Genomic DNA, 106,862 nt, shown 5'->3' on the forward strand with positions numbered 1-106,862 from the left:
ACCGGCTTCACCCTGTTCATCATTCCAGGCAAATACAGCAATACGCTGACCATGGAGACTGTATTCAAGGATGGCCAGGGCACTGTTCTGGGCCGTGTCGAGAAACACGAAACCATGACTACCTGGATGCAGCTGCTGCTGATCTTCGCTCTGCCCTTCAACGAGTCGGCAGACAATGTGCTGACACAGCTGACTCAGAGCAGCCTGGAGGACGCTGTAAAGCAGGGGCTACTCACAGGCAAATAAGCCTGAGCAACTCAGCTGACTGTTAGAAGGCCGCGCGCTCGCGGCTACCTAGGTGGGACCTACGCGGTTTCACCCAGGCCTGAGGCGCTCACGGCGACTGACGCCACCCGCCCTGCTTAGCTGGAGAGCCCCGCCGCCTTGGCCCGCGCGGCATGCAGCTTCTTGTAGCTCTCGACCAGGCGCAGATGCTTGTCGAGGCCTTCCAGCTGCATGCTGGTCGGGGTCAGGCCGTAGAAACGCACACTGCCGTCCACCGAGCCCAGCGCCGCGTCCAGCCGCTCGTTGCCGAACATACGGCGGAAGTTGGCCTCGTAATCGGCCATCTCCAGATCGTCGTCCAGCTGCACCTCCAGCACCACGTTGAGCGCCTGGTAGAACAGGCCGCGCTCGACGGTGTTGTCGTTGTACTGCAGGAAGGCCTCGACCAGCCCCTTGGCCTGCTCGAACTTCTTCAGCGCCACGTAGATCAGCAGCTTCAGTTCGAGAATGGTCAGCTGGCCCCACACGGTGTTGTCGTCGAACTCGATGCCGATCAGCGTGGTGATGTCGGTGTAATCGTCGACTTCGCAGTTCTCCAGGCTCTTGAGCAGGCTCTTGAGGCGCAGGTCGCTCAGGCTGTGCAGGTTGAGGATGTCGGAGCGGAAGATCAGCGCCTTGTTGGTGTTGTCCCAGATCAGGTCTTCCACCGGGTAGATTTCCGAGTAGCCCGGCACCAGGATGCGGCAGGCGTTGGCACCGAGGTCGTCGTACACGGCCATGTACACCTCCTTGCCCAGGTCCTCGAGGATGCCGAACAGGGTCGCGGCTTCCTGGGCATTCGAGTCTTCGCCCTCACCGGAGAAGTCCCACTCTACAAACTCGTAGTCGGCCTTGGCGCTGAAGAAGCGCCAGGACACCACGCCGCTGGAGTCGATGAAGTGCTCGACGAAGTTGTTCGGCTCGGTCAGCGCCTGGCTCTCGAAGGTCGGCTGCGGCAGGTCGTTGAGGCCCTCGAAGCTGCGGCCCTGGAGCAGCTCGGTGAGGCTGCGTTCCAGCGCCACCTCGAAGCTCGGGTGCGCGCCGAACGAGGCGAACACGCCGCCGGTGCGCGGGTTCATCAGGGTCACGCACATCACCGGGAATTCGCCGCCCAGCGAGGCGTCCTTGACCAGCACCGGGAAGCCCTGCTCCTCCAGGCCCTTGATGCCAGCAACGATGCCGGGGTACTTGGCCAGCACCTCCTGCGGCACGTCCGGCAGGGCCAGTTCCTCTTCGAGGATTTCGCGCTTGACCGCACGCTCGAAGATTTCCGACAGGCACTGCACCTGCGCTTCGGCCAGGGTGTTGCCGGCGCTCATGCCGTTGGAGAGATACAGGTTCTCGATCAGGTTGGACGGGAAGTACACCACCTCGCCGTCCGACTGGCGCACAAAGGGTAGTGAGCAGATGCCGCGCGCCTTGTTGCCGGAGTTGGTGTCGTACAGGTGCGAGCCGCGCAGCTCGCCGTCCGGGTTGTAGATCTCCAGGCAGTACTCGTCGAGGATCTCTTCCGGCAGTGCGTCCTTCGGGCCGGGCTTGAACCACTGCTCGTTGGGGTAATGGACGAAATCGGCATTGGCGATTTCCTCGCCCCAGAACTGGTCGTTGTAGAAGAAGTTGCAGTTCAGCCGCTCGATGAACTCGCCCAGGGCCGAGGCCAGCGCGCTCTCCTTGGTCGCGCCCTTGCCGTTGGTGAAGCACAGCGGCGACTGGGCGTCACGGATATGCAGCGACCAGACGTTGGGCACGATGTTGCGCCAGGAGGCGATCTCGATCTTCATGCCCAGGCCGGCGAGGATGGCCGACATGTTGGCGATGGTCTGCTCCAGCGGCAGGTCCTTGCCGAGGATGCGCGTACCCTCGCCCTCGGTCAGCGCCGGGATCAGCAGGGCCTGGGCGTCGGCGTCGAGGTTTTCCACCTCTTCGATGATGAAATCGGGGCCGGTCTGCACCACTTTCTTTACGGTGCAGCGGTCGATGGAACGCAGGATGCCGACGCGGTCCTTCTCGGAGATGTCCGCCGGCAGCTCGACCTGGATCTTGAAGATCTGCTTGTAGCGGTCTTCCGGGTCGACGATGTTGTTCTGCGACAGGCGGATATTTTCCGTGGGGATGTTGCGCGTCTGGCAGTACAGCTTGACGAAGTAGGCCGCGCACAACGCCGAGGACGCCAGGAAGTAGTCGAACGGCCCCGGCGCCGAGCCATCGCCCTTGTAGCGAATGGGCTGGTCGGCGATCACCGTGAAGTCATCGAACTTGGCTTCGAGACGGAGGTTGTCGAGAAAGTTGACCTTGATTTCCATGGGGTTACCAGACGCAGGCAAGACGAAATGGCCGCCATTATCCGGCTTTTGCGTGGGAAGTCTTGCCCCGGCGACGGCCTGCCGCGCCAAGGGCGCTACAATGCCGGGCCAACCCGCCGCAAAGCCGCCTGCCGATGTTCACCCTCAGCCACCTCAACACCCCGCCGCCTGAGTCCCTGAAAAGCCAGGTGCTGCAGATGGTGGTGGACTACTTCAGCGACCTCAGCCCGGCGCCGCTCACCCCAAGCAACCCGCTGTACCAGCTGTACCAGTATGTGATCGGCTTCGAGGTGCACCTGTACCTGCAGGCCATGGGCAGCGAGCCGGACAGCAGCGCGCGGCTGATCCTGGCGCTGGACGATGAAGACCCGTCCCAGGTGCTGGGCTTCGCCCTGTACCTGCCGAGCAAGGACGATCCCGAGGCCTGCACCCTGCTCTACACCGCCGTGCAGGCCAGCCACCGCCGCCAGGGCATCGCCCGCGCCATGCTGCAGCAGATGCAGCTACTCCACCCGCACGCCGCACTGGCCTGCGTCGCCAGCCGCGTGCCGACCTTCGCCGCCCTGGGCTTTCGCGTACTCGGCGCACGCGGCCCGCAGGTGCTGATGAACAGCCGCGACCACGCCTCGGACGGCCTGGTCGCCGTGCAGGACCTGACGCCGATCTTCCACTCCAAGGAGGTCGGGCAGATCCACACCTACCTGGTCAAACAACACGGCCAGAAGGCCATGCGCGATGCCGAGAAGCAGCGTGATCGTCTGCTCGATCAGTTGGCCTATCAGGCTGAAATCGTCGTGCGTGAGCGGCGGCTGCACTGAAGCCAACCCAGCCGCCCAGCGTGCTGACCCCGCCGACGGACGCCCGGAAGAACTGATTATTTTCTGAGCTACGCTTTCCCTCCTGATCGACCCCGAGGGAACGGCTATGAAAGAGTTCTTGGACTACCTGCAGTCGCTGGTCGCCGATGGCGGACCAGAGCCACATCAGTACGACGATCTGAATGACTGGTTTCATCGGGCAAGCAGCAGTGTAAGCAGCCTGACCAAGGCCGAGCTGACGCAGCTGTGGGACTCCTTCGGCCGGGTCTTTTCCATGGAAACCCTGCAGGGCTTCTCGGCTCGCAAGCCCTACGGCTATGCAGGCGACTTCGACATCATCGAGCGCATCTATATCCGGCACGCGTCCCCGGATCCGGAGCTGTATCGGTGGGACCAGTTCTTCCACTGGCAGGTGGCATGCAAGGCCGTGTGCAACCGCAAGACTTACTTCAAGGACGCCATGCAGCACCTGCAGTCAGTCAATCCGGATGCCCGAGTGCTGGATGTGGCCTGCGGCTCCTGTCGAGATATCTACGAATTCCTTCAAGCAAACCCACAGAGCCGCCTTTCGTTCGACTGCATCGACCTCGATGAAAAAGCCATCGCCTTCGCCCGCAAGCTAGTCACTGCTCAACAGGTCAATCTCTGGCAAGGCAATGCCTTTCACTACACCTTCCGCGCCAAACACTATGACATCGTCTGGTCCGCTGGACTATTCGACTATCTCGAAGACCGTCACTTCCGCGTTCTTCTGAAAAGACTGGCGCGCGCCGTGAAACCGGGCGGCGAGCTGATAATCGGCAACTTTACGGAACCGAACCAATCGCGCGCCTATATGGAATTCGGCGGCTGGATACTCATCCATCGAACCGCCAGCCAACTAATTGAGCTCGCCGCGCAGGCCGGCATGGCCCACAACGAGATCACCATTCGCCAGGAGCCCATCGGCCTCAATCTGTTCATGCATGTTCGCCTGCCCTGAGACAGCTCCCAGCAACGGACTAACGGCGGCAAGCGTCGCTTGCATTCCGGGCACCCGCCGGTAAGGTGTCGCACGCTGGCACATTGATAGCGTGCCAGGTCTTACCAACACTCAGGAACGAGTAATTCATGTCTAAGAAAATGATGGGTGCAGCGGCGCTCGGTATAGCACTGCTGTCGGGTTGTGCATCCGTACCGATGGAATCCTCCGAGAAGGATCAGGCGCTCAAGGCCTTCCCAACCCCGCCGCAGGACCAGGCTGGTCTGTATATCTTCCGCGACTCCTCACTCGGCCCGGCGCTGAAGAAGACCGTCACCGTCGATGGTGAGGTCATTGGCGAAACCGCGATCAACACCTACTTCTACCGCACCGTCACTCCGGGCCAACACGTACTGGCAACCGAGTCGGAGTTCAGCGACAACACCCTCACACTCAATGCCGAAGCCGGCAAAAACCACTACGTGCGCCAGTACATCAAGCTCGGCGTGTTCGTCGGTGGCGCCAACCTTGAGCAGGTTTCCGAAACCGAAGGCCGCAAGGCCGTGCTGGAAACCGAGCTGGCGCGCTAAGCGAGCCATACCAGAGGTGGGCGCCAGCCCACCTCTCCCACAGTCGCCCAATCAGCACCACGGGTGACGCAGCAGGCCGGTGCTTACCTGCACAATCGCGCATCCCTGCGCGCTATAGGCGAAACGCAGCCTGCCCCTAGCTCAGTTGATCGATCAGCACCGCATTGGTGTACACCAGGCTACCGTCGCTGGCGCGGTGGCCAACTAGGTGGAACTGGCCACGCCCTTCCTGGGCGCTCAGATAAACGCGGAAGCGGCAATCGCTCAGCGGGCCACAGTCATCCGGCGGCACCAACTGCAGGTCGGCGAGATCGGCGTCGATCATCATCTCCTGCTCGTGGCGCGCCTGCAGGCTCGCCTCGGCCTCCTCCAGGCGCAGGTGGTTGTCGCCACCAATGTAGAAATGGAATCCACCCAGCGGTGTGGAGCGCTGGGCGTTATCGGGCTTGCACCAGCCCTCGATGGTCAGGGAACTCATGACTCACCTCCTCGCGCAGGCGCGCGGCTACGGAGCTGCGACTGCACGTGGCGGCCGCCGTCACTTAGTAGAATCCACGAGCGCCCCGATCGTTCCGCTTAGATTTGTCAGGCTCACCGCCAGCTAGACTCCTCGGCAATCGCCGACAGGAACCCCGCACATGCGCACACTGATTCTCTCTGCCCTGCTGCTCACCCTCGCAGGCTGCGCCGGCAGCAGCCGTGACGAGCATGTACAGATGCGCCTGCAGGCCAGCCCGCGCAACGCCGGGCAGATCGCCCAGGCGACCCTGGTGCCGCGCGAGGCGCAGACCGACGTGACCGCCTTCGTCAGCGGCGTACCCATGGGAATGACCCTACCGGTGCGCCTATATGCGTTCATTTACTCCGGTCACTGCGGCCAGTTGGACGCCAAGCCCGCCTATGAGTTGAACAACACGGTGCGCACCTCGCACAAGGGCCCGCTCGACGGCTGGCACCTGTCGCGCAGCGCCAAGGTGCCACTGAGTACCCTGCAGGCCACGCCGCACGCTCTGGTACTACGCGCTCCCTCCTCCGATGGCGGCCAGGATCTGTTCTGCGGCGACATTCCCTGATTGCCCAGGTTTGCGAGCTCCGCCCGCAGCGAACGGGCGGGCCGAGGTAAGCTGCCTGCAGTTCCCCATCCGAAGAAAGGACTCCTCATGACCCGACGTCTTGCCACGCTGGCTATCAGCCTCAGCCTGGCCACCCTCAGCCACGCCGCCGCAGCGGACGAAACCCAGGCGCACTACCGCGGGGCGATCTCCTGCATCGACCGGCTGTTCTGGGATCACGGCTACGACGAGGGCGACAGCCAGCGGCTGAAGATGATCAACGAGTTCCTCGCCCACTATCGGCTCCCTGCCTATGACGAAGTCGTCTACAGCCACGGCAAGGCCATCGAAGGCGACGCCGCCATGCAGGCCTACATGGCCGGCTATGACCTGTGCTCGCAAGACACCGAGTATGTGATCGCCCTGGGCAAGCGCTACGGCCTGGAACTGCCCGAAGAGTGACAGGCGCTCTGCACCTCTATACCCAACTACGCTGAGTTCACGCCCCGCAGTAAAGGTCTTCTTTACGAGTTGTCTGGGGCGTCGAATTTCATCGAAAATCCAGGCCACCCCCATCGACAAGGACGTCCGATGCCATCGCGCCAACAGCTTGTAAAGATCGCCCTGGTCCTGCTTTTCAAGCTCGTCATTCTCTGGTTGGCTTTTCCTTACCTGATGATTTCACACGTGCTGTTCCTAGGCTCTACGCCTAGCATATTGGTATTCGAGTGGCAGCCGTTTCTCTACGCAAGTGCAGTCCTCATCGCCTGCTGCAGCGTGATTACATGGTGGAAGCATGACTGGGAGGCTGCCGCTCTCGGCACTCTGACGGCAGCTACCGCCGGAGTAATGTTTATGCATCAGCCAATGATCTTTGGTAGAGGTATCGAATGGTGGTTAGCCGCACTATCACTACCTGCCGCGATCAACTTCCTTCACCGCAACCGGCTCACTGAGTCGCTGCTAATACTCTCAGTCCTATATGTCCTCGCCTGCCTGTTCATCTTCCTGCTATATCCCCCCATATTTCTGCTCTGGGTTGACATCAAAACTGACTACTCGCTGAGCATCACTACCCTATGGAATGTATTCACCGGCAATCTGGTGCTACTTCTTGTCGTAATCCCAACCGGCCTCCTCTACTGGCTCGGCAAACACGGCTACGCCCCCTGGTTGAACAGGCTACAGACACTGCTCAAGCGCCGTTCGGCCTAGGCTCGCCCCACCTATCGCTCGACCGCTAGGCACCTCAGGGTGCCACCCTCCCCAGCCCCCGCTACAATGCGCGCCTTACCGTGCACCGCCTGATAAAGAAGAAACACCATGTCCCTGCCCAAGAACCATCTGGAACTGCTCAGCCCTGCCCGTGATGTAGCCATCGCGCGGGAGGCCATCCTGCATGGAGCCGATGCCATCTATATCGGCGGGCCGAGCTTCGGTGCGCGGCACAACGCCTGCAACGAGGTGAGCGATATCGCCGAGCTGGTGAAGTTCGCCCACCGCTACCACGCGCGGGTGTTCACCACCCTCAACACCATCTTCCACGACGACGAGCTGGAGCAGGTCCGCACGCTGATCCACCAGCTTTACGACGCCGGCGTCGATGCGCTGATCGTGCAGGACATGGGGGTGATGGAGCTGGATATTCCGCCCATCGAGCTGCATGCCAGTACCCAGACCGATATCCGCACCCTGGACCGGGCCAAGTTCCTCGACCAGGCCGGTTTCTCCCAGCTGGTACTGGCGCGCGAGCTGAACCTGCAGGAAATCCGCAGCATCGCCGATGCCACCGACGCCTCCATCGAGTTCTTCATCCACGGCGCGCTGTGCGTGGCCTTCTCCGGCCAGTGCAACATCTCCCACGCGCAGACCGGGCGCAGCGCCAACCGTGGCGACTGCTCGCAGGCCTGCCGCCTACCGTACACCCTGAAGGACGACCAGGGCCGCGTGGTGGCCTTCGAGAAGCACCTGCTGTCGATGAAGGACAACAACCAGAGCGCCAACCTGCGCGCGCTGGTCGAAGCCGGCGTGCGCTCGTTCAAGATCGAGGGGCGCTACAAGGACATGGGCTACGTGAAGAACATCACCGCCCACTACCGCAAGGAACTCGACGCCATCCTCGAAGATCGCCCGGACCTGGCCCGCGCCTCCAGCGGCCGCACCGCGCACTTCTTCCTGCCCGATCCGGACAAGACCTTCCACCGCGGCAGCACCGACTACTTCGTCACCGACCGCAAAGTCGACATCGGCGCGTTCGACTCGCCGACCTTCACCGGCCTGGCCGTGGGCAACGTGGAGAAAGTCAACAAGCGCGACCTGATCGCCGTCACCCATGAGCCGCTGTCCAACGGCGACGGCCTCAACGTGCTGGTCAAGCGCGAGGTGGTGGGCTTCCGCGCCAACATCGCCGAGCTGAAAAACGAGTTCGAGGAAGACGGCGAGAAGCGCTACCGCTACCGCGTCGAACCCAACGAGATGCCCGAGGGCCTGTTCCGCCTGCGCCCCAACCACCCGCTGTCGCGCAACCTGGATCACAACTGGCAGCAGGCGCTACTCAAGACCAGCGCCGAGCGCCGTATCGGCGTGAACTGGAAGGCCGAACTGCGCGAAGAACAGCTCAAGCTGACCGCCACCAGCGAAGAAGGCATCGCCGTGGAGGCCGCCCTGCCCGGCCCGTTCGGCGTGGCCAACAAGCCGGAACAGGCGCTCGATGGCCTGCGCGACCTGCTGACCCAGCTCGGCACCACCGAATACCACGCCCTCGACGTAGCCCTGGATGCCCCGCAGGCCTTCTTCGTGCCCAACTCGCAGCTCAAGGCGCTACGTCGCGAGGCCGTCGAGAAGCTGACCGAAGCGCGCATCGCCGCTCACCCGCGTGGCAGCCGCAAGGCCGAGACCACTCCGCCGCCGGTGTACCCGGAGTCGCACCTGTCGTTCCTCTACAACGTCTACAACCAGAAGGCCCGCGACTTCTACCATCGCCACGGCGTGCAGCTGATCGACGCGGCCTACGAGGCCCACGAGGAAGAAGGCGAAGTGCCGGTGATGATCACCAAGCACTGCCTGCGCTTCTCCTTCAACCTGTGCCCCAAGCAGGCCAAGGGCGTCACCGGCGTGCGCACCAAGGTACAGCCGATGCAGCTGATCCACGGCGACGAAGTGCTGACCCTGAAGTTCGACTGCAAGCCGTGCGAGATGCACATCATCGGCAAGATGAAGGGCCATATCCTCCACCAGCCGCAACCGGGTAGCGCGGCCCACAGCAAGATGGTCGCCAGCATCAGCCCGGAAGACCTGCTGAAGACCATCCGCAACAAGCCGACCGGCTACAGCCACTGACGGCCCAACACCGGCGCCTCACGGAGAACGGATTCGAGGTGATGCGATGAGAGAAATGGATATCGGCCGGGTCGCCCGTGACTCCGGCCTGCCGGCCTCGACCCTGCGCTACTACGAGGAAAAGGGCCTGATCCGCTCCATCGGCCGCAACGGCCTGCGCCGCGTGTTCGACGAGTCGGTGCTACAACGCCTGGCGCTGATCGCCCTGGGCCGTACCGCCGGCTTCTCCCTCGACGCCATCGGCGAGATGCTGGCCGCCGAGGGCGGCCCGGCCATCGACCGCGCACAGCTGGAGCACAAGGCCGACCAGCTGGACCAGACCATCAAGCGCCTCTCCGCCATTCGCGACGGCCTGCGCCACGCCGCGGTGTGCCCCGCCGAGAATCACCTGGCCTGCGCCAAGTTCCAGCGCCTGATGGGGCTCGCCGCCAAACAGGTAGCCAGGGACAAGCCAGAGAAGTTCTGAGCCCTCAGGCGCTGAGCATCTCGATCTCGCGGATCTCGAAGTCGCGACTCAGGTAGTCCATGCGCCGCTCGCTGAACTCGCGCATGTGCGGCAGGGCCGTGTGCTCGGCAAAAGCCTCCCGCGACGCCCAGACCTCGAAGAAGATGAACAGGCTCGGGTCCTGGGCATCGCGCAGCATGTGGTACTGCACGCAGCCGGCCTCGGCGCGGCTGGGCTCGACATAAGCGCGGAACAGCTGCTCGAAGGCCTCGGCCTGCTCGGGCTTGGTATAGGCGTGAAGGATAAAGCCGTACATGGTGTGCTCCGGGATGAGTGATGGGCACACCCTAGCGCAATAGCGCCCCCGGCATTCATGACTTGTCAGCAACAATCATTTGCTCGCCAGCGGCTGTTTCGGCCGGGCTTGCCTGCGTAACCTGCCGGCCATTCGATATGCCCGGAGGCTTCCATGAAAAAGATTCTGCTCCTCAACGGCGGCAAACAGTTCGCCCATTCCGACGGCCGCTACAACGCCACCCTGCATGACGCCGCCGTGGCCTTCCTCGACCGCGCCGGTTTCGACATCAAGACCACCTTCATCGACGGCGGCTACGACATCGAGGAAGAAGTGCAGAAATTCCTCTGGGCCGACGTGGTGATCTACCAGATGCCGGGCTGGTGGATGGGCGCACCCTGGACCGTGAAGAAGTACCTGGACGAGGTGTTCACCGCCGGCCACGGCAACCTCTACGCCAACGACGGCCGCACCCGCTCCGACGCCTCGCAGAAATACGGCAGCGGCGGCCTGATCCAAGGCAAGCAGTACATGCTTTCGCTGACCTGGAACGCCCCGCAGCAGGCCTTCGACGACCCCACCGACTTCTTCGAGGCCAAAGGCGTGGACGCGGTGTACTTCCCCTTCCACAAGGCCAACCAGTTCCTCGGCATGAGCGGCCTGCCGACCTTCCTCTGCACCGACGTGATGAAGGTGCCGAACATCGAGCGCGACGTGGAGCGCTACGAGCAGCACCTGACCGAGGTGTTCAAGACCGCTTGAGTCAGTATGAGCAGCGCCCATTCAGGGCGCTGCTCCGCTTCACGCCCCGTACCGCCTTGCGATAGCCTTGCCGCCACCTACCAGCAAGGACGCTCTCATGTCGCAGGAACTGCAGCCCCATCCTCTCGCCAAGCCTATTCGTCGCCTGACTATCGCAGTATGGGTCGTAGGCCTCGCTCTGGCCGCGCAGTTGCTAATGACCCTTCTCCCCTTCCTCTTCCCGCATTTCTACGCTGGCCGAGTGACTCAGATCGCACAATCCGCCAACGCAACCCTGGCCGAACATAGCGAGACCCGCACCCAGGCAAGTACGCCGCCTGGAGCAAAGCACAGCCCATCTCCAGCTATTGATTTTTATGAGTTGCCGCTGCAGCAGAAGATTGAAAAGGCCAGTGCCATTGCACTGATTCGCAACGATATAGCCAGCGACGGCACGCTACGCCCCATCATCCAGGAGTTCCTGAAAAAGGCCCCGGATGCATCAATCACCTATGCCGTGGGTGATGAATTCGAAAAACCTTTTCTCAGGAATCAGACCAGCTATGGCGATGGCGCCATTGTCTTCTTCCTTGGCTCACCGGCCAAAATCACTCACCTAATTCAATTCAGTGGCGACCGTGTTCTTCAACTGGAAGACATTTCCCTTACCCAGTTGCGCGAGAAGTGCAAAGCCGCTCAGGGCGCGCCGAACAGCGCCGTCCAGTAGATGCCGGCGTCGCTCTTCGGGTCCACCGCGTAGGCGGCGCCCACTTCGCTGAACTGCGGGTTCATCAGGTTGGCACAGTGGCCGGGGCTGGCCAGCCAGCCGGCAACCACTTTCTGTGCGTTATCCAGGCCGGCGGCGATGTTCTCGCCGATCTGCTGGCCCGCGTAGCCGGCCAGTTCGGCGCGGTCGCCGGGGGTGCGGCCGTCGCGGTCACGATGATCGAAGTAGTTGTTGTTGGCCATGCTGCGGCTGTGGCCCTCGGCCACGCCACCCAAAGTGGCATTCCAGGCCAGCGGCGCGGCGACGGCGAACGACTGCTCGCCACATTGGCGCGCCTGGCCACGGGCCACGTTGATCTCCGCCAGCAGCTTCTGTCCTTCCGCCTGCCAGTCACCCAGGCGTCCACCGAGCAGTGGGCGCGCCAGCACGATGCGCCAATCGCGGTCTGCGCGGCTCACACCGACATCGACGAACTGCGGGTCGAGCACCACGCGGCAGAAACTCTCCTGCAGCGCCTGCATGGCCGAGGCCGCATCGCGCGGCCCGGACAGGGTGATGGCCTGCACGTTGACCATGGGGTAGCCGGCGCGCGCCAGGGCATCCGCCAGATCGGCGCTGCCGGTGGCCGGCAGCACCAGGCGAATATCGGCGGTCAGCGGCGGCAACTCGGGCGAGGCCTGGTCCGCACAGCGCTGCACCTGGCTGCGATAGACGTTGATCGATTCGATCAGCTGAGCCTCGTCGGCGGCCTGCACGGCCGTGGTCGACAGGCCGAGCGCCAGAAGAGTGAAGCGCAGTACGGACGACATCGAATGCATTGGAATCCCCCAGTTTCTTATGGCCCCATCATGCCGCGTCTGGCGGCGGCAGGAAATGCCGGGCTTGCCGGGTGAAGACCAGCAGACTACCGTCGCGTTCCCAAGCAATGGAGTGCTGCCATGGACAAGTCCTTCACTATCAACCGCGCCAACTGGGATGAGCGTGCCGACCTGCACGCCGCCTCGCCGGATTACCAGGCAGAAATCTTCGCCAGCGATCCGGCCCACCTCTCTGGCGTGGTGCGCTTCGATCTGCCGCGCCTGGGCAATATCGCCGGGCTGCGCGCCGTGCACCTGCAATGCCATATCGGCACCGACACCCTGTCGCTGGCACGCCTCGGCGCGCAGATGAGCGGCCTGGACTTCTCCCCTGCCTCGCTGGCCCAGGCAAGCCGCCTGGCACAGCGCTGCGGCGCCGCCATCGAGTATGTCGAGGCCTCGGTGTATGACGCCGCCACGGCGTTGCCGCCGGCCAGCTTCGACCTGGTCTACACCAGCATCGGTGCGCTCAACTGGTTGCCGCGCATCGACGACTGGGCGCGCAATGTCGCCGCCCTGCTCAAGCCGGGCGGACGGCTGTTCCTGCGCGAGGGGCATCCGCTGCTGTTCGCCCTGGACGAGGAGCGCAGCAACGAACTGGTGCTCCGCCATCCCTATTTCGAGCACGCGGAGCCGACGGTATGGGACGACGACAGCACCTATGTGCAGACCGAACGGACGCTGACGGCCAGCGTTACCCATGAGTGGAACCACGGGCTCGGCGAGATCGTCAGCGCCCTGCTGCACCATGGCCTGGAGATCAGCGGCCTGGAGGAACACGACTGCATCCCCTGGGAGGCGCTGCCAGGGCAGATGGTGCTGGGAGACGACGAGGAATGGCGCCTGCGCAGCGGCCGCGAGCGCGTGCCGCTGAGCTATACGCTGCAGGCGATTCGAACCCGTTAAGGGTCTTCTGAATTAGAGCCAGACAAGGCCTAGGCGGCCCCACAAAAGCGGCTGAGGAAGCGCAGTTTACAGTTGGTAAATGAGCATGACTCGCTTCGCTCGCCCCTGCGGGGCCGCACTGAAGTGCGTTAGCCGCAAGCGGCTTGCCGAAGCCGCCTTTAACGCCGTATGGCCGACAGTCAGGAGAGCCTTATGGGTTCTCAGACGTAGATGCTGATGCCGCCCTTTTCCTGCAACCAGTCGCGGTAGGTGGTCAGCGAGTTGGTCTGCTGACCGTCCTTGGCGCCGACGAAGCTGGTGCTGTCGCCGAGGCCGGCGTCGATCAGCTTGTTGACCTGTTCCAGCAGCTTGGCCGCATCGTCGCGCTCCATGTCGGCGACATCAGGCAACTGGATCTTGCCGCTGCTGCCGGTGCTGGTCTGGCTGCCAGTCGTGGCGGTGCTGGCCGTGGACTGCAGGCTGCCGCCGCCATTGAGCGCGCGCAGCAGGCCGCCCTCGCTGCGCGCCACCATCAGGTTGGCCATGCGGCGCAGTTCGGCGATTGGGTCGCTGGAGCCTTCGCTGGCCTTTTCCTGGGTGCCGGCGGAGGTGGCGGTGGTCTTGCTGGCACTGGCGAGGTAGCTGGCCAGTGGCGAGGAGCTGTTGATGGTGGTCATGGCGGGTCCCTGCAGAAGTCCGTTGCCCTTCGTCTGCAGAATGCGGGCCATATCGCCAGAAGCCTCATGCTTGCTGGGTTTCGACCTGATTCAGCGCCTCCGTAACAGGAACGCCCTTGCCGAGCGTGGCAAGGGCTTGCCGCCTCAGCCCGGGTGGCCGTCGACCCGGGCGCTCCAGTACATCGCCGCGTAATGGCGCAGGAAGATGGCGAAGGCCAGGCACCAGCCGGCCGCCGCCAGCCACAGGCCGTAGACGCTAACCCCGGCCAGCAACACGCGGCACAGCGTGGCGCCGTGCAACAGGGCGAAGGCCCAGCCCACCGCGCGCGGCGGGGTCAGCGGCCGCCCGGTATGACCGAGACTGACGCGCGCCAGCATGGCCAGGATCAAACCGCCCATGGCGCCGACCGCCAGGGCATGGCTGGCCAGGCTCGGCTGGCGCAGCACGCCCAGGTGCCACAGGGCCATGCCCAGCGCCGCCACGGCCATCCAGGCGTAAGCCAGGTGCAGCGACCAGAGCAGCGGCACGCGCCAGATACCAGGGTGGTACCACAGGCGCAGGCGCCAGCCATGCAGGCCACTCACCAGCAGGAACAGCGGCGCCAGCACAGGCGTGGCCTGCAGGTTGAGGCCGGCGGCGGTCAGCGCAGCGATGCTCAACGAGCAGCCGAGCAGGCTCCACATCAGCCAGGGCTTCGGCGATGCCTGGCTCGGTAAACCCAGGCCGCGCTGGGTGAAGAACGGAATCACCCGCCCGCCGATGATGCCCATCAGCGCCGCCACCAGCCACAGTGCGGCCAGGGCGCCACGGCGTTGCAGGTCATCATCACCGAGGGCCAGGCCATACAGGGTCAGCCCCTGGCAGGCACCAATCAGCGCCAGCACCACGACGATCGGCGCGTTGTTCTTCTGCCGCGCTTTGACTACCAGGCGGCCGAAGGCCAGCAACAGGGCCAGGGCGAAGGCCATCTCGATCACGACCAGAGCAGGTATTGGCAGCGGCAGGAACCAAGCAAGGCGCCCCACCAGCCACAGGCCGAACAGTGCGACCAGAGGCCGCCCGGAGAGGCTGGGCAGGCCGGTCCAGGTCTGCACCGCGGTGAGCAGGAAGCCGGCGATGATCGCCAGGCCAAAGCCGAACAGCATCTCGTGGCGGTGCCAGGCCAGCAGGCCGCCAAGCGGCTGCAGGCTGGCGTGGCCGGCCAGGGCCGCGCCCCACAGCGCGACCGCGAGCAGAGCGAACAGCGCCCCGCCAAGGAAGAACGGGCGAAAGCCCAGGCGCCAGAGCGGCGCCACACTCAGGGCCGCATTGCGATCAAGCAGTTGCACAGCTGGCCTCGCCTTCCTGTTTACGCAGGTAGTGCTGGGCGATCAGGCGCATCACGTAGCCGATCTTCAGCAGGGTCGGACCGACCACCACGCCCGAGTGGGCAACGACCAGGGCGGGGATGCTCAGCATGCCCTCCATGCCGTAGCCGGCGACGATACCCGCCAGCAGCAGGAGCATGCCGACGATCAGCAGTTGAGTGGATACTTTCAGGACATTCTGCGGGCGGCTCAGGTACTCGATCATGGCGGCATCTCCCTTGAGAGTCGGGGCGAAAGGCCCCTTTGCCATTCCTGTATCAGAACTCGTGCCAAGAAAAATAATCATGTAAATCATGATCTTATAAACACGGAGTCGAAATGACACAGGCACCACGCAGAGTCATATCGACACTCCATGGTCAAAACGACCACAACGCTGGCATAACCCACGCCCCTGCTGGCAGCATGCAGCGACACGGACAGACCAACGGAACCGCAGGATGCCCAGCCTTCCCACTCTCACCACCGCGCGCCTGACCCTACGCCCGCTGCAGCTGGACGACGCGCCGGCCATCCAGGCGCTGTTCCCGCAGTGGGAGATCGTCCGCTACCTGGCCGACCGCGTGCCTTGGCCCTACCCTGCCGACGGCGCGCTGAGCTTCATGCGCGACGTGTCGCTGCCGGCCATGCGCGAGGGCCGCGAGTGGCACTGGAGCATCCGCCTGACGGCGCAGCCGCAAGTGCTGATCGGCGTGATCAGCCTCAGCAACGAGCCGGACAACAACCGCGGCTTCTGGCTCGACCCACGCCACCAGCGCCAGGGCCTGATGCAGGAAGCCTGCGCGGCGGCCACCGCCTACTGGTTCGAGGTGCTGCAACGCCCTGTGCTGCGCGCGCCCAAGGCAGTGCCCAACATCGCCTCCAGCCGTATCTCCGAACGCGGCGGCATGCGTTTATTGGGGGTAGTCGAGAAGGACTACGTCAGCGGGCGCCTGCCCTCCGAGCTGTGGGAAATAACCCGCGAGGAATGGCTGAGGCTGAACGCCACGGGGAACCCGGAGAACGAATCCGCACCCTAATTCGAGGTAGCCATTCGAGAGGCCCGAGCATGGCCGACGACGAAACTCCGAACAGCGACAACGACGACACCGAGCAGGAGCTGCCGGAAGAGGTGCTGGAGAACCTCGAAGAGGTCGCGCCCCTGCCCGCCCCGGTGCCCGAACCAGGCCCGCTACTACCCCGCTAACCACTGCGTAACCCGCATGGCAGCTGGGTTGCCGCTGCGCTAGGTCGACCAGCGGTAGCCCCGTTCGTCCCTCCTCCCCTGAATCGAACGGCCCTGGTGCCGATAATCCGCTCGCGTGCCGAATCGCTGATTGCTGTCAGCGGCCCCTCGCGAGCGGAGACTCGATGCCGCCTGGATTCGCCCCTTTGCGTGGGCGCTGTTTGACGAATTCCGGGACCACCATGACCAAGCCTTTCCTCGTTCGCCATCGGCGCCCGCTGGGTGTCGCTTCCTTGCTTCTCGTCCTGCTGCTCGGCGCCGCAGGCTACTGGTGGGCACAACGCCCGCAGCCCGCGCCGGCCGGCGATGTCGCCAGCCGCATGCTGGCCGAGCTACAACATGACGCCAGCCCCTGGACCGCACAGCGCGCCGACCTCTCGACCCTGGTCGGCGACATGCGTGGCGCACGCATCGCCAGCGCCGCGCTGAGCGACGAGGCGGTCTACGTCAGCACCCTGGATGGCCGCCGCTACTGGCTGGCCGACCAGTCCGGGCGCGTCGGCGAGATGATCCTGCGCGACTACGGCAATGGCGCCGCGCTGTTCCCGGTCGGCCTGTTCGACACCGACGGCGAGGCGCCCTGGTACCGCGATGCGCTGGCGCAATGGCCGCTGCTGTTGCTGATCTTGCTCGGCATCGGCCTGGCCGCCTGGAAGCTGCGCCCGCAGACCCGACTCAAGCACAAGACCGGCGTCAGCTTCGCCGATGTGGTCGGCGCCGCCGAGGCCAAGCAGGCCCTGCGCGACGTGACCCGCTACCTGCGTGACCCGGCCGCCTTCGCCACCCTCGGCGCGCGGCCGCCACGTGGCGTGCTGCTCACCGGCGAGCCCGGCACCGGCAAGACCCAGCTGGCCCGAGCTCTGGCCGGTGAATGCAACGCGCACTTCATCCAGGTCACCGGCAGCGACTTCTCCTCGATGTACTTCGGCGTCGGCATCCACAAGGTCAAGGCGCTGTTCCGCACCGCGCGCCAGCATGCGCCGTGCATCATCTTCATCGACGAGATCGACGGCATCGGCCGGCGCGCCGAGCAGAGCCGCGCCAGCGACGCGGAGAGCAACCGCATCATCAACCAGTTCCTCACCGAGATGGACGGCTTCGCTGCCGACAGCGGCGTGCTGGTGCTCGGCGCCACCAACTTCCCCAACTCGCTGGACCCGGCGCTGCTGCGCGAGGGGCGCTTCGACCGCAGCATCGTCGTCGGCCTGCCGAGCCTAGCCGAGCGCGAGGAGCTGCTGCGCCTGTACGCCGGCAAGGTGCGCGCCGGCGCCGACCTCGACTTCGCCCAGCTGGCGCGCAACAGCGTCGGCCTGACCCCGGCGGCCATCGCCAGCATCGTCAACCAGGCCGCCCTGCTCGCCGCCCGCGACGCCAGCGCCGAAGTGGCCATGCATCATTTCGTCGACGCCCTGGAAACCTGCCGCATCGGCGAGCAGCCGGCCGGTGTCAGCCCGCTCTCGGAGGCCGAACGCACACGCATCGCCGTACACGAGGCCGGGCATGCGCTGGTCGCCGCGGCACTGGGCTGCGGCCGGGTGGAGAAGGTCACCATCCTGCCGCGCGGCCAGGCGCTGGGCGTGACCCTGGTCACCCCTACCGAGGACAAGCGCCTGCACCTGGAATCCGAGCTGCGCGCGCGCATCCAGATGCTGCTGGGCGGCCGGGTGGCCGAGCAGCTGCATTTCCGCGAGGTCTCCTCCGGTGCCGGCCAGGACCTGCACGAGGCTAGCAAGCTGGCGCTGTCGATGGTCGGCTCGCTGGGCATGGGGCCGAAGGGCTCGCTGCTCAGCCTGCAGGCGGTGCGCGAGGCGCATCTGGACAGCGACCCGCGCGAGGCGCTGGAGGCGGCGGACCAACTGCTGCATGAGCTGAACCTGCAGTGCATCGAGCTGCTGCGCCACCTGCGCCCGGCGCTGGAGCGCATCACCCGCGCCCTGCTCGAGCGCGAGACGGTGCCCGGCGAGGAAGTGCTGAAGGCCATCGCCCCGCTGCTCGACGCCGTGCCGCAGAAGCCGCACAGCGGCAGCGTCCCGCACCTGGAACGGGTCGCCGCCAGCGATTACAAGGGCTTCGACCCGATGTACGACCTGGCCCAGACCGACGACGAGGAACCGGACAGCGGGCCGTGCATGGCCTGAGCGGCGCGGCAGATGAGCCAGTTTCGCCGCAGAAACTGGCTTCGCCGCGGTCGCCTCGCAGCGCCAACGGACCTAGAATGAGCGCCTTTACTCAAGGAGATACCACCATGCCCCGCGCATCCGCCCGCCACATCCTGGTTGCCAGCGAAGCCAAGTGCAACGAACTGAAAGCCGCCATCGAAGGTGGCGCCGATTTCGCCCAGGTCGCCAAGGAAAACTCCACCTGCCCGTCCAGCCGTGACGGCGGCAACCTCGGCTCCTTCGGCCCTGGCCAGATGGTCCGCGAGTTCGACCAGGTGGTGTTCAGCGCCCCGGTCGGCGTGGTTCAGGGCCCGGTGAAGACCCAGTTCGGCTACCACCTGGTGGAAGTCACCGAGCGCAAGGACTGATCCCTGCCGCCCGGCCTTCTGCCAGGCCGGGCAAATTGTGGGAGCGTTCTGCCACCGCCGGCGGTCTTCAACTTATGAAGCCGCCGCGGAGGATGCTCCCATGCCAGCCCGTTCCCCCCTCCTGCTCGCTCTGCTGATTGCCGCGAGCGCCCATGCTGCCGAACCCCTCGACAGCGCCGGGCAGATCACCGATGACCGTTACCACGCCGTGTTCGCCGGCGACTGGCGCTCGGCCGAGAATCGCCTGCGCGACCCTGGCCGGCGGCCGCAGGAGACCCTGCGCTTCTTCGATCTCTCCGCCAGCCAGACGGTGATCGAGATCAGCCCAGGCGACGGCTGGTACAGCGAGCTACTCGCACCCCTGCTGCGCGACAAGGGCGAGTACCGCGTGGCCCTGGCCAGCGGCGGCGACGCACCGCTGCGCGACAAGCTGGCCAAGGGTGGCCAACCCTATGACCGGGTGAAGATCATCGACTTCGACAGCAAGACCCCGGTGCTGGGCGAGAAGCAGTCGGTCGACCTGGTATTGAGCTTCGACGATGCCCAGGACTGGGCCAGCACCGGCAACGAGATCGCCATGTACGAGGCCGCCTACCAGGTGCTCAAGCCTGGCGGCAAATTCGGCGTGGTGGCCTACCGCGCGGAAAGCGGCGCCAAGCCCGAGGCCGCCGAGCAGACCGGCTACCTGCCCACCGACCATGTGGTGCAGAAGGCCAAGGACGCCGGCTTCGTGCTCGCCACCCTGGAGCAGATGCACAGCAACCCGCGTGACGACCGCGATCGCCCGGCGCAACAGCCCGGCCAGGAGAAGGCCAGCTACCAGGAAGTCGGCGAGCCGGACCGCATGACCCTGCTGTTCGTCAAACCGAGCGGGCCGCGCCCCTGAGGCTTGCTTTTCCGCACGGGGTGGGGACACTGCGCAGCTGACTTATTCAGGAAGCCCCGCATGGACCGCGTCGCAGCCCCACCCCGCTCGAAACTCCGTATCGTCCTCGCCATCCTTTTCCTCCTTGCCGCCGCCGGCCTGGCCTATGGTGGCTGGCTCGTTCTACCGGGCTTCCGTCCGCTGTTCGACAGCTTCGGCGATGACATTCCCTGGCTCAGCCGCTGGGCGGTCGAGCACCCGCAGGGCGTGTGGAACTCGCTACGCGGCCTGCTGTTCCTGTACCTCATCGCGCTCTGCGCCTGGTTGTTCATCCGCCGGCGCTGGGCCGCGACGGCGCTGAGCCTGGCCACCACCTGCACCTGGCTGGCCCTGATGCTGCTATTGGTCGCGCTCTACCTGCCGACGCTGACCATCGCCGTCTGAAAGCTAAGTCGTTAGAATCACCTCCCTCAGTTCGCCCCGCCATGCGGGGCTCCGTCAGACGTAACCCGCGAGAACTCCGTCATGGGCGCACAGTGGAAAGCCAAACCTAAAGAAGCCGCAGCCAACGCCAGGGGCAAAATTTTCGGTCGCCTGGTCAAGGAGATCATGGTCGCCGCCCGTAACGGCGCCGATCCGGATACCAACGCCAAACTGCGCGTCGCCGTCCACGCGGCCAAGAAAGCCTCGATGCCCAAGGACACCCTGGAGCGCGCAATCAAGAAAGGCGCCGGCCTGCTGGGCGAGACAGTCAACTTCGAACGCACCACCTACGAAGGCTTCGCCCCGCACCAGGTGCCGGTGATCGTCGAGTGCCTGACCGACAACCTGAACCGCACCGTAGCGGAAATCCGCGTGCTGTTCCGCAAGGGCCAGATGGGCGCTTCCGGTTCGGTGACCTGGGACTTCAGCCACGTCGGCATGATCGAAGCCTCCACCGACAGCGGCGCCGACCCTGAGCTGGCCGCCATCGAAGCCGGTGCCCAAGACTTCGAGCCGGCTGAAGAAGGCGACACCCTGTTCATCACCGAGATGACCGACCTCGACGCCGTGTGCAAGGCTCTGCCGGAGCAGGGTTTCACCGTCAACTCGGCGAAGATCGGCTACATCCCGAAGAACCCGGTGAGCGGCCTGAGCGACGCGCAGATGGAAGAAGTCGAAGCCTTCCTCGAAGCCCTCGACAACCACGACGACGTGCAGAACGTCTACGTCGGCCTCGCTGGCTAATCGCCGCGCGTGAGCCGCAGCCAGTTCCACCAGCAACATGCCGCACGCGCCGAGGCCGAAGCCCGGCGCCTGCTGGATGAGCGCGCCAGCCTCGGCGCGCGCTGGCTGGACTGGGTGGCCGCCGAGCTGTACCGCCTCTCCCCGCCCGAATACGCGGCCATGGTGCGCCGCGAACTGCAACGCCTGAACGACCAATGAAACTACTGCGCATCGCCGCCGTCTGCCTGATCGACGACGCCGGCCGCCTGCTGCTGGTGCGCAAGCGCGCCACCCGCGCCTTCATGCTCCCCGGTGGCAAGATCGAGGCAGAAGAAACGCCCCTCGCCGCCCTGCGCCGCGAACTGCAGGAAGAACTGCAGCTGAGCCTCGACGAGGCCGCACTCACCCCGCTCGGCCGCTTCCGCGCGCCGGCCGCCAACGAGGCCGATACCGAGATCGACGCCCAGGTCTATCGCGCCCGCCTGCCCCACCCCGTCAGCCCCGCCGCCGAGCTGGAAGAGCTGCGCTGGCACCCGCTGGATGCCGCTGCCAGCGCCGACCTGGCGCCGCTGCTGCAGCTGCACGTGCTACCTGCCCTGCGCCACCCGACGCCTGCCTGAGCCGCCGACGCCGTTCGCGGCTATGCTCAAAGCATCACAGCATGCAGGCTGGCTCAGCCTGGGAGGTGGAGATGACCGTCGACCCTATCCGTTCGCACTGAGTCTCCCATTACCGAGGATTTCGCCATGAGCAAAGGTCTGGATAGACACAAGGAGGCGAAGAAGAAGCCTCTGAAGAGCGCCCAGGAAAAACGCCTGGCCAAGCGCACCAAGAAGTCCGGTTCCACCCTGCTGGGTAGCCACGCTCCCTCCAGTTAACAACACCCGTTGACCCCTCCCGCACCCGGCTCATGCCGGGTGCTTCGTTTCTGCCCGTCGCAGAACATGGTCTGGCCAGGCGCCAGTACCCATTCGTCCATAACCGAGCGCAGCGCTGAACTTCCCGAGACAGACGGGTCGGAACCCCGACCGCTTCGTTTGCCGCAAGGAGGACCCGATGCTCGACCTGACCACCTGGAACCTGACCATCCCCACCACCGAATCCGCCACGCTGATCACCACCCAGCGCCTGAACAAGGGCTATAGCAGCCAGTACTTCCGCCCGCAAAACGACCGCAGCGTGCGCTTCTGGGTGCCGGTCAACGGCTCGCACACGGCCAACTCGAGCTACCCGCGCAGCGAGCTGCGCGAGACCTGGCCCAACGGCGAGCTGCGCAACTGGTACCACGGCGATGCCGACAACCTGCTCAGCGCGGTGCTGACGGTCAATCAGGTGCCGAGCAAGAACAAGCTGGTGATCGGCCAGATCCACAGCATCAACCGCCCCGGAGACGTCGGCGAGCCGCTGGTCAAGCTGCAGTACCACTACCGCCCCGAGCTCAACAGCGGGCGCATCGAGGCTCTGGTGCGCAAGCATCCGGACGATGCCAAGGTGCAGAACATCGCCCTGGTCGACGACGTCACGCTGAACGAGCGCTTCGCCTACCGCCTGCGCCTGACCGCCAGCGGCCGCCTGGGCATCACCGTGTACAGCGACGACGACAACGGCGCCTTCTACCGCCAGGTCGCCTCCAGCTGGAGCCGCCAGCCGCTCTACTTCAAGGCCGGCGCCTACGCCCAGGACAACTACGGCAGCAGCGCCGAGGGCGGCCGCGCGACCTTCTATCACCTCAATACCGAGCATCGGCGGCCCTGAGCCGACGTTGATCCAGAGCAACACGGCCCGTGCCAGCCATCGCCTAGGATGGCCGGCGACACCTTGGGCCGGCTGTGCAGGCCCGCTATCCAGACAGGAGGTTTGCATGAGCATCACTTCGTCCACCATCTGCTCCGCCGCCGACGCCCTGCAGGGCCTGGTCGGACTCAACAGCAAGAACGGCCTGCACATCGTGCGCTTCAGCGAGGACTCCTTCGGCCTGGACGTGCCCGAGGAGACCATCCAGCCCTGCGCCGAATTCGTCTGGCAGCCGCTCAAGGGCGCGCTGATGACCCTCAGCCGCGAACGCCTGGGGTTGCTGCTGGAGCAGCGCATCGACGACCGCCTGAACATCACCGAGCCGCTGCGCGTCTACCTGCACCGCTGCGACCTGCCGGAAATCATCGCCGAACGGCGCAAGACTTGACCGAAACGACCTGAGCTTCAGCGTTTTTGTCCGATATGGACGGGCGTGCCATTTCCTATGCTTGAGGCCACAACAAGAAAGGAGTGGCACGCATGTTCGATGTGGCGATCACCAACGGCCTGTTCTTCGACGGCAGCGGCGCACCCGGCGCCATTCGCCACCTGGGCATTCGCGGCGGCAAGCTGGTCGCCATCAGCAGCGAGCCGCTGGAAGAAGGCGCGCAGCAGACCATCGACGCCCACGGCCAGTGGGTGATGCCCGGTTTCATCGACATGCACACCCACTACGACGCCGAGCTGGTGGCCGCGCCGGCCCTGCGCGAGTCGGTGCGCCACGGGGTGACCACGGTGATGATCGGCAGCTGCTCGATCAGCATGGTGCTGTCCGGCGCCGAGGACTGCTCGGACATGTTCACCCGCGTCGAGTCGGTGCCGCGCGAGCACGTGCTGCCGCTGCTGCAGGCACGCAAGCACTGGAACACGCCAGCCGACTACGCCACCTTTCTCGACAGCCACCCGCTCGGCCCCAACATCTGCTCCTTCCTCGGCCACTCCGACCTGCGCGTCGCCGTGCTCGGCCTGGAACGTGCGGTGGACGCCAGCGTGCGCCCCAGCGATGCCGAGCTGCGACAGATGGAACAACTGCTGGAGCAGGCCCTGGACGCAGGCCTGCTCGGCCTCTCCAGCATGACCAACCCCTGGGACAAGCTCGACGGCGAGCGCCAGCGCTCCAAGTCGCTGCCCTCGGTGTACGCGCCGTGGCGCGAATACGTGCGCCTCAACCGCGTGCTGCGCAAGCGCGGGCGCATCCATCAGGGCGCGCCGAACCTGGTGACCAAGCTCAACGTGTTCGCCTTCCTGTGGGAGAGCATGGGTCTGCTGCGCAAGCCGCTGAAGACCACGCTGATCACCCTGATGGACGTCAAGGCCGACCCTTGGCTGGCGCCCATTCTCGGCCCGCTGACCCGCACCCTGAGCCGCCTGACCCGCGCCGACTTCCGCTGGCAGACCCTGCCGGTGCCCTTCGTCACTTACGCCGACGGCATGGAGTTCGTGGTCTTCGAGGAATTTCCCAGTGGCGAGGCGGCGCTGCACCTGGCCAGCCAGGACCTGCGCAGCGAGCTGTTCCGCGACCCGGACTACCGACGGCGCTTTCGTGAGGACGTCGACAAGCGCTTCGGTCCGCGCGTCTGGCATCGCGACTTCGACGATGCCTGGATCGTCGACTGCCCGGACCAGGCGCTGGCCGGGCACAGCGTCGGCGAACTGGCCCGCGCCCGCGGCATGCACCCTGGCGACCTGTTCCTCGACCTGCTGGTGGAGCACGGTCCGCGCCTACGCTGGCGCACCATGATCGCCAACCATCGGCCCAAGGTGGTGGAAAAACTGGTGGCCGAACCGGCCACACTGATCGGCTTCGCCGACTCCGGCGCGCATATCCGCAACATGGCCTTCTACAACTTCGCCGTGCGCCTGCTCAAGCTGGTGCGCGACGGCGAGGCACGCGGCCAGCCGGCCATGCCACTGGAGCAGGCGATCTGGCGCCTGACCGGCGAGCTGGGCGAATGGTTCGGCGTCGATGCCGGCAGGCTGGCGCTGGATCGCCGCGCCGACCTGGTGATTGTCGACCCGCAGCATCTGGACGCCGGCCTGGAGGCCTACCACGAGGATGAGATGGAAGGCTTCGACGGCCTGCGGCGCATGGTCAACCGTGGCGAAGCGGTGCGCGCCACGCTGATCAACGGCCGCATCGCCTATCGCGACGGAGAATTCGCCGCCGACCTCGGCCAGGTCCGCGGCTACGGCCAGTTCCTGCGCGCCGGTTAGGGCTGCACAGGCTCCACCGCGCGCAGGGCATTGCGGCTGTGCGCGCCGAAGTGGCGGAACAGCTCGACCAGCAGCTTCTCCAGAGCCGGATCGGGCTGCACCTGCTGTAGCCGGTTACCCTCGCTGAAGCCCTGCGCCGCATTGCCGCGCGCCATCCACTCGCCGATCAGGGCGTCGAACTCGTCGGCACGAGCATGCGACTCGGCCGCCACCACTTGCGCTGCGTAGTCGACGTCGAACGGCGGGTAGTCGCCATCGCCCGCGCGGTCGGCATAGGCGGTCAGCAGCGGCGCCTGCAGCTGGCCTTCGCCGAGCAGCGCCTGCATGCGGTCGAACTGGTACTGCTCGATGGCGGTATGCCGGTCGGCCACACGCTTGATCGCCGCCTCGCGGTCTTCCGGGTAGCCGGCCTCGGCCTTGGCCGCGATCAGCACCATGCCGCTGGTGCTCACTCCCGGCAGTACGCTGGCGTGGTAGGGCTGGGTGAGGTCCTGCAGGTAGTGCATGGCCCAGCCGAGGAAACGGTAGCCCCAGTACGGATGGCCGCTGCTGAAGGCCAGGCGCGCCAGGCCGCTGTACTGATACACGCGCCAGTGCGGCAGGGTCTGCGCCAGGTACGGCGCGGCGGTGAAGATCAGCGATGACTCGTGGTAGTAGCCGATATGGAACGGCGCCTGCGAGGAATATTCGAAGCGCGCGTCGCCGAACGGCTGCGGACCGAAGTTGTAGCGCTGGCCCACGGCACCGGGGTTGTCGCTGAACAGGTTGATGTCGTGGCCGTAGTCCGGCTCGTCCGCCGCGCTGGCCAGCACCTGCAGCGCGCTGACCTGCTCGCCGTCCTTGAGCGCCAGGTAGCGCCAGTTGGTCCAGGGGCCGACCTTGTGGAACACCAGCACGTCCTCGCCACCGAGCAGCGGCCGGCCGCCGGCATCCTGCCCCGGTAGCTGCTGGATAAAGCTGGCCAGCTTGATCTCCGGATTGACCCGCAGGGCCTGGAGGAAGGCCACGCGCCGATCACCGCTGCCAGCCGCCTGCCAGCGCAGCTCGTCCGGGCGCGCCGGGTAATAGGAAAAGTGCTCGCGGGCGAAGCTTTCCTGCTCGTCCAGCAGCTTCTCGATGGCCGGCGCCTGGTCGGCCAGGAAGGCCTCCAGCGGCTCGACCTTGACCTCCTGGCGCAGCTCGGGCTGATCCTGCAGCGACAGCAGGCTGCCCAGCGAATGGTTGGACCAGGCCAGGGCGTGGCCGGACAGGCCGGCCAGCAGACCGGCGCAGGACAGGACGACGAGTGACTTCACGGCGGCTCCGATGCGTGAGGCGAAGCGGTCAAGGCTAACCCCGGCCACGCCGGCGGGCACTGTCAGACCGCGCCAGCAGCACTCACCGATCAGGCATCAGAGTAGAACGGCAGCAGCCACGCCACCCAGCACCAACAGCGCCACGACGACCAGGCCGATTCCCAGACCCGGGCTTGCGGAAGCGGCGGCAGCCGGAGCGGCCTGAGCCTGAGCCGCGGCATGCAGCGGATTGACCGTTGCCGCGCCCGCGCTGGCCGGCCGTGGCTTGGCCTGCGGCTTGGGCAAATCGACGGCGCGCACGAACACGGTGGCGTCCTCGTTCTCCTCTTCCGCCACCTGGACCTCGACCTTGGGCCCGATCACCAGCAGCGTCACCGAACCCATGCGCACCTGGTCGCCGGGCTTGAGCACCGCGGCCTCGGTCTTCTCGCCGTTGACCAGCAGGCCGTTGGCCGAAGCCAGGTCCTTGACCTCCAGCACCTCATCGCGCAGGAAGAACTCGCAGTGACGACGCGACAGCTGGGCATCACTGAAGCACAGCTCGCACTTGACCGAGCGGCCGAAGGTCATCGAACCGCTGACGTGGAACTTCTTGCCCTCGTGCTCGCCCTGAATCACCTGCAGGAACCAGCGCTGGCCAGCCTCGGCGCGCGGCTTGGCCTTGCCCGGATCGGTCAGCAACAGCTCGACCTCGCCCAGGCGCACACAGTCGTCGGCGCGCAGCTGGTAACGGCTGACGATGCGCTCGTCATTGACGAAGGTGCCCAGCTCGCTGTCGCAGTCGCTGAGGTAGTAGTGACCGTTGTCCTGGCGGATCTCGGCGTGGAAGGCGCCGATCCCGGCGTCGTCCAGGACCAGGTTGTTACGCCGATCCTGGCCCAGGGTGAAACGCTCCTCGACCAGCCAGATGGGGGCCTGCCGGCCATCCTTGAAATGCAGCTTGAGCATGGGTATGGGTCCTACTGACCGAAGATGTTGTTCCAGGCACGCTTGATCGGGTTGTTGTTGCGCTCGCGCTCCTCGCGGGCAGCCCGGTCGGCGGCGGCGCGGGCATTGGCAGCGCGGGCGTCGGCCAGCAGCTGCTGGTGTTCGCCCTGCATCTGCAGCAGCTCGGGGTTCTGCGGCTCGGCCTGCAGGCCACGCTCGATCATGGCCAGGGCGCCGGGGAAGTCGCCGCGCCGGTAGGCCGCGCGGGCCAGGTCGCGGTACAGCAGTGCCACTCGGTTGAGGCCGGCCAGGGCATCGGCGTTGTCCGGCGCCCAGCCTAGGATCTGCTGGTAGTAGTACACCGCGCTGTCTTCCGCGGGCAGCAGCAGGCGCTTGTCGGCGATGCTCTGCTCGGCCAGCTCCAGATAGCGAGCGATGCGCGCCTGCAGCACCTTCTGCAGCCCGGCGAGCACGCCTGCGTGCTGCGGGTCGATGGCCAGGGCCTGGCGGTAGTAGTAGTCGGCGCTGTCCTCGGCCGGTTCGCTCAGCAGGCCATCGGCGAGGCGTTGCTCGGCGAGGTCGGTGAACACCTTGATGCGCGCCTCGCGGATGCGCTGCAGGCCGGCCAGGGCCTCGGCGTTGTCATCGTCGAGGGCCAGCGCCTGATTGAAGTACTGCTCGGCGCTGTCCTGCGCCGGCTCGATCAGCTGGCCGGCGGCGAAGCGCTGCTCGGCCTGCTCCAGCAGTGCTGCGATCTGCCGCTGCTGCTTGATGTACAGGCCGGCGAACGTCAGGGTGCCGATCAGTACCAGTACGCTTAGTGCCACCAGCAGCGGCATGCTTGAACGGCGCTTGCGCGGCGCGGCGGCCGGCAGCGGCGCAGGCGTTTCGGGCAGCACCAGCGCCGGGCGAATCTGGGTTTCGTCCAGGTCGCTCAGCTCCACCTCGTCCAGCGCGGCGAGCAGCACACGGCAATCGGCGAAACGCTCGTCGGGAGCCTTGGCCAGCATGCGCGCCAGCAGGCCGCGGAAGGCGCCCAGGCTGTCCGGCAGGGGCGGCGGCTCCATCTGCACGTGGTTGACCACGGTCTGGGTGTAGTTGCCGCCCCGGTAGGGATTGCTGCCGGTGAGCATCTCCAGAAGGATCACGCCCAGGCTGTAGATGTCGCTGCGCGCATCCAGCACCTGGCACTGGGCCTGCTCCGGGCTGCTGTAGGCCGGGCTGCCGACGGCGACGCCGAACTGGGTCAGCTCGCTGTCGATGTCCAGGTCCTTGGCCACGCCGAAGTCGGTGAGCACGGCGGTACCGTCGCCACGGAACAGCACGTTGGCTGGTTTCACGTCGCGGTGCACCAAGCCCTTGTCGTGGACCACGGCCAGGCCGCTGGCGATCTGCCGCACGATCTGCAGGGCACGCTCGGGGGCGAACACCTCGCCCTTGTGCCGCGCCAGATCGCCACCGGGCAGGAACTCCATGGCCAGGTAGTAGCGGCCATCGTCCAGGCGGTCGATGTCGTAGATGGTGATGATCGAGGGATGATTGAGCGAGGCGACGATGTGCGCCTCCCGGACGAAGCGCTGGCTGAAGGCCTCGTCCTCGGCGCTGTGCAGCACCTTGATCGCCACCTTGCGGCTCAGCGATTCCTGGGTGGCCAGGAACACCTCGGCCATGCCGCCCTTGCCCAATTGGCCGTGAACCCGGTAGCCGGGGATTTCAAGCAGTGTGGTGCTCATGAAATGCGTCGATCAGTGCTTGCGGGGTTTGAGCCAGCGGCTGAGGAAATTGCGAGGCTTGGCGTCGATCTTCGTCGATTGGTCCAGGCTGCGCGCCAATACTATGCAGCTGATATTGTCCTTGCCGCCCAGCTGATTGGCCAGCCCTATCAGCTCTTCGACCAGCACATCGAGGGTGGCCGCCCCGGCGCAGACCTGCTGGATCTGCTCATCGCTCAGCTCACCGGTCAGGCCGTCACTGCACAACAGCAGCAATTCACCAGGCTCCAGGCTGCCCTGCACGCGGCCGACCTCGAGCACCTGTTCGCCCTGCCCCAGGCACTGGGTGACGATGTTGCGCCGCGGATGCACCCGCGCCTCCTCGGCGCTCAGCTCGCCGGCATCGATCATCGCCTGCACCCAGCTATGGTCACGGGTCAGGCGGGCGATACCGTCCAGGCTGATGCGATAGGCGCGGCTGTCGCCGATCCAGGCCACCTCGAAATCGGCGCCGGAGAAATGCACGGCCACCACGGTACTGCCCATGGGCCGACCGGCCTCTTGCTGGGTGGCGCCGAGGATCGCCTGATGGGCACTGTGGATGGCGTTGTCCAGACCACTGCCAGTGGCGACGGACTGACCCAGAGCCTCCAGAGCCAGGGCGCTGGCGACCTCGCCACACTGGTGCCCGCCCATGCCATCGGCCACGGCCCAGAGGCCGAGCTCGGGCCGGCACAGTACGGCGTCCTCGTTATGCCCGCGAACCCGGCCCGCGACGCTCTGCGCCGCGAACCCCAGGGACTGCATCGACATGGCTGTTGCTTACCTTCCCAATCTGCACTGGCGTGCATGATGCTGCGCCGTGCCGAGGCTGTCAGCCCGAAGCGCCTGAACTGTTAAGCAGTCGTCAGCGGTTGCGCTGCAACTCATAGTCACTCTGCCCCGGATAACGCTGCACCTCGATGCCACCGGGGTACTCGATGCTCTGCCGAATACCGCCGCTCTGGCGCACGCTGGAGCCGCCCTGGATCTGTATCTCGCGGCTATAACCCTGGCTGGGCACGGCGTGACCACCGTAGACGTCATAGCTCTGGCTGCGACTGGACGAACTGACGCTGCCGGAGGCGCCCGGGCTGACGTATTCGATAGGAATGGGTTGGCGCACCGGCTCGCCGGCCAGCGCCAGGCTGCTGAGCAGAAGGCTCAGCGGCAGGATCAGGCTACGCATGGCGACTCTCCTCTGTTTCGCATACCGATGATGCTACGCCCCATACCTGCCACGCAGTAGCCCTGGCCAGCTGCCATGATTGGCAGCACGGATCACGCCGCTATCATGCAGCGCTTTTTCCGGGATGCCGTACTCATGCCCTTGCGCTGTGCCCTGTTGTTGCTCTGCTGCTTCGCCCTGCCCGCCCTCGCCGCACCACCACGCACCTTCGCCGAAGCCAAGAAAGTCGCCTGGCAGCTGTATGCCCAACAATCGGTGGAGTTCTATTGCGGCTGCCGCTACAGCGGCAATCGGGTCGACCTGAAGAGCTGCGGCTACCAACCGCGCAAGAACCCCCAGCGCGCCGCACGCATCGAGTGGGAGCACCTGGTGCCGGCCTGGGTCATCGGCCATCAACGGCGCTGCTGGCAAGAAGGCGGGCGCAAACACTGCGCGCGCAGCGACGAGACCTTCCGCCGCGCCGAGGCCGACCTGTTCAACCTGGTGCCGAGCATCGGCGAGGTCAACGGCGATCGCAGCAACCTGCCCTTCGCCTGGCTGCCACAGCAACCCAGCCAGTACGGTGCCTGCCCGATGGTGGTGGACTTCAAGGCCGGCAAGGCGATGCCACGGCCCAAGGTGCGCGGCATGATCGCGCGCACCTACTTCTACATGAGCCAGCGCTATGGGCTGCGCCTGTCGAAACAGGAACGCCAGCTGTTCGAGGCCTGGAGCCGGCACTACCCGGTCGAACCCTGGGAGCGCCAGCGCAACCAGCGTGTGGCCTGCGTGATGGGCTGGGGCAATCCCTTCGTCGGCAACGTCGACCTGCGCAATTGCCCGAGACCACTTACCGGAAAACGCAGAAATGATTAGGTAAATTTGCAGTTTGCCTGTACGGTGTCCGCACTGTGCTGCATGTGTCACCGCAAATCGACCGGTTTAGATCTCGGTCCAACCTACCTCGGTTTCTTTACTCTTTGCACTCAGTCATGGCCTGGCCTTTCCAGCGCTGTGTTCACTTTGTTCAAGGAGATATTCCATGTCCGCACGTCAAACTGGCACCGTCAAGTGGTTCAACGATGAGAAAGGCTTCGGCTTCATCACCCCGGAAAGCGGCGCCGACCTGTTCGTTCACTACCGTTCGATCCAGAGCGCTGGCTTCAAAAGCCTGAAAGAAGGCCAGAAGGTTTCCTTCATCGCCGTTCAGGGTCAGAAAGGCATGCAAGCCGACGAAGTTCAGGTCATCTAACGACCTGCTCTTCGCCGCAAAGAACCGGCCTCAGGGCCGGTTTTTTTATCCCCGCAATATTTGTCAGCCGCCAGAGGAATTCCATGAGCACCAAGAAATCCATCCAGCAGCCCAAACCGCAAGCGGCAGTAGCCACCAGCGAGTCCCTGGACGCCCAGATAGCCGCCTTCCTCAAGTCCGGTGGCGAGATCCAGCAGATCGCCAAAGGCGTCAGCGGCCAGTCCTGGAGCACTCCAAGCCGCCACATCGTCATCAGCAAGAAGTAAGCGACCCTCTCCATCGCATACTGGCACTTTGCCTAACAGTTCCTTGCCGATCTGAACAAAGCCCTGCATCCTTGGCTCATAACAACGATAAAGAGCCATGAGCCGGGGAGCCGCGCTGATGTTCAAGCGACTGCGCAACGACTTTCAGCTGTCCATCATTACCCTGATGGGCATCATCGGGGTGCTCGGCATCACGCCCTATGCAGCCTACCGCCTGAGCCACGGCAACTTGCTGGTAGGCATGGCCGACAGCGTGATCGTGCTGTCCACCCTCTCCGCAGTGATCTATGCCTGGCGTACCGGTGACACGGTAAAACCTGGCCTGTACCTGGCAGGCGTATTCACCATCAGCGCCACGCTGATCGCCATAAACCTGGGCGTCAACGGCCTGTTCTGGATCTACCCGCTGATCCTCTTCAACTTCTTCATGGTCACCCCCGGCAAAGCCATCATCGCCACCCTGCTGGTGCTGATCGGTCTGGTCGGCCACGCGCTGTGGGTGCCCGGCAGCGTGTTCGAGAGCCACTACCAGATGGTCTCCTTCCTGGTGACCAACGCCATGGCCGGTGTGCTGACTTTCATCTTCGCCTACCGCACCCGCACACAGCGCGACCAATTGCAGGCGCTGGCCATCCAGGACCCGCTGACCGGCGCCGGCAATCGCCGGGCGATGAACGAAGAGCTGAAGATCGCCGTGTCCAGCCGGCGCCGTCATGGCCGCAGCTACGGCGTGCTGGCGATGGACCTCGACCATTTCAAGCTGATCAACGACCAGCATGGCCATCAGGCCGGCGACCAGGTGCTGATCGACTACGTGAGGCTGATCAAGAGCTCCTCGCGCCAGGAGGATCGTCTGTTCCGCTTCGGCGGCGAAGAATTCCTCCTGCTGTTGCCAGACACCGACCCGCAGGGCCTGGAAGCCGCCGCTCAGCACCTGCTGCAGACGGTGCGAGACAACCTGCGCGGGCCTGGCGGGCCGGTAACCATGTCCATCGGCGGCGCCATGCTGCGCTCTGAGGAGCCTTGGAGCCACTGGCTGCAACGCGCCGACCAGTGCCTGTACCAGGCCAAGAGCGCCGGACGTGACCGCACCATCATCGACCGTCCGGCGGTCAACGACCTGACTCCCAGCCACTGACTAAAATGTAATCAGGCCAATGTCGGCCTGAGCCGCCGCTCGGCCAGGGGGACCGGCGCGCAGAGATGGGAGGTGTGCCATGAACCGGCATTACTACATCAGCGACAACCTGGACGATCTGGAACAGCTGGAAGGCGAGCTGGAAGCCCGCGGCATCAACAACGAGCAGATCCATGTGCTCAGCGAACGCGACGCCGAAGTCGCGCACCACCAGCACCTGCATGAGGTGCCGTCGATCCTCAAGCAGGACGTGGTCCACTCTGGCTCGATCGGCAGCCTGATCGGCATCGCCCTGGCGGCGCTGGTCCTATTGCTGGCCTGGCTCAATGACTGGGCCGCCACAGCGGCAGGCTGGATACCCTTCGTATTCCTCGCCGCAGTGCTGCTCGGCTTCAGCATCTGGGAGGGCAGCCTGTTCGGCATGCAGCATCCCAACAGCGCCTTCCGCTCGTTCGCCGATCGCCTGCACGAGGGCAAGCACCTGTTCTTCGTCGACGTCAGCCCGGCGCAGGAGCCGATTCTCCATCAAGTGGTGGCCTATCATCCCGAGCTCGAACTGGCCGGAACCGGACAGGCCAGCCCGGATTGGGCGGTGGCCTTGCAGCATCGCTGGCATCAGTTCCGCCGCATGATGTGAGTTGTCGGGTGTACAGGACTAGAATGCACGACCGGCCACCCAGGCCGTCCACCGTACGCCAAGGCATTCCTGCGCACCCATGATGACTCGCCTGCTTCTGCCCCTGGCCGCCAGCCTGTTGTTCGCTGGCCTGGCTGACGCTGCCCAGATCAGGCTGGTGACGGGCGACGGCTACGCCCCCTTCACCGGGCAAGGACTGCCTGAAGGCGGCATGCTGACTGAGCTCGTACAGCGCACACTGCAGCAGGCAGGGTATCAGACGAGCCTGGCCTGGCTGCCCTGGAAACGCGGCTACTTGGCCGCGCTCAAGGGCCAGTTCGACGCCACCTACCCTTATCTCGCGAGCAGCCAACGCGAGGCGGATTACCTGTTCTCGGCGCCGCTGTACGTCACCACCCGCCACCTGTTCAGTCGCGCCGGGGATGCGCTGGAGCCCGATGACAGCGCACGCCTGATCGGCAAGCGCATGTGTCTGCCGCTGGGCTGGCAGCTCTCACCACCGCTGGCACGGATGCTGGAAGCAGGACAACTGCATCTGCACGAACCTCAGGATCTCACGACCTGCGCCAGATTGGTCGAAATGGGCCGCGACGACTTCTTCGTCGCCGACAGCCTGCTCGGTGAGCGCGCTATCCGCCAGTCAGGTACCGCCAGCACAGTCTTCAACACCTCGCGCGGCATCGTCGGCAGCAGCAGCCTGCACCTGTTGGTGCCACGCAATCGCAACAACGCCCAGCAGCTGATCGATCAGTTCGATAGCGCCCTGCGTCAGCTGCGGGAAAGTGGCGAGTACCAGCGCATTATCGACGCCCACCGCAAGCACGCACTGGGCGAGCAGTAAGGCTGGACAGCCCGCCCCTTTTGCAGAGACGAGCTATAGACGGGACAACCGTCAGCCGCGATTGGCGGCGTCGACGATCAGTTGCTTCATCTCGGCCACCGCGCCCTTGAAGCCGACGAACAGGGCGTGGGCGACGATGGCATGACCGATATTCAGCTCATGCACGCCAGCAATCGCCGCTACCGGCTCGACGTTGTGGTAGTGCAGGCCATGGCCGGCATTGACGATCAGGCCGTGGGCCAGGCCGCACGCCACGCCATCACGGATACGCGCCAGTTCGCGGGCGGCCTCCTCCGGGGTATGTGCGTCGGCATAGCGGCCGGTATGTAGTTCGATGGCCGGCGCACCGATGCGCCGAGCCGCCTTGATCTGCCGCTCCTCGGCATCGATGAACAGCGACACCTCACAGCCCAGCTTGGCCAGGCGTTGCACCGCGGCTTTGATGCGCTCCTCCTGCCCTGCCACGTCCAGGCCACCTTCGGTGGTCAGCTCCTGACGCGTTTCTGGCACCAGGCAGATGTGTTCGGGGCGGATCTGCTCGGCGAAGTCGAGCATGAAGTCGGTGACACCCATCTCGAAGTTCATGCGCGTCTGCAGCACTTCCTTGAGTATGCGTACGTCGCGCTCCTGGATATGCCGGCGATCCTCGCGCAGGTGCACGGTGATGCCGTCGGCGCCAGCTTCCTCGGCATCCAGCGCCGCCTTGACCGGGTCCGGATAACGGGTGCCACGGGCCTGGCGCAGGGTGGCGACGTGGTCGATGTTGACGCCGAGGAGGATGCGGTTGGCTTCAGTCACGGGCAGGTTCCTTGAGAGTCATGAAAAGTTCGCGGCTGACCAGCGGTCGGCCGCCCAGATGAGGGGCCAGGGCTTGGCGCATCAGGCGCTTGGCGGCCGCCAAAGCACCGGGAGAAGACCAGTCCGCCTCAGCCATGGCCAATAGGTCAGAGCCTTGGAATAGACCGGGCTGCAGCTGCCCCACCGGTTCCAGCCCGGCATCCGGCTGCAGACGATACAGGCCATTGGCGGCGATCGGCGCGCCGGCGATATCGATATTCAGGGCGAAACCATAGCCCAGCTCATCGAGCAGACGCCATTCGAAGGCGCGCAGCAACGGCTCCAGCGGCGGGTTGGCAGCCAGTGCCTGCAGGGTCAAGGCGTAGTGCTCGAACAGTGCGGGATGGGCGTCTTCGGCGGGCAGCAGGCGCAGTAGCAACTCATTGAGGTAGAGACCGCTGTACAGCGTCTGTCCCTGCAACCAAGTGGCGAGGCCCGCGGCCTCCAGACGGCCGACATTCTTCAGCTCACCGCGCCCGCGCAGCTCCAGCTCCAACGGAGCGAACGGCCGCGCCAGACTGCCGGCTTTGCCGCGCGCACCACGCAGCACCGCACGTATGCGCCCTTCGGGAGTGAGGAAATCGACCAGCGCGCTGGTTTCCTTGTAGGGCCGGCTATGCAGGACGAAAGCCGGAAGCGCGCCGGTGAGCATGGGATCAGAAGTCGGTGTAGCCCAGCGAACGCAGCGCCCGCTCGTCGTCAGACCAGCCGCCCTTCACCTTGACCCAGAGATTGAGCATCACCTTGGAGTCGAACATGGTCTCCATGTCCTTGCGGGCGTCCTGGCCGATGCGTTTGATGCGCTCGCCCTTGTCGCCGATGATGATTTTCTTCTGCCCGTCGCGCTCCACCAGGATTAGGCCGTGGATATGCAGAATGCGGCCTTCCTGCTTGAACTCCTCGATTTCCACAGTGATCTGGTACGGCAGCTCGGCGCCGAGCTGGCGCATGATCTTCTCGCGGATCAGCTCGGCAGCGAGGAAGCGGCTGGAGCGGTCGGTGATCTGGTCTTCCGGGTAGAAATGCTCGGACTCCGGCAAACGCTCGCCAACCAGGCGCTCCAGAGTGTCGAGGTTCTGCCCATGCAGCGCCGAGATCGGCACCACTTCGGCCTGCGGCAGCTGGGTGGCCAGCCACTCCAGATGAGGCAGCAACTCGCTCTTGTCTTCCAGGCGATCCGCCTTGTTCACTGCCAACAGGATCGGGCACTGCACATGCTGGACCTTCTCCAGCACCATCTGGTCCTCGTCGGTCCAGCGAGTGCGGTCGACCACGAACACCACTACGTCGACGTCCTTGAGCGCAGTCGATGCGCTACGGTTCATGTAGCGGTTGAGCGCCTTGTCGTTATGCTTGTGCAGGCCGGGCGTATCGACATAGACGGCCTGCACCTCACCCTCGGTCTTGATGCCGAGCATGTTGTGACGGGTGGTCTGCGGCTTGCGCGAAGTGATCGCCAGCTTCTGCCCGAGAATATGGTTGAGCAGGGTCGATTTGCCCACGTTGGGGCGGCCGACGATGGCGACATAGCCACAGCGAGTTGGGGTATCAGTCATGGCTGTTCTCCACGCCCAGGGCTACCAGCGCGGCAGCTGCGGCCACCTGCTCGGCAATGCGCCGGCTGGCGCCGTGCCCCTGGGTCTTGTCGGTAAGCAGAGCAACCTCGCACTGCACAAAGAAGGTCCGGCAATGCGGCTCGCCCTGGATATCCACCACCTCATAGCGCGGCAGTTCAGCGGCACGCGACTGGAGGAACTCCTGCAGGCGGGTCTTGGGATCCTTGTTGGTGTCGACCAGGGTCAGACTTTCCAGTTCGTTGGTCAGCCAGTCCAGCACGCGCTGACGCGCGACATCCATACCAGCGTCCAGATAGATGGCACCGATCAGCGCCTCAAGGGCGTCGGCCAGAATGGACTCACGGCGAAAACCACCGCTCTTCAGCTCTCCCGAGCCCAGCCGCAGGTACTCACCCAGCTCGAAACCACGCGCCAGAATGGCCAAAGTCTCGCCCTTTACTAGTCGCGCGCGCAGGCGCGAGAGTTGCCCCTCACGAGCCTGTGGGAAACGCTCGAACAGCGCCTCGCCGGCAACGAAGTTGAGAATGGCATCGCCGAGGAACTCCAGGCGCTCATTGTTGCGCCCGGCAAAACTGCGGTGGGTCAGCGCCAGGAGCATCAGCTCCTGGTTCTGGAAGGTATGGCCGAGCTTGCGCTCAAGGCGGGAAAGAGATTGGCTCACTGGGGACGGATTCGGAATTCTTTGTCGAAGGTAGCGACGAGGTCGAGATTTTCGATCAGATGCTCGCGCTTCTCATATTTGAGATGAAGAAGGAACAGGTCATTTTCCTGCTTGATCTCCAGCACCTCTTTTAGATTCAGTCGAATACTATTAACGTCCATCCCTTTTTGAATGTGATCGTAGAAGTCTCGGGCTGATCGGATCTGAGCAGGCTCAGCCTCAGTCTTGGTAATAATTGTCTGCAATGCATAGTAATCCATGTAATGCGGGAACAATTTGAAAGCAGTGCTGGCAAGAAAAGCCAAAATAGAGAGCGTTACGATCCAGCCCAGCAACGACATACCCTTCTGCGAGCGCGCAAATACCATGATCGACCCCATTTATCAGAGTTGTTGTGAAGCCCGTGACTATATATAAGCAGGCGCTGCTCGGTTGAACAGCGCCTCGCAAATTCGGCAACTCAGCGAATCAGACCGACGCGGGAGAAATTCGGCAGGCTGCGCAGCTTGGGATCGGGCCAACTCATCCATACGGCGAAGGCTTTGCCGACAATATTGCGGTCCGGCACCATGCCCCACTCGTCCTGGGGAATGTTAGCGTCCTGCCAATAGCGGCTGTCGTTGGAGTCATCGCGATTGTCGCCCATCATGAAGTAGTGCCCTTGCGGCACAACCCATTCGTCACCTGGGCGTACATTGCGATGCAGCTGCTTGCGAATGAGGTGCTCAGTCTCACCGAGCTTTTCCCGGTACACCAGCGTACGCCCCAGCGAGCCTGGCTCTTCGCCGAGGAACTCCTCGGCAATCGACTTGCCATTTACCAGCAGGCGCTTATCCGCGCTGTAGCTGATCTTGTCTCCCGGCAGGCCGACCACACGTTTGATGTAGTTGATGCTCGGATTGCTCGGGTAGCGGAACACCATGACATCGCCACGCTGCGGATCACCTACCTCGATGACCTTGGTATCGATCACCGGCAGACGAATGCCGTAGGCGAACTTGTTGACCAGGATGAAATCACCCACTTCCAGCGTCGGTTTCATCGAACCGGAAGGAATCTGGAATGGCTCCAGCAGGAACGAGCGCAGCACCAGAACGATAGCCAGTACCGGGAAGAACGACTTGCCGTACTCGACCAGCAGCGGCTCCTTGTTCAAACGCTGCAACACCTGCTCGTCGGGCTCGCTGACCTGACCTTCGTAGGCGGCGATCGCCACTCGACGGCGCGGTGCCAACAGCAGCAGGTCGATCAGAGCCAGGACGCCGCAGACTGCGACGGCAATAACCAGAATCAGCGGGAAATTGAACGACATAAGGATCAGCTATCCACCTTGAGTACGGCAAGGAAGGCTTCCTGCGGGATTTCCACGCTGCCTACCTGTTTCATCCGCTTCTTACCGGCCTTCTGCTTCTCCAGCAGTTTCTTCTTACGGCTGACGTCGCCGCCGTAGCACTTGGCCAATACGTTCTTGCGCAGCGCCTTGACCGTGGTCCGGGCGATGATCTGGCCACCGATGGCCGCCTGAATCGCCACGTCGAACATCTGCCGCGGGATCAGCTCTTTCATCTTCTCGGTCAGTACCCGGCCCTTCTGGTGGGCCCGATCACGATGCACGATGAGTGCCAGGGCATCGACCTTCTCGCCGTTGATCATCACGTCCAAACGCACCAGGTTGGCCGACTGAAAGCGATCGAAACTGTAGTCCAGCGAGGCATAACCGCGGCTCACCGACTTCAGGCGGTCGAAGAAGTCGAGCACCACCTCGTTCATCGGCAGATCATAGGAAACCTGTACCTGGCTGCCGAGGAACTGCAGGTCGCGCTGCACGCCACGCTTCTCGATGCACAGGGTAATGACGTTGCCCAGATGCTCCTGCGGCACCAGGATATTGGCCCGCACGATCGGCTCGCGCATATCGAGGATGCCGGCCGGGTCTGGCAGCTTGGACGGGTTGTCGACAGACAGCGTCTCGCCATTCTTCATCTCGACTTCGAAGATTACCGTCGGCGCAGTAGTGATCAGGTCCAGGTCGTACTCGCGCTCCAGGCGTTCCTGAATGATCTCCATGTGCAGCATGCCGAGGAAGCCGATGCGGAAGCCGAAGCCCAAGGCGTCGGAACTCTCCGGTTCGTACTGCAGCGCGGCATCGTTCAGGGTCAGCTTCTGCAGGGCTTCGCGGAAGTCCTCGAAGTCGTCGGAGCTGACCGGGAACAGACCGGCGTAGACCTGCGGCTTGATGCGCTTGAAGCCCGGTAGCACATCCACATCCGGGGTGTTGGACAGGGTCAGGGTATCGCCCACCGGAGCGCCGTGGATGTCCTTGATACCGGCGATCACGAAGCCCACTTCGCCGGCCTTGAGGTCGGCAGTCTCGGTGTGCTTCGGAGTGAACACGCCGACGCTGTCGATCTGGTGCGTTTTGCCGGTGGACTTGACCAGGATCTTGTCGCCCTTCTTCATCCGGCCATTCTTGACCCGCACCAGGGAGACAATACCCAGGTAGTTGTCGAACCAGGAATCGATGATCAGAGCCTGCAGCGGCGCCTCGATGTCACCTTCCGGCGGCGGAATAACCTGAACCAGGCGCTCCAGCACATCGATCACCCCCATGCCGCTCTTGGCACTGCACGGCACCGCGTCGGTGGCATCGATGCCGATGATGTGTTCGATCTCGTCCTTGACCCGTTCCGGCTCGGCCTGGGGCAGGTCCATCTTGTTCAGCACCGGCATGACCTCGAGGCCCTGCTCAATGGCGGTGTAGCAGTTGGCAACGGACTGGGCCTCGACGCCCTGACCGGCATCCACCACCAGGATGGCACCCTCGCAGGCAGCCAGCGATCGGCTCACCTCGTAGGTGAAGTCGACGTGCCCTGGGGTATCGATGAAATTCAGCTGGTAGGTCTTACCGTCCTGCGCCGGGTAGTGCAGGGTCACGCTGTGCGCCTTGATGGTGATGCCACGCTCACGCTCAAGGTCCATGGAGTCGAGGACCTGGGCCTCCATCTCGCGATCGGACAAGCCGCCACAGATCTGGATGAAGCGGTCGGCCAGGGTCGACTTGCCATGATCGATGTGGGCGATGATGGAGAAATTGCGGATATGACTCAGGTCACTCACGGATCAACACTCGAAAAAGCCGCAGGCAGGCTGCCCGCCGAAAAATAGCCGGGGATTCTACCCGATCGGCGACCGGGCCGTCACGAACAGGTACGAAAAGGGCGGCCGCAGCCGCCCTTTTCCCCAACAGACCGGCTTATTCGGCCAGTTTGAAGGTAATGAAGCTGGCGCGCCCCTGGCGCAGCACCCGCATAGACACGGAACGATTGACCGGCAGGGACTTGGCCACCTTGGCGAAGGTCGCCGCCGAGTCGATGGCCTGGTTGTTCAGATGCGTCACCACATCCCCCGGACGCAGGCCGATCAACGCCGCCGGACCGCTTTGCACTTCACGGATCACCACGCCGCCACGCAGATCGAAGGCTTTCTTCTGCTCCGCGGTCAGCTCAGTCACCGAGACGCCCAGGCGGTTACTGCTGCGCTCCACACCAGACGCATCGCCCGCCGCAACAGCCTCATCGCCATCTTCCGGTAAGGCGCCAATGGCCAGCTTGAGCGTCTTGCGATCACCCTCGCGCACCACTTCCAGTGAGGCCTGATCGCCCGGCTTGAGCGCACCGACCAGGTGCGGCAGATCGGCAGACATGATGATCGGCTGGCCGTTAAGGCTGAGGATCACATCACCGACCTGCAGGCCACCCTTGGCCGCCGGACCATCTTCCAGCACCTGAGCCACCAGAGCCCCGGCCGGCTTGTCCAGACCGAAGGATTCGGCCAGGTCCTTGTTCACTTCCTGAATCACCACGCCCAGCCAGCCGCGGCTGACCTTGCCGCCCTCCTTCAGCTGATTAGCCACATCCATGGCCACATCGATCGGGATGGCGAAGGACAGCCCCATGAAGCCACCGGAACGGGTAAAGATCTGCGAGTTGATACCGACCACTTCGCCATCCAGGTTGAACAGCGGGCCGCCGGAGTTACCCGGGTTGATCGCCACATCGGTCTGGATAAACGGCACATAGCTCTCGTTCGGCAGGCTGCGCCCCTTGGCCGAGACGATACCGGCCGTCACCGAATGATCGAAGCCGAACGGCGAACCGATGGCCAAAACCCACTCCCCGACCTTCAGCTTCTCCGATTTGCCCAGCTTCACGGTGGGCAGGTTCTTGCCCTCGACCTTGAGCAGCGCCACATCGGTACGCGGGTCGGCGCCAATCAGCTTGGCCTCCAGCTCGCTGCGATCGGACAAGCGCACGATGATCTCGTCAGCATCCGCCACCACGTGATTGTTAGTCAGCACGTAGCCGTCATCCGAGATGATGAAGCCGGAGCCCAGCGACTGCGCCTCACGCTGGCGACCGCCACCCGGGCTGCGCGGCATCTGCGGGATGTTGCGCTCAAAGAACTCCCGGAACATCGGCGGCAGCCCTTCGAGATCGGGCACCTGGCCCTGGGCGGCGACATCGCGCTGCGACAGGTTCTGTCGCGTACTGATGTTGACCACGGCCGGCGAGGCCTCCTCCACCAGTTCGGTGAACTCGGGCAGCTCGGCACGCGCCAGGGACATCTGCCCCAGCAGCAACAATGCGAAAAGACCGGACAACGAGGATTTCAGGCTAAGCATCGACTTCAGCTCCATCCACTCAGAAGACCAAAAAGATTTGCAGCAGATACATCAAGGCCGGCTCGAGACGATACAACCGCCTTGAGCCGGCCCATACGAAACTTCACTCACTGCGCCGCGCTCTCGACGGTTGCAGCTGTCTGCATCGAGAGGGCAACGCGCTCCGCGGTACCCAAAGGAATTTCACCCACCACCGTGACCATCATGTCGCCGTCGGCAGTGCTCATGCGCCGGGAAACCACTGCAGTCGGCCCCAACTGGCTACGCGCATCCTCGGCACGAGCACCGTGCAACGGCTCAAGGAACACTGTGAAACGGGCCAGGCCGTCACCATAGAGCAAGCAGGCCACCGGATCGGAAGAAGCCGGGCTACTACGCTGCAGCGCCTGGCTGAGTTCGAAGCCCGGCGGCACCCAGCCGGCCTTCCAGGCCTCCGGCAGCGCGGCTACCTGGCTGAAGCTGACCGGCTTGCACTCATCTCCCGGGCTCAATGCGGCCTCATCGAACTTATCGACCAGATTCAGGCTGACGAACTGGAAACGCTCCAGCAACTGCCCCTTCTCGCTGATCAGCAGCGACTTGAGGGGCAACGCGGTCTCATCATCCAGATGCAATTCGAACGCGTAGCGATGCTGATCGCGCGGAATCAGCGCCAGCACAGTGGCGGCACGTCCAGCCACACGCGAATGCCCCAGCACACGCAGGTCGTAGCGCTGTTCCAGCTGAGCGGCATTCAGATCACGCGCCGGCCACTGCACATCGACTGCCTGCTCGGCCAGCGCCCCGCTCATGCACTGCGGCTTGCCATTGACCCTCAGCACTTCCTGCTGCGGGCCATCGAGCTGCAGTAGGCGCTCAGTCACGCCATCTGCCCCACCACGATGCCAGATGCCATGCGTGGAGAAGCTGCCATTGCGTTCGTAGACGAAAGTACCCTGAAAGCTTTGCCGATCAGCCTGGGCCAATCGCTGCAACCAAGTCTCGGCGGCCTGTACTGGCAGAGCCAGACAGCCACCGAGCAGTGCGATTAAGGGGATGACGCGCATGTACCCTCTCAGCGATTTTCCAGGCTAGCGGCTCGGGCGTATGGCAGAGCGGAGTCGGCACCCGCGGCAGCGCCCTGCTGCGCATGCTGACGCAGGTAGGACGGCAAACGCTGCTCTTGCCAGCCGGAACTGGCGCGTTCGGCATTCTGCTGCAGCGGCGTCGGCGAGGACTCAGTGTAGCCCGCTAGTACTGCCGGACCTTGAACCTGCGGCAGGGTCAGGCTTGGCTGTACCTGCTGCGCCATTTGCGCGCCGGTCAGCTCATCCTGATTGTAGAAGCGCACACCCGCCAGCACCGCCAGGGTTACGGAAGCGGCTACCGCCACGCGCCCGACCATGCGCCACGGCCCCCTGCTGGCAGCCGGAGTGGGTAGAGCCTCATCGGCCAGCGCAGCAGAGACGGCGGCGGCGATGTCCAGGCGCGGCTCCAGCAGCTCCTTGTGCATCACGGCGCGAGCGACCTGGTAGCGCGACCAGGTGCCTCGCAATTCGGCGTCGTCGCCGGCAGCCGCCAGCACTCGACGCAACTCCAGTTCGTCCGCTTCGTTATCCATCACCGCGGACAGCGATTCCTGCAGGGCTTCACGACTCATGGTGTTTCCTCTCTTGGCTGTCGCCGCTGTCTCACATTCAGGCTTCCTGCAGCAGCGGCTGCAGGGCTTTGTCTATGGCCTCACGGGCCCGGAATATCCGCGAGCGCACAGTGCCGACCGGGCACTGCATGACGCTGGCAATATCCTCGTAACTCAGACCGTCGAACTCACGCAGGGTCAACGCCGTGCGCAGGTCCTCGGGTAGCTGCTGGATGGTCCGATGCACCGTGGACTCGATCTCATCCCGCAGCATGGAGCGTTCCGGTGACTCAATGTCCTTGAGCGCATGATCACCATCGTAGAACTCCGCATCCTCGGCGCTGACATCACTGTCCGGCGGCCTCCGGCCGCGCGACACCAGGTAATTCTTCGCCGTGTTGATGGCGATGCGGTACAGCCAGGTATAGAAAGCACTGTCACCGCGGAAATTACCCAGCGCACGATAAGCCTTGATGAACGCTTCCTGCGCCACATCCTGGGCCTCATGGCTGTCATGCACGAAACGCACTACCAGGCCGAGAATCTTGTGCTGGTACTTGAGTACCAGCAGGTCGAATGCACGCTTGTCGCCGCGCTGCACCCGCTCGACCAACTGCTGATCGTCTTCCTGGGCTAGCATGAATACTCCTCGTCCGTTCTGGAGGGGATCTGCGCCGACCAGTCTGTCGATCTGCCAAGATAGACTCGGGCGTTGTGCAAAAGTTCTCCCCTCCGAATAAGCATTGCGCAGGCCTCATGGGCTCTCGCAAACATTGCAGCGTCCCGACGGGACACTGCTCGAATAATCCGATCAGATACCACTGCCGCACTCATACGACCGGCAGTTCCGGCAACTGTCGTTGGAACTTGATCGACTAAGAAAGTTCCAGACCTCGCCAGTACGTCATAAGCCTAGCTATTGTGCCGGCCACCCCCTCTATATACTAGGCGGCGCCATTTCGACTCCCCCGCGGAACCTGCAGTAGATGAGCCAACACTATCAGCACGACGTCCTGGTTATCGGTAGCGGTGCTGCCGGCCTGACCCTGGCCCTGACCCTGCCGGAGCACCTGCGCATCGCCGTGTTGAGCAAGGGTGACCTGGCCAATGGCTCCACCTACTGGGCCCAGGGCGGTGTGGCGGCAGTGCTGGACGATGCCGACACCGTGGAGTCACACGTGGCCGATACGCTCAACGCCGGCGGCGGCCTATGCCGCGAAGATGCCGTGCGCTTCACCGTAGAGCACAGCCGCGAGGCCATCCAGTGGTTGATCGAACAGGGCGTGCCCTTCACCCGCGACGAAGAGCAGGACCGCGAGGACGGCGGCTTCGAGTTCCACCTCACCCGCGAGGGCGGCCATAGCCACCGGCGCATCATTCACGCCGCCGATGCCACTGGCGCTGCCATCTTCAACACCCTGCTGGAACAGACGCGCAAACGCGCCAACATCGAGCTGCAGGAGCAGCGCGTGGCGGTCGACCTGATCACCGAGCGCAAGCTGGGCCTGCCGGGCGAGCGCTGTGTCGGCGCCTACGTGCTCAACCGCAACAGCGGCGAAGTCGACACCTACCACGCGCGCTTCGTGATTCTCGCCACCGGCGGCGCGGCCAAGGTCTACCTCTATACCAGCAACCCGGACGGGGCCAGCGGCGACGGCATCGCCATGGCCTGGCGCGCCGGCTGCCGGGTCGGCAACCTGGAGTTCAACCAGTTCCACCCGACCTGCCTGTACCACCCGCAGGCCAAGAGCTTCCTGGTCACCGAAGCCCTGCGCGGCGAAGGCGCCCACCTCAAGCTGCCCAATGGCGAGCGCTTCATGGCGCGTTTCGACGCGCGTGAGGAACTGGCCCCGCGCGATATCGTCGCCCGCGCCATCGACCACGAGATGAAGCGCCTGGGCGTGGACTGCGTGTATCTGGACATCAGCCATAAGCCGGCCGAGTTCGTGAAGTCGCACTTCCCTACCGTCTACGAGCGCTGCCTGCGCTTCGGCATCGACATCACCCGCCAGCCCATCCCGGTGGTGCCGGCCGCGCACTACACCTGCGGCGGCGTGGTCGTCGACCGCCATGGCCACACCGACGTACCGGGCCTTTACGCCATCGGCGAGACCAGCTTCACCGGCCTGCACGGCGCCAACCGCATGGCCAGCAACTCGCTGCTGGAATGCTTCGTCTACGCCCGCTCGGCGGTCGAAGATATCGTCGCACAGCTGGACCATGTACCGATGCCCGCCGGGCTACCGGCCTGGGACGCCAGCCAGGTCACCGATTCCGACGAGGACGTGATCATCGCCCACAACTGGGACGAGCTACGGCGTTTCATGTGGGACTACGTCGGCATCGTGCGCACCAACAAGCGTCTGCAGCGCGCCCAGCACCGCGTGCGCCTGCTGCTGGACGAGATCGACGAGTTCTATAGCAACTACAAGGTCAGCCGCGACCTGATTGAGCTGCGCAACCTGGCCCAGGTCGCCGAGCTGATGATCGAGTCCGCCATGCTGCGCCGCGAGAGCCGCGGCCTGCACTACACCCTGGATTACCCGGACATGCTGCCCGAGGCCCAGGACACTATTCTGGCGCCGCCCACCTACGCCGGCTGAACCTCAGACGCACTCGCAGGCGCCGATGCAGATCGCGCGACAGGGCGTCGCGCGGCACGCAGAGGCTGCGCACCCGCCACTCGCCGACTTGGCGAAAGCGCAGGACCACGACCAGTGGCAACGCCAGGCTGTCCGGGCGCAGCTGCACGGCCTGCCAACCATCACGCTGGTTGAATAGCTGCCAGCCACTCTCATCGCGACGCAAGCCGGTGAAGGCCGAGGGGTGGCTGAGCAGCACTCGCCGCGGCAAAGCCCAGGCGGCATGCAGCAGGCAGGCGCAGGCACCGATCAGGGCAACCCAGAGCGGCAGTTCGATGAGAAACAGAGTGATCAGCGCCAGGCACAGCGCCGACAGGTAGATCGCCAGCAGCAGGCGCGAGGCCTGCCAGTGGCATTCGAAGGCATCACTTGGGCTGGACACGGTCCAGGATCATGCGAACGATATGGCGCAGATCGGCATCTTCCGGCTCGCCGCGCTGCATGAACCAGCCGAACATGTCCTGATCCTCGCACTCCAGCAGCTTGCGGTAGCGCGCCTGATCCTCGGCATCCAGGCTGGGGTAGACCTCCTTGACGAAGGGTACCAGCAACACGTCCAGCTCCAGCATGCCGCGGCGGCTGTGCCAGAAGAGTCGGTTCAGTTCGGTAGCGTCGGCCATACAGCGGGCTCCTGTGCAAAGGGGCGCAGTATAACGGCGCGCCGCGCACTCGGCACCCGCTGACAAGGCGCCGGGCGGCCTCTATGATGACGCCCTGACTTTTTGACCTGCGATCGCCCATGGCCGACTCCGCCTTCTTCACCCTCCTGAACCACGAATCCCTGCTCGCCGTGCGCGGCCTGGATGCTGCCAAGTTCCTGCAGGGCCAGCTCACCTGCAACCTCAATTATCTCGACGAACGGACATCCAGCCTCGGCGCGCGCTGCACGCCCAAGGGCCGCATGATCTCCAGCTTCCGCATCCTGCAGGACGGCGATGGCTACCTGCTGGCCTTGGCCCGCGAACTGCTGGAGGCGCAGCTGGCGGACCTGAAAAAGTACGCGGTGTTCTCCAAATCCACCCTCGCCGACGAATCCGCCAGCTGGGTGCGCTTCGGACTGTCCGGCGCCGACGAGGCCCTGCTCGCCCTGGGCCTGGATCTGCCGCAGGAGGCCGATGCCGTGGCCCGCGCCGACGGGCTGATCGCCATTCGCCTGCCCGGCGGCCGTGCTGAACTCTGGGCCCCGGCGGATCAGGCCGAGAGCCTGCGCAGCCGTCTGGCCGCGCAACTGCGCGAGGCCCCGCTCAACGACTGGCTGCTCGGCCAGGTCCGCGCCGGCGTCGGCCAGGTGTTCGGCGCCACCCGCGAGCTGTTCATCCCGCAGATGATCAACCTGCAGGCCGTTGGCGGCGTCAGCTTCAAGAAAGGCTGCTACACCGGCCAGGAAATCGTTGCGCGCATGCAGTACCTCGGCAAACTCAAGCGCCGCCTGCAGCGTCTGAGCCTGGCCCAGAGCGAGCTGCCCGCAGCCGGTACCGAGCTGTTTTCGCCGGTGCACGGCTCCAGCGTTGGCGAAGTGGTACTGGCGGCCACCTCGGAACAAGGCAGCGAGCTGCTGGCGGTACTCCAGGAGGACGCCAAGAATGACGGCCGTATCCACCTGGGCAGCGCCGACGGCCCGGCCCTGAACCTGCTTGAACTGCCCTACCAGCTGGACGCAGATCGCGAAATCCAGCGCTGAACGAAAAAGCTGATGCATGCCCACGGGCAAACGCGGTAAAACCCGAGCATCCCTGACCGATGGCCGCCGCAGTACCTAAACTGAAGCGGTCGAGCGACCCGAGAACCGAAATGAGCAAGCTTGCCGAGAAAGTCCAGGAAGAACTGATCCACGCCATCGAGAACGACGAGCTGGTGCTGCCGACCCTGCCGGAGGTGGCGCTCAAGGTTCGCGAGGCGGCAGAAGACCCGAACATCAGCATTCCTGCGCTGAGCAAGGTGATCGGCAACGATGCGGCGCTGACCGCGCGCATCATCAAGGTGGTGAACAGCCCGCTGCTGCGCACCAGCAAGGAAATCACCGACCTGCAGATGGCCGTCGGCCGCCTCGGCATCAACTACACCTGCAACCTGGCCACCGGCCTGGCCATGGAACAGATGTTCCAGGCCACTAGCGACGTGGTCGACCGCAAGATGCGCGAAGTGTGGAATAAAAGCACCGAAATCGCCGGCATCTGCCACGTACTGTGCCGCCACTACACCCGCCTGCTGCCGGACCAGGCTACCCTCGCCGGCCTGGTACACCAGATCGGCGTGCTGCCGATCCTGACCTACGCCGAAGAGAACAACGCCCTGCTGGCCGACTCGATCAGCCTTAACCACGTGATCGAGAAGATCCACCCGATCATCGGCGACAAGATTCTGCGCGCCTGGGATTTCCCCGAGCCGATCGCCATGGTCCCTGGCCAGCACCTGAACTTCAGCCGCGACTCGGCCAAGGTCGACTACGTAGACATCGTCCAGGTCGCCACCCTGCAGAGCTACCTGGGCAGCGAGCATCCCTACACCCAGCTGGACTGGAGCCAGGTTCCAGCCTTCGCCAAGCTCGGCCTCGACCCGAACGTCGACATGCAGGCCGACGAAGACCTCTCCGCCGCCATGGAGGCCGCCGCCAGCATGCTGCAATAAAGGCGCAGCATGGCGAGCCCATCCTGACTAGACTTCCAGCAAGCCTGCTACCCACGCGGTAGCGGGCGGCGATAGAAGTAGTACGCCACGGCGCCGATGGAATCGGTTCCGTACCGCTCAGTTCAGGGGAAGGAAACGTGCCATGCGTCTGTTGTCGCTGCTGTTCACTCTGCTCCTCCCGCTTGCCGCCACTGCCGACGAAGTTCGCCTGACCAACGGCGAGTGGAGTCCCTACCTCGGCCAGGACCTGCCGCACCACGGCGTCGCCTCGCGCATCGTCGAAGAGGCCTTCGCCCTCGAAGGCGTGCAGGTGTCCTGGGAGTTCTACCCCTGGGCCCGCGCCCTGCACAACGCCGAACACGGCAAGAGCGACGGCAGCGCCGTGTGGCTGCGCAGCCCCGAGCGCGAGCAGGCCTTCTATGTCAGCGATCCGGTGGTGGAAAGCAGCTATCACCTGTTCCACCGCAAGGACCACCCCCTCGAATGGAGTACCGCGAAGGACCTCGCCGGCGTGCGCATAGGCGGCGCCATCAACTACGACTACGGTCAGGACTTCCAGGGTGCCGAGCGCGATGGTCTGATCAAGGTGAAGCGCCTGGGCAACGAGGAACAGGCCCTGCGCATGCTGCTGGCCGGACGCATCGACGTGCTGCCGATGGACAAGGTGGTGGCCTTCGACATGCTGCACAGCAAGTTCAGCCGCGCCGAGCGCGCGCAACTGTCCTTCCACCCGCTGCCACTGCGCAGTGACAGCCTGCACCTGATGCTCTCCAAGCAGGTGCCGGGCAATGCCGAGCGCATGGCCCAGTTCAACCGTGGCCTCAAGGCCCTGCAGGACAGTGGCAAGGTCAGTCAGTACCTGCTGGAAGTACAGCAGCCGCTGAGCCTGGCCTACTGAGCCGGCGGAAAACTCACCCGCACCAGCAGGCCGCCCAGAACGCCCTGCCCCAGTTCGATCTCGGCGCGATGGGCGCGGCAGATCTCGCCGACGATCGCCAGGCCCAGCCCGGCGCCATTGCCCTGGGCATTGCTGCGGTAGAAGCGCTCGAACACCCGCTCGCGCTCGTCCGCCGGGATGCCCGGACCGTCGTCCTCCACCTCCAGCAGCGACGGCGCCAGCACCCGTACCACCACGTTGCCGCCCGGCGTGTGCACCAGTGCGTTGTCGACCAGGTTATAGATCAGCTCGTGCAGCAGCATCGGCTCGCCGCGCAGCCACACCTCGGCCTCCGCCTCCAGCGCCAGAGTGACGCCACGCTGGTGCGCCAGCGGCGCCAGCGCCATGCCCAGCTCGCGGGCCAGCGCAGTCAAGTCCAGGCGTTCCGCACCACCCTCGGCGACGGCGCGTGCAGCGCGCTCGATACGCGCCAGCGACAGCAGCTGATTGGACAGATGAGTCAGACGGTCGGTGCTCTGCGCCGCCTTCTCCAGAGTGCTGTACCAGCGCTCCGGCTCGCGCTCGCGCAGGCCCAGTTCGATGCGCGCCTTGAGCGCCGCCAGCGGCGTGCGCAGCTCGTGGGAAGCATCGGCGATGAACTGTGCCTGGCGCTCGAACTGCTGGCGCAGGCGTTCGGTGAAGTGGTTGAGCGACGATGCCAGCGGCAACAGCTCGTCCTGCACCTGCACCAGCGGCAAGGGGCTGAGGTCGTCCGGCTGGCGCTCCTCCACCGCCGAACGCAGGCGTTCCAGCGGGCGCAGCGCCGCGCTCACCGCCAGCCACACCAGGGCCAGGGTGATCAGCGCCAGCAGGCCCATGCGCCACAGGGTATCGAGCAACAGCCCCCGGGCCATGCGCACCCGCGCGATGTCGGTCTCGGCCACGCGGATCTCGGCGATACCGTTCATCCCCGGCTCGGACACCGGCTGCAGCAGGCTGACCACCCTCACGCCGACGCCATCGAACTCGCCATCGTAGAAACGCGCCAGCGCCGGATATTCGTCGGTGCGCGGCGTACCGGTCGGCGGATCGGGCAGGCCTTCGTAACCCGACACCAGATGCCCGTCGAGGTCGCTGACCTCGTAGAAGATGCGCCCCTCCAGGTCATAGGCGAAAGGATCCAGCGCCACGTAGGGCACGTCGGCGCGCAGCTTGCCTTCCTCGGTGTAGAGGCCATCGGCGATGGCGCGAGCCGAGGCCAGCAAGGTGCGGTCGTAGGCGGCGTCGGCGGCGTGACGGCCGTTCCAGTAGGCGCTCAGGCTGCCAATCAGCAGCGGAATCGCCAGCAGCGCCGCCAGGCGCCGCAGCAGCCGGCCGCGCAGGCTGCCGGCCGCGACCTCACTCACTGACGGCTTCCAGCAGATAACCCAGGCCACGGAAGGTGACGATGCGCACCGCCGCGCCTTCCAGCTTCTTGCGCAGGCGGTGGATGTAGATCTCGATGGCGTCGGCGCTGGCCTCTTCGTCCAGGCCGAACACCTGGTCGGCCAGCTGCTCCTTGCTCATCACCCGGCCGGGCCGGGCGATCAGCGCCTGCAGCACGGCCTGCTCGCGGGAGGTCAGGGTCAGCGGCTGCTCACCCAGGGTGAAGCGCTGCGTGCCGAGGTCGTAGACCAGCTCGCCGCAGCGCTGCTGCTGTTCGCCGCCGAGCACGCTGCGCCGCAGCAGGGCCTTGACCCGCGCCTCCAGCTCGGTCAGTTCGAAGGGCTTGGCCAGGTAGTCGTCGGCGCCGAGGTTGAGGCCGTGGACGCGATCCTTGACCTCGCCGCGCGCAGTGAGCATCAGCACCGGTAGGGTCTTGCCACGGCTGCGCAGGTGGGCGAGCACCTCGAAACCGTCACGCCGCGGCAGGCCCACGTCGAGCACCGCCAGGGCGTAATCCTCGCTGGCCAGGGCGTGCTCGGCGGCCACTCCGTCATGCAGCACATCGACGGTCAGGCCCGCGCCACGCAGGGCCTGGGCCACGCTTTCAGCCAGGGGCAGATGGTCCTCGACCAGCAGGATTCGCACGGCAGCACACTCCACGACCTTGTAGTTATGCAGCCGAGTTTAACCAGCGAGCGGGCGCTGTGAAGGCCGCGGCGACTTTCTTTCACGCTGAAAGCCTGGCGAAAGCTTCGCTACCTAGGATCGCGGCCAGGGTGGCAAGAACCACCCATCAGAGTGCCGGGTGCGTGGTTGCTCCGGCGCGACAAGAACAACAATCGGAGACCACCTGCATGCGCATCGCACTGCCTGCGAACCGCCTCGCCCTGGCTATTCTCGCCAGTTCTGCTGCCACGACCAGCCAAGCCGCTTTCGTCGAAGACAGCAGCGCCACCCTCACCACGACCAACATCTACCTCAATCGCGACTTCCGTGAAGGCACCGGCCAGAACAAGCGCGAGGAATGGGGCCAGGGCTTCCTCCTCGACATCCAGTCCGGCTACACCGAAGGCACCGTCGGCTTCGGTCTGGACGCCCTCGGCATGCTCGGCGTCAAGCTCGACTCCGGTGGCGGCCGCACCGGCACCGACCTGCTGCCAGTACAGGACGACGGCGGCACCCCGGACGAATTCGGCCGCCTGGGCCTGACCGGCAAGGTCAAGATTTCCAAGACCGAACTGCGCTACGGCTCGCACATCCCCGAGCTGCCGGTGGTCAAGGCCAGCGACAGCCGCCTGCTGCCGCAGGTGTTCGAGGGCGGCCTACTGAGCTCCAGCGAGATCGACAACCTGAGCCTGCTCGGCGGGCGCTTCGACAAGGTGATCGACCGCGCCTCGACCAACTCCGAAGACATCATCCTCAACAGCAAGAACGGCCGCTTCGCCGGCGGCGTGACCGCCGAGCACATGGACCTGGCCGGCATCGACTGGACCTTCGCCAAGGGCATGACGGCGCGCTACTACTACGCCGACGTCGAAGACATCTACCGCCAGCACTTCCTCGGCCTGCTCGCCAGCCAGCCGCTGGGCGGCGGCACCCTGAGCGCCGACCTGCGCGTCTCGATCAGCGACGACAGCGGCTCGGCCGAGGCCGGCAAGGTCGACAACAACGCCTGGAACGGCCTGGTCTCCTACGCCTACAGCGGGCACAAGGTCGGCCTCGGTTACCAGCACCTGACTGGCGACACCGGTTTCGCCTACGTCGATGGCAGCGACCCGTTCCTGGTCAACTTCGTGCAGATCAACGACTTCGCCAATGCCGAGGAACGTTCCTGGCAGGCACGCTACGACTTCGACTTCGCCACCCTCGGCGTACCCGGCCTGAGCTTCATGACCCGCTACATCAAGGGCGACAACGCCCAGGTGACCGGCAGCGACGAAGAAGGCCGCGAGTGGGAACGCAACACCGAGGTCAAGTACGTGGTACAGAGCGGCCCGCTCAAGGACCTCTACGTGCGCCTGCGTAACGCCAGCTTCCGCTCCAGCTTCGCCCGCGACGCGGACGAGAACCGTGTGATCGTCGGCTACTCCCTGCCGATCTGGTAAGCCACAATAAAACTCCACAGGAGAAGATGATGAATACTGCCCTGTCGCGTATCGCCCTGGCATTCGGCGCCCTGGCGCTGTCCAGCCAGCTGCTGGCCGAACCCAAGCGCCCCGAATGCATCGCCCCGGCCAAGCCCGGCGGCGGTTTCGACCTGACCTGCAAGCTGGCCCAGAGCGGCCTGAAAGACAACGGCCTGCTCGAGGCCCCGATGCGCGTGACCTACATGCCCGGCGGCGTCGGCGCCGTGGCCTACAACGCGGTGGTCGCCCAGCGACCGAAGGACGCCGGCACCATCACCGCGTTCTCCTCCGGCTCCCTGCTCAACCTGGCCCAGGGCAAGTTCGGTCGCTACGACGAGAACGCCGTGCGCTGGCTGGCCGGCATCGGCACCGACTACGGCGCCATCAGTGTGCGCGCCGACTCGCCGTACAAGACCCTCGACGACCTGGTCCAGGCCCTCAAGCAGAACCCAGGCGGCATCGTCTTCGGCGCCGGCGCCACCATCGGCGGCCAGGACTGGATGCAGACCGCGCTGATCGCCCGCGCCGCCGGCATCGATCCCAAAGAACTGCGCTACGTGGCCTTCGAGGGCGGCGGCGAGACCCTCACCGCCATGCTCGGCGGCCATGTGCAGGTCACCTCCAGTGGCCTCGGCGAAGTTACCCCGCAACTGGCGGCGAACAAGATCCGCATCCTCGCCGTGCTCTCCGACCAGCGCCTGCCGGGCAAGCTGGAAGGCCTGCCGACTGCCAAGGAACAGGGCTACGACATCGTCTGGCCGGTGATCCGCGGCTTCTACATGGGCCCGGAGGTCAGCGACGCCGACTTCGCCTGGTGGAAGGCCCAGTTCGACACTCTGCTGGCCAGCCCGGAGTTCGCCAAGCTGCGTGAACAGCGCGACCTGTTCCCGCTGAACATGACCGGCGACGAGCTGAAGGCCTATGTGTTCAAGCAGGTGCAGGACTACAAGGCCCTGGCCAGCGAGTTCGGCCTGGTCCAGTAGGGAAGCTGCTGCGCTAGGAAAGGCTGTGTTGGAAGGCGGCTCGGTTCGGTCATTGGGTTAACCCAACTCCCTCCCCTCGCCACCTTCCACCTTGCCTTTCCGTCGCTCGCGACGCTTCCCGCCGCTCCCTATCACGAGGAACTCCTCATGTACGTCCGCCTGTTCGCCGCGGTGTGGCTGCTCGTCTGCGCCTTTCTCGCCGTGGTCGCCTGGGGCTTCCAGGCCCCCTTCTCGTATGACCCGGTTGGCCCCCGCGCCTACCCGCTGTTGCTGCTGATCCTGATGGCCGCCTCGGCAATGTGGCTGCTGTGCAAGCCCAGCGACGAGCCGACCCTGCCGATTTCCTGGGCCCTGGCACGCAAGGTAGCCCTGTGCATCGGCGCCCTGCTCGCCTACGCCCTGCTGTTCGAGCCGCTGGGTTTCATCCTCAGCACAGCCCTGATCGGCTTCGGCCTCGGTTTGCTGTTCGGTGGCCGCGTGCTGCTCAGCGCCGTCAGCGGCGTGCTGATGGGCGTACTGCTCTATGGCCTGTTCGACTATCTGCTGGACGTGCCGCTACCGCTCGGCCTGTTCGCTGCTTTCCTGGAGAGCTGAGATGGAAACGCTGAATTTCTTGATGCAGGGCTTCGATGTCGCCACCCGCCCGACCAACCTGCTGGTGGCGCTGTTCGGCGCCTTCGTCGGCACCATTGTCGGCCTGCTGCCGGGCCTCGGCCCGATCAATGGCGTGGCCATCCTGCTGCCGCTGGCCTACGCCCTCGGCCTGCCGCCGGAGACCGCGCTGATCCTGCTCGCCGCCGTGTACCTGGGCTGCGAGTATGGCGGGCGCATCTCGGCCATCCTGCTCAACGTGCCGGGCGACGCCGCGGCGATCATGACCACCCTCGACGGCTACCCGCTGGCGCGCCAGGGCAAGGCGGGCATCGCCCTGTCGCTGTCGGCCATGAGCTCGTTCATCGGCAGCACTATCGCCACCATAGGCGTCGTATTGTTCGCGCCGATCCTGGCCAACTGGGCGGTGGCCTTCGGCCCGGCCGAGTACTTCGTGCTGATGGTGTTCGCCATCGCCTGCCTGGGCGGCATGGTCGGCGACAAGCCGGTCAAGACCCTGCTCGCCGCGCTGATCGGCCTGGGCCTGGCCACGGTCGGGGTGGACGCCACCACCGGCGTGTACCGCTTCACTTTCGACAGCGTCGGCCTGTCCGACGGCATCCAGTTCGTCATCGTGGTCATCGGCCTGTTCAGCGTCAGCGAGATCCTGCTGATGCTCGAACACACCAGCACCGGCCAGCAGGCGGTCAAGGCCAGCGGGCGCATGCTGTTCAACGCCAAGGAGTTCGCCTTCACCTGGTGGAGCAGCGTGCGCAGTTCGCTGGCCGGCTTCGTCATCGGCGTGCTGCCGGGGGCCGGGGCGACCATCGCCAGCGCCATCACCTACATGAGCGAGAAGCGCATGGCCGGTGCCAGCAGCCGCTTCGGCGAGGGCGACCTGCGTGGTGTGGCGGCGCCGGAGGCGGCCAACAATGCCTCGGCCTGCGGCTCGCTGATCCCCATGCTGACCCTCGGCGTGCCCGGCTCGGGCACCACCGCGGTGATGATCGGCGCCCTGACCCTGTACAACATCACCCCCGGTCCGCTGCTGTTCGAGCAGCAGCCGGACGTGGTGTGGGGCCTGATCGCCTCGCTGTTCATCGGCAACGTCATCCTGCTGGTGATGAACATCCCGCTGGTCGGCCTGTTCGCCCGCATGCTCAGCGTGCCGACCTGGATCCTGGTGCCGGCCATCACCATCATCTCGGTGGTGGGCGTGTACGCCGTGCACAGCACCACCTTCGACCTGGTGCTGATGGCCGCGCTCGGTCTGTTCGGCTACCTGCTGCGCAAGATGGACTTCCCGCTGTCGGCGCTGATCCTCGGCTTCGTCCTCGGCGAGATGATGGAATCCAACCTGCGCCGCGCCCTGTCGATCAGCAACGGCGACCTGGCGATCCTCTGGTCCAGCCCGATCACAGTCGGCCTCTGGACCCTGGCTGCGCTGATGCTGGCCCTGCCAGGCCTGCGCTGGTGGCGCAACCGGCGCAAGCTGCAGGCGGCCCATGCCTAACTGGCTACTCACCCCTGTCGCCGGCGCCGCCGGCGGCTACCTGGCCAGCCTGATCGGCTGGCCTTTGCCGTGGATGGTCGGCTCCTTGCTGGCGCTGATGCTGCTGCGCTGCTTAGGCGGCTTCGACCTCGGCGAGGTGCCTGGCGCGCGCAAGCTCGGCCAGTGGCTGGTCGGCACCGGCATCGGCCTGCACTTCAGCCCGGAGGTGCTGGAACAGGTGCTCGCCCATGGCGACGTGCTGCTGGTCGGCGCTCTGGTCACCAGCCTGACCTGCCTGATCGGCATCGCCCTGCTGCGCCGCGCCGGCGTCGACCGGGCCACGGCGTTCTTCGCCAGCATGCCCGGCGGCGCCAGCGAGATGGTCAACCTCGGCCAACGCAACGGCGCCAAGACAGGCGAGGTGGCAGCCGGGCAAAGTGTGCGCCTGCTGCTGGTGGTGCTCTGCGTGCCTGCGCTGTTCCAGTGGTGGCTGGGAGCCGCACCGGTATTGGCGCATAGCGGCGGCGCGAGCGACCTGCCGACCCTGGCGGCGCTGCTGGCCGGCGGCGCGCTGTTCGCCCTGCTCTGGCAGCGCCTGCGCCAGCCCAACCCCTGGCTGCTCGGACCGATCCTGTTCTGCGCCATTGGCGCGGTCTGGCTGGATCGCCCGCTGAGCCTGCCGGGCGGCACCAGCGAGGTCGGCCAGTGGCTGATCGGTAGCGCCCTGGGCTGCCACTTCAGCCGCGAGTTCTTCCGCCGCGCGCCGCGCTTCATCGGCCTGGTGCTGGTCGCCACCCTGCTGGCCATGCTCGCCGCCGCCCTGGTGGCCGAGGCCCTGAGCTGGCTGGGCGCGCTGGATCACCGCTCGCTGATGCTGGGCATGATGCCCGGCGGCATCGCCGAGCTGAGCCTGACCGCCGAGGCGCTGGCCCTGTCGGTACCGCTGATCACCGGGCTGCAGGTGCTGCGACTGATGTGCGTGCTGTTCTTCGCTGAGCCGGCCTTCCGCCTGTGGCAACGACGACGCTAGACCCACGTTTAGGCCCGCCGCGTGCGGGCCTCTTTTTTTCAGGCAAAAAAATGGGCGACCGAAGTCGCCCTAAATGCCTTGCGTGCACTGTTTCGGAGGGATTACTCGGCCTTGACCGCTGCCTTGGCCGGCTTGTGAGAATCCTTCCAGATGAAGTAACCGACGCCGCCGAAGAAGGCGACCATCAGCGCGACTGTACCGATACCGGCGATAACCACTGTGTCGAGGAACATGGCTGCCTCCTGTGCTGAGCCTTGTCTTGATGGCTTCAGGTTAGAGGAGCTGTGGCGGCGGGAATTGACGCGGATCAATGTCCGCGAGGGTGGGCACCGCGACAGGGCGCCGCAGGTGGGTGGAGCTCAGGCGCTGAAGGGCTCAGCGCTTCTTCTTCGGCTTGCTCTTGGGCTTCTTGCCCTTGGGCAGCGGCAGCGCCTGCTCGAAGGCCTGGCGCATATCATCCAGCTTCTTGTCGTGCAGGTCGTGGATGCGCTTGCCGCGCTCGGCGGCGAAGTCGATCAGCTTGTCGTCGCTCATGGTCGGGACCGGATCAGGCGAAAAGTGAGGTTGATGCGTGGCGCCACCGGCTTGCGGGTCTTCGCCACCTGATGCTGCCAATGATGCTGCGTTGCGCCGGCCATGACCAGCAGCGAACCGCTATCGAGTTGCAACGAGTGCTCGATACGCCCGCTGCCCTTGCGCCGCAGGTCGAAACGCCGCGGCCCGCCGAGGTTGAGCGAGGCGACCAACGGATTGGGCCCCAGCTCGGCCTCGTCGTCGCTGTGCCAGCCCATGGAGTCGTTGCCATCGCGGTAGAAGTTGAGCAGCACGCCGTTGAGCGGCTGGCCGGCTACATCCTCCACGCGGCGGCGAATCTCGCTCAGCAGCGGCGTCCAGGGCAGCGGCTGATGCAGCAGGCCGGAGTAGCGGTAGCTGGCCTCGGGGTCGCCGTACCAAGCCAGCAGGCGTGGCACAGGAAAGGACTGGCCGTGAATCTGCAGCTGCGGCTGCTCCCAGGGCGTTTCGGCGGCCAGTTGCTGGAACCAGATGTCGGCGGTGACGGGGTCGAGCCAGTGCGGCTGGTAATCCAGCTCGGCGCCCGGCAGCTGCAGCGGTTGCGAATCGAACAGGTCCACGCCGATCAGACTTCCACGTCCACCCATAGGCCCTGGCGCGGGATTTCTTCCAGCAGCTTCTCTTCCTCGGGGCTGTTGGCCTCCAGCTCGGCCAGCTCCTCGGCGGTGTAGCCACGCCGCTGGCGACGGCGCTGCTCCTCGCGCAGCAGCTCCTCGGCCTCCTGCGGATGCCGCTTGTCCAGGCCCACCGCGCTCTCGTTGGCGCTCTCGTTGGTCGGCGTCACGGGCGGGATGTCAGGGCGCGGCTTGACCACGTCCTGCTGGGCGGTGACGGGGACCAGACTGTGAGGAATGGGCGGTAGCATCCGGGTGCCTCCTGTTAACCCTACTGTCGGCCGGTCGGTTCGCGACTTGAACGACCGCTACACTTTCGACTCAGGACGCACGCATTGATTCAGCGACGGGCGTCGCCCTCGGCGCGGCGTTCCGCTAACATACGCGGCTTTTTTCGCAGCTGGGGCATTTCATGGCAAGTAGTGGCATTGTGCAGTATCAACCGGGACAACGCTGGATCAGCGACAGCGAGGCGGAACTCGGACTCGGCACCATCCTCACTTCCGACGGGCGCCTGCTCACCGTGCTCTACCCGGCTACCGGCGAGACCCGCCAGTATTCCCTGCGCAACGCCCCGCTGACCCGCGTGCGCTTCGCTCCGGGGGACGAGATCACCCACTATGAAGGCTGGAAGCTGACCGTCCAGGAAGTCGAGGACGTCGACGGCCTGCTGGTCTACCACGGCTTCGACGCCCAGCACGAACCCTACAGCCTGCCCGAGACCCAGCTGTCCAACTTCATCCAGTTCCGCCTGTCCAGCGACCGCCTGTTCGCCGGGCAGATCGACCCGCTGAACTGGTTCGCCCTGCGCTACCACACCCTGGAGCACCAGAGCCGCCTGCTGCAGTCCAGCCTGTGGGGCCTGGGCGGCGCTCGCGCCCAGCCGATCGCGCACCAGCTGCATATCGCCCGTGAAGTGGCCGACCGCATGGCCCCGCGCGTACTGCTGGCCGACGAAGTGGGCCTGGGCAAGACCATCGAGGCCGGCCTGGTGATCCACCGCCAGCTGCTCTCCGGCCGCGCCAGCCGCGTGCTGATCCTGGTTCCGGAGAACCTGCAGCACCAGTGGCTGGTGGAGATGCGCCGCCGCTTCAACCTGCAGGTCGCGCTGTTCGACGCCGAGCGCTTCGCCGAGAGCGATGCCGACAACCCGTTCGAGGACACCCAGCTGGCGCTGGTTGCCCTGGAATGGCTGAAGGACAGCGAGAAGGCCCAGAACGCTGCCTTCGCCGCCGGCTGGGACCTGCTGGTGGTCGACGAAGCCCACCACCTGGTCTGGCACCCGGAAAAGGCCAGCGACGAATATCGCCTGGTCGAGCAACTGGCCGAGGTCATCCCCGGCGTGCTGCTGCTCACCGCCACCCCGGAACAGCTGGGCCTGGAAAGCCACTTCGCCCGCCTGCGCCTGCTTGATCCGAACCGTTTCCATGATCTCGCCGCGTTCCGCGCCGAGAGCGCCAACTACAAGCCGATCGCCGAAGCGGTGCAGGAGCTGCTCGACGAGGGCCGCCTGTCCGACAAGGCCCACGCCACCATCAGCGGCTTCCTCGGCAACGAGGGCGAGGCCCTGCTGGCCGCGGTCACCGATGGCGACAGCGGCGCCGCGGCGCGGCTGATCCGCGAGTTGCTCGACCGCCACGGCACCGGCCGTCTGCTGTTCCGTAACACCCGCGCCGCCGTGCAGGGCTTCCCGCAGCGCGAGCTGCACCCCTACCCGCTGGCCAACCCGGTGGAGTACATGGAGCTGCCGGTTGGCGAGCATGCCGACCTCTACCCGGAAGTCAGCTACCAGGCGCAGGACAGCAGCGAAGAGACTCGCTGGTGGAAGTTCGACCCGCGCGTCGACTGGCTGATCGACACCCTGAAGATGCTCAAGCGCGTGAAGGTCCTGGTGATCTGCGCCCACGCCGAAACCGCGATGGACCTGGAAGACGCCCTGCGCGTGCGTTCCGGCATCCCGGCCACCGTGTTCCACGAGGGCATGAGCATCCTCGAGCGCGACCGCGCCGCCGCCTACTTCGCCGACGAGGAATTCGGCGCCCAGGTGCTGATCTGCTCCGAGATCGGCTCCGAAGGCCGCAACTTCCAGTTCAGCCACCACCTGGTGCTGTTCGACCTGCCGGCCCACCCGGACCTGCTCGAGCAGCGCATCGGCCGCCTCGACCGTATCGGCCAGAAGCACATCATCCAGCTGCATGTGCCGTACCTGGAGAACAGCCCGCAGGAGCGCCTGTTCCAGTGGTACCACCAGGCGCTGAATGCCTTCCTCAATACCTGCCCGACCGGCAACGCCCTGCAGCACCAGTTCGGCCCGCGCCTGCTGCCGCTGCTGGAAGACAGCGACGACAGCACCTGGCAGCCCCTGCTCGACGAAGCCCGCGCCGAGCGCGAACGCCTCGAAGGCGAGCTGCACAGCGGCCGCGACCGCCTGCTGGAGCTGAACTCCGGTGGCGCCGGCGAAGGTGAACGCCTGGTCGAGGAAATCCATGAGCAGGATGACCAGTACGCCCTGCCGATCTATATGGAAGAGCTGTTCGACGCCTTCGGCATCGACAGCGAGGACCACTCCGAGAACGCCCTGGTGCTGCGCCCCAGCGAGAAGATGCTGGATGCCAGCTTCCCGCTCGGTGACGACGAGGCGGTGACCGTCACCTACGACCGCAACCAGGCCCTGGCCCGCGAAGACATGCAGTTCCTCACCTGGGAACACCCCATGGTGCAGGGCGGCATGGACCTGGTGCTGTCCGGCTCGATGGGCAACACCGCGGTGGCGCTGATCAAGAACAAGGCGCTCAAGCCTGGCACCGTGCTGCTCGAATTGCTGCACGTCAGCGAAGTGGTGGCGCCCAAGGCCCTGCAACTGGGCCGCTACCTGCCGCCGGTGGCGCTGCGCAGCCTGCTCGACCCGAACGGCAACGACCTGGCCAGCAAGGTCGCCTTCGACACCCTCAACGACCAGCTGGAACCAGTGCCGCGCGCCAGCGCCAACAAGTTCGTGCAGGCCCAGCGTGATGTACTGGCCAAGCAGATCAATGCCGCCGAGGCGAAGATCGCGCCGCGCCACAACGATCGCGTGAGCGAGGCGCGCCAGCGCTTCACCGACACGCTGGACGAAGAGATCGCGCGCATGACCGCGCTGCAGGCGGTCAACCCGACGGTACGCCCGGCCGAGATCGAAGCCCTGCGCAAGCAGCGCGAGAGCGGCCTGAGCTTCCTCGACAAAGCAGCGCTGCGCCTGGAGGCGATCCGTATCCTGGTCGCCGGCTAACAGCCAGCAGCAGAAATGAAAAAGGGCAGCCGAGGCTGCCCTTTTTCTTACCCGCGAGAATTAGGCCGTGCCCATCTTGGCGCGCATCTTCTCGCACATCTTGGTCATCTCGTCGTAGATGATCTGCGGGTTCTGCCGCTTGATCGCCCAGGCCATGCGCCCCTGCTCGTGCGGCAGGATCATGAACTCGCCCTTGGCCACTTCGTCGTAGATGTAGGCGGCGATGTCCGCAGCGCTGATCGGGCTGCCTTCCAGCAGCTTGCCGACCTGCTGCTTCATCTCCGGGGTCGGACCACGGAAGGAGTCCAGCAGGTTGGTCTGGAAGAACGACGGGCAGACCACATGTACACCGACTTCTTCAGGCTTGAGCTCGATCAGCAGGCTCTCCGAGAGCGCCACTACACCGGCCTTGGCCACGTTGTAGTTGCTCATCGCCGGGCCTTGCATCAGCGCCGCCATGGAGGCGATGTTGATGACCTTGCCCTTGCTTGCGCGCAGCAGCGGCAGGAAGGCCTTGCAGCCCTTGATCACGCCCATCAGGTTGATCGACAGCTGCCAGTCCCAGTCTTCCAGGCTGAGGTCGGCGAACATGCCGCCTGCCGCAACACCGGCGTTGTTGACCAGTACATCCAGGCCGCCGAAGCGTTCCTCGCAGGCCTGCGCCACCGCGGTCAGCTGGCTGTAATCGCGCACGTCGCAGCGCAGGGTGAAGCCGTCGCCGCCGGCATCGCGGACCAGCTTCAGAGTCTCGGCCAGGCCGCTCTCGTTGACGTCGCACAGCGCCAGGCGCCAGCCTTCGCGCGCCCAGCGCAGGGCGATCTCGCGTCCCAGACCGGAACCGGCGCCGGTGATCATCATGCGGTTTTGCATAGTGTTGTTGCCTTGTTCTGTGGTGAGGTTGCGGCGAGTGTAGCCAAGGCAATACGCCGCGCGGCGCAGCATCAGGCGGCTGAATGACGGGCCAGAAGACGGCCCGGTGAGCCGCTCAGCGCCGCCGGCACAGGCGCCACAACAGCCAGCCATACACCGGCAGATTGACCACCAGCACCAAAGCCCCGAGCCAGAGCTGAATCTGCGGGGTCAACCCGGCCGGGTAGATCAGCGGGATCAGGTAATGCTCGACGAAGCCGCCGGCATAACCGACCTCCCCTGCCGCCCGGCGCAACTGGTTCTCCAGCGGCGTTAGCGGGCAATACAGGTGCAGCAACTCTACCGCCACGCCCCAGGCCGCTGCGGGCAGGTGCAACAGGGCCAGACGCGGCCAGCGCAGCACCAGTAGCCCACCGCCCAGCACGAACAGAATGAATAGCAAGTGCAGTAACACCACCGCATCGGCGGCCACTCTCAGCAACATGTCGAAAATTTCTCCATGCGAGCCAAAATCATTAGCCGCGACTCATTGAAAGCGCGGCTTATATTTATCGAAATATATCAATGATTTAGCGACTTAACGCGGAAGCTAAACATTCTTATTTATATTAATTTTTATATATAATTCAACAACTTATATTTGACCAACTACAACTTGCGGCGCAAACTTCCAGCCTATCAACCACCAAATTCGGGCGAGGCTCATCATGAAAGGCGACAAGAAGGTCATTCAGCATCTGAACAAGATCCTCGGCAATGAATTGGTGGCCATCAACCAGTACTTCCTGCATGCGCGCATGTATGAAGACTGGGGCCTGGAAAAGCTCGGCAAGCACGAATACAAAGAATCCATCGACGAGATGAAGCATGCCGACAAGCTGATCAAGCGCATCCTCTTCCTCGAAGGCCTGCCCAACCTGCAGGACCTGGGCAAGCTGATGATCGGCGAGAACACCAAGGAAATGCTCGGCTGCGACCTCAAGCTGGAGCAATCCGCCGTACCGGACCTGAAAGCCGCCATCGCCTACTGCGAAAGCGTCGGCGACTACGGCACCCGCGAACTGCTGGAAGACATCCTTGAGTCCGAGGAAGAACACATCGACTGGCTGGAAACCCAGCTGGGCCTGATCGACAAGGTCGGCCTGGAAAACTACCTGCAGTCGCAGATGGAAGAGTGATCTTCCCCCAATAAAAAAGCCCCGCCAGCGCGGGGCTTTTTTATTAGCTGAGCGTTCAGGGGCAGATCATGCGCCCGCCACTCTCGCACTGGTCGTCGTCCACTGCCGCGCTCTGCATACGCACCGTCGCCTCTGCGGAGACCACGTAGCCACGCCGACTGCGACAAACATCACCATAGTTGGCGCTGGTGTTCCGCGAAACCTCGCGGAAACTAGCCGGATCCTTGTTGGCATTGTTGCGATCGACGAATTTCGAGGTCGAGCTCAGCAGATAGTCGACCATCGGCACGATCAGCTTCATGCAGTACTGCACCCGGATCTTCAGCAGATTGGCGTCCTGAATCGACACAGGGCTTTGCTGCATGGGGCGGTACATCAGATTGTCGTTGGGAATCGCATCATAAGCCTCACCGTCACCCAGAGGGTCCTCCTGCTCTTCTGCCCAGGCATTGAAGGCTGCGCTGTCAGGGTTAATCCGCGTGATCAGGACGTAGTTGTCGACTTCCTCGGCGGTATGCTCCAGACGCTCGTCCTCATCCTGGTACTGGGAGAACATCGGATACATGCCACGCAGCAGGCCACGCCGCATGTCGGCGTACTGCGCGTTATTCATGGCCCCGATACGGGCAGCCTGGAAGGTGGCGTAGTTCAGGCCGGTCTTGGCTGAATAGATGAAGGCTGCCTGCACCGCTCCGAAGATCAGCAGGATCAGCACCGGGATGATGATGAGGAATTCCGTCATCGCCTGTGCCTGCTGGGTGCGCAGCCTCATCTCAGGGTTCCTGCCCAGTAGCCTGGCCATGATTTTCCATCACATCGAGCAGGCGCTCACCCAGCCCCAGCGCCCGGTCGGCCTGAGGCTGCTGAGGACTCAGGGTCTTCTGCATCTCGCCGGCGGTGAACAGTGCCTCGCGTAGTTGCACCTGCAACAGGTTGTGCCAGGCACGTGCATGCTGGGGATCGCGCAACAGTGCTTCACGGTAGCTTTCGATGGCGGCCTGTACATCACCTTGGCGGGCCAGGCTGTTGCCGAGCTGGTAACGCACACCGGCATCGTTGGGCATGGCCTTGGCCAAGCGACGGTACTGATCGGCTGCACGCTCAAAGTCACCGGCGGCGTAATCGCGGTTGGCCGAGTTCTGCAACTCGACCAGGTTGGATGCCGGCATCAGGCCCGCACAGCCCGATAGCAACAGACTGGCCAGGGCGAGACTCAGGATTCGCATTTGAGGCTATCTCCAGATTCTATGTTCAGACGCCGGCATTCACCGGCAGCCAGTTCGATCACACTGTGAGCGCGCCAGCAGGCGCTGAAGCGCCAGGGCTTCAGATTGTGCCGTATCTGCACGATGCGCCGCTCGGCGTCCAGGTAGAGCACGTCGATGGCAAAGCGCATGAAGCAGCAGTGCACCGAATTACACGGGCTGATCCACAACCCTTGTGCAGCCGCCAAGCCGCTGCGCCCGAGCAAGCCACGCAGACGCGTCCAGGGCGTGGCAGCCCGCTCCAGCAGTAGCGGCGTGGGTTCGCGCCCCGCGCCTTGATGGATGATCTGAGCGTTCATGACTGGCCCATGAACTTGACCACAATGGGGAACAGCAGAATCACGAAGGTCAGTGGGAAGATGAACATGATCAGCGGGATGATCAGCTTCACCGGCGCCTGCATGGCAGTCTTCTCGGCACGCTGGAAACGCTCCTCGAGGCGCTGCTCCGCCTGGATCTTCAGGGTATTGCGCAGGCTGCTACCCATCTTCTCGGCCTGGATCACCGAGCGCACGAAAGTGGTCAGGTCCTTGAGATTGACCCGTTCCTCCATGCGCTGCAGTGCTTCCGAGCGCGGCAGGCCGGAACGAATGTCACGCAGAACGATGCGGAATTCGTTCTTCATCGCCCCGTTCGGCCCCTTGTCCACCGCCTGCTGCAAGGCGCCGAGGAAGTTCAGGCCGGCATCCACGCACATGGTCAGGTATTCGAGGAATACCGGCAGGTTACGCACAATGTCACGGTCACGGCGCTTGTGCGTATCGCTGATCCACATCACCGGCAGGACCGCGCCCATGAGCATCATCACCAGCAGGACCGACCAGATGATGCCACTCTTGCCGGTCGCCATCGGCAACGCGGCCGCCAGCGGGAAGAGCACGGCCAGCGTGATGCACAGGGCGAGGAAGTCTTCGGCTGTCAGCACGTAGAGCGCGCCGGTCTTCTGCAGCTTCTGGTCGAGCCGATCCATGTGTTGCGGTGCAATGTTGCTACACACGAAATGGCTGACCATGCGCACCAGCGGCCAGATCGGCCTGACCCAGCCAGGCACGGGGTCCATGTAGGCGCGGTTCTCGTCCGGCAGCAGGGACAGCAGCCAGACGAAGATCAGCAACGTGCTGGTGACAGCGATGCCCAAGCCGGCGCTGCTGAGAAGGGCAAGTAGTTCAGTCATGCATCGATCCGGGTAATTCGCTTGATGGACATGAAGCCGAGCACTTCCATCACCACCATCACCGTAAGCACCATCAGGCCGTTGCGGGTGGTGTAGAGCTGGCTCATGGCCTCAGGTTCGATGGCGCTGAGAATGCCGGCGAGAAACACTGGCAGCAGCGCCATGAACGTACCCTGGGCGCGGCCCTGGGCAGTCAGGCTATCGATCTTGCCCTCCATCACGCGCTTGCGTCGCAGCATGGCGGCCATACCGTTGATGGTTTCGACCAGGTTGCCACCGACCTCCCGGCTGATGCGGATGGCCGAGCTGGCCATGATGAAAGATGGCAGTGGAATGCGCTTCTCCAGCTTGAGCAGGGCATCCTCCAGGGTCACGCCGAGGCGGATGTTCTTGATCAGCAGACCGAACTCCTGGGACAACGGCGCAGGCGACTGCTGCACCACGTTCTCCAGCGCCATGCTCAGGCTGGCCCCGGACTGCAGGCTGCCGGATAGCAGCATGAAGGCGTCGGGGAGCTGCTCCTCGAACTTCAGCAGGCGCTTCTTGTTCATCTGCTTGAGCACCATGCGCGGCACGAACAGCGCGACTATCGCCCCCACGATCGTCACCACGAGGATCTGGAACAGCGCATGCAGCAGCAACGGCACCAAGATCATGATCATCAGGTTGAGCACGAACACCTTGCGCCCGTTGGCGAAGATGAACATGTCGGCCATTTCGAGCTCTGCGTTGCGCGAAAACTGCCGCTTGTAGAAGACGAAGAAATCCGAGACCCGGTCGGCCAGCAGCACAGCGGCAATGCCGACTGCTGCGCCAAGCGCGGCGATGCATCCGAGCAGCAGGAGCTCACTCATAGCTCCGCACTCGCCTGGAAGATACCCAGGTTCACCGGAATGCCGCGCTTAGCCAGGGCCTCATAGAACTCCGGAACCTGCCCGGTTGCCTGGAAGTGCCCTTTGACCCGGCCGTTCTCGTCGAAGCCGGTCTGCTGGAAGCGGAAGATCTCGTTGAGCTGGATGGTGCTCTGCTCCATCCCGGTGATCTCGCTGATGCTGGTAATGCGCCGCGAACCATCGCCGAAGCGCGTCTGCTGCACGATCAATTGCACCGCCGAGGCGATCTGTTCACGAATGGCCTGAACCGGCAGGTCCATACCGGCCATCAGCACCATGACCTCGAGACGCCGCAGCATGTCGCGCGGGCTGTTGGCGTGGCCGGTGGTCAGAGAGCCATCGTGACCGGTGTTCATCGCCTGGAGCATATCCAGCGCCTCACCGCCCCGGCACTCGCCGACCACGATGCGGTCCGGGCGCATACGCAGGCAGTTACGCACCAGATCACGAATGGTCACCTGGCCCTTGCCCTCCATGTTGGCCGGGCGCGCCTCCAGCGATACCACGTGCGGCTGCACCAGCTTCAGCTCGGCGGCATCCTCCACCGTGACCACGCGCTCGGCCACCGGAATGAAGTTGGAGAGGATATTGAGCAGAGTGGTCTTGCCCGAGCCAGTACCACCAGACACCACGATGTTCAGACGCTGCTCCACGGCGGTACGAAGGAACTCGACCATCTGTGGATTGATGGTGCCGAAGCCCAGCAGGTCATCGGTGGTCAGCTTCTTGTCGGAGAACTTACGAATGGTCAGGCATGGCCCGCGCAGCGCCAGCGGTGGAATGATGGCATTGACGCGCGAGCCATCCTTCAGGCGCGCATCGACCATCGGCGAACTCTCGTCGATACGCCGACCGAGAGGCGAGATGATCCGCTCGATGGTCGACAACACAGCGGCATTGCAGCTGAAGTTGATTGGCGTCTTCTCCAGGCGACCGGAGCGCTCTACGTAAATATCGTCATGGGCGTTGACCATGATCTCGCTGACCGTTCTGTCGGCGATCAGGTCTTCCAGCGGGCCGAGGCCAATGGCCTCGTCCAGCACGATCTTGCGCAGCGTCTCGGTATTCAGCGTTGGCAGGCGGCCACCGACCTGCTGGAGGATCTCGTCGATCAGCCCGGACAGCGTGGTGCGGACCTGATCGTGATCCATGCTGTCGAGGTTCATCCGCCGCAGGTCGAGCGCGCGGAACAGCTCGCCCTGGATGAACTGTGCCCACTCCATGTAGGCATGGTTGAGATCAGGCTCTTCCTGCAACTCGACGCAGTCTTCCGCGCCTACCGGAGCGAGGCTTTCCGGCTCGTCACTGGTCTGCGGATGCAGGGCACGCACTCGCACCAGGTAGCCACCAATGGCGATGGCATCCTCCGGCGTCAGCGGGCCATGCCGCGAGACCGCGCGATCATTGACGTAGACCTCGTAGCCACGACTGACGTCTTCGACGAACAGCCCGGCCAGCGAATGCTCGATACGCGCATGCACCGGCGCGACTTTCCAACCGCGCAGGCGAATCAGACCAGAGCGGGCCCGCCCTAGCTCGCAGTAGGCGCTGGCGCAGGTCAGCTTCTCTAGCGGCTTGCCATCGCGATAGGTGACTTCGATCTCGAACATGGCGGCCTCAGTCGATCAGCTCGATGGCCCCGGCACTCTGCCGATAGCGCTCGATCATTTTGTCCTGGCGCTTGAGCTCCTGGGCGCTCACCGAGTCCGGTGCCTCAGTTAGCAGACGCGGAGTGATGAAGATCACCAGTTCGGTACGATTGCCCTTGAAGCTCTTGTTGTGGAACAGGGTTCCGATCACAGGTAGATCCTTCAACCAGACCAGACCTTCGCGGGAAGTCTGGCTGTCTTCGGTGACTAGGCCAGAGAGCACCAGGGTCTCGCCAACGCGCAGTTGCACGTCGTTTTCCGTGCGGCGGGTCTTGAACGCCGGGTACTCGCCGACCTGGTTGGCCTTGTCGAGCTGGCTGATCTCAGCCTGCACCTTGGTCGCGACCTGGTCGCTGCCGTACAGCTTGGGCTCGATGTTGAGCAGGATGCCGAAGTCCTTGTACTCCACCGACGGGCCGCTGATGCTGCTGGTCACCACCGGCACCTCGCCACCGACAGTCAGTTGCGCCTTGCCACCACTGCGCGCAGACAGGCGCGGCGAAGCCAAAGTCAGCGCCGAGCCGTTCTTCTCCAGCAGGTTGATACGCGAAGTCAGCTCACTGGCGATACCCCAATAGCCTTGCCAGCCGTCGATAGTCTGGACACTGCCACCATCGGCACCAAAGCCTACATATGGACCGTCAATACTGGTGCTCCAGTTGACACCCAGCTCCTCGACATCATCTTTGGCGAACTCGGTGATGCGCACGTCGAAATACACCATCGGCGCATCGTATTCGGAGGTCAGCTGAGCCAGCACTAGCACGTCCGGATAGCTTTTCTGCACCAGTTCGATGCGATTGATGTCGACCTGATCGAGGCTGCCGTCGATGACGATCTGCCGCCCTACGGCCTTGATGCTGATGCCGGGAATCTTGCCGAGCATGGCCTGCACTTCGCTCAGCACTTCGCTAGCGTCTGACTTGGCTGCCGCTCCAGTCTGCTCCTCGGCCAGCACGATGACGTTGTCACCGTAGGGTTTGACCGCATCCTTGATCTGCACCAGTTGCTCGGCACTGACGCGACCATCGATCACCACCTGACGACCCACGGTCCGGATGCGTGCTCCAGGAATGCCGGACAGCATGGCGCGCAGCTCCGGCATCTGGCGATAGCCATTGCCTTTGGCGACAACCACGCTCATCTGCTCACGACTGCCATCCTCGAACCAGACGTGCACGGTGGTCTCGCCATCCTGCTGGGCGGTAAGCACGACCTCTTCGTTCTTCAGCATGGTCGCGCTGATCAGGTCGACATTACCGACCGCCACACGCTCGACACCCGGCGCCTTGAGAACACGCACATCGCCGTCGTACAACACCAGCGAGGTGGGAAGTACGGTGGCCTGCGCCGAAAGGCTCAGGCACAGGATTGCCAGCATTCCTACTAGAGATCGCATCTTGTTTTGCCCTGGTTTGGTCTTGCTCATTCTTTATTTATTGTTCGCCAGTCAAGGAGCGGCCCCTGTCCGCTCCTGTCGCCCCCTAGCGAGGTTCAGTCATCGCTGCAGGAGCCCTGCCCTACTCCAGGCGTAGCGTCTGTATCGGCAGAACCCCCTGTTTGCCGGTACCGCCCGGGATAAACTGAATGGTGCGAGTGCTTTCGCGGCGAGCAGTGGTAGACGGCACATCGCGCGGGGTTTCCACCCCGACGCTGACGCCGCGAGCGAGCACGTTGCCGTTGCCATCCACCACCTTGCCGTCGACCACCTTGCCGATGGCCTTGCCGTCGGTGCCATACAGGGTGTCGCCACGCACGTTGCCGAGCACCTTGCCCGATGCATCACGCACGACCTGCTGGACATCCTTGCGCAGGCCGACCTCGGCATTGGCGTTGAGATTGCCGGCCATGTCGTAGACCTTGCCGTCACGCACGGTGCCGACCTTGCGCCCCTGGCTGTCGATCACGTCGTTGCCGACCACAGTGCCGATGGCGTTGCCGTTGGCATCGCGCACCACCAGCACTGCATCAGCCATCGGCTTGCCATCGCTACCAAGCACGGCCTGCTCGACCTTGCCCAGCACCTTGCCGTCACTGCCGACGGCCACGCCATCCTTGATGGTGCCGAGCACCTTGCCATCGGCGCCGATCACTTTGCCGTCCACCACTCGGCCAAGTACCTTGCCGCTGGCATCGCGGACGATCTCGCCCCGCGTACCGATCACATTGCCCTGGGCATCGACCAGCTTGCCGTTGACCAGCTTGCCGCTGATATCGGCTCCGGCCCCCTGCACCTGCGAAGCACTCATGTCGATCACCCGGCCACTGGAGTCGAGCGCGGCATTCTTCTCCACCCGCCCCAGCTCCTTGCCGTCCAGGCCTACGGCCTTGCCGTCCTGATAGGAGCCGATGACATTGCCCTTGGCATCGACCACCTTGCCATCGACCACCTTGCCGATCACATTGCCCTCGGCGTCACGCACCACGGTGGCGCGGTCACGCATGCGCAGCAGCGGATCGTCGGCTGACAGACCGCGCACGATGCGGCCCATGACCTTGCCGTCGAGACCGACGGCCTGGCCGTCGACGATATGGCCGATGATGCGGCCATTCATGTCCACCACGTTGTCACCAACGATGCGCCCTAGCACTTTGCCGTCAGCATCGAGCACGACATCGACCGTTTCCGCAGGCAGTGGGTCCAACAGGCTGGACACAGTGACCTGCCCCAACTCAGCAGCGCTGCTGTCCTTGGGGTGGCGCAATACGGCAACCAGCTCGCCGGCCTTCTCGGCCAGCTCCACGCGTGCTACCTGTGCCGGCGTGAGCATCAGCGACAGGGTCGAGAAGTTCATGTTGAAGCCGTCAGGCGTGCTGCGGTCGTAGAAGTTCTCGTACTTGCGGCCCTTGGCATCCTCGCGACCGGCAGCGAGCACCTCGACGTCCTGCAGCACGTTGATGACCACCTCGTCCGAGTAGTTGAGCTGCTCCTGCAGGCCGATGTCGGTAGAGGAGAAGGTACCGAGCAGGTCGATGCGGTCGCCAGGGCGCAACATGCCATCGAACGAATTGATCTTGCTGACCTTCACCGTCTTCACGCGCTTGCCCAGCTCGACGTTCTCCGAGAAGCGCGACACGCCGTCCTGCTCCACCGACTCCCAGGTAATCGGCCGGCCCTTCTGCAGGGCCTGAACGGTCATGCGGTTCTCCAGCTTCGGCCAGTCATCGGACATAACCACGTTCGAGGGCAGGTAGTCACTCGGCACATCCATCACCGCGACGTTCTCTGGCGTCAGCGACTGAGCCTTGTCGATATCGACCTTGGGCACGATCACCGAGACCATCACCTGGGCGGCCGGCTGGTACGCCGCCCGGTACTGGGACTCCTTGGCCTTCAGATACAGCCAACCGAGCAGCGCAGCGAGCACCCCGCAAGCGATGGCAATGATCAGTAGTTTTTTCCCCGAAACAGCTGACATGTTGTTCCCCAATTACTCCGTTGGCCCGACAGGCGCCGCGCCGAATTTTTCTTGTTAAAGCCCTGTTCCCTTCTCTCGCCCTGGCAGCTGGAGTGGGTTATTTGGTCAACGTCCAGTAGCTCAAAGCCGGATCGTAGGTGTACGTCACCGTGCTACCGCCTCCGCAATTGCCACTGGTGGCGCCATTGATGAAGCCGCCCACGCCATCACTGGTAAGGCGGATGGATGGGTCGTTGAATTTGTCCACAAGGCTCTTGTTCACTACTGGATCGAGCACTGCACCGCTGGCGATGTTGCTGTTCCAACCGCCAGGCATCACCAGACACGGCGAGTAGCCGGTCCAGTTGCTGTTCGGGGCGTTGACGAACTTCACCGTCACCAGCTCCGTACCCTCGCTGCCCACTGCGGTGCCGATTGGGGAGGAAAGCGTGCTCTTCAGCGAGTAGAGACTGCCACCCAGCTCGTAGCCGGCGGTCTGTGGTGCACCCTTGCCGTCGAGTTCCACCACTCTGCGCATCGGCAGGGCGGTATATCCGGTTGGCTGCGGATCGAGCAGCTTGCGCTGGTCTGCCGAGTAGTATTTGTTCTTGTACAGATAGGCAAAGCCGCGAACCTGACCACCCGAGGTCAGCGCCATCAACGGCAGCTCGTTACCGTTCTCGTCGACCCACTGGCGCGTGCTCGACGCACCGCCATAAATGATGTTGCCGTTCTCGTCGACAAACACGCAGTCGCCAGACTGGGTACGCTGGCACCAGGCGAGAATGTTGCCGGCGCCATCCATCAGCATGTCGCCATCCATTCGACCCAACTGATTGCCGTCCGCGTCGTAGACCCACTCGATAGACGGCAGCTGAGAGGCGGCATCGGGTAGCGGCGTATTATCTGTCGGTGGCGTGTCACCATCGTCGTAGTCGTCTTCCTCGCTATCGTTCTCGTTGAAGCGCACCTTGGTGTTGTTGTAGAGCTGCACCTTGTTCATTTCGCTGGACTGGGTGCGGTAGCCACGCTGCACGTTGTCGAACAACTTGGTGACATCGGTGGTGGAAGCCAGCAGCGCCGCGCCGGTGACACCGAGCACCACCATGTACTCGGTCATCGACTGGCCCAACTGACGAATGCGGTTCATCAGCGGTCCATCCTGTTGACCAGAATCTGCGTGCGACCATCAGCACGGATCAAGCCGACGGTCATCAACTCGCGGCCCTTGGCATAACTGAGAACGAAAGCGTTGCCCTGGTTACTGCGCCCCTCGGCCACCCAGCCCTGGCGGACCAGCTCGGCTTCGTACCAGGCACGAGTGGCCTCCAGATCATCCTCGCCCAGCAGGAGCACCATGCGCCCTTCACGAATATCGTCGTCACTGCGCATATCGCTGATGACCTGCGCGCCTGGCGGCACCGGCATGCCCAGGCCCAGTGGCTGATCACCAGCGCCGTTGGCTGGCGGGTTGGTCAGCAGCATGCGGCCGTAGCTGAAACGCTCGTTCTGTGCCTTGACCTGAACCATCATCATGCAGCGACTGTTGATGTGCAGAATCTGGTCCCAACCATCGAACTGGGTGAAGTCCACAGCCTCCTGCCATTCGTCCGCGTAGAACGCCTTGACCTGCTCCAGAGTGGCAGCAACGCGAAAACCACGCCCGTTCATGGCCGCATGGTTCCACTGCACGTTGTCGCCTAGCGAACTGACCAGCATGCCGTCCATGCGCGGAAAATCGTCGTAGTCGCAGTCGGCCTGGGCACTGAAGCAGGCCAGGAGCAATGCGGCGGGTAGGAGTCGGGAAGGTATGTTCATTTGAAGTAGCAGAAGCCGGTGGTTACGTTGCAGTTCACATCGCCGTCCGGCATCGGTTCGGTATTGATCGGGGCGAAGTTCACATCCTTGAACGACGGTTCAAAGATTCCGATAAGGCTCTTGACCACCCCCCAGATCGGGTTGTCCTCGACCAGCGTGCCGAGCACGAAATCGTCGGACTTCTCGCGGAAGTGCTCCTCGCTTTGCGCTACCCAGCCGTCGGCCAGCACTGCGGAGTTGGCTCGCACATCGAGCTGGCCGATGTACGTGTCACCAAACAGCGGCTTGCCACCGAGCTGCCCCTTGCTCAAGGGCACGGGAATGTCGACGGACGATCTGTAGAAGTTCTGGGTCGGGTGGGCAATCTGCAGCAGGTCGTCATCGCCGTGGCCGAAGCTGAAGATGCTGACCGCCTTGGCCACTCCACCCATGAATCCGTTGTAGGTATCGAGAATCGAGTAAGACAGCGACGGCGTAGCCGAGCTGGCCAGACTGGAGCCGTTCGCTGTACTACCGGCACTGGTCATTGCCTGGCCACTGTGGGTCCAGCGCCATAGTTTGTTGGTGGCCGTCGGTGTGTCGATGTCAGTGGCGGCGAAGCTGCGGGTCGTCTTCTCGAAAGGCAGCAGGCGCTGTTCGGCACTGTTGCGAATGGCGGCGTCGGAGCGAGTCGCCAGATAGCCATCTTTGGTATCGATCTGACTGGGTAGATCTTCCTTTTCCTTGCCATAGGGGCTGTACCAGACCGTACGCTCCCAGGCGGTATAACGCGCCAGCTCTTGGGACTTGTAAGCCATGTCGGACAGCTTGGCCACCACCGGCACCAGCACGAACAGCAACAACAGGCAGCCGGCCGTCATCACCACGAACTCGGCCATCGCCTGGCCCCGGCATTGCTGGCCCATGCTCATTCCAGTGCTCCGCTGACGCCTGCCTTGGCCTGGTCCAGCACTTCGTCGGTGATTTTTTCCAATACCGGCTTGGCCGCTGGTTTGATCAGTGGGGGCAGTTTGTCCAGCAGGCGGTCACGACCCGGTTCAATGACGAACTGCCGGGCCAGGTCGAACAGGTAACCCGCCACATTCGCCGGAGTGACGTTGAGAATCTGGGTCAGATCGATCTTGCCCGAGGCCATGAACTGCACGATCTGGCTGGGCTCACGCAGGCGAGCATCCCAGAACGGGCTGTACTGGTTGGGCGACTCCTCGCGCCCGGGCGGCGGGGCGAAGTAGGTCTCAGCCGAGGAAATGGTCATCATCCGCTCGCCATCGCCCCATAGGAACACCAGGGGGTTGTCATCCACACCCTCGGTCTGCAGCGCGAAACGCCCCTTGCGATTGAGCACATTGGAGCTGTCCGCGACCGGCCTAAGGTTCAGGCTGTCCGGGTTGTCACTGGTGCGAATGGCCGTCAACGGTTTGGAGACGGCGACGGTGAACTCCTTGCTGCGCCCGGTCTCGGCATGGTCGTCGCCGAGCACGAAGAACGATGGTGAGCCGCTGTAGCCGGTATTGACGTCCTCGGCCAGGTTGGTGCCGTAGATCATCAACGGGAAGATGCCCCAGCCGTAGGTCACCGCATGCACAGGGTGCAATGCCTCGCCATAGGGGCGGAACTTGCTCGAAAGTATCCCCTGAGCCGGTGAACCCCACTGCGGGCCGAACAGATACTGGTCACCAACGTTGGTGACCAGTTGCTGAGTCGCCCCACCCAACGGCAGGCCGAGCCCGAAATTGATGCCATCGTCGAAGATGGTGATGCAACCCAGTCCCGGCAGGCACAGCTCAATTGCCAGATTCACATCAAGCTTGAAGCCCATCGAGCTGAAGTCCAACGAACTCCAGCCAAACACCGGAATGGCCTTGCCAGCGGACGAGGTGCTCAACGGGTTGTATACGTAGGCAGTACCACCGTTGTTGAAGACCCCAACCTCGAAACCGAAGCTGAATTTGATGTTGATGAAGCCCAGCGGAAGGCTGATCTCCGGCGTGGAGAAGCCAACCGCCGCATCGAAGGTACGGTCCGACAGCCAGGCATTGCGCTGCTCGTTGATGGTCGCAGCGAAATAGCGCGAGGCTTCACCGGTGGTGGTCATGTCCTTGGATTTGCTGGTGCCCGTCTTGTTGTGCATCTCCGGGGCCAGGTTGACCAGCATCGAACCAGGCGTGACACCACCCAAGAAATCGGCCAGCAGATCGTCGTCACTCGGCGCCGGATCGGTCGTAGAGCCGCCACTGGTGCCACCGGCTGCTCCACCGCCAGCCGCGCCCCCTGCCCCACTATTAGCTCCTCTGACCTGCTCCAGCAGCGCATCGATGGGCAGGTAGTCGGCGAAATAGGTAAGGATGAAGTTCTGCACAAGCAGCATGGTGGATAGCGGCGCCACCTCCAGCTTGTCGCCGGGCTTGTTCAACTGGTGTTGCTTGACGATCTCGCCGGGAATGCGCGCCTGCGCCTCGAAAGTGGCGATGGCAAAGGCCTTCTGGAAGAAGCCCATGATCATGTTGAAGCTCGACACCACATCCGGGTAGATCTTCATCACCGGTGTGGCGGCGGCTCGTACACCGTAGCCCAGTATCTGGTAAGGCAAAGTGACGGCATTGAGCACGTCGGCAATCGACGGCTTGGGCGGGATCAGCAGTATCGGCACCTGGTAGGCCGGAAAGCTGTTGACCCAGCGCGGAATGTTGGCGTAGCGCTTGGACCACGACATCAGCGCCACAACCTGGCCGATCGACAGCTCGTTGGCGACGATGGCGCGGTTGGTATAGGCGATCAGGTTCTGGTGGCGGGCAAATAACTTGGCCTGGGAATAGGCGGCGGCATCGGCGGCGTTCTCCACCTGCACGCGGTCACGGGTCAGGATGCCCTGATTGAACAGCAGAATCAGAGCTATCACGGCAATACCCATGAAGAGCAGCCCAAACACCATGGACTGCCCGCGCTGCCGCGCTCGACGCACCTTCGCCGCCTCCCTCTCGGGTCAGGCTTACTTACGCTCTTCCTGCTTGAAGTTGCTCAGGTTGGACTTGTTCGCTGCAGCGGCTTTCGCATCATTACCTGTGGTCGCAGCAGCCGTGCTGGCTTCGCCACCACCCAGTTCAGCAGCCATATCACCGACCTGCTCACGCACGGTGCTACCGAACAGGTTGTAAACCACGATGGCCGAAATGGCGATCAGCGCCACGATGATGATGTACTCGGTCATGCCTTGGCCGAGCTGACGAACGCGAGATTTGATGGACATGCGGGTACTCCTGGGAAGCGCTGCGTTGTTATTGGCTGAAAACGACTGCCGAGAGGATTGCGCGAGCACCACCCACCCCAAGTACAAAAAAGTTCCGTACCACTCGTCGTTTTTTGAACGATATCCCAGTTATGAAAATGGATTCCCCGTTTGTTCGGATAGGTTCTGACCTGAAAATTGCTGCCTGGTCTGGCACTTAGCCGGTTCCAGACGCTTCGTCAGTGTTTTGACTAATCCTCTGCCGCTCGACCAGAACGGCTGCGTGCGTCAAAAAAATTCTGTTATGGTCCGCGCTTTGCAGGAGGGCCGGCGGTCATTTGCCGGGCAATGTTCGACCCACATAAAGACAAGAATGGCCGGTGCGCCCGGCCGCAAGAGGCGACACATCGATGTTTGCAAAAGCTATGGAGGACGGCACGCCGCGGCGTCTGCTGACAGTGCTGCTCTGCGCCTGGCTGAGCCTGATGGGCTCCAGTGCCATGGCGGAAGAACTCTTCTCCCCGATGCTGACACTGCGCATGGGCAACAAGGTGATCGAGTTGGAGCGTGAGCAGGTACTCGCACTCTCCCAGGCACGCTTGACCACCAGCACCACGCTCTCGCCCACCCCTACAGTCTGGGAAGGGCCCCTGATGCGCGATGTACTGGCCCTGCTGGGTGTGCCCGCAGACAAGGTGGTGCCGATTCGCCTGCTTTCATGGGACGACTACCGCGCAGATCTGACCAGCGAGGATTTTTCACGCTGGGACGTTTTGCTGGCCCATAGCGCCGACGGCAAGGAGCTGTCGGTAGAGACACTTGGGCCACTGCGGGTCATCTACCCGCGCGATCAGTTCGAAGAACTGCAAGACCAACGCCTCGATCACCGCTGGGTATGGATGCTGCGCGAAATAGTGGTCGAGCCATGAACGCCTCCTCCAACCAGGTGCGCGTACTGTGCATCGAAGATGAGCAGACCCTGCTGACCGACCTGCAAGAGGAGCTCTGTGCTGCGGGTTACGAGGTTTGGGCGGCATCTTCGGTCGAACAAGCGCTGGCGCACCTGCAGGAGTTCACTCCCGACCTGGTGCTGTGCGACGTGATGCTGGGCAACGACGACCAGCCCGACGGCTACTTCATGCACCAGTACATTCGCCAAAAACGCCCCGATCTCGCCGCCAAACCCTTCATCTTTCTGACCGCACTGGGGCAACGCGCCGACCTGCTGCAGGCCAAACGCCAGGGTGTCGACGACTATCTGGTCAAGCCGGTCGACTACGACCTCCTGCTGGCGACCATCAGCGCGCGCCTGGACCAGGTGGGACGGGTACGCAACTTGGGCCAGGAGAGCTTGATCGATCGAATGCGTGACGTGCTGGCCCAGTTGCCGGGCGCCGTGCTGCTGTGTGACGAGTCGCTGATGCTGCTATATGCCAACCACAAGGCGCAGACGCTGATGCAGGAAAATGGCCTCTGGCAAGTCAACGCCGGCGGCCGCCTGCTCTGGCCCGAGGCCTCACCGGCAGCGGTGCAACGCCTGCAGCAGAACATCTGCAAGCTGACTGTGGCTCCGGCGGGCACACGGCTCGTCCAGACCCTGGAAATGCGCCATGTAGGCGACAACGTGCTGGTCAGCATGCTGCGTCTGGATTCCAGCGACCAACCGCTGTTCGCCCTGTTCATCTGCAGTGCACAGAGCCGCCCGGTGCCCGAGTTCGAGACACTGCGCATGCTATTCGGCCTGACCCGTACGGAAGCACGCGTGGCGCAGCTACTGGCCCAAGGCCGCCGCTCGGATGAAGTGGCAGGCGATCTCGGCGTCACCAACACCACGGTGGCGTTCCACCTGCGCAACCTGTTCCAGAAGACCGGCGCAACACGACAGAGCGACCTGGTAGCGCTGATTCTCGCCGCCGGCTGGGCCCTGCCAGACCTCGCGGACAGCAAGCGGTGACCGGTTCGCACTGGCTCAAGGGGCTGGCCTTCGGTTCGGTGCTGCTATTCATTGGGCTGACCGGCTATACGCTCAGAGCGATGCTCGACTTGCAACACGACCTGAGCGAAGACCTCGGCGAGAACATGGTCTGGGCTGCATCCCAGGCTGCCTATCAGAGCAGTCTGCTGCAGCAGGCACATATCGCTCCAGGCGCCGTTGCCGGCCATCGCGGCAACCCGGTACTGCAGCGTGCATTGCTGCGTGGACGTCTCGAGGTCCTCCTGGCTCCGAGCCAAACCGTGTTCATGAAAGAAGCAGGGGTACTCGAGCAGCTTCTGCAGGTGAAGGCCATGGTTTACTCGAACAAGCCTGACTTCGCGCTGGTGCAAACCATGCTGCATGACCTTGGCCGGCAGATCATGCAGACCGAGCGAGAACAGAGTGGCGAACGACGCGACGCTTACAAGCGACTGCTACGCCAGCTGATCTTCTTCATCTACTGCGTCATGGCCTCGGGCGGCGTGCTCTGCTGGCAGCTGCTCCGCAGCCTGAAGCACACGCGTGAAGCGCTGGAAGAAGGCGCCCGCCAGAATGCCCAGGCGCGCGAACTGCTCGATGCGCTGGAGACCGAACGAGCTACACGCCTGCGCTATCGCGACTTCGTCTCGGTGATGTCGCACCAGTTACGTACACCGCTTGCGGTGATCGACTCCAGCGCTCAGCGCCTGTTACGCCAGGACAACAGCGTCGAACTGGAGCAGAGCGTCGCCGCACGCTCACAGCGTATCCGCCGCTCGGTGCGACAGCTCAATCAGCTGATCGCCCGGGTACTCCAGGGACTGCGCCTGGGCGAGCAGAGCGCTAGCAAGGGCATCGAGCTTGAAATCGTGCGCTGCGACTGGCTGGAAGTGGTCGGCCTCTCGCTGGACAGCTTCGGCGACCTGCTCGCCGAACGTCGAGTCAACCTGCATGTGGCGCCAGGCACGCCCCAGCCACTGTGGATCGAATGCGATCGGATGTGGTGCGCAGAGATTCTCTCCAACCTGATCTCCAACGCCGACAAGTACAGCCCTCCCGACTCGGATATCGATATCCGCATCGACAGCGCAGACGGCATGCTTCGCTGCCAGGTGCTCAATGGCGGCGCCGGCATCTCCGAGCAGGACATGGAGCGCTTGTTCGAGCGCTTCTTCCGCGGCAGCAACGGCCATCGCAGTGCCGGTGTAGGGCTTGGCTTGTCCATTGCCCAGACGCTCACGCACTGGCACCACGGGAGCCTGACCGCAAGCAACCGCAGCGAAGGTGGCGCCTGCTTCACCCTGCAACTACCTCTGCACTGGCAAAGCTCGCCGACCAAGGCCATCTGAAGCTCCCGCTTTAATCTCGCTCATAAAAAAGGGCAGCCCGAAGGCTGCCCAGTTCACACGGAGCAATGTATCAGTGAGCCGCTGCACCACTGGCGCCGAGGCCGGTTTGCGAGCGGACGAACTGCGGGTAGAAGCGGGCACGCTCTTCGCTGGCGGCATGGGACTTGTCGGTGATCGAGAAGAACCAGATACCGATGAAGGCCACCGCGATGGAGAACAGCGCCGGGTACTCGTAGGGGTAGATCGGAGTGGCGTTGCCGAGGATCTGTACCCAGATGGTCGGGCCGAGGATCATCAGCACCACGGCGGTGATCAGACCCAGCCAGCCGCCGATCATGGCGCCACGAGTGGTCAGCTTCTTCCAGTACATGGAGAGGATCAGTACCGGGAAGTTGCAGCTGGCGGCGATGGAGAAGGCCAGGCCGACCATGAAGGCGATGTTCTGCTTCTCGAACAGGATGCCCAGGCCGATGGCCAGCACACCGAGGACCACGGTGGTGATCTTCGACACGCGCAGCTCATCCTTCTCGTTGGCCTTGCCCTTCTTGATCACGCTGGCGTACAGGTCGTGGGACACCGCCGAGGCGCCGGACAGGGTCAGGCCGGCAACCACGGCGAGGATGGTGGCGAAGGCCACGGCCGAGATGAAGCCGAGGAACAGACTGCCGCCCACGGCATCGGCCAGGTGCACCGCCGCCATGTTGTTGCCGCCGATCAGGATGCCGGAGGCGTCCTTGAAGTCAGGGTTGGTGCCGACCAGCAGGATCGCGCCGAAGCCGATGATGAAGGTCAGGATGTAGAAGTAACCGATGAAGCCAGTGGCGTAGAACACCGATTTGCGGGCTTCCTTGGCGTCGGAGACGGTGAAGAAGCGCATCAGGATGTGCGGCAAGCCAGCGGTACCGAACATCAGTGCCAGACCCAGGGAGATCGCCGAGATCGGGTCTTTCACCAGGCCGCCGGGGCTCATGATTGCCTCGCCTTTCGGGTGGGCTTTCACCGCTTCAGTGAACAGGGTGCCGAAGTCGAAGCCGACGTGTTTCATTACCATCAGCGCCATGAACGAGGCACCGGACAGCAGCAGCACGGCCTTGATGATCTGTACCCAGGTGGTAGCCAGCATGCCGCCGAACAGCACGTAGCAGACCATCAGGATACCGACCAGGACCACGGCGACGTGGTAGTCGAGGCCGAACAGCAGCTCGATCAGCTTGCCGGCGCCGACCATCTGCGCGATCAGGTAGAAGGCCACCACCACCAGCGAACCGCAGGCGGACAGGGTACGGATTTCCTTCTGCTTGAGGCGGAACGAGGCGACGTCGGCGAAGGTGTACTTGCCGAGGTTGCGCAGGCGTTCAGCGATCAGGAAGAGGATGATCGGCCAGCCGACCAGGAAGCCGATCGAGTAGATCAGGCCGTCGTAGCCGGAGGCGAATACCAGGGCGGAAATACCCAGGAACGAGGCTGCCGACATGTAGTCACCGGCAATCGCCAGGCCGTTCTGGAAACCGGTGATGCCGCCGCCGGCGGTATAGAAGTCGGCGGTGGACTTGCTGCGCTTGGAGGCCCAGTAGGTGATGCACAGCGTGGCGCCAACGAACACCACGAACATGACGATGGCGGCGACGTTCAGCGGCTGGCGCTGCACCTCACCCTCGATGGCACCGGCAGCCCACAACGCCGGTGCGGCGGCCAGCAGGCCGATGGCAGTGAGAAGACGCGCGATCATTTCTGCACCTCGTCCAGGATTTCCTGGTTCAGACGGTCGAACTCGCCGTTGGCACGCTTGACGTAGATGCCGGTCAGCACGAAGGCGGAGAGGATCAGGCCGACGCCCAGCGGAATGCCCAGGGTCATCGGCGACTCGTCGCTGATGCGGGTACCGAGCAGTTGCGGGTCGAAGGCGATCAGCAGGATGAAGGCCACATACAGGCCGAGCATGATGGCGGATAGGATCCAGGCGAAGCGGTCGCGCTTGGCGACCAACTCCTTGAAGCGCGGACTCTGTTCAATCCGCTTGTAGACGCTGTCGTTCATTGTTGTTGTCCTCCACAGCACGATTTACGGGTGGAGCCACTCTGCGAGCGACCGCGTAGGCGAGACAGACGACCTTAGTCGTAGCCAAAGCCCCTTCTCGACCAAAGTCTTAGAGGCCAAGCATCACGCAATTGGAATTTGGTACGGCCGTCTATACTCAGAATTTCCTGAGCCTGTAGTCCCCTGCACTCTGCCCCCGAGGTCACCTGCTATGGATTGGCTGGGTCTGCGCTTTTTCACCGCCGTGCCCGAGGGGGCACAAATCCTCCTGGACTGCAGCCACGTCCCGGGCCTCGTCGTGCTCTCGTATGTGGTCGCCTGCCTGGCCGGCTACGCCACCCTGAGCTTCGCCGAGCGTGCCGGCCATGCCGATCGCTTCGAGGCACGGCGCAACTGGTGCGCGGTCGGCGCCCTGAGCCTGGGCGGCGGCGTTTGGAGCATGCACTTCATCGCCATGCTCTCCTTCCAGGCCCCGGTGGCGGTGAGCTACGACATCCCGACCACAATCTTCTCCCTGCTGGTGGTGCTGCTGGCCGCACTGCTGGCCATGCCCGGCCTGGCCAAATCCCACCCGACCCTGCGCCAGCGCCTGCTGGCGGCGCTGTGCATCGGCCTGGGCATCGCCCTGATGCACTACAGCGGCATGGCCGCCATTCGCTCGGAAGCCCAGTTGTACTACCGCCCGGAGCTGTTCGCCCTGTCCGTAGTCATCGCCATCGTCGCCAGCCTCGCCGCCCTGCAGCTGTCGCTGTTCTTCCGTGGTCGTGACGGCCTGCTGCACCAGTTGCTGCGCATCGCCGCCAGCCTGGTGATGGGCGGCGCAATCGTGTCCATGCACTTCACCGGCATGTGGGCGCTGGAAATGGTGGTGCCGCTGGGCACTCCGCTGCAGCTGCAGAGCACCGGCAACACCCTGCAGCTGGGCCTGAGCATCGGCCTGATCGCCCTCTTCGCCATCGGTGGCGGGCTCGGCGCCGCCTGGGCCGATCGCAAGCTGCAGCACAAGGAGCGCGACCTGCTGCGGGTCAACTCGCTGCTCAACCAGCTCAACCAGGCACGCGCCTCGCTGCAGCAAGCCGCCCATTACGACCCGCTGACCAACCTGCTGAATCGCCGCTCGTTCAACGAAGTGTTCGCCGAGAAGCTGCGCAGCCACGCCCAGCTGGGCCAGGCAATGGCGCTGATGTTCCTCGATATCGATCACTTCAAGCGGATCAACGACAGCCTCGGTCATGACGCCGGCGACCAGTTGCTCAAGGAAGTCGCCGAGCGCATTCGCGGCACCCTGCGCGATCAGGACGTGGTCGCGCGCTTCGGCGGCGACGAGTTCTGCATTCTGGTCAGCCTCAATCGCATCGAGGAGGCACGCAACCTGGCACGCCGCATCATGGCGCGGATGAAGAAGCCGATCACCCTGGCTCGCCGGCACATGGTGATGACCACCAGCGTCGGCATCGCCATCTACCCGCGCGACGGCGAGACCTGCGAGGAACTGCTCAAGCATGCCGACCTGGCCCTCTACCAATCCAAGGGTAGCGGGCGCAACGCCGTACACTTCTTCAGCGAGCACCTGCGCAACAAGGCAAGCATGGAGCTGGAGCTGGAAGAGGAACTGCGCCAGGCCCTGAAGAAGGACCGCGGCCTGCTGCTGCACTACCAGCCGATACTCGACCTCGACAGCGGCCATATCGGCAAAGTCGAGGCCCTGGTGCGCTGGCAGCATCCACGCCTGGGCCTACTCTCCCCCGACCGCTTCATCGGCATCGCCGAGGCCAACGGCTTCATCGGCGAACTGGACGCCTGGGTTCTGCGCCGCGCCTGCCAGGACATGCGCCAGCTCAGCAGCAAGTATGCGCACCATGAGCTGCGCGTGACGGTGAACTGCTCGGCGCTCAACCTCAGCCACGACGACCTGCCCGACGAGGTGGCCCAGGCACTGAAGAACTCCGGCCTGCGCGCCCAGCGCCTGGAGCTGGAGGTGACCGAGAACGCCCTGATGAGCAACGTCAACCAGGCCCTCAGCCTGCTGCAACGCATCCGCGATCTGGGCGTGAGCATCTCCATCGATGACTTCGGCACGGGCTACTCGTCCCTCGCCTACCTCAAGCGCCTGCCGCTGGACACCCTGAAGGTCGACCGCTCCTTCATGCTCGAACTGCCCGAGGCCAACGCCGACCGGCAGATCGTCCAGGCCATCGTCGGCATGGCCCACACCCTCAACCTCAAGGTGGTTGCGGAAGGGGTGGAAAACGCAGCGCAACTCGCCTTCCTGCGCGAACTGAACTGCGATTTCATCCAGGGCTACCTGCTCAGTAAACCGATAGCGCTGGAGGAGCTCGCCCAGTTCCTCACCGACTTCGAGGCGGGTCACGCCGGCAGCGAAGTGCTACCAGCCGAACACCGGCCTGCAAAAATCGATTTCCTAAAATCGATATAGCCTGACTATCGAAACCATGGGCAAGGCCGATTTCTCCTGACGCCTGCTGGGGACTATCTTGCACCTCAACGAAGAACAATTCTCATTCATTGAGGTGCGCCATGCTCAAGACAGTGACCTTCACCCTCATGCACTTCTGCATCGCCTTCAGCGTCACCTACGCCCTGACCGGCAGTGTTGCAGTCGGCGGCCTGGTCGCGGCGGTCGAGCCGCTGTGCAACTCGGTGGGCTTCTACTTCCACGAGAAGGTCTGGAAACGCATCGAAGGCAACAAGGCCAGCGGCAGCGATATTCCCAAACACGCCTGGTTGCATCATCACGCCTGAGCGCCGCTGTCCGCGGGCGCGCGGCTCCGCTAAGATGCGCGGCTTTGCCACCTCGCATCCGCAGACGCCATGACCACTAGCCCGCGCGCCCCTCTCCTGCCGTACCTGTTCGCCCTCCTGCTCGCCCTCGCCGCGCTTGGCGCCGCCTGGTACTGGGTCGGCAAGCCGGTGATCCTCGCCGATGCCGCCACGCCCACCCACAAGCTGCAGTGCGCCTCCTACACGCCGTTCGGCAAGGACCAGTCGCCCTTCGACCAGCCCTTCCAGATCCGTCCGGAACAGGTGGAAACCGACTTCACCCAGCTGGCCAAGCGCTTCGAGTGCGTACGCACCTACTCCATGACCGGCCTGGAAATGCTGCCGGACATCGCCCGCAAGCATGGCCTCAAAGTGCTGCTGGGCGCCTGGATCAACGGCAACCCGGCAGATAACCAGAAGGAAATCGACGCCCTGGTCAAAGCCGCCAACGCCAACCCGGACGTGGTCGATGCGGTGATCGTCGGCAACGAGTCGCTGCTGCGCAAGGAAGTCACCGGTGCCCAACTGGCCAAGCTGATCGCCGAGGTCAAAGGCCAGGTCAAGCAGCCGGTCACCTACGCCGATGTCTGGGAGTTCTGGATCAAGCACCCGGAAGTGGCACCGGCGGTGGACTTCATCACCATCCACCTGCTGCCGTACTGGGAAGACGATCCCACCGGTATCGACGCCGCGCTGAACCAGGTCGCCAACGTGCGCCGCAGCTTCGGCACCGCCTATGCACCGAAAGACATTCTGATCGGCGAGACCGGCTGGCCCAGTGAAGGCCGCCAGCGCGAGACCGCACTGCCGAGCCGGGTCAACGAGGCGCTGTTCATCCGCGGCTTCGTCAAGATGGCCGAGGAGAACGGCTGGAAGTACAACCTGATCGAAGCCTTCGACCAGCCGTGGAAGCGCGACAGCGAAGGCGCCGTCGGTGGTTACTGGGGCCTGTTCGACGCCGACCGCCAGGACAAGGGCATCCTCGCCGGCCCGGTATCCAACCTGCCGCACTGGCCGCTGTGGCTGGGTGCCAGCGGCCTGTTGCTGCTCGCCGCGCTGGTCCTCGCCGGGCGCCCGGCCTCGACCCGCACCGCCCTGCTGCTGCCCTTTACCGCCGCCCTCGGCGCCGCCAGCATCCTCGGCTGGAGCGAGCTGGCACTGATCACCAGCCGCTACTGGGGCGAGTGGCTGTGGGCCGCGGCCCTGGTTGGTTTGAATCTGCTGGTACTGGCCCATGCCGTGCTGGCGCTGTCGGCCCGTGGCGGCTGGCGCGAACGTGCCTTCGCCTGGCTGGAGGCCCGTGGGGGCTGGTGGCTGGCCGCCGCCGGCTTCGCCGGTGCGGTGCTGATGCTCGGCCTGGTGTTCGACTCGCGCTATCGCAGCTTCCCCAGCCTGGCCCTGCTGCTGCCGGCGCTGGTCTACCTGTGCCGTCCAGTACGCGGCCCGCGCCGTGAGATCGCCCTGCTGACCGCCATCGTCGGCGCCGGCATCGCCCCGCAGCTGTATCAGGAAGGCCTGCACAACCTGCAAGCCATCGGCTGGGCGCTGACCTGCGCGCTGCTGGTCATCGCCCTGTGGCGCAGCCTGCGCCACTCGCGCGGCTGACAACGGAGGGCAAGGATGCCCAGAGCACTATTCTCGGCGCTACTGGCCCTCGGCCTGAGCGCCTGCGTGCCCTACCCCGCCTACCGCACCACCCAGCCCGAGGCTGAGCTGCAGGTGCTGGACGAACAGGGGCAGGCGCTGGTCGGCGCCAACGTCACGCTGATCGCCCGCGCCCATCCGACACCCTTCGAACAATCGCGCGAAACGCGCAGCACCGATGCCGAGGGCATCGCTCGCTTCGCCAGCCAGCATGAGTGGCAGGCCGAAGTCATGTTCCTGCATGGTCGCCTGGTCTACTACTGGGAATGGTGCGTGACGGCGGCTGGCTACCAGACCGCCCTCATCCCCTTCAGCACGCCGCTGCAGATTCGTCTGCAGCGCGGCGCATCCGAGCCCTGCCCGGCGCCGCGCGACTAGGAAACGTCAGGCCGCGCGTGGCGCGCGTACCAGACGCAGACCAGCCAGGACCAGGGCGAACACCGCGAGGCTAGCGCTGTACAGCACCAGCGCCGGGATGCCGAACAGCAGCGCCAGGCCAGCCAGCACGCGGCCGATCTTGCCCGGCGCGACGAAGGCCAGCACGGCCAGAACCAGGGCAGTCCAGGCGATCACCCGGAAGTGGATCAGGTAGCCGAGGCTAGCGCGGGCCTGGCATTCCCAGCGCGAAGCCTGCTCGACGCAGAGGCCGACCCACTGGCCGTCCTCCATCAGGGCGAAACGCACGCCATAACTGGCCGCCAGCCACAGCGGCAGTACCAGCAACAGCAGCAGAAGAGGAAAATGGCGGGACATCATGGCGCTCCGGTGGTCCGAAAAAGGCGCCCAGCTTAATCCGCTCGCGCCCGAGCGCAAGACCGGAACACTAGAATTGCCGTCATGAACGCCCGCCGCCTGCTGCTCGCCCTGATTTTACTGACGCTTTTCGCGTTCGGCTGGCAGTGGCTGCGCCCGCCGGGCGAGGCGCCGCAGGTGAGCGTGCCGAATGGCGTGATCCGCCTCAACGGCCACACCATCACCCCGTTGCAACCCTTCCAGCTGGAAGCCCTGGTCCTCAGCCGCGAGGACTATCGCTTCGACCGCGGCGCCAAGGTCTCGCCCACCGACCTCGCGCTGGGCTGGGGTCCCATGGCCGATCCGCAGGTGCTGGCGCGCATCGATATCAGCCAGGGCAATCGCTGGTATCGCTGGCGCACCGCTGACTTCCCCATCCCACGCCGCGACATCGAAACCCACAGCGCCAACATGCATCTGATCCCGGCCGACAAGGCGGTGGCCCGGGCGCTGGAGCGCGTCGAACCCGGCCAGCGCATCGCCCTGCAGGGGCAACTGGTGCGGGTCGATGGCGACGACGGCTTCCGCTGGCAGAGCTCGCTGAGCCGTGACGACACCGGCCAGGGCGCCTGCGAACTGATCTGGGTGGAGCACCTCAGCGCGCTGGACTAAACGAAGCGGCACTTCCCGGCACTTGCGCTTGTCATAACGCCGGTATTCACTTCAGCAGTCCTTTGCCAGGGAATCAGGCCATGTCCCGTTTTGCCTCCTGCGCTGCCCTTGTCGGCAGCCTGTTGTTCGGTGCATCCGCCATGGCGGCCGACATCGATGTCGCCAGCTATGGCTACCCGTTGGCCAACCCGTTCGAGGCGACCATCGCCGGCACCCCGCCGGAGCTGCGCCCGCAGGTGCCGAGCGACGATGACATCGACCAGGCCGACTACAACCTCAAGCTGCGCCCCGAGCGCGAGTTCCAGCTACCAGACAACTTCTGGCCGGTGACGCAGTTGCGTTACCGCCTGGCCAAGCAAAAGGGCCGCGCGCCACTGATCTTCATCATCTCCGGCACCGGCGCCAGCTACGCCAGCGGCAAGACCGAAGAGCTCAAGCGCCTGTTCTACGGCGCCGGCTACCACGTGGTGCAGCTGTCCTCACCGACCAGCTACGACTTCATGAGTGCCGCCTCACGCACCGCCACGCCCGGGCTGTCACGCCAGGACGCCGAGGACCTGTACCGGGTGATGATGGCCGTGCGCGCGCAGCAACCCGACCTCGACGTCAGCGAATACCACCTCACCGGCTACAGCCTCGGCGCGCTGAACGCCGCCTTCGTCAGCGCACTGGACGAGGAGCTGCGCAGCTTCAACTTCAAGCGCGTGCTGCTGCTCAACCCGCCGGTCAGCCTGTACACCTCGGTGAGCAACCTGGACCGCCTGGTGCAGACCCGGGTCAAGGGCGTCGACGACAGCACCAACTACTTCGAGCTGATCCTCACCAAGCTCACGCGCTACTTTGAGGAGAAGGGCTACATCGACATGAACGAGGCCATGCTCTACGACTTCCAGCAGTCCGGGCAGAAACTCAGCAACGAGCAACTGGCCATGCTGATCGGCAGCTCGTTCCGCTTCTCGGTCTCGGACATGGCCTTCACCGCCGACCTGATCAACCGCCGCGGTCTGATCACCCCGCGCAGCTACCCGATCAGCGAAGGCACCAGCCTCACCCCCTTCTTCAAGCGCGCCCTGCAGTGTGATTTCGACTGCTACATCGTCGAGCAGCTGCTGCCTTACTGGCGCAAGAAATACGATGGCGGCAGCCTGCTGCAGCTCAACGACCAGGTCAGCCTGTACGCCCTGGAGAGCTATCTGCAGAACAGTCCCAAGATCGCGGTGATGCACAACGCCGACGACCTGATCCTCGGCCCGGGCGATCTCGGCTTCCTGCGCCGCACCTTCGGCGAGCGCCTGACCGTCTACCCGCGTGGCGGGCATTGCGGCAACCTCAACTACCGCGTCAACAGCGACGCCATGCTGGAGTTCTTCCGTGGCTAAGTACCTGTTCCCGCTCGCCCTGTTGCTCGCCGCCGGTCTGGCCCAGGCCGACGAACCCGTCGCCGATGCGGACGGCTTCACCAACCCCATGCAGCAGCTGCAGTTCAACCCTTACCTGGACCAGCGCGAGTTCGAGCGCTCGACCCTCGATGCCCTGCATGTCTACGACCCCTGGGAGTCGTGGAACCGCCGGGTCTACCACTTCAACTACCGCTTCGACGAGTGGGTGTTCCTGCCGGTGGTGCGCGGTTATCGCTACGTCACTCCGGGCTTCGTGCGCAGTGGGGTGAGCAACTTCTTCGGCAACCTGGGCGATGTGCCCAACCTGCTCAACAGCCTGCTGCAGTTCAAGGGCAAGCGCTCGCTGCAGACCACCGGGCGCCTGCTGGTCAACACCACCGTCGGTGTCGCCGGCCTGTGGGACCCCGCCAGCCGCATCGGCCTGCCCAAGCAGAGCGAGGACTTCGGCCAGACCCTGGGCTTCTACGGCGTGCCGGACGGCCCCTACGTCATGCTGCCACTGCTCGGCCCATCCAACCTGCGCGACACCGGCGGCAAGGTGTTCGACTTCGTCGCCGAGAACCAGATCAACTACCTCAACGTGGCTGAAGTCAGCAGCGACCACCCCGAGATCACCGTGCTCAAGGTGGTGGACATGCGCCATACCACCAACTTCCGCTACGGCCAGATGAACAGCCCGTTCGAGTACGAGAAGGTGCGCTACGTGTACCGCGAGGCGCGCAAGCTGCAGATCGCCGAGTAATCTAATTACTCGATTGATAACCGGTAAAACTTGCAACCATTGATCTAACCAACAGCGCTAGCATGGGCACATTCCACAGATGGAGGTGCCCCATGACCCAATTCCGCCAAGTTCTCGCCCAGCACATCGGCCAGCCCGCCTCGGACGGCGCCGGTGTCCGCCTGACCCGCGTCATCGGCGGTGCCGGCATCGAGCGCTTCGATCCCTTCCTGATGCTCGACGAGTTCGGCTCGGAGAACCCGGACGACTACATCGCCGGCTTCCCGCCGCATCCGCACCGCGGCTTCGAGACCATCACCTACATGCTCGAAGGCCGCATGCGCCACGAGGACCACATGGGCAACGTCGGCCTGCTCAACAGTGGCGGCGTGCAGTGGATGACCGCCGCCCGCGGCATCATCCACAGCGAGATGCCGGAGCAGGAAGAAGGCGTGATGCGCGGCTTCCAGCTGTGGCTCAACCTGCCAGCCAAGGACAAGCTGGGCGACGCCGGCTACCGCGACTATGCGCCGGAGGAAATCCCCCGTCTGACCACCGCCGATGGGGTTGCAGTGACCGTGATCGCCGGCCACTTCGACGATGGCCAGATCCAGCAGGACGGCGCTGTGCAGCGCCCACATACCGCGCCGCAACTGTTCGACCTGCACCTGCCGGCCGGCAGCCGCCTGGCGCCGCGCCTAGCCGATGGCCAGCGGGTGATGCTCTATGTCTACGAAGGAGAGCTGGCGGTGAATGGCCATACTGTCGGCCAGAGCCGCCTGGCGCGCCTGTCCGACAGTGGCGCCATCGAGATGGGCAGCGTCGCCGGCGCGAAGGTGCTACTGATCGCCGGCACGCCGCTCAACGAGCCGATCGTGCAGTACGGGCCATTCGTGATGAACAGCCGCGAGGAGATCGAGCAGGCGCTGCGTGATTTTCGCGATGATCGTCTGACCGCCTGAACCTCAACGCGCGGACAGCACCGGCGCTTCCTCGGCGGCCACTTCGCTGTGGCCGAGGAAGCGGCACAGCGCGCCCTTCTGCGCCATGGCGTCCTGGTAACCCAGCTCGATCAGCTCGCTGCAGTAGCCCGGCTCGAACAGCAGGTAGCTGAGCACACCGGCGCCGCTGGCACGGGTCGCCCCCGGCCCACGCAGGAAGAAGCGCATGGCCTTGGGCAGCTCGTGGCGATGGCGCGCGGCGATCTGGTCCAGCGGCTGGCTCGGCGAGATCACCAGCACATCCACCGGCTTCAGGCCCAGGCCCCGAGGATGCAAGCCCGAGGGCACCAGGCGGCTCATGTGGTTGAGCCGTTCCAGGGTCTCGATGTCGCCCTCCAGACTGTCGATGAAGGTGCTGTTGAGCATGTGACCGCTGATCTGTGCCAGGGTCGGCGGCAGGCCGCTGCGCGGGCGCACCACCTGCTGGTTGGAGCCCTTGCCTAACGGATTGCCGCTCACCCCCACCACCAGAACGCGGTTGGCGCCCAGGTGCAGGGCCGGGCTGATCGGCGCCGACTGGCGTACCGCGCCATCCCCGAAGTACTCGCGGTTGACCTTCACCGGCGGGAAGATCAACGGAATCGCTGCGCTGGCCAGCAGGTGCTCCAGGCTCAGGCGCGTAGGCACGCCGACACGACGGTGGCGGAACCAGGGATCGATGGTGGCGCGGCCCTGGTAGAAGGTCACTGCCTGGCCACTCTCGTAACCGAAGGCGGTCACCGCCACCGCACGCAGCTGGCGCATGCGCACCGCTGCGGCGATGCCGGAGAAATCCAGTTCACGACCGAGGAGGCCACCCAGCGGCGAGCTGTCGAGCAGCGCCACCGGCAGATCCTTGCCCATGCCCAGCAGGCTATGGCCGAAGAAGCGCCCGGCCTGGCGTAGCACGCCGGACCAGTCGCTGCGGTACACATCGCTGCAGTGGAAGGCCTGCCAGACCTGGTTCAAGCGCTGCACGGCGCTGGCGAAATGCAGAGCGCCGCAGGCCAGGCCGACGGCGTTGATGGCGCCGGCCGAGGTGCCGACGATGACCGGGAAGGGATTGCGACAGGTGTCGCCGAGCAGGTCGGCAATCGCCGCCAGCACGCCCACCTGATAGGCCGCTCGCGCCCCGCCGCCGGAGAGGATCAGCCCGGTGACGGGCTTGGCTACTTCTACTGCTTCGGTCATGGGCGCTTCCGCTTTTTTCTAGCGAGTATAGGGGCCCGCTACTTCTTGCGCTTGTACAGCCTCGGCTCACCCTCGGGGCGGGTCTTGAAGCGCCGGTGCGCCCACAGGTACTGCGCGGGGCAAGCACTCACCGCCTGCTCGATCCACTGATTGATGCGCAGGCAATCGGCCTCTTCGCTCTCGCCGGGGAAGTCGGCCAGCGGCGGATGGACCACCAGGCGATAGCCGGAACCATCGGCCAGGCGTTCCTGGGTGAAGGGCACCACACGTGCCTTACCCAGGCGGGCGAACTTGGTGGTCGCGGTGACCGTGGCGGCGGTGACGCCGAACAGCGGCACGAAGATGCTCTGCTTGGGACCGTAGTCCTGGTCCGGTGCGTACCAGATGGCGCGGCCAGCGCGCAGCACCTTGAGCATCGCGCGGATATCCTCGCGCTCGATGGCTGAGGCGTCCTGATTGTGACGCTCGCGGCCGCGGCGCTGGACGAAGTCGAACAGCGGGTTCTTGTGCTCGCGGTACATGCCGTCGATGGTCTGGCGCTGGCCAAGCAGCGCCGCACCGATCTCCAGGGTGGTGAAGTGCAGGGCCATGAGGATCACCCCCTGCCCTTCCTGCTGCAGGTATTCCAGCCCCTCGATATGCGCCAGCTTGGCCAGCCGCGCCTTGGGCCACCACCAGCTCATGGCCATCTCGAAGAAGGCAATGCCGGTGGAGGCGAAGTTGTCGCGCAGCAGACGCTCGCGCTCGGCCTCACTCAGTTGCGGAAAGCACAGTTCAAGATTGCGCCGCGCGATATGCCGCCGCGAACCGGCCACCCGGTACATCAGCGCGCCCAGGCCACGCCCCAGCACCAGCAGCACCCGGTACGGCAGCTGCACGGTCAGCCACAGCAACCCCAGGCCCAGCCACAGGGCCCAGAAACGCGGGTGAAGGAATGAGGCGCGAAATTGCGGGCGGTCCATGAATGATTCCGGGCAAGCGAGAAAACCCGGCATTTTACAGAAGTCCGCTCGGCTTGCGGCGCTGCGGGCTTATCGTTATAAGTCGTGCCCATTCAATGCAGTGGGCAGACCATGAGCCAAGCCGATCTCCTCGACCAAGACCCCGTGTTCCAGCTCAAGGGCAGCATGCTCGCCATCACCGTGCTGGAACTGGCGCACAACGACCTCGAGCGCCTGGACCGGCAACTGGCCGACAAAGTGGCGCAGGCGCCCAACTTCTTCCAGAACACCCCGCTGGTGCTGGCCCTGGACAAGCTGCCGGAAGGCGAAGGTGAGCTCGACCTGGCCAAGCTGATGGAAGTCTGCCGCAGCCACGGCCTGCGCACCCTGGCCATCCGCGCCAGCCGCGAAGACGACATCGCTACCGCCAACGAACTCGATATCCCGGTACTGCCGCCGTCCGGCGCCCGCGAGAAGCTGGTCGAGCCGGTGGAAGCGCGCAAGAAGGAAGAGAAACCGGCCGAGCCGCAGTACAAACCGACCAAGATCATCACCAGCCCGGTGCGTGGTGGCCAGCAGATCTACGCCCAGGGCGGTGACTTGGTGGTGATGGCCCCGGTCAGTGCCGGCGCGGAACTTCTCGCCGACGGCAATATCCATGTGTACGGCCCGTTGCGCGGGCGCGCCCTGGCCGGCGTCAAGGGCGACGCCAGAGCGCGCATCTTCTGCCAGCAGATGGGCGCCGAAATGCTCTCCGTGGCCGGTCAGTACAAGACCGCCGAGGAGCTGCGCCGCGATCCTCTGTGGGGCCAATCGGTGCAGGTCAGCCTGTCGGGTGACGTGTTGAACATCACCCGCCTTTAACGGATACTGCGGCCAATTTTCAGGGACCAGAAGGGCATCCGGAAGCCACTGTTTTCGGCTCGGAATTGCCCTCTTTTCATACACTTGGGGTAAATCACCTTGGCCAAGATCCTCGTAGTCACTTCCGGCAAGGGCGGCGTGGGCAAAACCACCACCAGCGCCGCCATCGGCACCGGCCTCGCCCTGCGTGGCCACAAGACCGTCATCGTCGACTTCGACGTGGGCCTGCGTAACCTGGACCTGATCATGGGTTGCGAGCGCCGCGTGGTGTACGACTTCGTCAACGTGATCAACGGCGAAGCAACCCTGACCCAGGCCCTGATCAAGGACAAGCGCCTCGAGAACCTGTACGTGCTGGCTGCCAGCCAGACCCGTGACAAGGACGCGCTGACCAAAGAAGGCGTGGGCAAGGTCATCGAAGAGCTGTCGCAGAACTTCGAGTACGTGATCTGCGACTCGCCGGCCGGCATCGAGACCGGTGCGCACATGGCCATGTACTTCGCCGACGAAGCCATCGTCGTGACCAACCCGGAAGTTTCCTCGGTACGCGACTCCGACCGCATGCTCGGCCTGCTGGCCAGCAAGTCGCGCCGTGCCGAACAAGGCCAGGAGCCGATCCGCGAGCGCCTGCTGCTGACCCGCTACAACCCGGAGCGCGTCACCAAGGGCGAAATGCTCGGCGTGGAAGACGTCGAGGAAATCCTCGCCATCAACCTGCTGGGCGTGATCCCCGAGTCCCAGGCCGTGCTCAAGGCATCCAACCAGGGCGTACCGGTCATCCTCGATGACCAGAGCGACGCGGGCCAGGCCTACAGTGACGCCGTCGACCGTCTGCTCGGCAAGGAAGTGCCGCATCGCTTCCTCGACGTGCAGAAGAAAGGACTCATGCAACGCCTGTTTGGAGCGCGCTAATGAACATTTTCGACTTCTTTCGTGAACGCAAAAAGGAAACCCCTGCGTCGATCGCGAAAGAGCGTCTGTCGATCATCGTCGCCCACGAGCGCGGCCAGCGCAGCCAGCCGGACTACCTGCCGGAACTGCAGAAAGAGCTGGTCGAGGTGATCCGCAAGTACGTCAAGATCGAGCAGGACCAGGTACACGTAGCACTGGAAAACCAGGGCAGCTGCTCCATCCTGGAACTCAACATCACCCTGCCGGATCGTTGATCGGCGCTGGGTAAGCACGACGGCGGCCTCGGCCGCCGTTGTCATTTGTGGAAACGCCATGCCGCTGTCGAATATCCAGATCATCCACCAGGACGATGCCCTGCTGGTGATCAACAAGCCCACCCTGCTGCTCTCAGTGCCCGGTCGCGCCGAGGACAACAAGGACTGCCTGGTGACCCGCCTGCAGGAGAACGGCTACCCCGAGGCGCTGATCGTGCATCGCCTGGACTGGGAAACCTCCGGCATCATCGTGCTGGCCCGCGACGCGGACAGCCATCGCGAGCTGTCGCGGCAGTTCCATGACCGCGAGACCGAGAAGGCCTACACCGCCCTGTGCTGGGGCCAGCCGGAACTCGACAGCGGCAGCATCGACCTGCCCCTGCGCTACGACCCACCGACCAAGCCGCGCCATGTGGTCGACCACGAGCAGGGCAAGCACGCGCTGACCTTCTGGCGCGTGGTCGAGCGTTACGAGCAGTACTGCCGCGTGGAGCTGACCCCCATCACCGGCCGCTCGCACCAGCTGCGCGTGCACATGCTGTCGATCGGCCACCCGCTGCTCGGCGACCGCCTCTACGCCCACGACGAGGCCCTGGCCGCCCATGAGCGCCTGTGCCTGCATGCCAGCATGCTCAGCCTGACCCACCCCACCAGCGGCGAGCGCCTGCGCTTCGAGTGTCCGGCGCCGTTCTGAGAGCAGAGGCTCTACGGCGATTGGCGCCAGTGCGATAAACTCGCGCCATCGCTGTCCGGAGTCCGTTATGCGCGCAGAGCTGAACCAGGGCCTGATCGATTTTCTCAAGGCCTCGCCCACCCCCTTCCACGCCACCCGCAGCCTGGCCAAGCGCCTGCATGCCGCCGGCTTCCGTCCGCTGGACGAGCGCGAGCCCTGGCATACCGAGCCGGGCGGGCGTTATTACGTGACGCGCAACGACTCCTCGATCATCGCCTTCCGCCTGGGCAACCGCGCGCCGCTGGAAGGCGGCATGCGCCTGGTCGGCGCGCATACCGACAGCCCGTGCCTGCGCGTCAAGCCGCAGCCGGAATTGCAGCGCCACGGTTTCTTCCAGCTCGGCGTGGAAGTCTACGGCGGCGCCCTGCTCGCCCCCTGGTTCGACCGCGACCTGTCGCTGGCCGGCCGCGTGACCTTCCGCGAGGGCGGCAAGGTGCAGAGCCTGCTGATCGACTTCCAGCAGCCGATCGCCGTGATCCCCAACTTGGCCATCCACCTCAATCGCGAGGCCAACCAGGGCTGGGCGATCAACGCCCAGAACGAGCTGCCACCGATCCTGGCCCAGGTCAGCGGTGATGATCGTGCCGACTTCCGCGCCCTGCTCGCCGACCGCCTGGCCGAAGAGCACGGCATCAGCGCCGACGCGGTGCTGGACTACGAACTGAGCTTCTACGACACCCAGGGCGCCGCAGTGATCGGCCTCAGCCAGGACTTCATCGCCGGCGCGCGCCTGGACAACCTGTTGTCCTGCTACGCCGGCCTGCAGGCACTGATCGAAGCCGAAGGCGACGAAACCTGCGTGCTGGTCTGCACCGACCACGAGGAAATCGGCTCCTGCTCGGCCTGCGGCGCCGACGGCCCGTTCCTCGAGCAGGTGCTGCGCCGCGTGCTGCCGGAAGGCGACGCCTTCGTGCGGATCATCCAGAAGTCGCTGCTGGTATCGGCGGACAACGCCCACGGCGTGCACCCCAACTATGCCGACAAGCACGACGGCAACCACGGCCCGAAGCTCAACGCCGGTCCGGTGATCAAGGTCAACAGCAACCAGCGCTACGCCACCAACAGCGAGACCGCCGGCTTCTTCCGCTACCTGTGCCTGACCGAGGAGGTGCCGGTACAGAGCTTCGTGGTGCGCAGCGACATGGGCTGTGGCTCGACCATCGGCCCAATTACCGCCAGCCAGCTGGGCGTGCGTACCGTGGATATCGGCCTGCCGACCTTCGCCATGCACTCCATCCGCGAACTGGCCGGCAGCCACGACCTGGCCCACCTGGTACGCGTGCTGAGCGCCTTCTACGCCAGCGCCGAATTGGCCTGACTCTGACTGGGGGCACGACGCCCCCTCCCCCTATACCGCCCTGGAGGTGGCCTGATGGCCCTGGCGATCTTCGATCTCGATGAAACCCTGATTCACGGTGACTGCGCCTCGATCTGGGCCGCGCACATGGCCGACCTCGGCTGGGTCGATCGCGACTCGTTCGTGCCCCGCGAGCAGGAGCTGATGGCACTCTACAGTGACGGCCAGCTGTCGATGGAGGACTACATGACCTTCACCCTGGCGCCGCTGGTAGGCCGCACGCCGGAAGAAGTGGAGTTCGTTGCCGGCCCCTTCGTCGAGGACCTGATCGAGCCGATCATCTTCAGCGATGCCATGCGCTGCCTGGCGGCCCATCGCGCCGCCGGCGACCGCCTGCTGGTGATCTCCGCCTCGGCCCATTTCCTGGTCAGCGCTATCGCCGAACGCTTAGGGATAGAGGAAGTGCTGGCCATCGACTGCGAGCTGCAGCATGGCTGCTACAGCGGCAAGACCACGGGCGTGCTGACCTACCGCGAGGGCAAGGTCACCCGCCTGCAGGACTGGCTAGAGGCTGAGGGCGAGAGCCTCGACGGCGCGCACTTCTATTCCGACTCGCGCAACGATCTGCCACTGCTGTCGCAGGTGGCCAACCCGCACGCGGTCAATCCAGACCAGACCCTGCGCACGCACGCCGAGCGCGAGGGTTGGGACATCCTCGCCTGGCGCTGAGTCAAACCAGGCTGTCGTCGACCAACAGCACCAGCTTGCCGGCCACCTGGTTGCTGGCCAGCTCGGCGAAGGCCGCCTCGGCATCCCCGCGGGCGTAGGTCCGCTCCAGCTGCGGCTTCAGGCGCCCCTCGGCAAACAGCGGCCAGACATGTTGCTGCAGGCTAGCTAGTAGCTCGGCCTTGAACTGCTCATCGCGATTGCGCAGGGTCGAGCCAGTTAGCTGAATGCGTTTGCCGAGCAGCAGCGCCATGTTCAGGCTCGCCTTGTTGCCGCCCATCAGACCGATGTTCACCCAGCGCCCGTCGAGCGCCAGCAGCTGCAGATTGAGCTCGGCGTAACTGGCGCCAACCGGGTCGAGGATGACGTCGAAGGGGCCGAAGTCGCGCAGGCTCTCCAGCCCCTCGCCACGAATCGCCCCGCCCTGGGCACCCAGCCCTTCGCAATAGGCCAAACGTTCGCTCGAACCGACGCTGACCCAGCAGGGATTACCGAACGCCTTGCACAGCTGAATCGCAGCCGAACCCACGCCGCTGGCCCCGGCATGCAGCAATACCTTCTCACCGGGTTTGAGCGCCGCCAGCTCGAACAGGTTGAGCCAGGCCGTGGCATACACCTCGGGCAGCGCCGCCGCCTCGGCTAGCGACAATCCCTCCGGTACCGGCAGGGCGTGGCGAGCATCGACCACCACCTCCTCGGCCATGCCGCCACCAGCCAGCAGTGCGCAGACCCGCTCGCCAACCTTCCACTGGCTGCCGGCTCCCGCCTCCACCACCACGCCGGAGCACTCCAGGCCGAGGATGTCGCTGGCCCCCGGCGGTGGCGGGTAATGCCCAGCGCGCTGCAGCAGGTCGGCGCGGTTCAACCCTGCCGCCGCCACACGAATCCGGACCTGGCCCACATCGCAGACAGGAGCCGGCCGCTCGCCCCACTCCAACTGCCCCTCGACGCCTTGCAATGCCTTCATGCTGCCTCCATAGTGAGTGAGACCCCGGCAATAGACAGCACGCGGCTTTGCGCCTGTTGCCGGGCTTTTGCATTTTGTCGCCTGGCCCACACGGAACCTGGCGCTCTACTAGACGGCCTAATATGCGTTATCACCTGCCTTCGCGTCGAACCAACATGCAGCGTTTCCTCCCCGCTACCGCCCTGGCCCTGCTCCTTGGCCTGCACGCCCTGCCCGCCGCTGCCAAGGCCGCCGCGGAGAACTGGGCCTATCTGCAACCGGATCGCGAACAGGTGATCGCCAGCCTCAACGTGGTGGAGTTGCTCAAGCGCCATCACTACAACAAGCCGCCCCTCGACGACGCCCGTTCGGCGAAGATCTACGAGGGCTACCTGAAGATGCTCGACCCGGCGCGCAGCTACTTCACTGCCGCCGATATCGCCCAGTTCAACCGCTGGCAGAACAAGTTCGACGACCTGCTCAAGAGCGGCGATCTGGAACCTGGCTTCATCATCTACCGCACCTATCTGCAACGCGCCGAGGAACGCCTCGACTACGTCGACTCCCTGCTCAAGGCCGGCGTCGACAAGTTCGACTTCAACGCCGACGAAAGCCTGCTGGTGGACCGCGAGAAAGCGCCCTGGGTCAAGGATAAGGCCGAGCTGGACGACCTCTGGCGCAAGCGCGTGAAGGATGAGGTGCTGCGCCTGAAGATTGCCGGCAAGGAACCCAAGGACATCCAGGACCTGCTGCAGAAGCGCTACAACAACCAGCGCAAGCGTCTTGAGCAGACTCGTGGCGAAGACGTGTTCCAGGCCTACATCAACGCCTTCGCGCAGACCTACGACCCGCACACCAACTACCTCTCCCCGGACAACGCGGAGAACTTCGACATCAACATGAGCCTGTCGCTGGAAGGCATCGGCGCCGTCCTGCAGACCGACAACGAATACGTCAAAGTGGTGCGCCTGGTGCCGGCCGGTCCGGCCGAGAAGAGCAAGCAGGTCGCGCCGGCCGACAAGATCATCGGCGTGGCCCAGGGCGACAAGGAAATGGTCGACGTGATCGGCTGGCGCCTGGACGAGGTGGTCAAGCTGATTCGCGGCCCGAAGGGCTCCAAGGTGCGCCTGGAAGTGATCCCGGCCAGCAACGCGCCGAACGACCAGACCAGCAAGGTGGTCACCATCGTTCGCGAGGCGGTCAAGCTGGAAGAGCAGGCCGCGCAGAAGTCGGTGCTCAAGCTGGAGCACGAGGGCCGCGAGTACAAGCTCGGGGTGATCAAGGTCCCGGCCTTCTACCTGGACTTCAAGGCCTACCGCGCCCAGGACCCCAACTACAAGAGCACTACCCGCGACGTGAAACGCCTGCTGGGTGAGCTGAAGCAGGAGAAGGTCGACGGCGTGGTCATCGACCTGCGCGACAACGGCGGTGGTTCGCTGCAGGAAGCCACCGAGCTGACCGGCCTGTTCATCGACCAGGGCCCGACCGTGCTGGTACGCAACAGCGACGGCCGCGTCGACGTGCTGGCCGACGAGGAACCGGGCGTGTTCTACAACGGCCCAATGGCCGTGCTGGTCGATCGCCTGTCCGCCTCGGCCTCGGAGATCTTCGCCGGCGCCATGCAGGACTACCATCGCGCGCTGATCCTCGGTGGGCAGACCTTCGGCAAGGGCACCGTGCAGACCATCCAGCCGCTCAACCATGGCGAGCTGAAACTGACCCTGGCCAAGTTCTACCGGGTTTCCGGGCAGAGCACCCAGCACCAGGGCGTGCTGCCGGATATCGCCTACCCCAACATCGTCGACACCAAGCAGATTGGCGAGAGTGCTCTGCCCGAGGCCATGCCGTGGGATAGCATCAAGCCGGCGGTGAATCCGGACAGCAACCCCTACAAGCCGTTCCTCGCCGAGCTGCAGTCACGTCACGAGTCGCGCACCGCGAGCAACCCGGACTTCGTCTTCACCCGCGAGCGCCTGGCCCTGGCGCAGAAGCTGATGGCCGAGACCAGCGTCAGCCTCAACGAGCAGGCACGCCGCAGCCAGCACGCCGATATAGAGGCCAAGCAACTGGCGCTGGAAAATGCCAAGCGCAAGGCCAAGGGCGAGGAGCTGCTCAAGGAGATCAAGGACGAGGACGAAGATGCAGCGCCGGTCGAGCCGGAGAAAACCAAGCCGGAAGACGACGCCTACCTGACCGAGAGCGGCCACATCCTGCTCGACTACCTGGGCCTGGAAGCCCGCGTGGCCAAGCACTAACGCCTGAGCGTAATCAAACAGTCATCGGACTGTCGTGAAATAGGGGCCGGTAGCGATACCGGCCCCTTTTCTTTTGGCAGAACGAGACACCTTCATGACCGTCACCGAGCAGTTGAGCGCTCTGGAATCCATCCTCGCTCACGGCGACCTGCACAGTCTGTTCCAGCCCATCATCAGCCTCTCCGAGCGCCGCATCCTCGGTTACGAAGCGCTGACCCGCGGTCCGTCCAACAGCTCCCTGCACGCCCCCATCGCCCTGTTCAGCGTGGCCCGCAACGCCGGCCGCCTGAGCGAGCTCGAACTCAGCGCCCGCAAGTGCGCGCTACGCCGCTTCCGCGACCAGCAACTCAGCGGCAAGCTGTTCCTCAACGTCTCTCCGGAGTCGCTGCTGGAAGCCAGCCACCAACCCGGACGCACCCTGCGCCTGCTGCAGGAATTCGGTATCGCCCCGGACCGGGTGGTGATCGAGCTCACCGAGCAGGCGCCAATCGACGACTTCGCCCTGCTCGACACCGCCCTGCACCACTACCGCGCCATGGGTTTTTCCATCGCCCTGGATGACCTCGGCGCCGGCTACTCGAGCCTGCGCCTGTGGTCGGAGCTGCGCCCTGACTACGTGAAGATCGATCGCCACTTCATCGACGGCATCCACCAGGACGCGGTGAAGCGCGAGTTCGTCGACTCCATCCTGAAAATGGCCAAGGCTTCGCGCGCCCAAGTGATCGCCGAGGGCATCGAACTGGCCGAGGAGCTGGCGACGCTGGTCGAGATGGGCGTCGACCTGGTCCAGGGCTACCTGCTCTGCCGCCCCCAGGAACAGCCACCGCGCGACGCGCAGAAACTGCTGCCGCGCCTGGACAGCACCAGCACGCCACTCGGCGAGGATGGCGGCGACCTCTCCGCGCTGCTCAACGAGCAACCGGCGGTGACCAGCGACACGCCCATCGCCGTGGTGCTGGAGGCCTTCCGCGCGCAGGCCAACCTCAACTCACTGACGGTGCTGGATACCAGCGAGCAGCCGGTCGGCATCGTCCATCGTCATTCGCTGTCCGATGCGCTGCTCAAGCCCTTCGCCACCGACCTGTTCGCGCGCAAGCCGATCAGCCGCCTGATGAGCACGGACTTTCTCGCCGTGGACATCGGCCAGTCGCTGCAGCAGGTCAGCCGGCTGCTCACCAGCCGTGCACGGCAACGCATGGAGGAAGACTTCATCATCACCAGCCAGGGGCGCTACCGCGGCCTGGGCCGGGTCATCGACGTGCTGCGCCTGATCACCGAGCTGCGCATCCAGCAGGCGCGCCACGCCAACCCGCTGACCCTGCTGCCCGGCAACGTGCCGATCCAGCAGTGCCTCGGCCGCCTGCTACAACAGGGACGAGAGGCAGCGGTGTGCTATGTGGATATCGACAGCTTCAAGCCGTTCAACGACCTCTACGGCTACGCCCGTGGCGACGAGGTGCTGCTGTGCCTGGCGCAGTGCCTGAACGAGCGGGTCGACCCCAGCCGCGACTTCGTCGGCCACATCGGCGGCGACGACTTCCTGCTGGTGTTGGGGCCAGACAACTGGCGCGAGCGGCTCAATCAACTACTGGAAGATTTCCAGGCGCAGTGCCGGCGCTTCTATCGCGAGGAGCACCTGCAGGCCGGCTGTTTCGTCAGCCACAACCGCCAGGGCAAGCGCGAGGAATTCCCGCTGCTGTCACTCTCCATAGGCGTGGTTCATCTGCACCCGCAGAACTGCGCACAGCTCGATGCCAGTCAGCTCGCCGGCCTGGCCTCGGAAGCCAAGCGCCACGCCAAGAACGTGCCCGGCTACAGCCTGCACATTCTCGATACGCTCAGCCTTTCGGCTTGAAGCCGAGGGCCTCGGCGCGCCGGGATAGCGCCTCGGCCTGAAGCGGATCGGCCAGCAGTCCCGGCCCACCCTCGCGGTACAGCACCGCAAGGCGCTGCGCCGCCAGCGGATGGCCGGCCTCGCTCGCCAGCGTCCACCAGCGCGCCGCCTCGGCGGCATCGGGGGCCTGACGACTGTCACCGGCCAGGCACTGCACGCCGAGCTGGTAGGCCGACTTGCCATCGCCACCCTGCGCCGCCAGACGCAGCAGGCGCAGGCCCTCTTCGCGAGCACCGAAGCCCTGGCCGCGAAACAGCAGAATATGACCGTAGAAACTCTGTGCCGGTACATACTCCAACGCGGCCATGCGTGCGTATTGGCCCTGCATCCAGTGCCAGGCCCGCGGTTGTTGCATCAGCCAGCGCCAGTGGAACAGGCGCCGCGCCAGCCAGTAGCCCAGCCGCGCGCGCAGGCGCCAGAGCATCAAGGCTCCTCGGGGTAGCTGAATTCGAAGACCCGAGCCACCTCGGCCGCATGCCAGGAGGCCGCGGCGATGCCATCGGAAGGGCCGGAGAAGCGGCCCAGGCGCGCCACGCACTCGAAGAAGCCGATGCGCGGCAAACGGCTGGCACCCTGGCTGATCACCAGGGCACTGCGCAACGGCCGCTCGGCGCGTGCATCCAGGGCGGCCAGATGCTCCAAGGCGGCGGTCAGGGTCTGCATGGCCGGAGTCGGCAACTGCAGACGCTCGACAAGGGCGCGATAGGTCAGCAGGTGGCGCTGGCGGCGGGCGTCCTCCAGCTCACCGAGCAGGGCCTGCCAGTGCTGGCGCTGGATGCGCACGCTCAAGACGGCTGCTCCCACTCGCCGATTTCCAGCACGTGCGCCAGCGAGCGCTGGATCGCGCTATCCGGCTCACGCTCGCCGGTTTCGATCATGTTCAGATAGTGCGGGCTAATGCCCACTGCACGGGCCAGATCGGCCTGGGACAGGCCCTTGGCCTCGCGCAGGCTGGCCAACTGGTCGAAGCGCGAGCTGGGCTTCGATGCTTGCGCAGCACTGGCGTTTGCCGGCGCCTGGCCGGCCGCCTGCAGCAACGCCTGGTACTCGGCCCAAGGCAACACGGCGTACTCCGCTTCGCCATCGCGCGTGATTACTTGCACACTCATACAGCTCTCCGTGGAAAGCAGTGCCGAGACGCTCGGCACCTCCCTTGCTGGCGCTCATCTTAACAGCGCGGATAGCTGCAGAGCGTGACCCATGCTGACTCGTCAGACAAGAGTCGGCAGCAGCCACACAGATGCCGAGAGGCGCCATGAGGGGAACAGGCGCCACCCGCGCAACCAGGAAGCGGGATCAGGGGGTAGGTAACGCCTCGGCCCGTTCGAGCACTTCGGGCGCCTGCGCCTCGCGCCAGGTGCGATAGGCCTGCAGCTCGCCCTCCCAGGTGCGCAGCACCCAGGCCAGCACCGCCAGGTCGTCCAGTAGGCCTACGCCGAGCAGCCAATCCGGCGCCATGTCCAGCGGCATGAGGAAATACACCAGGGCCGCCACGACTGCGACCAGGGCCTGCTTATTGATGGCGCGATACTCACCCCGCCACCAGGCCGCGCAAAGCCCTTGCAGCAAGCTCAGGTCACCGCGTAGCCGGGCAAAGCGCGCACCACCCTCGCCTTTTCGAGCGACCGCCAGCAGCAGAGCGGGCAGTCGACCACGCGCCAGAATCTGCTTGGCCAGACGAAGGTAACGCGCTGCATTCCAGGGAAAAGCCATGGCTCAAACTCCGCTATCGCCCATGCCTGCTGGGCTGCATTCAGTTATCCACCATAGCTGTGGATAACCCTGTGAACAGTTCTTTGATGACTCTACCAAACGCCCACCTCATGCGGCTTCGCTACAGATCGGGCACTTTTTGCTCACACGCAAAAAACCATATAAATCAGCCGGTTACGATATGAGCATTGCTCAGGAAAGCTGTAACAGCCCGAACGGTGAAAGTAACCGGCGCAATGTGCATAACCGTAACACCACAAGCACAGTCACCTTCGTTCAGACCGACCAGTCGCCGCCTGGTTCTACAAACGAAAACGCCCCGGCAAGCGGGGCGTTTTCCAGTGCGACGGGTGTTACTGAGCGGGAGCAGCCGGATCCTTGATGGCCAGCAGTTCCAGATCGAACACCAGTACCGAGTTGGCCGGGATCGCCGGGCTCGGGCTCTGCGGGCCGTAGGCCAGCTCGCTCGGGATGTACAGCTTGTACTTCTCGCCCACGTGCATCAGTTGCAGGCCTTCGACCCAACCCGGGATCACTCCGCTGACCGGCAGATCGATGGGGCTACCACGCTCGATCGAGCTGTCGAACACGGTACCGTCGGTGAGCTTGCCTTCGTAGTGAACGGTCACTACGTCGGTGGCTTTCGGCTGAGCGCCGTCGGCCTTCTTGATCACTTCATACTGCAGGCCGGAAGCGGTGGTCACTACGCCTTCCTTCTTGCCATTCTCCTCGAGGAATTTCTTGCCAGCCTGAGCCGACTCCTCGTTGAGCTTGGCCATGCGCTCCTCGGCGCGCTTCTGCAGGAAGGCGAAGGCCTCGGCCAGCTCTTCGTCTTTCAGCTTCTGTTCTTTCTTGCCGATGGCATCTTCGATACCCATGGCGACGGCCTTGGAGTCCAGGTCAGCCAGACCTTCCTGGGACAGGCTCTTGCCCATGTTCAGGCCGATGCCGTAGGAAGCCTTCTGCGCCGGGGTCTTGAGTTCCACTTCGCTGGTTTGTGCATCGCAACCGGCCAGAACCAGGCCGACCAGGGCAACCGCCGCAGCAAGACGATGTTGTTTCATGCTTGTTCCTTGTAGAAGCCCCGATGGGCAGAAAGAGAGGGCGAGCTTAGCAGCACGCAACGAGCAATGGCTATGGCACTGTAGGAGCCGCGGAAAGCGGATAAGTTCAGCGGCTGCGGGGTATATAGAGGAGGGTTTTGCCTGTACGCGAAAAATCGCAGGCAAAAAAAAACGACCTTTCGGTCGTTTTCTTCAAGCCTCGGTCTTCAGTCTAACCAAGGCTTTATATATGGCGCAGCGGACGGGACTCGAACCCGCGACCCCCGGCGTGACAGGCCGG

Annotated in this window: 118 protein-coding genes (1 of these 118 running past the window's edge); 61 read left to right on the plus strand and 57 right to left on the minus strand. The window is 64.5% G+C overall.

Annotated elements, in window-relative coordinates; translation table 11 throughout:
• A protein-coding gene (locus IP89_RS10100; protein ID WP_043309356.1) for a hypothetical protein crosses the window boundary here: on the plus strand, positions 1 to 246 show its final stretch. It extends 342 nt beyond the left edge of the window; the window shows 246 of its 588 coding nt (coding positions 343–588); its start codon lies beyond the left edge, outside the window; it ends in the stop codon at positions 244 to 246.
• 116 nt (positions 247 to 362) lie between these two features.
• On the opposite strand, the gene IP89_RS10105 is transcribed toward IP89_RS10100, so the two are convergent.
• Positions 363 to 2,567 carry an OsmC domain/YcaO domain-containing protein gene (locus IP89_RS10105; RefSeq protein WP_043309358.1) on the minus strand — a complete coding sequence of 735 codons (2,205 nt, stop codon included), beginning with the start codon at positions 2,565 to 2,567 and terminating at the stop codon, positions 363 to 365.
• Between the two features lie 134 nt (positions 2,568 to 2,701).
• On the opposite strand from IP89_RS10105, the gene IP89_RS10110 reads away from it, so the two are divergent.
• The 3 genes from IP89_RS10110 to IP89_RS10120 all read left to right on the plus strand — a co-directional run bounded on the left by IP89_RS10110 (position 2,702) and on the right by IP89_RS10120 (position 4,936).
• Positions 2,702 to 3,385 carry a GNAT family N-acetyltransferase gene (locus IP89_RS10110; RefSeq protein WP_043309360.1) on the plus strand — a complete coding sequence of 228 codons (684 nt, stop codon included), beginning with the start codon at positions 2,702 to 2,704 and terminating at the stop codon, positions 3,383 to 3,385.
• A 106-nt stretch (positions 3,386 to 3,491) separates the two neighbouring features.
• The gene (locus IP89_RS10115; RefSeq protein WP_043309361.1) at positions 3,492 to 4,367 is read left to right on the plus strand and encodes a class I SAM-dependent methyltransferase; all 876 of its coding nucleotides are present in this window, start codon (positions 3,492 to 3,494) and stop codon (positions 4,365 to 4,367) included.
• A 128-nt stretch (positions 4,368 to 4,495) separates the two neighbouring features.
• Positions 4,496 to 4,936 (plus strand): DUF2846 domain-containing protein, encoded by a 441-nt coding sequence (locus tag IP89_RS10120; protein WP_043309362.1) that lies wholly within the window; start codon positions 4,496 to 4,498, stop codon positions 4,934 to 4,936.
• Between the two features lie 136 nt (positions 4,937 to 5,072).
• Here IP89_RS10120 and IP89_RS10125 read toward each other — a convergent pair whose 3' ends face one another.
• Positions 5,073 to 5,414 carry a hypothetical protein gene (locus IP89_RS10125; protein WP_043309363.1) on the minus strand — a complete coding sequence of 114 codons (342 nt, stop codon included), beginning with the start codon at positions 5,412 to 5,414 and terminating at the stop codon, positions 5,073 to 5,075.
• A 160-nt stretch (positions 5,415 to 5,574) separates the two neighbouring features.
• Between IP89_RS10125 and IP89_RS10130 the strand changes: the two genes are divergently transcribed.
• The 5 genes from IP89_RS10130 (at position 5,575) to IP89_RS10150 (ending at position 9,793) form a co-directional block, all read left to right on the plus strand.
• Positions 5,575 to 6,009, plus strand: a complete 435-nt coding sequence (locus tag IP89_RS10130) for a hypothetical protein (RefSeq protein WP_043309364.1) — start codon at positions 5,575 to 5,577, stop codon at positions 6,007 to 6,009.
• Positions 6,010 to 6,096: 87 nt separating this feature from the next.
• A complete protein-coding gene (locus IP89_RS10135; protein ID WP_043309365.1) occupies positions 6,097 to 6,450 on the plus strand; it encodes a hypothetical protein in 354 nt (117 codons plus the stop codon).
• Between the two features lie 129 nt (positions 6,451 to 6,579).
• Positions 6,580 to 7,203 carry a hypothetical protein gene (locus IP89_RS10140; RefSeq protein WP_043309367.1) on the plus strand — a complete coding sequence of 208 codons (624 nt, stop codon included), beginning with the start codon at positions 6,580 to 6,582 and terminating at the stop codon, positions 7,201 to 7,203.
• 108 nt (positions 7,204 to 7,311) lie between these two features.
• A complete protein-coding gene (locus tag IP89_RS10145) occupies positions 7,312 to 9,327 on the plus strand; it encodes a U32 family peptidase (protein ID WP_043309369.1) in 2,016 nt (671 codons plus the stop codon).
• Positions 9,328 to 9,373: 46 nt separating this feature from the next.
• Entirely contained in the window at positions 9,374 to 9,793 is a 420-nt protein-coding gene (locus tag IP89_RS10150; protein ID WP_043309370.1) for a helix-turn-helix domain-containing protein, read from the plus strand.
• 4 nt (positions 9,794 to 9,797) lie between these two features.
• On the opposite strand, the gene IP89_RS10155 is transcribed toward IP89_RS10150, so the two are convergent.
• A complete protein-coding gene (locus tag IP89_RS10155; protein WP_043309371.1) occupies positions 9,798 to 10,088 on the minus strand; it encodes a putative quinol monooxygenase in 291 nt (96 codons plus the stop codon).
• 153 nt (positions 10,089 to 10,241) lie between these two features.
• Between IP89_RS10155 and IP89_RS10160 the strand changes: the two genes are divergently transcribed.
• Both IP89_RS10160 and IP89_RS10165 read left to right on the plus strand, forming a co-directional pair.
• A complete protein-coding gene (locus IP89_RS10160; protein ID WP_043309372.1) occupies positions 10,242 to 10,829 on the plus strand; it encodes an NAD(P)H-dependent oxidoreductase in 588 nt (195 codons plus the stop codon).
• 97 nt (positions 10,830 to 10,926) lie between these two features.
• A complete protein-coding gene (locus IP89_RS10165) occupies positions 10,927 to 11,535 on the plus strand; it encodes a hypothetical protein (protein WP_043309373.1) in 609 nt (202 codons plus the stop codon).
• Here the strand turns inward: IP89_RS10165 and IP89_RS10170 are convergent.
• Positions 11,505 to 12,353: a CAP domain-containing protein gene (locus tag IP89_RS10170; RefSeq protein WP_043309374.1), complete on the minus strand. Its 849-nt coding sequence runs from the start codon at positions 12,351 to 12,353 to the stop codon at positions 11,505 to 11,507. The genes IP89_RS10165 and IP89_RS10170 overlap by 31 nt on opposite strands.
• Before the next feature lie 120 nt (positions 12,354 to 12,473).
• Here IP89_RS10170 and IP89_RS10175 point away from each other — a divergent pair, with 120 nt between their 5' ends.
• Positions 12,474 to 13,298: a bifunctional 2-polyprenyl-6-hydroxyphenol methylase/3-demethylubiquinol 3-O-methyltransferase UbiG gene (locus tag IP89_RS10175; protein WP_043309375.1), complete on the plus strand. Its 825-nt coding sequence runs from the start codon at positions 12,474 to 12,476 to the stop codon at positions 13,296 to 13,298.
• Between the two features lie 200 nt (positions 13,299 to 13,498).
• On the opposite strand, the gene IP89_RS10180 is transcribed toward IP89_RS10175, so the two are convergent.
• The 3 genes from IP89_RS10180 to IP89_RS10190 all read right to left on the minus strand — a co-directional run bounded on the left by IP89_RS10180 (position 13,499) and on the right by IP89_RS10190 (position 15,527).
• On the minus strand, positions 13,499 to 13,954 hold the full coding sequence (locus tag IP89_RS10180) for a hypothetical protein (RefSeq protein ID WP_043309483.1): 456 nt from the start codon (positions 13,952 to 13,954) through the stop codon (positions 13,499 to 13,501).
• 144 nt (positions 13,955 to 14,098) lie between these two features.
• Positions 14,099 to 15,283, minus strand: coding sequence for an NnrS family protein (locus tag IP89_RS10185; RefSeq protein ID WP_043309376.1), 1,185 nt, complete (start codon positions 15,281 to 15,283; stop codon positions 14,099 to 14,101).
• Positions 15,270 to 15,527, minus strand: a complete 258-nt coding sequence (locus IP89_RS10190) for a hypothetical protein (RefSeq protein ID WP_043309377.1) — start codon at positions 15,525 to 15,527, stop codon at positions 15,270 to 15,272. Before IP89_RS10190 ends, IP89_RS10185 begins: the two co-directional genes overlap by 14 nt.
• A 235-nt stretch (positions 15,528 to 15,762) precedes the next feature.
• On the opposite strand from IP89_RS10190, the gene IP89_RS10195 reads away from it, so the two are divergent.
• From IP89_RS10195 to IP89_RS10250, 13 genes are all read left to right on the plus strand, one after another.
• Positions 15,763 to 16,341 (plus strand): GNAT family N-acetyltransferase, encoded by a 579-nt coding sequence (locus tag IP89_RS10195; RefSeq protein WP_052081027.1) that lies wholly within the window; start codon positions 15,763 to 15,765, stop codon positions 16,339 to 16,341.
• Positions 16,342 to 16,370: 29 nt separating this feature from the next.
• A complete protein-coding gene (locus IP89_RS23520) occupies positions 16,371 to 16,508 on the plus strand; it encodes a hypothetical protein (protein WP_177326863.1) in 138 nt (45 codons plus the stop codon).
• 221 nt (positions 16,509 to 16,729) lie between these two features.
• Positions 16,730 to 18,685 (plus strand): AAA family ATPase, encoded by a 1,956-nt coding sequence (locus IP89_RS10205; protein ID WP_043309379.1) that lies wholly within the window; start codon positions 16,730 to 16,732, stop codon positions 18,683 to 18,685.
• 107 nt (positions 18,686 to 18,792) lie between these two features.
• Positions 18,793 to 19,074 (plus strand): peptidylprolyl isomerase, encoded by a 282-nt coding sequence (locus IP89_RS10210; RefSeq protein WP_043309380.1) that lies wholly within the window; start codon positions 18,793 to 18,795, stop codon positions 19,072 to 19,074.
• 100 nt (positions 19,075 to 19,174) lie between these two features.
• Positions 19,175 to 19,960: a class I SAM-dependent methyltransferase gene (locus tag IP89_RS10215; protein ID WP_043309381.1), complete on the plus strand. Its 786-nt coding sequence runs from the start codon at positions 19,175 to 19,177 to the stop codon at positions 19,958 to 19,960.
• Between the two features lie 60 nt (positions 19,961 to 20,020).
• Positions 20,021 to 20,383, plus strand: a complete 363-nt coding sequence (locus IP89_RS10220; protein ID WP_043309382.1) for a hypothetical protein — start codon at positions 20,021 to 20,023, stop codon at positions 20,381 to 20,383.
• 81 nt (positions 20,384 to 20,464) lie between these two features.
• On the plus strand, positions 20,465 to 21,166 hold the full coding sequence (locus tag IP89_RS10225) for a YebC/PmpR family DNA-binding transcriptional regulator (RefSeq protein ID WP_043309383.1): 702 nt from the start codon (positions 20,465 to 20,467) through the stop codon (positions 21,164 to 21,166).
• Between the two features lie 9 nt (positions 21,167 to 21,175).
• On the plus strand, positions 21,176 to 21,364 hold the full coding sequence (locus tag IP89_RS10230) for a hypothetical protein (protein ID WP_043309384.1): 189 nt from the start codon (positions 21,176 to 21,178) through the stop codon (positions 21,362 to 21,364).
• Entirely contained in the window at positions 21,361 to 21,765 is a 405-nt protein-coding gene (locus IP89_RS10235) for an NUDIX domain-containing protein (RefSeq protein ID WP_043309385.1), read from the plus strand. Before IP89_RS10230 ends, IP89_RS10235 begins: the two co-directional genes overlap by 4 nt.
• Before the next feature lie 126 nt (positions 21,766 to 21,891).
• Positions 21,892 to 22,023 (plus strand): hypothetical protein, encoded by a 132-nt coding sequence (locus IP89_RS23715; RefSeq protein WP_256203129.1) that lies wholly within the window; start codon positions 21,892 to 21,894, stop codon positions 22,021 to 22,023.
• 178 nt (positions 22,024 to 22,201) lie between these two features.
• The gene (locus IP89_RS10240; protein ID WP_043309386.1) at positions 22,202 to 22,900 is read left to right on the plus strand and encodes a polysaccharide lyase family 7 protein; all 699 of its coding nucleotides are present in this window, start codon (positions 22,202 to 22,204) and stop codon (positions 22,898 to 22,900) included.
• 106 nt (positions 22,901 to 23,006) lie between these two features.
• On the plus strand, positions 23,007 to 23,327 hold the full coding sequence (locus IP89_RS10245) for a DUF2025 family protein (protein ID WP_043309387.1): 321 nt from the start codon (positions 23,007 to 23,009) through the stop codon (positions 23,325 to 23,327).
• A 92-nt stretch (positions 23,328 to 23,419) separates the two neighbouring features.
• Positions 23,420 to 25,153 carry an amidohydrolase family protein gene (locus IP89_RS10250; protein WP_043309388.1) on the plus strand — a complete coding sequence of 578 codons (1,734 nt, stop codon included), beginning with the start codon at positions 23,420 to 23,422 and terminating at the stop codon, positions 25,151 to 25,153.
• Here IP89_RS10250 and IP89_RS10255 read toward each other — a convergent pair.
• The 5 genes from IP89_RS10255 to IP89_RS10275 all read right to left on the minus strand — a co-directional run bounded on the left by IP89_RS10255 (position 25,150) and on the right by IP89_RS10275 (position 30,315).
• Positions 25,150 to 26,448, minus strand: a complete 1,299-nt coding sequence (locus tag IP89_RS10255) for a phospholipase (protein WP_043309389.1) — start codon at positions 26,446 to 26,448, stop codon at positions 25,150 to 25,152. The two genes, IP89_RS10250 and IP89_RS10255, sit on opposite strands and share 4 nt — an antisense overlap.
• 96 nt (positions 26,449 to 26,544) lie before the next feature.
• Positions 26,545 to 27,396 carry an FHA domain-containing protein gene (locus tag IP89_RS10260; RefSeq protein WP_043309390.1) on the minus strand — a complete coding sequence of 284 codons (852 nt, stop codon included), beginning with the start codon at positions 27,394 to 27,396 and terminating at the stop codon, positions 26,545 to 26,547.
• Between the two features lie 11 nt (positions 27,397 to 27,407).
• Positions 27,408 to 29,108, minus strand: a complete 1,701-nt coding sequence (locus IP89_RS10265; RefSeq protein ID WP_043309391.1) for a serine/threonine-protein kinase — start codon at positions 29,106 to 29,108, stop codon at positions 27,408 to 27,410.
• A 12-nt stretch (positions 29,109 to 29,120) separates the two neighbouring features.
• Entirely contained in the window at positions 29,121 to 29,900 is a 780-nt protein-coding gene (locus tag IP89_RS10270) for a PP2C family serine/threonine-protein phosphatase (protein ID WP_043309392.1), read from the minus strand.
• 94 nt (positions 29,901 to 29,994) lie between these two features.
• Positions 29,995 to 30,315: a hypothetical protein gene (locus tag IP89_RS10275; RefSeq protein ID WP_043309393.1), complete on the minus strand. Its 321-nt coding sequence runs from the start codon at positions 30,313 to 30,315 to the stop codon at positions 29,995 to 29,997.
• Between the two features lie 135 nt (positions 30,316 to 30,450).
• Here IP89_RS10275 and IP89_RS10280 point away from each other — a divergent pair, with 135 nt between their 5' ends.
• The 6 genes from IP89_RS10280 (at position 30,451) to IP89_RS10305 (ending at position 34,428) form a co-directional block, all read left to right on the plus strand.
• The gene (locus tag IP89_RS10280; protein WP_043309485.1) at positions 30,451 to 31,170 is read left to right on the plus strand and encodes an endonuclease; all 720 of its coding nucleotides are present in this window, start codon (positions 30,451 to 30,453) and stop codon (positions 31,168 to 31,170) included.
• A gap of 166 nt (positions 31,171 to 31,336) precedes the next feature.
• A complete protein-coding gene (locus tag IP89_RS10285; protein WP_043309394.1) occupies positions 31,337 to 31,546 on the plus strand; it encodes a cold-shock protein in 210 nt (69 codons plus the stop codon).
• An 83-nt stretch (positions 31,547 to 31,629) separates the two neighbouring features.
• Complete coding sequence (locus tag IP89_RS10290) at positions 31,630 to 31,812, plus strand: hypothetical protein (protein ID WP_043309395.1); 183 nt, start codon at positions 31,630 to 31,632, stop codon at positions 31,810 to 31,812.
• 118 nt (positions 31,813 to 31,930) lie between these two features.
• A complete protein-coding gene (locus IP89_RS10295; RefSeq protein WP_256203130.1) occupies positions 31,931 to 32,950 on the plus strand; it encodes a GGDEF domain-containing protein in 1,020 nt (339 codons plus the stop codon).
• Between the two features lie 79 nt (positions 32,951 to 33,029).
• The gene (locus IP89_RS10300) at positions 33,030 to 33,587 is read left to right on the plus strand and encodes a hypothetical protein (RefSeq protein ID WP_043309397.1); all 558 of its coding nucleotides are present in this window, start codon (positions 33,030 to 33,032) and stop codon (positions 33,585 to 33,587) included.
• Between the two features lie 82 nt (positions 33,588 to 33,669).
• Entirely contained in the window at positions 33,670 to 34,428 is a 759-nt protein-coding gene (locus IP89_RS10305) for an ABC transporter substrate-binding protein (RefSeq protein WP_043309486.1), read from the plus strand.
• A gap of 51 nt (positions 34,429 to 34,479) precedes the next feature.
• On the opposite strand, the gene pdxJ is transcribed toward IP89_RS10305, so the two are convergent.
• The 11 genes from pdxJ to rpoE form a co-directional block, all read right to left on the minus strand.
• Positions 34,480 to 35,226, minus strand: coding sequence for a pyridoxine 5'-phosphate synthase (gene pdxJ / locus IP89_RS10310; protein ID WP_043309398.1), 747 nt, complete (start codon positions 35,224 to 35,226; stop codon positions 34,480 to 34,482).
• Complete coding sequence (gene recO, locus IP89_RS10315; RefSeq protein WP_043309399.1) at positions 35,219 to 35,917, minus strand: DNA repair protein RecO; 699 nt, start codon at positions 35,915 to 35,917, stop codon at positions 35,219 to 35,221. The genes pdxJ and recO overlap by 8 nt, the downstream gene beginning before the upstream one ends.
• A 4-nt stretch (positions 35,918 to 35,921) precedes the next feature.
• On the minus strand, positions 35,922 to 36,821 hold the full coding sequence (gene era, locus IP89_RS10320) for a GTPase Era (RefSeq protein ID WP_043309400.1): 900 nt from the start codon (positions 36,819 to 36,821) through the stop codon (positions 35,922 to 35,924).
• Positions 36,814 to 37,503, minus strand: coding sequence for a ribonuclease III (rnc, locus tag IP89_RS10325; RefSeq protein ID WP_043309401.1), 690 nt, complete (start codon positions 37,501 to 37,503; stop codon positions 36,814 to 36,816). The genes era and rnc overlap by 8 nt, the downstream gene beginning before the upstream one ends.
• Positions 37,500 to 37,871, minus strand: coding sequence for a DUF4845 domain-containing protein (locus tag IP89_RS10330; RefSeq protein ID WP_043309487.1), 372 nt, complete (start codon positions 37,869 to 37,871; stop codon positions 37,500 to 37,502). The genes rnc and IP89_RS10330 overlap by 4 nt, the downstream gene beginning before the upstream one ends.
• Positions 37,872 to 37,963: 92 nt before the next feature.
• Positions 37,964 to 38,815: a signal peptidase I gene (gene lepB, locus IP89_RS10335; RefSeq protein ID WP_043309402.1), complete on the minus strand. Its 852-nt coding sequence runs from the start codon at positions 38,813 to 38,815 to the stop codon at positions 37,964 to 37,966.
• A gap of 5 nt (positions 38,816 to 38,820) precedes the next feature.
• Entirely contained in the window at positions 38,821 to 40,620 is a 1,800-nt protein-coding gene (lepA, locus tag IP89_RS10340; RefSeq protein WP_043309403.1) for a translation elongation factor 4, read from the minus strand.
• A 136-nt stretch (positions 40,621 to 40,756) separates the two neighbouring features.
• Complete coding sequence (locus IP89_RS10345) at positions 40,757 to 42,184, minus strand: DegQ family serine endoprotease (RefSeq protein WP_043309404.1); 1,428 nt, start codon at positions 42,182 to 42,184, stop codon at positions 40,757 to 40,759.
• Between the two features lie 107 nt (positions 42,185 to 42,291).
• A complete protein-coding gene (locus IP89_RS10350; protein ID WP_043309405.1) occupies positions 42,292 to 43,230 on the minus strand; it encodes a MucB/RseB C-terminal domain-containing protein in 939 nt (312 codons plus the stop codon).
• Between the two features lie 8 nt (positions 43,231 to 43,238).
• Positions 43,239 to 43,823, minus strand: coding sequence for a sigma-E factor negative regulatory protein (locus IP89_RS10355; RefSeq protein WP_043309406.1), 585 nt, complete (start codon positions 43,821 to 43,823; stop codon positions 43,239 to 43,241).
• Positions 43,824 to 43,860: 37 nt separating this feature from the next.
• On the minus strand, positions 43,861 to 44,442 hold the full coding sequence (gene rpoE, locus IP89_RS10360; protein WP_043309407.1) for an RNA polymerase sigma factor RpoE: 582 nt from the start codon (positions 44,440 to 44,442) through the stop codon (positions 43,861 to 43,863).
• Between the two features lie 346 nt (positions 44,443 to 44,788).
• Between rpoE and nadB the strand changes: the two genes are divergently transcribed.
• Entirely contained in the window at positions 44,789 to 46,405 is a 1,617-nt protein-coding gene (nadB, locus tag IP89_RS10365) for an L-aspartate oxidase (protein ID WP_043309408.1), read from the plus strand.
• Here nadB and IP89_RS10370 read toward each other — a convergent pair.
• Together IP89_RS10370 and IP89_RS10375 are read right to left on the minus strand one after the other, a co-directional pair.
• Positions 46,374 to 46,826 (minus strand): protein YgfX, encoded by a 453-nt coding sequence (locus tag IP89_RS10370; protein WP_043309409.1) that lies wholly within the window; start codon positions 46,824 to 46,826, stop codon positions 46,374 to 46,376. The genes nadB and IP89_RS10370 overlap by 32 nt on opposite strands.
• The gene (locus tag IP89_RS10375; protein WP_043309410.1) at positions 46,810 to 47,064 is read right to left on the minus strand and encodes a succinate dehydrogenase assembly factor 2; all 255 of its coding nucleotides are present in this window, start codon (positions 47,062 to 47,064) and stop codon (positions 46,810 to 46,812) included. Before IP89_RS10375 ends, IP89_RS10370 begins: the two co-directional genes overlap by 17 nt.
• Before the next feature lie 119 nt (positions 47,065 to 47,183).
• Here IP89_RS10375 and IP89_RS10380 point away from each other — a divergent pair, with 119 nt between their 5' ends.
• The 3 genes from IP89_RS10380 to IP89_RS10390 all read left to right on the plus strand — a co-directional run bounded on the left by IP89_RS10380 (position 47,184) and on the right by IP89_RS10390 (position 49,970).
• Entirely contained in the window at positions 47,184 to 48,125 is a 942-nt protein-coding gene (locus IP89_RS10380; protein ID WP_043309411.1) for a folate-binding protein YgfZ, read from the plus strand.
• 110 nt (positions 48,126 to 48,235) lie between these two features.
• Complete coding sequence (locus IP89_RS10385) at positions 48,236 to 49,072, plus strand: HDOD domain-containing protein (RefSeq protein ID WP_043309412.1); 837 nt, start codon at positions 48,236 to 48,238, stop codon at positions 49,070 to 49,072.
• A 142-nt stretch (positions 49,073 to 49,214) separates the two neighbouring features.
• Entirely contained in the window at positions 49,215 to 49,970 is a 756-nt protein-coding gene (locus tag IP89_RS10390; RefSeq protein ID WP_043309413.1) for an ABC transporter substrate-binding protein, read from the plus strand.
• Here the strand turns inward: IP89_RS10390 and IP89_RS10395 are convergent.
• Both IP89_RS10395 and IP89_RS10400 read right to left on the minus strand, forming a co-directional pair.
• Entirely contained in the window at positions 49,964 to 51,355 is a 1,392-nt protein-coding gene (locus IP89_RS10395) for a sensor histidine kinase (protein WP_043309414.1), read from the minus strand. The two genes, IP89_RS10390 and IP89_RS10395, sit on opposite strands and share 7 nt — an antisense overlap.
• A complete protein-coding gene (locus IP89_RS10400; RefSeq protein WP_043309415.1) occupies positions 51,348 to 52,019 on the minus strand; it encodes a response regulator in 672 nt (223 codons plus the stop codon). The genes IP89_RS10395 and IP89_RS10400 overlap by 8 nt, the downstream gene beginning before the upstream one ends.
• A gap of 209 nt (positions 52,020 to 52,228) precedes the next feature.
• Between IP89_RS10400 and IP89_RS10405 the strand changes: the two genes are divergently transcribed.
• The 5 genes from IP89_RS10405 to IP89_RS10425 all read left to right on the plus strand — a co-directional run bounded on the left by IP89_RS10405 (position 52,229) and on the right by IP89_RS10425 (position 57,596).
• On the plus strand, positions 52,229 to 53,479 hold the full coding sequence (locus IP89_RS10405; RefSeq protein WP_043309416.1) for an OprD family porin: 1,251 nt from the start codon (positions 52,229 to 52,231) through the stop codon (positions 53,477 to 53,479).
• 29 nt (positions 53,480 to 53,508) lie between these two features.
• A complete protein-coding gene (locus IP89_RS10410) occupies positions 53,509 to 54,483 on the plus strand; it encodes a tripartite tricarboxylate transporter substrate binding protein (RefSeq protein ID WP_043309417.1) in 975 nt (324 codons plus the stop codon).
• 147 nt (positions 54,484 to 54,630) lie between these two features.
• Positions 54,631 to 55,077, plus strand: coding sequence for a tripartite tricarboxylate transporter TctB family protein (locus tag IP89_RS10415; protein WP_043309418.1), 447 nt, complete (start codon positions 54,631 to 54,633; stop codon positions 55,075 to 55,077).
• A 1-nt stretch (position 55,078) separates the two neighbouring features.
• Positions 55,079 to 56,587 (plus strand): tripartite tricarboxylate transporter permease, encoded by a 1,509-nt coding sequence (locus IP89_RS10420; RefSeq protein ID WP_043309419.1) that lies wholly within the window; start codon positions 55,079 to 55,081, stop codon positions 56,585 to 56,587.
• On the plus strand, positions 56,580 to 57,596 hold the full coding sequence (locus IP89_RS10425; RefSeq protein ID WP_043309420.1) for an AbrB family transcriptional regulator: 1,017 nt from the start codon (positions 56,580 to 56,582) through the stop codon (positions 57,594 to 57,596). The genes IP89_RS10420 and IP89_RS10425 overlap by 8 nt, the downstream gene beginning before the upstream one ends.
• A 101-nt stretch (positions 57,597 to 57,697) precedes the next feature.
• Here the strand turns inward: IP89_RS10425 and ccoM are convergent, their stop codons facing one another.
• The 4 genes from ccoM to IP89_RS10440 form a co-directional block, all read right to left on the minus strand.
• Positions 57,698 to 57,829 (minus strand): cytochrome c oxidase subunit CcoM, encoded by a 132-nt coding sequence (gene ccoM, locus IP89_RS23720; RefSeq protein WP_043309421.1) that lies wholly within the window; start codon positions 57,827 to 57,829, stop codon positions 57,698 to 57,700.
• Between the two features lie 142 nt (positions 57,830 to 57,971).
• A complete protein-coding gene (locus IP89_RS23525) occupies positions 57,972 to 58,130 on the minus strand; it encodes a hypothetical protein (protein WP_177326864.1) in 159 nt (52 codons plus the stop codon).
• Positions 58,127 to 58,729 (minus strand): alpha-ketoglutarate-dependent dioxygenase AlkB, encoded by a 603-nt coding sequence (locus IP89_RS10435; RefSeq protein ID WP_043309422.1) that lies wholly within the window; start codon positions 58,727 to 58,729, stop codon positions 58,127 to 58,129. The genes IP89_RS23525 and IP89_RS10435 overlap by 4 nt, the downstream gene beginning before the upstream one ends.
• A 5-nt stretch (positions 58,730 to 58,734) precedes the next feature.
• The gene (locus IP89_RS10440) at positions 58,735 to 59,034 is read right to left on the minus strand and encodes a hypothetical protein (RefSeq protein ID WP_043309423.1); all 300 of its coding nucleotides are present in this window, start codon (positions 59,032 to 59,034) and stop codon (positions 58,735 to 58,737) included.
• 161 nt (positions 59,035 to 59,195) lie between these two features.
• On the opposite strand from IP89_RS10440, the gene rapA reads away from it, so the two are divergent.
• The gene (gene rapA / locus IP89_RS10445; RefSeq protein ID WP_043309424.1) at positions 59,196 to 62,051 is read left to right on the plus strand and encodes an RNA polymerase-associated protein RapA; all 2,856 of its coding nucleotides are present in this window, start codon (positions 59,196 to 59,198) and stop codon (positions 62,049 to 62,051) included.
• Between the two features lie 60 nt (positions 62,052 to 62,111).
• On the opposite strand, the gene IP89_RS10450 is transcribed toward rapA, so the two are convergent.
• Together IP89_RS10450 and IP89_RS10455 are read right to left on the minus strand one after the other, a co-directional pair.
• A complete protein-coding gene (locus IP89_RS10450; protein WP_043309488.1) occupies positions 62,112 to 62,921 on the minus strand; it encodes an SDR family oxidoreductase in 810 nt (269 codons plus the stop codon).
• A 115-nt stretch (positions 62,922 to 63,036) separates the two neighbouring features.
• Complete coding sequence (locus IP89_RS10455) at positions 63,037 to 63,405, minus strand: DUF2784 domain-containing protein (RefSeq protein WP_043309425.1); 369 nt, start codon at positions 63,403 to 63,405, stop codon at positions 63,037 to 63,039.
• A gap of 223 nt (positions 63,406 to 63,628) precedes the next feature.
• Here IP89_RS10455 and bfr point away from each other — a divergent pair, with 223 nt between their 5' ends.
• On the plus strand, positions 63,629 to 64,099 hold the full coding sequence (bfr, locus tag IP89_RS10460) for a bacterioferritin (RefSeq protein ID WP_043309426.1): 471 nt from the start codon (positions 63,629 to 63,631) through the stop codon (positions 64,097 to 64,099).
• A gap of 55 nt (positions 64,100 to 64,154) precedes the next feature.
• On the opposite strand, the gene IP89_RS10465 is transcribed toward bfr, so the two are convergent.
• From IP89_RS10465 to IP89_RS10525, 13 genes are all read right to left on the minus strand, one after another.
• A complete protein-coding gene (locus IP89_RS10465; RefSeq protein ID WP_043309427.1) occupies positions 64,155 to 64,871 on the minus strand; it encodes a TadE/TadG family type IV pilus assembly protein in 717 nt (238 codons plus the stop codon).
• 1 nt (position 64,872) lies between these two features.
• Complete coding sequence (locus IP89_RS22755; RefSeq protein ID WP_052081028.1) at positions 64,873 to 65,325, minus strand: tetratricopeptide repeat protein; 453 nt, start codon at positions 65,323 to 65,325, stop codon at positions 64,873 to 64,875.
• Positions 65,313 to 65,663, minus strand: coding sequence for a DUF192 domain-containing protein (locus IP89_RS10475; RefSeq protein WP_043309428.1), 351 nt, complete (start codon positions 65,661 to 65,663; stop codon positions 65,313 to 65,315). The genes IP89_RS22755 and IP89_RS10475 overlap by 13 nt, the downstream gene beginning before the upstream one ends.
• Positions 65,660 to 66,538, minus strand: a complete 879-nt coding sequence (locus tag IP89_RS10480) for a type II secretion system F family protein (protein WP_043309429.1) — start codon at positions 66,536 to 66,538, stop codon at positions 65,660 to 65,662. The genes IP89_RS10475 and IP89_RS10480 overlap by 4 nt, the downstream gene beginning before the upstream one ends.
• On the minus strand, positions 66,535 to 67,392 hold the full coding sequence (locus tag IP89_RS10485; protein ID WP_043309430.1) for a type II secretion system F family protein: 858 nt from the start codon (positions 67,390 to 67,392) through the stop codon (positions 66,535 to 66,537). The genes IP89_RS10480 and IP89_RS10485 overlap by 4 nt, the downstream gene beginning before the upstream one ends.
• Positions 67,389 to 69,041, minus strand: coding sequence for an ATPase, T2SS/T4P/T4SS family (locus IP89_RS10490; protein WP_043309431.1), 1,653 nt, complete (start codon positions 69,039 to 69,041; stop codon positions 67,389 to 67,391). The genes IP89_RS10485 and IP89_RS10490 overlap by 4 nt, the downstream gene beginning before the upstream one ends.
• 7 nt (positions 69,042 to 69,048) lie before the next feature.
• Positions 69,049 to 70,461: a type II and III secretion system protein family protein gene (locus tag IP89_RS10495; protein WP_052081029.1), complete on the minus strand. Its 1,413-nt coding sequence runs from the start codon at positions 70,459 to 70,461 to the stop codon at positions 69,049 to 69,051.
• A 139-nt stretch (positions 70,462 to 70,600) separates the two neighbouring features.
• Complete coding sequence (gene cpaB / locus IP89_RS10500; RefSeq protein ID WP_081963219.1) at positions 70,601 to 72,499, minus strand: Flp pilus assembly protein CpaB; 1,899 nt, start codon at positions 72,497 to 72,499, stop codon at positions 70,601 to 70,603.
• 97 nt (positions 72,500 to 72,596) lie between these two features.
• Positions 72,597 to 73,628: a hypothetical protein gene (locus IP89_RS10505; protein ID WP_043309433.1), complete on the minus strand. Its 1,032-nt coding sequence runs from the start codon at positions 73,626 to 73,628 to the stop codon at positions 72,597 to 72,599.
• A complete protein-coding gene (locus IP89_RS10510) occupies positions 73,628 to 74,296 on the minus strand; it encodes a hypothetical protein (protein ID WP_156115023.1) in 669 nt (222 codons plus the stop codon). Before IP89_RS10510 ends, IP89_RS10505 begins: the two co-directional genes overlap by 1 nt.
• The gene (locus IP89_RS10515) at positions 74,293 to 75,207 is read right to left on the minus strand and encodes a hypothetical protein (protein WP_156115024.1); all 915 of its coding nucleotides are present in this window, start codon (positions 75,205 to 75,207) and stop codon (positions 74,293 to 74,295) included. Before IP89_RS10515 ends, IP89_RS10510 begins: the two co-directional genes overlap by 4 nt.
• Entirely contained in the window at positions 75,204 to 77,195 is a 1,992-nt protein-coding gene (locus tag IP89_RS10520) for a hypothetical protein (RefSeq protein ID WP_156115025.1), read from the minus strand. The genes IP89_RS10515 and IP89_RS10520 overlap by 4 nt, the downstream gene beginning before the upstream one ends.
• Positions 77,196 to 77,285: 90 nt before the next feature.
• Positions 77,286 to 77,543, minus strand: a complete 258-nt coding sequence (locus IP89_RS10525; protein WP_043309437.1) for a Flp family type IVb pilin — start codon at positions 77,541 to 77,543, stop codon at positions 77,286 to 77,288.
• A gap of 389 nt (positions 77,544 to 77,932) precedes the next feature.
• Between IP89_RS10525 and IP89_RS10530 the strand changes: the two genes are divergently transcribed.
• Genes IP89_RS10530 through IP89_RS10540 form a run of 3 tightly spaced genes read left to right on the plus strand, consistent with a single transcriptional unit; the run spans position 77,933 to position 80,825 of the window.
• Positions 77,933 to 78,451: a molybdopterin-dependent oxidoreductase gene (locus tag IP89_RS10530; RefSeq protein ID WP_081963221.1), complete on the plus strand. Its 519-nt coding sequence runs from the start codon at positions 77,933 to 77,935 to the stop codon at positions 78,449 to 78,451.
• Positions 78,448 to 79,476, plus strand: coding sequence for a response regulator (locus tag IP89_RS22760; protein WP_052081031.1), 1,029 nt, complete (start codon positions 78,448 to 78,450; stop codon positions 79,474 to 79,476). Before IP89_RS10530 ends, IP89_RS22760 begins: the two co-directional genes overlap by 4 nt.
• Positions 79,473 to 80,825 (plus strand): sensor histidine kinase KdpD, encoded by a 1,353-nt coding sequence (locus IP89_RS10540; RefSeq protein ID WP_043309438.1) that lies wholly within the window; start codon positions 79,473 to 79,475, stop codon positions 80,823 to 80,825. The genes IP89_RS22760 and IP89_RS10540 overlap by 4 nt, the downstream gene beginning before the upstream one ends.
• Before the next feature lie 70 nt (positions 80,826 to 80,895).
• On the opposite strand, the gene IP89_RS10545 is transcribed toward IP89_RS10540, so the two are convergent.
• Both IP89_RS10545 and IP89_RS10550 read right to left on the minus strand, forming a co-directional pair.
• On the minus strand, positions 80,896 to 82,554 hold the full coding sequence (locus IP89_RS10545) for a cation acetate symporter (protein ID WP_043309439.1): 1,659 nt from the start codon (positions 82,552 to 82,554) through the stop codon (positions 80,896 to 80,898).
• A complete protein-coding gene (locus tag IP89_RS10550; RefSeq protein ID WP_043309440.1) occupies positions 82,551 to 82,862 on the minus strand; it encodes a DUF485 domain-containing protein in 312 nt (103 codons plus the stop codon). Before IP89_RS10550 ends, IP89_RS10545 begins: the two co-directional genes overlap by 4 nt.
• 211 nt (positions 82,863 to 83,073) lie before the next feature.
• Between IP89_RS10550 and IP89_RS10555 the strand changes: the two genes are divergently transcribed.
• The 4 genes from IP89_RS10555 (at position 83,074) to IP89_RS10570 (ending at position 87,665) form a co-directional block, all read left to right on the plus strand.
• Positions 83,074 to 85,299 carry a bifunctional diguanylate cyclase/phosphodiesterase gene (locus IP89_RS10555; protein ID WP_052081032.1) on the plus strand — a complete coding sequence of 742 codons (2,226 nt, stop codon included), beginning with the start codon at positions 83,074 to 83,076 and terminating at the stop codon, positions 85,297 to 85,299.
• Between the two features lie 101 nt (positions 85,300 to 85,400).
• A complete protein-coding gene (locus IP89_RS10560; RefSeq protein WP_043309441.1) occupies positions 85,401 to 85,625 on the plus strand; it encodes a DUF2061 domain-containing protein in 225 nt (74 codons plus the stop codon).
• A gap of 69 nt (positions 85,626 to 85,694) precedes the next feature.
• Positions 85,695 to 87,248 carry a beta-1,6-glucan synthase gene (locus tag IP89_RS10565; RefSeq protein WP_043309442.1) on the plus strand — a complete coding sequence of 518 codons (1,554 nt, stop codon included), beginning with the start codon at positions 85,695 to 85,697 and terminating at the stop codon, positions 87,246 to 87,248.
• A 15-nt stretch (positions 87,249 to 87,263) separates the two neighbouring features.
• Positions 87,264 to 87,665, plus strand: coding sequence for a carboxypeptidase regulatory-like domain-containing protein (locus IP89_RS10570; protein ID WP_052081033.1), 402 nt, complete (start codon positions 87,264 to 87,266; stop codon positions 87,663 to 87,665).
• Positions 87,666 to 87,671: 6 nt separating this feature from the next.
• Here the strand turns inward: IP89_RS10570 and IP89_RS10575 are convergent, their stop codons facing one another.
• Positions 87,672 to 88,040: a hypothetical protein gene (locus IP89_RS10575; RefSeq protein ID WP_043309443.1), complete on the minus strand. Its 369-nt coding sequence runs from the start codon at positions 88,038 to 88,040 to the stop codon at positions 87,672 to 87,674.
• An 84-nt stretch (positions 88,041 to 88,124) separates the two neighbouring features.
• Here IP89_RS10575 and IP89_RS10580 point away from each other — a divergent pair, with 84 nt between their 5' ends.
• The 4 genes from IP89_RS10580 to IP89_RS10595 all read left to right on the plus strand — a co-directional run bounded on the left by IP89_RS10580 (position 88,125) and on the right by IP89_RS10595 (position 91,774).
• The gene (locus tag IP89_RS10580) at positions 88,125 to 88,691 is read left to right on the plus strand and encodes a hypothetical protein (protein WP_043309444.1); all 567 of its coding nucleotides are present in this window, start codon (positions 88,125 to 88,127) and stop codon (positions 88,689 to 88,691) included.
• Positions 88,692 to 88,771: 80 nt separating this feature from the next.
• The gene (locus tag IP89_RS10585; RefSeq protein ID WP_043309445.1) at positions 88,772 to 90,070 is read left to right on the plus strand and encodes a serine/threonine protein kinase; all 1,299 of its coding nucleotides are present in this window, start codon (positions 88,772 to 88,774) and stop codon (positions 90,068 to 90,070) included.
• Positions 90,063 to 90,833: a VacJ family lipoprotein gene (locus IP89_RS10590; protein ID WP_043309446.1), complete on the plus strand. Its 771-nt coding sequence runs from the start codon at positions 90,063 to 90,065 to the stop codon at positions 90,831 to 90,833. Before IP89_RS10585 ends, IP89_RS10590 begins: the two co-directional genes overlap by 8 nt.
• Before the next feature lie 92 nt (positions 90,834 to 90,925).
• Positions 90,926 to 91,774, plus strand: coding sequence for a pirin family protein (locus tag IP89_RS10595; RefSeq protein WP_043309447.1), 849 nt, complete (start codon positions 90,926 to 90,928; stop codon positions 91,772 to 91,774).
• Between the two features lie 3 nt (positions 91,775 to 91,777).
• Here the strand turns inward: IP89_RS10595 and IP89_RS10600 are convergent, their stop codons facing one another.
• Complete coding sequence (locus IP89_RS10600) at positions 91,778 to 92,983, minus strand: patatin-like phospholipase family protein (RefSeq protein WP_043309448.1); 1,206 nt, start codon at positions 92,981 to 92,983, stop codon at positions 91,778 to 91,780.
• 38 nt (positions 92,984 to 93,021) lie between these two features.
• The gene (locus IP89_RS10605) at positions 93,022 to 93,945 is read right to left on the minus strand and encodes a lipid A biosynthesis lauroyl acyltransferase (RefSeq protein ID WP_043309449.1); all 924 of its coding nucleotides are present in this window, start codon (positions 93,943 to 93,945) and stop codon (positions 93,022 to 93,024) included.
• A 111-nt stretch (positions 93,946 to 94,056) separates the two neighbouring features.
• Between IP89_RS10605 and minC the strand changes: the two genes are divergently transcribed.
• From minC to IP89_RS10635, 6 genes are all read left to right on the plus strand, one after another.
• The gene (minC, locus tag IP89_RS10610) at positions 94,057 to 94,788 is read left to right on the plus strand and encodes a septum site-determining protein MinC (RefSeq protein ID WP_043309450.1); all 732 of its coding nucleotides are present in this window, start codon (positions 94,057 to 94,059) and stop codon (positions 94,786 to 94,788) included.
• 99 nt (positions 94,789 to 94,887) lie between these two features.
• Positions 94,888 to 95,700, plus strand: coding sequence for a septum site-determining protein MinD (minD, locus tag IP89_RS10615; RefSeq protein ID WP_043309451.1), 813 nt, complete (start codon positions 94,888 to 94,890; stop codon positions 95,698 to 95,700).
• Positions 95,700 to 95,954, plus strand: coding sequence for a cell division topological specificity factor MinE (gene minE, locus IP89_RS10620; RefSeq protein WP_043309452.1), 255 nt, complete (start codon positions 95,700 to 95,702; stop codon positions 95,952 to 95,954). The genes minD and minE overlap by 1 nt, the downstream gene beginning before the upstream one ends.
• A gap of 58 nt (positions 95,955 to 96,012) precedes the next feature.
• A complete protein-coding gene (locus tag IP89_RS10625) occupies positions 96,013 to 96,648 on the plus strand; it encodes an RluA family pseudouridine synthase (RefSeq protein WP_043309453.1) in 636 nt (211 codons plus the stop codon).
• Between the two features lie 67 nt (positions 96,649 to 96,715).
• Complete coding sequence (locus IP89_RS10630) at positions 96,716 to 98,005, plus strand: M18 family aminopeptidase (RefSeq protein ID WP_043309454.1); 1,290 nt, start codon at positions 96,716 to 96,718, stop codon at positions 98,003 to 98,005.
• A gap of 54 nt (positions 98,006 to 98,059) precedes the next feature.
• A complete protein-coding gene (locus tag IP89_RS10635; protein WP_043309455.1) occupies positions 98,060 to 98,713 on the plus strand; it encodes an HAD family phosphatase in 654 nt (217 codons plus the stop codon).
• A gap of 1 nt (position 98,714) precedes the next feature.
• Here the strand turns inward: IP89_RS10635 and IP89_RS10640 are convergent, their stop codons facing one another.
• Positions 98,715 to 99,677, minus strand: a complete 963-nt coding sequence (locus tag IP89_RS10640) for an NAD(P)H-quinone oxidoreductase (protein ID WP_043309456.1) — start codon at positions 99,675 to 99,677, stop codon at positions 98,715 to 98,717.
• Between the two features lie 155 nt (positions 99,678 to 99,832).
• Here IP89_RS10640 and IP89_RS10645 point away from each other — a divergent pair, with 155 nt between their 5' ends.
• Positions 99,833 to 101,911: a carboxy terminal-processing peptidase gene (locus tag IP89_RS10645; protein ID WP_043309457.1), complete on the plus strand. Its 2,079-nt coding sequence runs from the start codon at positions 99,833 to 99,835 to the stop codon at positions 101,909 to 101,911.
• Positions 101,912 to 102,005: 94 nt separating this feature from the next.
• Complete coding sequence (locus IP89_RS10650) at positions 102,006 to 103,766, plus strand: bifunctional diguanylate cyclase/phosphodiesterase (protein ID WP_043309458.1); 1,761 nt, start codon at positions 102,006 to 102,008, stop codon at positions 103,764 to 103,766.
• On the opposite strand, the gene IP89_RS10655 is transcribed toward IP89_RS10650, so the two are convergent.
• The 5 genes from IP89_RS10655 to IP89_RS10675 form a co-directional block, all read right to left on the minus strand.
• Positions 103,750 to 104,229 carry a sel1 repeat family protein gene (locus IP89_RS10655; protein ID WP_043309459.1) on the minus strand — a complete coding sequence of 160 codons (480 nt, stop codon included), beginning with the start codon at positions 104,227 to 104,229 and terminating at the stop codon, positions 103,750 to 103,752. The two genes, IP89_RS10650 and IP89_RS10655, sit on opposite strands and share 17 nt — an antisense overlap.
• Positions 104,229 to 104,594: a hypothetical protein gene (locus IP89_RS10660; RefSeq protein ID WP_043309460.1), complete on the minus strand. Its 366-nt coding sequence runs from the start codon at positions 104,592 to 104,594 to the stop codon at positions 104,229 to 104,231. Before IP89_RS10660 ends, IP89_RS10655 begins: the two co-directional genes overlap by 1 nt.
• Positions 104,591 to 104,914 carry a helix-turn-helix transcriptional regulator gene (locus tag IP89_RS10665; protein WP_043309461.1) on the minus strand — a complete coding sequence of 108 codons (324 nt, stop codon included), beginning with the start codon at positions 104,912 to 104,914 and terminating at the stop codon, positions 104,591 to 104,593. Before IP89_RS10665 ends, IP89_RS10660 begins: the two co-directional genes overlap by 4 nt.
• A 187-nt stretch (positions 104,915 to 105,101) precedes the next feature.
• The gene (locus tag IP89_RS10670) at positions 105,102 to 105,518 is read right to left on the minus strand and encodes a DUF1232 domain-containing protein (RefSeq protein ID WP_043309462.1); all 417 of its coding nucleotides are present in this window, start codon (positions 105,516 to 105,518) and stop codon (positions 105,102 to 105,104) included.
• 353 nt (positions 105,519 to 105,871) lie between these two features.
• A complete protein-coding gene (locus IP89_RS10675; protein WP_043309463.1) occupies positions 105,872 to 106,582 on the minus strand; it encodes an FKBP-type peptidyl-prolyl cis-trans isomerase in 711 nt (236 codons plus the stop codon).
• Between the last annotated feature and the right edge of the window lie 280 nt (positions 106,583 to 106,862).

Origin of the sequence: Pseudomonas sp. ML96, from assembly GCF_000761545.1 — a bacterium.
In the GTDB taxonomy this organism is placed as follows: domain Bacteria; phylum Pseudomonadota; class Gammaproteobacteria; order Pseudomonadales; family Pseudomonadaceae; genus Aquipseudomonas.

Bases quoted from the DNA above. Each gene is read 5' to 3' on its own strand.
- IP89_RS10605 (WP_043309449.1), bottom strand. From the start codon at position 93,945: ATGGACCGCCCGCAATTTCGCGCCTCATTCCTTCACCCGCGTTTCTGG.
- IP89_RS23520 (WP_177326863.1), top strand. From the start codon at position 16,371: ATGGCCGACGACGAAACTCCGAACAGCGACAACGACGACACCGAGCAG.
- IP89_RS10165 (WP_043309373.1), top strand. From the start codon at position 10,927: ATGTCGCAGGAACTGCAGCCCCATCCTCTCGCCAAGCCTATTCGTCGC.
- IP89_RS10175 (WP_043309375.1), top strand. From the start codon at position 12,474: ATGGACAAGTCCTTCACTATCAACCGCGCCAACTGGGATGAGCGTGCC.
- IP89_RS10450 (WP_043309488.1), bottom strand. From the start codon at position 62,921: ATGCAAAACCGCATGATGATCACCGGCGCCGGTTCCGGTCTGGGACGC.
- IP89_RS10270 (WP_043309392.1), bottom strand. From the start codon at position 29,900: ATGTCGATGCAGTCCCTGGGGTTCGCGGCGCAGAGCGTCGCGGGCCGG.
- IP89_RS10595 (WP_043309447.1), top strand. From the start codon at position 90,926: ATGACCCAATTCCGCCAAGTTCTCGCCCAGCACATCGGCCAGCCCGCC.
- IP89_RS10170 (WP_043309374.1), bottom strand. From the start codon at position 12,353: ATGCATTCGATGTCGTCCGTACTGCGCTTCACTCTTCTGGCGCTCGGC.
- IP89_RS10115 (WP_043309361.1), top strand. From the start codon at position 3,492: ATGAAAGAGTTCTTGGACTACCTGCAGTCGCTGGTCGCCGATGGCGGA.
- IP89_RS10410 (WP_043309417.1), top strand. From the start codon at position 53,509: ATGAATACTGCCCTGTCGCGTATCGCCCTGGCATTCGGCGCCCTGGCG.
- IP89_RS10280 (WP_043309485.1), top strand. From the start codon at position 30,451: ATGCCCTTGCGCTGTGCCCTGTTGTTGCTCTGCTGCTTCGCCCTGCCC.
- recO (WP_043309399.1), bottom strand. From the start codon at position 35,917: ATGCTCACCGGCGCGCTTCCGGCTTTCGTCCTGCATAGCCGGCCCTAC.
- IP89_RS10160 (WP_043309372.1), top strand. From the start codon at position 10,242: ATGAAAAAGATTCTGCTCCTCAACGGCGGCAAACAGTTCGCCCATTCC.
- IP89_RS10290 (WP_043309395.1), top strand. From the start codon at position 31,630: ATGAGCACCAAGAAATCCATCCAGCAGCCCAAACCGCAAGCGGCAGTA.
- IP89_RS10140 (WP_043309367.1), top strand. From the start codon at position 6,580: ATGCCATCGCGCCAACAGCTTGTAAAGATCGCCCTGGTCCTGCTTTTC.
- rapA (WP_043309424.1), top strand. From the start codon at position 59,196: ATGGCAAGTAGTGGCATTGTGCAGTATCAACCGGGACAACGCTGGATC.
- IP89_RS10525 (WP_043309437.1), bottom strand. From the start codon at position 77,543: ATGTCCATCAAATCTCGCGTTCGTCAGCTCGGCCAAGGCATGACCGAG.
- IP89_RS10190 (WP_043309377.1), bottom strand. From the start codon at position 15,527: ATGATCGAGTACCTGAGCCGCCCGCAGAATGTCCTGAAAGTATCCACT.
- IP89_RS10130 (WP_043309364.1), top strand. From the start codon at position 5,575: ATGCGCACACTGATTCTCTCTGCCCTGCTGCTCACCCTCGCAGGCTGC.
- IP89_RS10455 (WP_043309425.1), bottom strand. From the start codon at position 63,405: ATGTTGCTGAGAGTGGCCGCCGATGCGGTGGTGTTACTGCACTTGCTA.
- lepB (WP_043309402.1), bottom strand. From the start codon at position 38,815: ATGTCGTTCAATTTCCCGCTGATTCTGGTTATTGCCGTCGCAGTCTGC.
- IP89_RS10145 (WP_043309369.1), top strand. From the start codon at position 7,312: ATGTCCCTGCCCAAGAACCATCTGGAACTGCTCAGCCCTGCCCGTGAT.
- IP89_RS10465 (WP_043309427.1), bottom strand. From the start codon at position 64,871: ATGAGGCTGCGCACCCAGCAGGCACAGGCGATGACGGAATTCCTCATC.
- bfr (WP_043309426.1), top strand. From the start codon at position 63,629: ATGAAAGGCGACAAGAAGGTCATTCAGCATCTGAACAAGATCCTCGGC.
- nadB (WP_043309408.1), top strand. From the start codon at position 44,789: ATGAGCCAACACTATCAGCACGACGTCCTGGTTATCGGTAGCGGTGCT.
- IP89_RS10425 (WP_043309420.1), top strand. From the start codon at position 56,580: ATGCCTAACTGGCTACTCACCCCTGTCGCCGGCGCCGCCGGCGGCTAC.
- IP89_RS10530 (WP_081963221.1), top strand. From the start codon at position 77,933: ATGTTTGCAAAAGCTATGGAGGACGGCACGCCGCGGCGTCTGCTGACA.
- IP89_RS10220 (WP_043309382.1), top strand. From the start codon at position 20,021: ATGGACCGCGTCGCAGCCCCACCCCGCTCGAAACTCCGTATCGTCCTC.
- IP89_RS10240 (WP_043309386.1), top strand. From the start codon at position 22,202: ATGCTCGACCTGACCACCTGGAACCTGACCATCCCCACCACCGAATCC.
- IP89_RS10215 (WP_043309381.1), top strand. From the start codon at position 19,175: ATGCCAGCCCGTTCCCCCCTCCTGCTCGCTCTGCTGATTGCCGCGAGC.
- IP89_RS10575 (WP_043309443.1), bottom strand. From the start codon at position 88,040: ATGTCCCGCCATTTTCCTCTTCTGCTGCTGTTGCTGGTACTGCCGCTG.
- IP89_RS10565 (WP_043309442.1), top strand. From the start codon at position 85,695: ATGACCACTAGCCCGCGCGCCCCTCTCCTGCCGTACCTGTTCGCCCTC.
- IP89_RS10640 (WP_043309456.1), bottom strand. From the start codon at position 99,677: ATGAAGGCATTGCAAGGCGTCGAGGGGCAGTTGGAGTGGGGCGAGCGG.
- IP89_RS10345 (WP_043309404.1), bottom strand. From the start codon at position 42,184: ATGCTTAGCCTGAAATCCTCGTTGTCCGGTCTTTTCGCATTGTTGCTG.
- IP89_RS10675 (WP_043309463.1), bottom strand. From the start codon at position 106,582: ATGAAACAACATCGTCTTGCTGCGGCGGTTGCCCTGGTCGGCCTGGTT.
- IP89_RS10245 (WP_043309387.1), top strand. From the start codon at position 23,007: ATGAGCATCACTTCGTCCACCATCTGCTCCGCCGCCGACGCCCTGCAG.
- IP89_RS10375 (WP_043309410.1), bottom strand. From the start codon at position 47,064: ATGGCCGACGCTACCGAACTGAACCGACTCTTCTGGCACAGCCGCCGC.
- IP89_RS23715 (WP_256203129.1), top strand. From the start codon at position 21,892: ATGAGCAAAGGTCTGGATAGACACAAGGAGGCGAAGAAGAAGCCTCTG.
- IP89_RS10125 (WP_043309363.1), bottom strand. From the start codon at position 5,414: ATGAGTTCCCTGACCATCGAGGGCTGGTGCAAGCCCGATAACGCCCAG.
- IP89_RS10645 (WP_043309457.1), top strand. From the start codon at position 99,833: ATGCAGCGTTTCCTCCCCGCTACCGCCCTGGCCCTGCTCCTTGGCCTG.
- IP89_RS10235 (WP_043309385.1), top strand. From the start codon at position 21,361: ATGAAACTACTGCGCATCGCCGCCGTCTGCCTGATCGACGACGCCGGC.
- IP89_RS10210 (WP_043309380.1), top strand. From the start codon at position 18,793: ATGCCCCGCGCATCCGCCCGCCACATCCTGGTTGCCAGCGAAGCCAAG.
- minE (WP_043309452.1), top strand. From the start codon at position 95,700: ATGAACATTTTCGACTTCTTTCGTGAACGCAAAAAGGAAACCCCTGCG.
- IP89_RS10650 (WP_043309458.1), top strand. From the start codon at position 102,006: ATGACCGTCACCGAGCAGTTGAGCGCTCTGGAATCCATCCTCGCTCAC.
- IP89_RS10105 (WP_043309358.1), bottom strand. From the start codon at position 2,567: ATGGAAATCAAGGTCAACTTTCTCGACAACCTCCGTCTCGAAGCCAAG.
- IP89_RS10505 (WP_043309433.1), bottom strand. From the start codon at position 73,628: ATGAACCGCATTCGTCAGTTGGGCCAGTCGATGACCGAGTACATGGTG.
- IP89_RS10555 (WP_052081032.1), top strand. From the start codon at position 83,074: ATGGATTGGCTGGGTCTGCGCTTTTTCACCGCCGTGCCCGAGGGGGCA.
- IP89_RS10195 (WP_052081027.1), top strand. From the start codon at position 15,763: ATGCCCAGCCTTCCCACTCTCACCACCGCGCGCCTGACCCTACGCCCG.
- IP89_RS10260 (WP_043309390.1), bottom strand. From the start codon at position 27,396: ATGCTCAAGCTGCATTTCAAGGATGGCCGGCAGGCCCCCATCTGGCTG.
- IP89_RS10250 (WP_043309388.1), top strand. From the start codon at position 23,420: ATGTTCGATGTGGCGATCACCAACGGCCTGTTCTTCGACGGCAGCGGC.
- IP89_RS10600 (WP_043309448.1), bottom strand. From the start codon at position 92,983: ATGACCGAAGCAGTAGAAGTAGCCAAGCCCGTCACCGGGCTGATCCTC.
- IP89_RS10390 (WP_043309413.1), top strand. From the start codon at position 49,215: ATGCGTCTGTTGTCGCTGCTGTTCACTCTGCTCCTCCCGCTTGCCGCC.
- IP89_RS10385 (WP_043309412.1), top strand. From the start codon at position 48,236: ATGAGCAAGCTTGCCGAGAAAGTCCAGGAAGAACTGATCCACGCCATC.
- IP89_RS10330 (WP_043309487.1), bottom strand. From the start codon at position 37,871: ATGGTATTTGCGCGCTCGCAGAAGGGTATGTCGTTGCTGGGCTGGATC.
- IP89_RS10350 (WP_043309405.1), bottom strand. From the start codon at position 43,230: ATGCGCGTCATCCCCTTAATCGCACTGCTCGGTGGCTGTCTGGCTCTG.
- IP89_RS10285 (WP_043309394.1), top strand. From the start codon at position 31,337: ATGTCCGCACGTCAAACTGGCACCGTCAAGTGGTTCAACGATGAGAAA.
- IP89_RS10355 (WP_043309406.1), bottom strand. From the start codon at position 43,823: ATGAGTCGTGAAGCCCTGCAGGAATCGCTGTCCGCGGTGATGGATAAC.
- IP89_RS10480 (WP_043309429.1), bottom strand. From the start codon at position 66,538: ATGACTGAACTACTTGCCCTTCTCAGCAGCGCCGGCTTGGGCATCGCT.
- IP89_RS10545 (WP_043309439.1), bottom strand. From the start codon at position 82,554: ATGATCGCGCGTCTTCTCACTGCCATCGGCCTGCTGGCCGCCGCACCG.
- IP89_RS10265 (WP_043309391.1), bottom strand. From the start codon at position 29,108: ATGAGCACCACACTGCTTGAAATCCCCGGCTACCGGGTTCACGGCCAA.
- era (WP_043309400.1), bottom strand. From the start codon at position 36,821: ATGACTGATACCCCAACTCGCTGTGGCTATGTCGCCATCGTCGGCCGC.
- IP89_RS10405 (WP_043309416.1), top strand. From the start codon at position 52,229: ATGCGCATCGCACTGCCTGCGAACCGCCTCGCCCTGGCTATTCTCGCC.
- IP89_RS10275 (WP_043309393.1), bottom strand. From the start codon at position 30,315: ATGCGTAGCCTGATCCTGCCGCTGAGCCTTCTGCTCAGCAGCCTGGCG.
- IP89_RS10495 (WP_052081029.1), bottom strand. From the start codon at position 70,461: ATGCTGGCAATCCTGTGCCTGAGCCTTTCGGCGCAGGCCACCGTACTT.
- IP89_RS22755 (WP_052081028.1), bottom strand. From the start codon at position 65,325: ATGCGAATCCTGAGTCTCGCCCTGGCCAGTCTGTTGCTATCGGGCTGT.
- IP89_RS10490 (WP_043309431.1), bottom strand. From the start codon at position 69,041: ATGTTCGAGATCGAAGTCACCTATCGCGATGGCAAGCCGCTAGAGAAG.
- IP89_RS10295 (WP_256203130.1), top strand. From the start codon at position 31,931: ATGTTCAAGCGACTGCGCAACGACTTTCAGCTGTCCATCATTACCCTG.
- IP89_RS10625 (WP_043309453.1), top strand. From the start codon at position 96,013: ATGCCGCTGTCGAATATCCAGATCATCCACCAGGACGATGCCCTGCTG.
- IP89_RS10180 (WP_043309483.1), bottom strand. From the start codon at position 13,954: ATGACCACCATCAACAGCTCCTCGCCACTGGCCAGCTACCTCGCCAGT.
- IP89_RS10205 (WP_043309379.1), top strand. From the start codon at position 16,730: ATGACCAAGCCTTTCCTCGTTCGCCATCGGCGCCCGCTGGGTGTCGCT.
- IP89_RS10155 (WP_043309371.1), bottom strand. From the start codon at position 10,088: ATGTACGGCTTTATCCTTCACGCCTATACCAAGCCCGAGCAGGCCGAG.
- IP89_RS10305 (WP_043309486.1), top strand. From the start codon at position 33,670: ATGACTCGCCTGCTTCTGCCCCTGGCCGCCAGCCTGTTGTTCGCTGGC.
- IP89_RS10630 (WP_043309454.1), top strand. From the start codon at position 96,716: ATGCGCGCAGAGCTGAACCAGGGCCTGATCGATTTTCTCAAGGCCTCG.
- IP89_RS22760 (WP_052081031.1), top strand. From the start codon at position 78,448: ATGAACGCCTCCTCCAACCAGGTGCGCGTACTGTGCATCGAAGATGAG.
- IP89_RS10300 (WP_043309397.1), top strand. From the start codon at position 33,030: ATGAACCGGCATTACTACATCAGCGACAACCTGGACGATCTGGAACAG.
- rpoE (WP_043309407.1), bottom strand. From the start codon at position 44,442: ATGCTAGCCCAGGAAGACGATCAGCAGTTGGTCGAGCGGGTGCAGCGC.
- IP89_RS10585 (WP_043309445.1), top strand. From the start codon at position 88,772: ATGTCCCGTTTTGCCTCCTGCGCTGCCCTTGTCGGCAGCCTGTTGTTC.
- IP89_RS23525 (WP_177326864.1), bottom strand. From the start codon at position 58,130: ATGAGCGACGACAAGCTGATCGACTTCGCCGCCGAGCGCGGCAAGCGC.
- IP89_RS10655 (WP_043309459.1), bottom strand. From the start codon at position 104,229: ATGCTCTGGCGCCTGCGCGCGCGGCTGGGCTACTGGCTGGCGCGGCGC.
- minC (WP_043309450.1), top strand. From the start codon at position 94,057: ATGAGCCAAGCCGATCTCCTCGACCAAGACCCCGTGTTCCAGCTCAAG.
- IP89_RS10225 (WP_043309383.1), top strand. From the start codon at position 20,465: ATGGGCGCACAGTGGAAAGCCAAACCTAAAGAAGCCGCAGCCAACGCC.
- IP89_RS10485 (WP_043309430.1), bottom strand. From the start codon at position 67,392: ATGAGTGAGCTCCTGCTGCTCGGATGCATCGCCGCGCTTGGCGCAGCA.
- IP89_RS10580 (WP_043309444.1), top strand. From the start codon at position 88,125: ATGAACGCCCGCCGCCTGCTGCTCGCCCTGATTTTACTGACGCTTTTC.
- IP89_RS10135 (WP_043309365.1), top strand. From the start codon at position 6,097: ATGACCCGACGTCTTGCCACGCTGGCTATCAGCCTCAGCCTGGCCACC.
- ccoM (WP_043309421.1), bottom strand. From the start codon at position 57,829: ATGTTCCTCGACACAGTGGTTATCGCCGGTATCGGTACAGTCGCGCTG.
- IP89_RS10120 (WP_043309362.1), top strand. From the start codon at position 4,496: ATGTCTAAGAAAATGATGGGTGCAGCGGCGCTCGGTATAGCACTGCTG.
- IP89_RS10510 (WP_156115023.1), bottom strand. From the start codon at position 74,296: ATGAACATACCTTCCCGACTCCTACCCGCCGCATTGCTCCTGGCCTGC.
- IP89_RS10560 (WP_043309441.1), top strand. From the start codon at position 85,401: ATGCTCAAGACAGTGACCTTCACCCTCATGCACTTCTGCATCGCCTTC.
- IP89_RS10570 (WP_052081033.1), top strand. From the start codon at position 87,264: ATGCCCAGAGCACTATTCTCGGCGCTACTGGCCCTCGGCCTGAGCGCC.
- IP89_RS10475 (WP_043309428.1), bottom strand. From the start codon at position 65,663: ATGAACGCTCAGATCATCCATCAAGGCGCGGGGCGCGAACCCACGCCG.
- IP89_RS10550 (WP_043309440.1), bottom strand. From the start codon at position 82,862: ATGAACGACAGCGTCTACAAGCGGATTGAACAGAGTCCGCGCTTCAAG.
- cpaB (WP_081963219.1), bottom strand. From the start codon at position 72,499: ATGTCAGCTGTTTCGGGGAAAAAACTACTGATCATTGCCATCGCTTGC.
- IP89_RS10635 (WP_043309455.1), top strand. From the start codon at position 98,060: ATGGCCCTGGCGATCTTCGATCTCGATGAAACCCTGATTCACGGTGAC.
- IP89_RS10150 (WP_043309370.1), top strand. From the start codon at position 9,374: ATGAGAGAAATGGATATCGGCCGGGTCGCCCGTGACTCCGGCCTGCCG.
- IP89_RS10440 (WP_043309423.1), bottom strand. From the start codon at position 59,034: ATGCTACCGCCCATTCCTCACAGTCTGGTCCCCGTCACCGCCCAGCAG.
- IP89_RS10420 (WP_043309419.1), top strand. From the start codon at position 55,079: ATGGAAACGCTGAATTTCTTGATGCAGGGCTTCGATGTCGCCACCCGC.
- IP89_RS10380 (WP_043309411.1), top strand. From the start codon at position 47,184: ATGGCCGACTCCGCCTTCTTCACCCTCCTGAACCACGAATCCCTGCTC.
- IP89_RS10515 (WP_156115024.1), bottom strand. From the start codon at position 75,207: ATGAGCATGGGCCAGCAATGCCGGGGCCAGGCGATGGCCGAGTTCGTG.
- IP89_RS10665 (WP_043309461.1), bottom strand. From the start codon at position 104,914: ATGAGTGTGCAAGTAATCACGCGCGATGGCGAAGCGGAGTACGCCGTG.
- IP89_RS10670 (WP_043309462.1), bottom strand. From the start codon at position 105,518: ATGGCTTTTCCCTGGAATGCAGCGCGTTACCTTCGTCTGGCCAAGCAG.
- IP89_RS10415 (WP_043309418.1), top strand. From the start codon at position 54,631: ATGTACGTCCGCCTGTTCGCCGCGGTGTGGCTGCTCGTCTGCGCCTTT.
- IP89_RS10110 (WP_043309360.1), top strand. From the start codon at position 2,702: ATGTTCACCCTCAGCCACCTCAACACCCCGCCGCCTGAGTCCCTGAAA.